Raw genomic sequence first — 107,541 nt, forward strand, 5'->3', positions numbered from 1 at the left:
GTCGTCCGACTGCGCTGGCTGCGACCGAGTACTTGTTGTTGTCGAAGCGCACCAGGCAGGTCTTCGAGACTGATGCCGTCACCGCATGGAAGCCGCGAAGGAGACCGAGCCAGAGAAGCAGGTTGCGGTGATCCGGGATTGGAAGCAAGAAGCCAAGAGACTGAAGGACGTAAACAAAGACCTGCGCGGGAAAATCGAAGCCCGCGATGCGTTGGAGCGTGTCGAAGCGAATCTGGTGAAAACGCATAGCGCCCGCGCCATGTTTGCCGAGGCAGATAAAGAGCGGCTGCAAGCTGAAGTCGATCGGCTGACGGAGGAAAACGCCGCGCTCCGCACCGCCAAGGAAGACAGCGACGCGCGCTACCGCGAGCTATGGGCGTTCGTAGATAAAGATGCGCGCGACGCCTTCATGGCGCAAATATCGCGAGAAGCCGCCTAGCGCACGACTGGCCCCTAGCCAGGTGCACCGCTCCAAAAGGAGCAACCCCCGCTATTTTTTCAAAGCCACCCTTGGCCGGCGCCGAGGACATGGCCTAGCTAGCTACCCGACAATGAGCGCACCGGCCTCGGCCGTGGCGAGATACCTGCCCACCCCAATTAGGGGAAATCAACTTGAAGATCTTAAAGACACGCCCCGCACCACGCGGGAGCGGAACGATCGCCTTTGCAGACGTTGAAGTTTGCTTCGGCATCAAGATGTTCGGCCTGCGCGTCGAACAAAGGCCCGACCAGACCTTCAGGGTCTATTCGCCGAACGCAAACGGAGGACGCACGGCCGCTTTTAATCCGGCTGCGGTCGATGAGATCGCTAGGGCCGTAATCAAATTTGAGAACACTTTTGGAAGTGAGCCTTCTGCCGATGACTGCATCACAAGCTGAATTCAAACTCTCACGCGCCGACATGGTCGAGCAGATGGATCTGCGACTACACGGGAACATTCTAGTTCCGAAGGTTGCGAACTTCGACCCGGCCACGGTGACCTTGGAAAACCTCGTGACGCTGTTGCGCAACGAGGCACCGGGTGAGGATATTTCCAGGGGTGTCATCTATACGGACGATTGGCATTACAAAGACCGCCGCGTTCGCAACCACAATAACGTTTTCATCTCTTGGCCCTCAGAAGAGGCCGACACTGTTCTGCATAAGCAATTGCAGGGCACTGAGGAAGACGGCGCGTTCATTGTTGAAGACCTCGGTCGCGCTGCTCTTGGAGGCGGCGTCAAGTACTTCCCGCCAAAGACCGATCCCAAGGCCGCCAACGATAACAAACCTTCTCAGCCGGCACCGGCCGAGCGACCGACCAGGCCGGCGTTGTCGCATGACGAGGAACGCGAACTGCTTGAGCGCTTCCAGCGCGAGCAACTTCTCCCCGGCGAGCGCGGCAAACTTGTATTCGACGACAACATCTGGCGCGCGTGCTCAACGGGAGCGTTCTGGCACATCACCGAGGCCGTGGTCGAGGGCTTTGCCGGTGACGTGTTCATCGGCCCGCTTGACCACGCGCCGAAATTCCGGGCCGAGAATGGCACCCTCGAAATCATAACGCCGCTCGCACCGTTTCCGCTTGTTGATCCCTCCGAATGGAGAGGCGTTGTCGCAACGGTGCGGGAGTGGTTTATCACTGGCCTTATTCCCCATCGGCAGGTGACCTTGCTCTCGGGTGACGGCGGTGTCGGCAAGTCGCTTCTCGGATTGCAGATCGGCGCGGCGTCGGCCCTGGCGATTGATACGCTAGGGTTGCAGCCCAGCCCAGGCCGGGTGCTGTACCTCGGTGCAGAAGATGAAGCCGAGGAATTCCACCGGCGGCTTGAGGATATCTGCGCAGCTCATCACCGTGAGATCGGTGATCTCGCCGACCTCCGCATCTTGCCTCTCGCGGATCAGGACGCGCTGCTATCCGTGCCAGACTCCAAAGGGATTATGGAGTCGACCTCGCTGTGGCGCCGCGTCGATCGGTTCGTGAAGGAGTGGAAGCCTCGCCTAGTCGTGCTCGACACTGCGGCTGACTTGTACGGTGGCGATGAGGTGAAGCGCTCGCAGGTTCGCCATTTCGTGGCGATGTTGCGAAAGATGGCGATCGCGCGTGACTGCGCGGTGTTGTTGTTGGCGCATCCTTCTATCGCCGGCATGGCATCAGGCTCGGGCTACAGCGGATCGACGGCCTGGAATAACTCAGTGCGCTCACGCCTATATCTGACCAGCGGCGAGGGGGACGTCCGCATCCTCAGGACTGTCAAGAGCAACTACGGCAAGATCGGCGACGAGATGCAGCTTGAGTGGTGCGAAGGCGCGTTCGTGCTGCACGATCCTTCCAAGCCGGGGATTGCTGACGGGTTGCTTAATAGCCGGGCCGATAGTGTGTTCGTGTCGGTGTTGTCGAAGCTCAACCGCACCGGCCAGCGGCCCAGCCCGAACAAGTCGCCGAGCTACGCGCCGCGCATGATGCAGAAGCACCCAGACGCGAAGGGCACGAAGATGCGTGACCTCGAAATGGCGATGCAACGGTTGCTAGACGCCGGCACTATCAAGATCGTGCAGGAAGGCCCGCCATCACGTCGGTTTAGTCGGCTGATCGTCTCCGCGGAGGACTTCGGAGGGGTAGATGATGGGTGACTTCGCACCGGCTTCGCACGCCTTCGAACCACTTCGCATGCTTAGCTAAGTTATTGAAATCCTTGATGTTCGCATACCCCCTTCGCACCATTCGAACGGTGCCGCAAGTAGTTGATTTCATTGACTTCGCACGCCTTCGAACGGGTGTTCGCACAGTCCCCCATACCCCCTAAGCGCCCTTGGGGCGCGCGCTCTTGGAGGAGCGCGGCACCACGGGCTTTAAAAACGAGAAAGCGACGCATGAATTACGCAAACGACAACAACTTTACTGCAAAGGTGCAGGATAGCTCTGACGGCACCAACTTTACGGATGTGCCTGCAACACTGCTTGTCGGGGCGCTGCCTGGCGTGCTCGCAGCAAGCAGCTCGTACAAACAGGGTTACCTCGGTGGCAATCGATACCTTCGGGCTGTGTTGACGCTGAACTCCGGGACCTCGCTCGCTGCTGGTGCGACCGTTGTGTTGGGCAGTCCAAAGGTCGCGCCGGTCAGTTAGCGGCGCGCGATGGGCGGCGCGTTCGGGAACAGCGCGCGCCCATCAACAATGCCGGCTAGGGGGGTAGGGGGTGACTCAAAGTGTGCAGTCTACCGCGCCGCGTGCCGGTGTTGGCCTAGAGCGCGCGCGATTGCTGCCCCGGTTCAAACAAAAATTCGGAGGGCCAAATGGCCAAACCAACCGGTGCCCCAACGGCACCCAAGCATCTACGCACCCATACGCGAAGGTGGTTCGATCAGGTTATCAGTGACTATGAACTAGACGGACACCACGTCAAGCTTCTCACCCTAGCTTGCGAGGCGTGGGACCAGGCACAGACCGCGCGAGAAGTTCTTGATTGTGACGGCCAAACCTTTCTCGATCGCTTTGCTCAACCGAAAGAGCGGCCGGAAGTTGGCATCCTGCAAAACGCCAGGATTTCTTTCGCCCGGTTGCTGCGCGAGCTGGCGCTTGATGGCGTTGACGGTCCCGAGGCGCCGCGCATGGCGAGGACTCCGGATTACGGGAGCCGAAGATAGTGCCAGTCCGTAAGCGGAAGGATAGGCGGCGTAACGCCGGCACGCTGGAGAACTGGGAGTGGACTTTGGAGCTTGGATGGCCATGCACAGGAGATCTGGACGGAATCTGCGAACTCGACGCGAAAGGATACCCCGACAGGGAGGCGGCACGGGCTGCCTGGCGACTTTATGGCGCAGAGATTATGGCCAGGTGGCACGCTGAACACCCCAAAGGATCCCGCTACATCTGCTGGGGACTCGAACAGTTCGGAGAGCCGACCTGATGCCCGCGCGATTGAAACGAGATCGGCGCCGCCGCTCCCCGCACATCTCGCCTGAAGCAGTAGCCCTGTTCCGGCGGGGCCTCGCCACCAGCGATCCACATGAGTTGCACGACATTAAGATCGCCCTGGCCTCCACCCTTGGCCGGAGCAAGTTCGCTGCCTGTCCTCTGGATCGTGAGCCACGATCGTTGCTCGGATGCGACCGCGAACCTGTTGAAGTCGTGCTCGGACTTCGGGCGCAGCTGCTGAAGAAGATACGCGGGCGCGTTTTAGTACTCCACCAACAGGAATCCAATGACCGACATCAACCTCGGGGCGCTTCCGCCCGAACTCACTGAACCACCGCCGGATGCGCGCGGCTGGATCGCCTTCCAACCTTCGACCGGCAAAGTCTGGCGCAAAGTTGATGGCCAGTGGTTTCGTATCGAAGAAGCATTAAAACGCATTGAGGAAAAGAAGTCTTGACCGCACTTAATTCATACTCCACCGGCACCATTGCTGTATCGGCAGACGGCACCGTCGTGACCGGCACTGGCCCGCTTTGGTCGAGTGCCGGCAACGTCAAGCCCGGCGATCTTTTCCAGAGCGGGCATTTCCTGGCCAGAATCGTCGACGTCACCGACGACACGCATCTGACCATAACGCCTTGGCCGGGATCGACCTTGAGCGGTGCCACCTATGCGGTCTGGAAGGAATCTCAGCAGCGCATCGTCGGCGAGACCTATGCGCGCGATGTCGACAAGATAGTCGGGGCGTGGAATACCTCGGGCTTTTTCGTTTTTGTCGATATCGACGAGACCGTGCCTGATCCGTCCCTCGGTGACGATGGACAGTATGCTTTGCAGCCGACGACCGGCAAGCAGTGGGTTAAGTCGGCCGGCGTTTGGACCTATCAGGGTATTTTCAAGGCGCTCAATCCGCGTGGCGCCTACGATAACGCAGCGACGTATTCCTATGGCGATTGGCAGACGACTTCAGGGTCGTCCTATGTTTACATCAACGATACGCCGAGTGCGGGCCACGCCGCTCCGAACGCAACTTATTGGAATTTGCTTGCTGCGAAGGGGGCTGTGGGAGGCACGGGGCCATCCCCGCTGCTACCCATAGCAGCCTGGACGACGGCGACCGCTTATGTTGTCGGGCCTCCGGCAAGTTTCGTGTCAAGCGGTGGGTCGTCCTACATGTGTCTCGTGCCTCACACGGCGGGCACATTTGCCACCGATCTCGCGGCGGGAAAGTGGGGTCTCGTTGCGCAGAAAGGCACGGGCGACCTTACAAGCACGAACAACCTGTCGGATTTGGCAAGCGCGGCGACTGCGGCTACAAATATCGGCGTGGTTCGTTACGCCGGTGCTCAGTCGCTCTCTTCATCTCAGAAGCAACAGGCGCAGTCGAACATTGGCGTGCGCAAGGCGCTCACTGCGAACGCGACGTACGAGGTCAATGGGTCGACGGGAAACGACGCTAACGATGGGCTCACCACCGGCACGGCATTCGCGACGCCACAGAAAGCAATGGATGTTATCGCAGCGCTCGACTGCTCGACCTTCGATGTTATGGTCAACGTCGCGAACAGTACGTATGGCGCGCTCGTCCTGAAGAGCTATCTAGGCTCCGGCGCGGTGACGTTCCAAGGCAACAACGCGACACCTTCAAACGTCGTTATCAGCAACTCATCCGGCGTCGCAATCTCCACCACCGCTGTCGGTGGACGGTTCACGATATCTGGCGCCCGTGTACAGTCGTCGGTGGCGCAGGATGTTGCCGTCTCGTCGGCGACGAGCGTCACCCTCCAGAATATGGAGTACAATGGATCGAGCGCGAATTTTCGGATCTATGCGAACAGCGGCGGACTGCTGACTTGTGCCGGCGCCAATCACAAGGTGCTGACCGGAGGCATCGGCCTCTTTCTCGTCGGGGATGGGGCGGCGAAGCTCACCACCAGCAGCTCAACCTTTACCTTCGGTGCGAATGTCACGTACAGCGGGGCAACGTTCACAGCGCGCCGATTTGGCTACTGCGAGTGCCCTAGCATGACCTTCACGTTAGGTGGGTTTACTGTCACCGGACAGCGGCACGCTATCGCGCAATGTTCCGGCACCGCCGGCGCTGGAGTGTCCACGTTTTTCCCGGGTACGGTAGGAGGTACCACCGACGCCACTAGCTTCTTTGGCTAGGGCCTTCGAAGCGGCGGTTCCATTTCGTCGCTTGGGTCTATCGTCGAATTTCTTTCCGCTGCCTCGTCGGCCATCCTCTTCATGTGCGTTGGGGGCTGGACGATGAGCGAGAAAGAAGCGGACCATTATCGCATCGAAGCCGAGGAATGCCGCCGATTGGCCGAGAAGGCGATCAAACAATCGGACAAGGAAGCCTGGCTAAGGCTTGCTGCAGATTGGCTGAAGCTGGCCGAAGGTGCCAGCGCGCAATCCGAGCGTAGGGGGTGAACTCATCGTCAACGCGAAAAAGGCCGCAGCGGCGAACCCCTGCGGCCAGCCGGGTTAAAATGAAAACGTGAAATATTGAGTCCAGCCCCGGCGAGACAAAGCCTACAGCAGCCGAGCCGGCGTGCGGTGTCATCGAAGTCACACTTCGCAAAAAACTAAATAGGTCAGTTTTGTTGACTGAGGGAGGGCTCGCCGGGGCTGGCGAAAGCGAGCCCTCAACCTCAAATGCGAGGCCGCCGCCATCGCAGCGCGACAGTCTGCACCCGATCGCGTCAGATTCATGTCAAACCAATATCGAAATCTGGCGGCTCGGAACTTAATACGATCGAGCTAGCAGTGTTGAGGGCGCGGTCTAACAACGTGGCGCGTGGTTCGCAAGTCGCGCACTTATCCCCAACCACCACCGCGCGACGGCAATGTAACCGCGCGCGGCGGACGCGAGACTGTAGCGGTCAAGCGGATGGCTCGTTCTCCGCATCCACAAATCGCGCGTGTAGAGTCATCTCATGCTTCGATCCGTCGAGCAAAACGCGAACGCGGTTGCGCGTTTCGCCATATCTGAGAACAACGCCGTGTCGGCCAGCCATTCTGGGACCAGCCGCTGCGTTCACGATGATCCGTTGCCCTTCCACCAGCTCGTTTTTGACGAGTGGGAGGTCTAGTAAGTTCGGCAGGCTGCGTCTGTTTGGCGGAGTCATGGTGGAAACTTAGCGCCGCCGGACGCGACGCAAAACGTCTCGTCGTCGTACCAGGTAGTTTGCGATCAGCAGCCTGACAACCAAGACGGCGAGCGCGACAGTAACAATCTCGCAGATCATTTGGACCTCGAAACGTTCATTTACCTCACGAGATCATCAAATCGTCAAGCCTCGTTATGTTGCGCGGCGGGTGTTGAGGTAAAGGCGGCAACCGCGAGGCCGCTTGCTAGCGCTGCTGCCGCGCGGACCCTGTCTTTATTGACAGGTGTGGACCGCCCCGAGATGGGTGCATATCGCCGCTAAAGGACGAGGGCCGCGGCTATGCGACGTTACTACTTCCCGATTTTCCACTACGGAGAGACACAGGCGGACGATGTGGGGGAGCTATTTGGCGCGGCTGAACTAGCAGCCCAATTCGGTGCCCGTATCGCTCGGGATATCGCCAGCGATCCCGAATATGACCCTAGTGCGGGCACGGTTGTGATCGCGCTCGACGACTCCGGTGCAGAGATCGCGCGGCATCGGGTGGCGGGGCGGGCGGAAGCGGTGGAGGTGAGGTGAAGCGGGAAGGTGGCTTAGGGGATTAGTGCACGGTCATTGTCGCGCCTGTGTTCCCGGGGTGATCTGCCGTGGTGGCTTCGTCTGCTTAGGCGCCACGACGTCGGGCGGTTTAGGTGGCACGTAGCCGCCCTCTATCTCAGGAAGCGGCATATAGCCACTGCAACTGTCGTAAACCGTAGGCTCTTGCATGATCGGCGGTGCACCGTTCCGATAGATTTGAACGGTGTGCGTCTGACGGCCTGTGTAACCGCCGAACGAGTTCTTCGCGTTTGCCTGGAGACAGACTTGCCAGCCGAACATGTTGGGTGTGGGTGTCGCTATCATTGCATCTTTGATGCTGTCCGGGTCCTTAAAGAAGTTGGCCTTGTTGCGGACGATCAGGTCTCGATAATCAGCCGGATAGCTGGCGTCTGTCGTCCCCTGCGCTGTCGTTTGACAACCGGCAAGAAGCGGCGCAGCGCAAAGCGCCGCAATTATCAAAAAACGCATTATGAAAAACTCCCCAGACCCGCCCGCTGCAACCCTAGATCGAGGAGGCGGGGAGGGCAACCAGGCTTTTGGACCTGAGGCAGGATATCCGCTACACTATCGAAGCACGGAGTGCCGCGATGCCGAATGAGCTGAATGATTACCCTGGCCGGATTGCCGAGATCGAACTCAATGAATCGGCGGCGATCTGCGTTGAGCAAATCGACGACGAAATCACCGTCGCCATCGCGAGCGTTGTGGGCGTTCATTTCCAGGTGACGGCGGATCAGGCGCTTGAGTTGTCCCGGGCCTTAGCTGTTGCTGCTGCCAATGCTAAGAAATGCAGCGCGGCGGCCGAGGCGTAGAGGGGGCGCCAGCCTTCGTCCATTGTGCCTCGCACATAAAACGGCCCCCGCGCCGGGGAACGCAGAGGCCGCTGTCGGGGTGCTCCAAGGGCAGGGGAAGGCCTGGAGCGTACGTCAACGCGAGCGGGGTTGAGGTGGTTCCTAGAACGGTCGCTAGTCCTCCCACTTGCTCTTCGGTTCTGGAATGCCGCCGCCCATCGGTACGCCCTGCCACCGGTAGAAGAGCGCGACCAGCGCTGGCCAGAATCTGCCGCCCATCAACTCGTTGATCTTCGGCAGCCCCTCCTTGTCTTCCAAGACTTTGGCGATGCGTTTCCAATCTTTGGCGCGATCACCGAGCACGGCCCGCGCTATCTGCGCTTCATTGGGGTAGAGGGGCATGTCGTGGATGGCCGCGCGTGATTTGCGCGGCTTCTTTTCGTCTTCTGTGGTCATGGCTTAATTGAGTGCTCTTGCATAAACCGCGCGGCCCGAGCGCGCGCACGCTCTAGCATGGCTTCCCTTGGCTTCGCAGCAGCAAGCTCGGCCTCAAGCCGGTCGAAGATCGGCAGATAGACCTCGCCGCCCTGGGGGGACTGGTCCATTAGGATCGCAAGACAATCCAAGCAACGTTCCAGCGTATCGACCGTGATCTCTCCATCTGCGGAAATCTTGGGGTACGGGACACGTTTGGCCATTGTTTGCCCTCGGTGCGCTCGCTGAGCGTCAAGTCGATTCGTGTTGGGACAATGCTCGCCGACTAGCATTCCTGTGGACGTGGCGAAGCGCCCCAATGTCGGGGGTGGATTTGTTTATTTGGGACCGAAAGCGCTCAGGAGCCCTATCGCGATGGGTATCAGGGCGACGCAGGCCCACAAAGCTGGAGCGCCAGAGTTTAGACCGGCAATGAAGATCCCGATGCCAAAGCCGACGATAAAGGCCGAGATCGCATAGGCAACTACTGTGTCCATCGGTCGATCCACAAGCAACAGGATCGATGCCTCAAGGACGCGCCGCGGCACCAAACGTTCCAACGCGCGAAAGGGCCACTTAAGAAGGGGGTGGGGCTAGGACTTCGGCTTCGCCAGCCTCACACCCGGCCCGCCATCGATCGACTGGCCGTCATCTAGAAAGATGACGCCGGCAGATTCGAGGGCGGCACGGATGGCGGCTATCGAATGGCCGGGCGCCGTTGCGTCGGTCTCAACCCTGCTCACGGTGTTTCTATGCACGCCCGATCTCTCCGCAAGGTCGCGAACGGTCCAATTCAACAAACCGCGTGCAGCTCTGATTTGTGCACTTGTCACCATGGTTAATTCCTGTATAGTGCATCTATCACCTTCAAGGTGATAAACGCACACTATAGGAACCCGCCCAATGCCGCAAGCTACCCGCAAAACCACCACATCCCGCCCGAAACTCGCCAAGACCGAAATCAAGCGCAGCGCGCCCGTTGAGGACACTAAGCAGCAGTCAGCCGGGATGGGAATGCTGGCGCTGTTCCGCGATTTATGGATGACGTTCAAGCACAAGGACAACTTCAGCGGCTCGGATGGCGGTCGCGAGGGCGGTGCAGAGTACGAAGGCGCGTACGAGATTATGCGGAGTATGTCCTTTGTTCGGCCGGTGACGGCGGCGGAGGCGCTTGCTCAGGCGGTATTCATCCAAAACGAGATGGGTGACCCAGGGAATTCCCCCGATGACGCCGTTGAATTATCGAAGCGCATAGTGCGCCGCGCGGCTGGGCTGGTTCTCTGGATCGAGCAGACCCACGGGATCGATTGTCGCGAGATTGGGCTTGAAGATCTTTGCAACAGCGACTTTACGGCAGCGCTCTTTCCCGACACGCCATTAAAGTCCCGGCCGGAGGCCCGGAGAGCGGCGATGGCCGTGGCGCCTGCGCAGGCGGAGGAGTAGCCAACCGAGTTCGGCGGCCAGTCATGGCTCGATAACCATCAAGCCCGTGTCGCTGAGGCGCCACCCTAGAAATGGGGTGGCGTTTTACTGTTGTGCAGGGTGCGTCGTCAGGGAGTCAGGATCAGCATCGACGCAAGGATGGCCGAAAACATGAACAGACCAAAGATGGCGATTTGAAACAGTCGCTCGGCCTTCATTTTCGCTCCCTCGCAAATCTCTTCGATCTGCGAAACGCGAAAGGGCGCGGATAGTTCCGGGTGCCGCGGCCCGCTCCGAAAAGGGCGGGCTTTTACTTGGGCGAGGACCGCCAAATTGAGGCCTCACCCATCCATCTGGTAAACATCGCCGGGCTCCAGGTTAAGCTCTTCAAACATCCGCTGCTGCTTGGGCGTCAGCGCGACATTTAGCACTTGCGCGGTCGAACCTTTCGGGACAGCGGCGAGGACCAATGTCAGCGCTTGGCCTGGCTTGGCCAGCGCAATCCAAACTTGGGTCTTCTCGTCGTCCCCGGTCACTTCAACAACGGTGAATTTATTTCCGAAAGATTCCGCCATGGCCGGCTGAGCATGCTGTATCAATCAGGGGGTTGCAATCCCGGCGACGCCAGCCAATCGCTTATATGCGAGCCGGTTTCGGCCTGTCTGGCTTTTCTCAGAATGAGATCCCGTTCGAGACCTGGCGGAAGCGCTTTGGCTTCTTCGCGGAGGCGCTTCGCTTCTTTGGCTAGGCGATCTTCGAGGGAAGATGTCTGCTTGAATCGACGACGTTGCTGCATGGCACAACCTCGGGTCCTGACCGCGGTGTTTTGAATTCTCGAGTCCTAATATGCCGACGCCGGGTCACCGGTTCCTAAATTCAGTTTGGGCCACGCAGCTCGGGAACTTCGCTGGTGGCGCTAAATCTCTGGGGAACAACAAAGTCCAGGATAGCCGCCCCCTTTTGAAGCGGGCCACTTTTATTTTCCATTCATAGCGTCGGCGATCTTGGCGGCGATCAGATCCGCAGCCCGTTTCGCCGGATCGACTGCAACATGCGCATACCGCTGCGTAGTGCTGGTCTGGGTGTGGCCGAGCAGGTTGCCGATGATCGGCAGCCCAAGACCGGAACCGGCTCCGACGCTTGCGAACGAGTGCCGCATGTCATGGATTCGGACATCTTCAATGCCGGCGCGCTTGCGTACAGCCCGCCATGGGCGGTTCAGATCGGCGCGCGGCTTCTCGTCCTTCGTACCCGCCGTCTCACTGGCAACCACGTAGGCGCCGACGCGGGGTAGGACGTCGAGTATCGCAATGGCCGGCGCAGAGAGCACGACGGTCTTTCTCCCGGTCTTAGAGTCGGGCAAGAATAGCAGGCCGCGCCCAGCGTCATACTCTGCCCACCGCAGATTGAGGACTTCCATCAGGCGACATCCAGTGAAGAGTAAGAGCCGGATCGCCGCTGCGGCATGCTGATCAATCTTCGTTAGCCGGTTCTCAGGCTTGGGCGCGTGCTTCACCTTCTTTGTCGGATCTGGCTGCCACGGAATTCCCGTTGTTTCTGCCTCACGGATCGCATTGCCCAATCGCTCTAGCTCCTCCACGGTTAGATAGCGTTGCCGTTGCTGCTCTTTGTTGGGCTTGATGCCGGCTGCTGGATTCTCCGTGCCTTTCGGGAGGATCTTCTCCATGAGCCCGAATCCCCAGATGGTGCCGATCAGTGTTACAACCCGGTTGGCCGCTACCGGGTGCGTCTCGCCTATTTTGTTCTGCAGGCGGCTAACGTCGGAATGCGTGACGGCAGTTGCCTTCTTGCGACCGAGCGCCGGACGAATATGGTTTTTTATGTACCCGCTGTTCAGACGGATGGTTCCAGCCTTCAGCTTTGGTTCCACCAGGTGCCTCTTGGTGAAGGCATCGAGCAACTCATCGACCGTTTCGGCCTTCCTCGCAGCACCTCGCTCAGTGGCCGGGTCCGCGCCTAGCTTCACGCTCGCCAACAGCTTCTCAGCGGCGTCACGGGCCTTCTCAGGCGCGAGCGTTGCCGGCGTACCAATCACCATACGGCGCTTCGCGACGCGCCTACCGCCTTCGCCCGGGCGGTATTCAACGATCCATGATTGCGCGCCAGTCGGCGTGACCTTGACGCCGAAACCGGTCAGTTCGGAGTCGTAAAAAATCGTTGCTTTCGTAACAGAGGGCAGGCCGGTGACGGCCCGTCGCCCCAACTTCAATATCGGCATTGCTTCCCCCAGAGTCGCCACCGAGTAGCCACCGGATCATCTATTGAACGGAAACGACGGGAAAGCAACGGAAACGGTATGGCGTATATATTCTTGGAAAGTCAATATATTAGGCAAGTAATGGAAATCAGCGACACCCAGCGGCATCCAGCGGAAAATGGCCTACAAAGTTTTGGGTACTGCAGGTCGTTGGTTCGAATCCAGCTGCCCCGACCAGTCCCGAGGTTGAAGCTCCTTCAATTCTCTCGATATTGCGCCGCGCTCATCCCGTTGCCGCTGCCGACCGTCAGGTCAGCGGGGCGATCCCCGCGAAATTGAGTCCGCCGCAACTTTTGCGTGCGTCGGAAGTGCCTGCGGCGTTTCGATTTCAGAACAACAGCCAATCGACCAAGCGCCAGGCGATCCAGGCGAGGGCGCAGATCCAACCCAGCATGGCGATCCCGGCGACGCCAAGCCCGCACAGCGCGAACAGCGAACTTTCAGTCTCCGGCGTGGCCGAGAGCTTCTCGGTCGTTTCGATTTGACTCACTGCATCCCCTTGGCTTGCGGCCTGCTGTTCGTTGGTCTCTGCTCGCTCGTGAAAATTCACCGGCCGCGCTCCAGCTCACACGGTCGTGAGACGAGATGACCGTCCGTACATCGCGCGGGCATGGATCGCAGCCACGCGGCTTCCCCGGACAGACGGGAAGGACCTGCAACTCATGGCGCGGTGATTGGTTGCGACCGCAGAGGCGGGAACTGCACGCCGCAGCGACAGACCGACAACGCGCAGGGCACGCTCAGCGCCGTTGCGCAGAGCCCGTCGCGCATCTGAACCGGCGCGATTGTGGGGGCGGGGCAGGCGGCCTATGGCGACCTGAAGCGCGCGCGAACCTTGCCTGAAGCCCTGGCGCTTGTTCTTCACCAAACGCCACTTCTGCGCGATTTTTCAAGGCATTGCGCCCGCCGGCCCGCCGCAGAATTCGCAAAATTGCTTCGAACCTTTGGCTGTCGCCATAGACATATAGGCATTGGGGATTTCAGCGCCCAATGCCTAAACGGACGCCGCCAAGCGATGATATTCCGCTTGAGCGGCGTCGCGCTATTCCGGGGATCAGTTCGTCGCGTACCAGCCGAGCGGGAACGGCAGGAACGGCCACGCCAGATGATTGTCGTTGGCCGCCTTCGGCGGTTCAGAGACGGATGTCTTGACTGTCTTGATGCGTGGCGCAGGCGGCACCGAGCACACCGCCAGGCGCAAACGTCCACATTGCATATTCATTGTGGTGCCCCAGTCAGCAAGTCATTTGAAAAATGAAAATCAGTTCGCAATTGCCACGCGTCCAAAACGGCGCGCTCATTCTCAAATTGTGCACGCATCATAGAAAGATCGGCGCCGGCTTTCAACGGGTCTTGGCGGGTACCCACGAGGGGTAAGGTTGACCAGTTAGGTTAAGGCCGAGTGGTTGTTGCAGCCACATTCCTGGCTGATATCAGGTCGGCAGGGCTCGCGATGGGGTGCCTGCAATCGGTGGTCACACAGGTCACAGTTCGTCGCGGCGCTCATATCTTGTGAGTTTTGCGTCATGTCTTTCGATCGCAACGTCCGAACCGTCCATCCGCAGTCGCGCTGGACCGAGATCTGGCACCTCTGGACCGTGATCGTGCCGCGCCGCTCGATCAACGGGCAGCTCGTCTATGGAAAGGTCTGGCGCCGCCACGACGGCCGCGACTGGATCTACAAGAAGTTCACCGAGTACGACACCGAGGCGGCCTGAGCCGGCTCCGCTGCCGCAACTGAATCTAGCGCACCGTTCCGATTTCATCGGAACGGAAATGGCTCTAGGCGGCCTTTGCGGGCGAGGCGGCGGCCGCAGGTTTGGGCGGCGGCGGCTTCAACGGCTTGTCCTGCTTTTTCGACCAGGAAATGTAATAGGCCACCGTCGTCATGATCGCGATGCCGGCGATGCTGACGAAGATCTGCGCGAACAGCGAGCCCGAGCTCATCGACAGCTCGAAATGGCCGACGAAGGACAGGAACACGCCGACGCAGAACACGGCGAGCGACTGCTGGCCGCAGACGATCAAGGGATCGAACACCTTCCACTCCAGACCAGGCCAGTCCTTCGGCACGAAGCGGATCACCAGGATCACGATCACGACGAAATGGAGGAAGCGGTAGGGCGCAAGGTTGGTCTTGTCGTTGGGGTTGAAGGCCGAGAACAGCCATCCCGGGAACATGCCGCCGAGGGTGGGGAAGCGGCCGGCCATGGTCATGACCAGCGCGAAGGCGAGATAGCCGAGGCAAAGCCACAGCGTGATCGGCGAATTGATCACGGCTCCCGAACGCCGGGCGCCGCCCATCGCGCACCAGGCGCCGAACACGAACAGCACCTGCCAGGCATACGGGTTGAAGTACCACTGGCCGGCCGGATAGGCGGTCAGGTTCAGGCCGTAATGGCGGGCGGCGAGCCACAGCACGATGGACAGCGCCATCGTCAGGTCGGGCTTGCGCAACATGAACCACAGCACCGGCGGAAACAGCCCCATCAGCACGATGTAGAGCGGCAGCACGTCGAGATTGAGCGGCTTGAAGCGCAGGAACAGGCCCTGGCGCAGCGTCTCGGTGGCGTTGTCGACGAGGCCGGCGACGTTGAACTCGTTGATCATGTCAGAGTCGCCGAAGCGCAGCGCCAGATAGCTGATCGAGGCGATGTAGATCACGAACAGGATGATGTGGGCGACGTAGAGCTGCCAGACCCGCTTGGTCAGCCTCGTGGCGCCGACGATGAAGCCGCGCTCGAGCATCATTCGCGCATAGACGAAGGAAGCGGTGTAGCCGGAGATGAAGACGAACAGGTCGGCGGCGTCGGAAAAGCCGTAGTTGCGGGTGGTGATCCAGTTCACCACGTTGTCGGGGATATGGTCGAGGAAGATCGCCCAGTTCGCGATGCCGCGAAACAGGTCGAGCCTGAGGTCACGGCCCTTTTCGGGAAGCGTGGCGTTGATGTTCAGGAAGGCCATGCGACGGAAGCTTTCGGAGGGGGCGGATACGCTGGTGTCGGCGAGACAGGGCCGCCGGGCGGGATCCCGGCGCGGAAGGCGGGTACGCAATTGTCACGGTGCAGCATAATGACTATACCCGTCGGCAACGCACCCCCGGGGGGACCGGAATCACCGATCAGTTCCCAAAAGGTGTCTCTATACTATGCCCGCGGTTTCCACCAACTGCTACCGTGACGCATCGAAATCGAACGAAAAGACCAAGAGGCCCGGACCACCCATGACCGCACGCATTTTCAAGCCCGCCAAGAACGCGATGCAATCCGGCCGGTCCAAGACCAAGGAATGGCAGCTGGATTACGAGCCGGAGCAGCCGCGTTCGGTCGAGCCGCTGATGGGATGGACCTCGTCCGGCGACATGAAGCAGCAGATCACGCTGCGCTTCCACAGCAAGGAAGAGGCGGTCGCTTATTGCGAGCGCAAGGGCATCGCCTACCAGGTGATCGAGCCGCAGGATTCGATCCGCCGCCCGGTCGCCTATGCCGACAATTTCTCGTTCCGGCGCGGCGAGCCCTGGACGCATTGAGGGGCGGCTGGCTGCTCCGACTTCATACGACGTGATTTACTCGTCATGCTTGGGCCTTGTCCCGCCTGCGCGGCCGAAGCCGCTTCGGCGAGGCGAAGGCCCAGGCATCCTCGTCTTTGGGGTCGAGTGAAAGAGCGCGGATGGCCGCGACAAGCCCTGGCATGACGGCGGGGGTACCCCGCCCGCAGACATGACGTCGCGTCCGATGATCCCGATCCACGGACCAGCTGTTGCGCCGGGCTCCGGCCCCTTGGCAGCGATTCCGCCGCGTGCTTCGCTGCCTCGCATGACACGATCATGGCGAGGTGGGGGATGGCCGGGCGTGACCAGCTCGACGGCGTCGATCTGAAGATCTTATCCGAGCTGCAGCAGGACGGTCGGGTGCGCAACAACGAGCTGGCACTGCGGGTCGGCGTGTCCGCGCCCAATTGCCTGCGGCGGCTGAAACTGCTGTTCAGCCGCGGCGTGATCCGGGCGGTCCGCGCCGTCATCGACGAGCGGCTGCTCGGCTATGAGGTGGTTTCGTTCGTCTCGATCCAGCTCGTGAGCCAGGCCCAGCCGGTGCTGGAGGCGTTCGAGAGCTCGATTGCCGCGATCCCGCGCATCCAGCAGTGCTGGCGGATTTCAGGCGACACCGACTACCTGCTGAAATGCGTCGCGCCGAACGTCGAGAGCATGCGCCAGCAGCTGCTGCATTTCGCCGCGATGCCTGATGTGAAGAACGTCCGCAGCTTTCCGGTGCTGGGCGTCGCGAAGGATGTGCCGCTGCCGTTACAGGATGTAGTGGCGGCACCCGTCGGATAGGCGTTCAAGTCTCTCTACTGAACTTCCGAAGTCGGGGGCGCTTGCGCGCGGTGCGGTCGATTCGGATAGTTATAATAGCTTAGTAACTCACCTAACTGTGACATGTGATTTAGGCAGGACTGCAATGCGCGCAACCGTGATTGTCGGCATCTTTGCGCTGCCTAGATGCAGGGTGTGAACCTCGGTCTGCGTCGCACGCCGGGGATGCTTTTGTGGGACCCTAAGCAGGAAAAGACATCATGACATCGACTTCGAAGACGATCGCAGCCTCTGCTGCGACGCTGTTTGCGTCTGCGTTTTTTGTTCTGTCGGCGCCGGCTGCGAAGGCCGACGATTATTGCATCACCAACGGCGCCCAGGCCGCTCACGGCTGCGGCTATCCGACGATGGAAGCCTGCCGTCAGGCGGCCGGTGGCATCGGCGGCACGTGCTCGCAGGCCGGCGGCGCCAAGACTAGCAACGATGCGCTCGCCTTCCAGCCGAAGCAGACGAAGCAGCCCAAGGCTCGCCAGGGCGCGCAGAACTAACGCCTGAGATCGCGACCTGATCCGAGAGATTGCGTCCTCCGAGAGTGATCTCGGAGGACGTCAATTTATGACAAGCAGGTGACGCCGCGCCTCAGCGATAGCGCTCGCGAAATTCGCGCGGGCTAGCGCCGGTCCAGGTGCGGAAGGCGCGCGAAAAGCTCTTCTCGTTGCGGAAGCCGGCGATCTCCGCGATCCGCTTGATGGGGGCGCGGCCGCGCATCAGCTCCTGCTTGGCGAGCTCGAACTTTGCCTCTTCCTTGAGGTCGCGCAGCGAGGTCGCTTCCTCGCGCAGGCGCCGGTGCATGGTGCGGGTCGAGAGCGCCAACTCGCTTGCGACATCCTCGGCGCCGAGAATGCGCCCGCGTGCATTGCGCAGCACGCGGCGGACGCGCTCGACCAGCAGCCGGTCGCGCCGGTAGGGCAGCACGGTGAGCCGCAGCGCGCCCTTGAGCATGCTGTCGAGATCGGCGGGGCTGCGGGTCAGCGGCAGAGAGAGATAATGCTTGTCGAACACGATGCGGGCGCCGTCCGCACCAAAGCTCAAATGCCTGCAGAAGATCGTCGGATAGACCGAGACGTGGCCCGGCTCGGAATAGGGAAACTCGGCCGCACGCAGCGCGATCGCGGAATCGACGGCCCAGCAGGAGAAGCCGAGAACATAGCGGAGCAGGGTGACCAGGCAGAATTCACGCAAGGGGCCGAGGTCGCGCTGTTCGCGAATGGAGATCGTCGCGGTCTCATCACCAAGCGAGAGCTCGAACAGCACGTCCTCGGTCAGCAGGCGATGATGCCGGCACCAGCGTTTTAGCGCGACTTCGAGATTGGGGGCCGTGATCGAGGCGCGGCACAGCATACCGTAGGTTCCCCAAGGCAGCCGGCGCGAGAACCAGCCAAGCGCTTCGTCGTCGAGCTCGCGCATGGCATGGCCGGCCAGCGCCTCGAACTGGGCCGCCGTCACCCGTCCGTCGCGGGATCGAACGAGGTCCGCGGTGACCTGCCCCTTGCCCAAGGCTTCGGCCGGATCCCGCCCGTAACGGGCATAAGCGGCAACCACGCCGCGGACGAAGGCGGCTGGGGTCATGGCGCGGCGGGGCGTCGCGGTCGCGGCTTGAAAGGGCATGAAAAATCCTCGCCAAACTTGGCGGAAAATGCAACCTTTTCGACCGCTGGGACGCCCGGGCGGGGGTAGGTTCGGACCCGACAAGAATACGGAGGAATCGCCTTGAACATCCCGAGCATCGATTTCGATCTGGGCGAAGACATCAGCATGCTGCGCGACACGCTGCGCGCCTTCGTGGAGGCGGAGATCGCCCCGCGCGCCGCCGAGATCGAGAAGGCCAATCTGTTCCCGGCCGACCTCTGGAAGCGCTTTGGCGACCTCGGCCTGCTCGGCATGACCGCGCCGGAGCAATATGGCGGCTCCAGCATGGGCTATCTCGCTCATATCGTCGCCATGGAGGAGATTTCGCGGGGCTCGGCCGCCGTGGGGCTGTCCTACGGCGCCCATTCCAACCTCTGCGTCAACCAGATCCGCCGTAACGGCAACGACGCGCAGCGTGCGCGCTATCTGCCAAAACTGATCTCCGGCGAATATGTCGGCGCGCTCGCGATGTCCGAGCCCGGCGCGGGCTCCGACGTCGTCTCGATGAAGCTGCGCGCCGACAAGCGCGGCGACCGCTACGCCCTCAACGGCTCCAAGATGTGGATCACCAATGGTGGCGACGCCGACGTGCTGGTCGTCTATGCCAAGACCGATCCGGAGGCGGGCCCGCGCGGCATGACCGCGTTCCTGGTCGAGAAGGGCTTCAAGGGTTTCACCCACGGCCAGCATCTCGACAAGCTCGGCATGCGCGGCTCCAACACCTATCCGCTGTTCTTCGACGAGTGCGAGGTGCCGGAAGAGAACGTGCTCGGCAAGGTCGGCGAGGGCGTCAAGGTGCTGATGTCCGGCCTCGATTACGAGCGCACGGTGCTGTCGGGCGGCCCGCTCGGCATCATGGCGGCCTGCATGGACGCCGTGGTGCCCTACATGCATGAACGAAAACAGTTCGGCCAGCCGATCGGCGACTTCCAGCTGATGCAGGGCAAGCTCGCCGACATGTATGCGACCTGGCAGTCGGCGCGCGCCTATGTCTATGCGGTCGGGCGCGCCTGCGACCGCGCCGATCACGCCCGCACGCTGCGCAAGGATGCGGCGGCCGCGATCCTCTATTCCGCGGAGAAGGCGACGTGGATGGCCGGCGAGGCGATCCAGGCGCTTGGCGGCGTCGGCTACACCTCCGAATTCCCGGTCGGACGTCTCTGGCGCGACGCAAAACTCTACGAGATCGGCGCCGGCACCTCGGAGGTGCGTCGCATGCTGATCGGCCGCGAGCTGATGTCCGAGACGGCCTGAAACCTTCACCTCATTGGAATCAACATGCCGCTCCATTCCAGCATCGATACGTCTTCATCAGACTTTGCGCGCAATTCCGAGGCCATGCGCGGGCTTGTCGCGGACTTGCGCGAAAAACTGAGCCAGGTCGCCGGCGGCGGCGGCGAGGTCTCGCGCAACCGCCACACCTCGCGCGGCAAGATGCTGGCGCGCGAGCGCGTCGACCTGCTGGTCGATCCCGGCACCTCGTTCATGGAGCTGTCGCCGCTGGCGGCGTACGGCCTCTATGGCGGTGACGTGCATTCGGCGAGCGTCATCACCGGCGTCGGGCGCATCTCGGGCCGCGAATGCGTGATCGTCGCCAACGACGCCACCATCAAGGGCGGCACTTACTATCCGATGACGGTGAAGAAGCATCTGCGCGCGCAGGACGTGGCGCGGCAGAACAATCTTCCCTGCGTCTACATGGTCGATTCCGGCGGCGCCTTCCTGCCGCTTCAGGATGAGATCTTTCCGGACGAGCGCCATTTCGGTCGCATCTTCTACAACCAGGCCCAGATGTCGTCGCAGGGCATCCCGCAGATCGCGATCGTGATGGGCTCCTGCACCGCCGGCGGCGCCTATGTCCCCGCGATGTCGGACGAGAGCATCATCGTGCGCAACCAGGGCACCATCTTCCTCGGCGGCCCGCCGCTGGTGAAGGCCGCGACCGGCGAGGTGGTGAGTGCCGAGGAGCTCGGCGGCGCCGACGTGCATTCGCGGCAATCGGGCGTGACCGACCACTACGCCCAGAACGACGCCCATGCGATCGGCATCGCCCGGCGCATCGTCGGCACGCTGAAGCCATCGGTGCGGCCGAACCTCAACATGCACAAGCCGCGCGATCCGCTGTTTGCGGCCGAAGAGATCTACGGCGTGGTGCCGGTCGACGGCCGAAAGCCGTTCGACGTCCGTGACATCATCGCCCGCATCGTCGACGGCTCGGAGTTCGACGAGTTCAAGAAACTCTACGGCACGACGCTGGTCTGCGGCTTCGCCCATGTCTGGGGCTATCCGGTCGGCATCATCGCCAACAACGGCATTCTCTTCAGCGAGAGCTCGCTGAAGGGGGCGCATTTCATCGAGCTGTGCTGCCAGCGCGGCATTCCCTTGGTGTTCCTGCAGAACATCACGGGCTTCATGGTCGGCAAGAAGTACGAGGCCGGCGGCATCGCGCGCGACGGCGCCAAGCTCGTCACGGCGGTGGCGACCGCCTCGGTGCCAAAATTCACGGTCGTGATCGGCGGCTCCTACGGCGCCGGCAATTACGGCATGTGCGGCCGCGCCTACTCGCCGCGCTTCCTGTGGATGTGGCCGAACGCGCGCATCTCGGTGATGGGCGGCGAGCAGGCCTCGATGGTGCTGAGCCAGGTCCGGCGCGACAATATCGAGGCCAAGGGCGATAGCTGGTCGAAGGAAGAGGAAGACAAGTTCCGCGAGCCCATCCGCGCGCAATATGAGAGCCAGGGGCATCCGTATTACGCGACCGCGCGCCTGTGGGACGACGGCGTGATCGACCCGGCCGACACCCGCCTCGTGCTCGGCCTCGGCCTCTCGGCGGCGTCGAATGCGCCGATCGAGCCTACGAAATTCGGCCTGTTCAGGATGTGATGCGATGGACCGTTCAATGCTCTACCGGCGTTTTCGCACGCTCCTGATTGCCAACCGCGGCGAGATCGCCTGCCGCGTCATCCGCACCGCGCGAGCCATGGGCCTGCGCACGGTCGCGGTCTATTCCGAGGCCGACCGCGACGCGATGCATGTCGCGCTCGCGGATGAGGCTGTGCTGCTCGGTCCGGCGCGGGCGCGCGACAGCTACCTCAGTGTCGAGCGGCTGATCGAGGCCGCGCGAAAGACCGGCGCGGAAGCCGTGCATCCCGGCTACGGTTTCCTGTCCGAAAATGCCGAGTTCGCGCGGGCGTGCCTGGAGGCGGGCCTGGTGTTCGTCGGCCCGACCGCCGCGATGATGACGGCGATGGGCTCGAAGTCCGGCTCCAAGGAGCTGATGGAGAAGGCCGGCGTGCCGCTGGTGCCCGGCTATCACGGCGAGGCCCAGGACGACGCGACGCTTTCGAAGGCCGCGGACAAGATCGGCTTCCCGATCCTGGTGAAGGCGTCCGCCGGTGGTGGCGGCCGCGGCATGCGCATCGTGCGCTCGGCGGACGAGCTTGGGCCGGCGATCGTCAGCGCCAAGCGCGAGGCCAAGGCCGCGTTCGGCGACGACCGCATGCTGATCGAAAAATATGTCGACAATCCCCGTCACATCGAGGTGCAGATCATCGGCGACAGCCACGGCAATCTGCTGTCGCTGTTCGAGCGCGAATGCACGTTGCAGCGCCGGCACCAGAAGGTGATCGAGGAGGCGCCGTCGCCGACGCTCAATCCCGCCCAGCGCGAGACCGTCTGCGCCGCCGCGCGAAAGGCGGCGGGCGCGGTGAACTATGTCGGTGCCGGTACGATCGAGTTCGTCTCCGACGGCAAGGACGTGTTCTTCATCGAGATGAATACGCGTCTCCAGGTCGAGCATCCCGTGACCGAGCTGATCACCGGCATCGATCTCGTCGAATGGCAGCTGCGCGTCGCCTTCGGCGAGGCGCTGCCGCTGAAGCAGGACGAGATCCGCCTCAATGGCCATGCGGTCGAGGCGCGCGTCTACGCGGAAAACCCGACCAAGAACTTCATGCCGTCGGTCGGCAGGATCTCGACCTGGCGCTTGCCGGCGGAAACCGGCGGCCTGCGCATCGACGCCGGCTATCGCGAAGGCGATACGGTCTCGCCCTATTACGATGCCATGCTCGCAAAAATGATAGCGTGGGCGCCGACGCGGGACGTCGCGATCGAACGGCTGAATCGCGGGCTGCAAGAGTCCGACGTCCGCGGCATCGTCACCAACATCCCGTTCCTGTCGGCGCTGATGACGCATCCGAAGGTGCGGACCAATGCGATCGACACCGGCTTCATCGAGCGCGAGCTGGCGGGCCTAACGCAGGCCCCGCCGGCACCTGGCGAGATCGAGCTGTGCGCAGCAGTCGCCGCTGTTATCAACGACGAGCGGCAGGCCGCGCAAGACGAGGCGAGTTCGCCCTGGCAGACCTTTGGCTGGATGCCGGTCGGCCGCCGCCAGCGCAGCTTTGCCTTCCGCGTCGGCCATGGACCTGAACAGAAGATCACGCTGAACTACGGCAGCGGCCCGTCGACGCTGGTGACTGGCGAGCGCGAGTTGGCGTTCACGATCGCGCCGCGTGACGGCGGCTTCGATCTGACGCTCGACGGCGTCAAATCGCAGGTCGCAGCCGTGATCGACGGTCACGAGCTCTATTTGCGCACACGCAACGGCCGCTTCGACCTGCATTGGGTCGATCCGTTCGGCGGCGAGAGCGAAGAGCATGTCGGAGAGGACAAGATCGCGGCGCCGCTGCCGGGCACCGTCGTCGCCGTGCTGGCCGAGGAGGGCGCCACGCTCGACAAGGGCGCGCCGATTCTCACCCTGGAAGTGATGAAGATGGAGCAGACGCTGCGCGCGCCCTACGCCGGCGTGCTGAAATCGATCAAATGCAAGGTCGGAGACATCGTCCAGGAGGGCGTCGAGCTCGCCGTGGTCGAGCCATCGGGAGAGTGAGATGAGCGACCCCGTCCGCATCATCGAAATGGGGCCGCGCGACGGCCTCCAGAACGAGAAGACGCCCGTCAGCGTCGAGGCCCGCATCGCCTTCATCGAGGCGCTCGTAGCCGCTGGCCTCACCACGGTCGAGGTCGGCGCCTTCGTCTCGCCCAAGGCGATCCCGCAAATGGCGAGCTCGGACGCCGTGCTGCGCGGCGTCAGCCACGTCAAGGGCGCCGAATTCCACGTGCTGGTGCCGAACGAGAAGGGCTATGACGCCGCGCGCGCTGCGGGCGCGCAAGTCGTCTCCGTGTTCGCGGCGGCCTCGGAAGGCTTTTCGCGCGCCAATATCAACTGCACGGTCGCGGAGTCCATCGAGCGCTTCAAGCCGGTGCTGGCGCGCGCCAAGGCGGATGGTGTCAGGGTCCGCGGCTATATCTCCTGCGTGCTGGGCTGCCCGTTCGACGGCGAGATCAAGTCGAAGGCGGTCGCCGATCTCGCCAACACGCTGTGGGAGCTCGGCTGCTACGAGATCTCGCTTGGCGACACCATCGGCGTCGGCACGCCTGATAAGGCCAAGGAGATGCTGCGCGCGGTTAGCGCCAATATCCCGCCGGCAAAACTCGCGATGCATTTCCATGACACCTACGGCCAGGCACTCGCCAATCTCTATGCCGGCCTGGAGGAGGGCGTCCGCGTCATCGATGCCGCCGCCGGCGGCCTTGGCGGCTGCCCCTACGCGCCGGGCGCGACCGGTAACGTCGCGACCGAGGACGTCGTGTACATGCTCGAAGGCATGGGCATCAGGACCGGCGTCGACATGGACAAGCTGCTGGCGGCCACGAACGAGATGAGCGGCGTGCTGGGCAAGCCGCCCGTGAGCCGTGTGGCATCCGCGCTGAACGCGAAGAAGAAGCGGGCGGGTTCGTAGGGTGGGCAAAGGCGCGAAGCGCCGTGCCCACCATCTTTCGCAATCATCGGCAAATGGTGGGCACGCTTCGCTTTGTCCACCCTACGAGACCTTTGCTTAGGCCGCCTTCAGCCCGACATCCGGCAGGAGCGGCCGGTTCTTGAGCGCCTTGGCCATCATCGCCTCGACCTCGGCCTTTTCCTGCGGCAGCAGCGCGAGGCGGGGCGGGCGGGTCAGCGCGGTTCCGCGGCCCATGATGTTCTCGCACAGCTTGATGCACTGGACGAGGTCGGGGCGCGCGTCCAGGTGCAGCAGCGGCATGAACCATTCGTAGATCGGCATGGCCTCGACAAAGCGGCCGGCCTTGGCTAGGCGAAACAGCGTCTCGCCCTCGCGCGGGAAGGCGTTCGACATGCCGGAGACCCAGCCCACCGCGCCCATGGCGATGCTCTCGACGATGACGTCGTCGAGCCCTGCGAACAGCACGAAGCGGTCACCGACCATATTCCTGGTGTCGATGAAGCGCCGCGTGTCGCCCGAGGAATCCTTGAAGCAGACCACGGTCTCGACGTCGGCGAGCGAGGCCAGGATGTCGGGGGTGACGTCGTTCTTGTAGATCGGCGGATTGTTGTAGAGCATCACCGGCAGGTCGGTCGCGCTGGCAACCGCGCGGAAATGCGCGGCGGTCTCGTGCGGCTTCGACGAATAAACCAGCGCCGGCATCACCATCACGCCGTCGATGCCGACGCGCGCGGCTTCCTTGGCGGTTTCGACCGCAAAGGCCGTGGTAAACTCGGCGATGCCGCATAGTACCGGCACGCGGCCTTTCGCGACGGATTTCGCCGTCTCCATGATCGCGACCTTCTCCTTGCGCTCCAGCGAGGTGTTCTCGCCGACCGAGCCGCAGACGATCAGGCCGGAGACGCCGTCGCGGATCAACCCGTCCATGACCTTGGCGGTCGCGTCGATGTCGAGCGAGAGATCGTCGTGGAATTGCGTGGTGACGGCCGGGAAGACGCCTTCCCAGGAAACGCGGTGGCTCATCAATTGACTCCAAGTGAGTTTGCCGACGGGGGGCTGGGGCCGCCGGCTGTGGTGAAGAGGATAGCGGATGGGATCAGAGCGTCGCGCCGACCTTGCGCAGCTCGGCGAGAACAGGTGCCTTGGGCAGCCAGATCTTGTCGAACTCGGCGATGACAGCCTCGGTGTCGCCGGGCGGGACCTGGCGGATCGGGATCGGCGCGTTCTTGAAATTCTCGATCAGCGCGGGCTCGTTGGAGGCCAACTCGTCGATCTGCGCGTCCAGCGTCGACTTCACCGTCTTGGCAATCAGCTCGCGGTCGGCTGCGGGGAGCGTCTGCCAGACCCGGCCGGAAACGACCGCGGCCATCGGCATGAAGACGGCGTTCATCTGCAGGATCACCTTCGAGACCTTGTCGAAGCGCTGGTTCCAGGAGAATTCGAGATCGGCCTCGAGGCCGTCGACCTGGCCGTTGGCCATGGCGTCGAACACCTGCGGCGTCGGGATCGGCGTCGGTGCGGCACCGAGCGACGAATAGAAATCGCGATAGACCGGCGTCGGGTTGATGCGCAGCTTCATGCCCTTGATGTCGGCGAGCGAGTTCAGGTCCTTGGACGAGAACACCGCGCGCATGCCGGTGATGCCCCAACCGAGGCCGATGGTGCCGGTCTCCTGCGGCAGCACATCGAATAGCTTCACGGCCGCCGGATGCCGCACGAATTTCGCGACCGCCGGCGTCGAGCGGACGATGTAGGGCGCATTGATCGCGGCGATGTGCGGCACGCGCGAGCCGAGCTCGGCGGCCTGGATGAAGCCCATGTCGAGCGCGCCGGACTGCAATTGCTGCATCATCGCGGGCTCGTTGCCGAGCTGACCGGAATGGAACACGGTCAGGGTGAGCCGGCCGTTGGTGGCCGCCTTGAGATCGTCGCCGAACTTGAGCGCCGCCTTGTTCCAGGAATGGCCGTTGGGCGTGATCAGGCCGAGGCGGAATTCCTTGGCCTGGGCAAGCGCCAGCGACGGTGCGAACACCGAGGCGGCGGCACTGGCAGCGAGAAATCGGCGGCGTGAAAGCGGCATGATCGGGCTTCCTTTTGAACGGGCCTATTTGATGAGGATCAGCGAGAGCGAGGGGTAGAGCGAGAGCAGCACCAGCAGGACGCAGGAGATGACGAAGAACGGCAGCGTCACCATGAACATCTTGCCGGGCTTGGCGCCGGTGACGGCGGCCGCGACGAAGAAGCAGAGCCCGACCGGCGGCGACAGCAGGCCGAGCACGAGATTGATCACGACGACCACGCCGAAATGCCGGGGATCGATGTGGTAGACGTCGGTTGCGACCGGCAGCAGGATCGGCACCGTCATGATCAGGCCGGGAATGCCGTCGATGACCGTGCCGATGATCAGCAGGATGACGTTGCAGATCAGCATGAAGCTGACCGGGTCCTTGGCGGCGGACTGGATCCAGCCGGCGGTTTCCTGCGGCACCTTGCCGAAGATCAGCACCCAGGAGAACACCGCCGCGGCCGCCACCAGGAACAGCACGATCGCCGAATAGATGGCGCTGCGCAGCATCATCTGCGGCAACTGCGAGAATTCGAATTCCCTGGTCCAGTATTTCCCGACGAGTGCGGCGGCGACCGCGCCGACCGCAGCGGATTCCGTCGCATTGGCGAGGCCACTGAGGATGGTGCCGACGATGACGATCGGGATCAGCAGGGTGGGTGACGTCCGCAGGATCGTCATGACGCGCTGGCGCGGCGTCTGATAATCCGCGCGGGGATAGTTGTAGACATATCCCATCAGCGCGATGACGAGGCAGAACATCACCGTGAGGATCACGCCCGGCACGATGCCGGCGATCAGCATGTCGCTGACCGAGACCTGCGCGAGCACGCTGTAGACGACGAACATCACCGACGGCGGAATGATCGGCCCGAGCATGCCGCCATAGGCGGTCAATCCCGCCGCGAAGGTCTTGTCGTAGCCCTTCTTCTCCATCTCCGGGACCATGATCTGCGCCATGATCGCGACCTGCGCGGTTGCGGAGCCCAGGATCGAGGAGATGAACATGTTGGCGAGGATGTTGACGTAGGCGAGCCCGCCCTTGAGTGAGCCGACGAAGGCCATCGCCATGTCGACGATGCGCCGCGTGATGCCGCCGCCGTTCATGATCTCTCCGATCAGGATGAACAGCGGAATGGCGATCAGGCCGTAGCTGTCGACGCCGCCGAACAGCTGGAGCGGATAGGACTGGAACAGCACCGGATTGCCGGATGCTGCGATGTAGACGAGGCCGGCGAGGCACAGGCAGAGGCCGATCGGCACGCCGACCAGCATGATCGCGACGAAGGCGGCTGACGTGATCATCAGTTGACCCCGTCGAGTTCGGTGAGCGCAAAGCCCTTCGGCGGCGTGCGCGCGACCAGTTCGAGATCTTCCAGCAGGTTGGCGAGGCCGTGGATGGTCATCGAGACCGCGAAGATCGGCAGCGTCAAATAGAGCACCCAGGTCGGCCAGTTCAGCGTCTGGGTGTGCTCGGTGTAGAGAAAGTTGAAGGTCTCGGCCGCGAGCTTGCGCCCGTCGAAGCCGGCGCGCGCGAGACCAATCGGGTCCATCCAGAGCACGCAGGTCACGATCAGTGCGATTCCGAACACGACGACCATGCCGGTCGAGATCACCTTTGCGATCTTCTGGTGCCGCGGCGAAAGACGCTCCGTCAGCATGGTGACCGCGAAATCGAGCCGCAGCCGCGTCATCGCGGAGGCGCCGACAAAGGTCAGCCAGACCACGCAATAGACCGCGGATTCATCGATCCAGTAGATCGGGAAGCGCGCGTAGCGGGTGACGACGTTCACCAGGATCAGGCCGGTGAGCAGGTACATCAGGCCCATCAGCGCGACGCGCTCGACGGCGAGCAGGGCACTGGACGCGCGGACGACCATGCGTCGAACGCTGAATGCGCGCGTGGCCGGCATCGTCTGCTCGATCATGAAAGAGGCCCCGACCCCTGAGAAATCTCGTGCTATCGGCAAATGTATAATTTATACATTTTGCGTGTCAAACGGAGATTGCGGTCATTTCGGCGGCAGGACGCGCTTTTGCTGGGCACTGGCTTTTGCCGGGCCGCACACTTTTGCTGGGCCGCGCAACATGCAAGAGAGAGACCGCTTCGGCCGGATGAGTCGGGAAGGACAACAGAAGGTCAGATGAAACAGCCTCTGAAGCATCGCACGCTGTCGGCCGCGATCGTCGACCAGCTCAGGCAGGCGATCCTCGACGGCACCTATCCGGCCGGATCGCAGCTACGGCAGGACGCACTTGGCGAGGCCTATGGCGTCAGCCGCATCCCGGTGCGCGAAGCGCTATTCCAGCTCGAGGCCGAAGGACTGGTGCGCATCGTCCCGCAGAAGGGCGCGATCGTCTCGGAGCTGTCGCTGGACGAGATCAACGACGTGTTCGATCTGCGCCGGATTTTGGAGCCGCGCCTCCTGGCGCAATCGGCGCCGCGTTTCACCGCCGATGATTTCGAAGGGCTCGACGACATCCACAAGCAGTTCGAGAAGGCGATCAAGGCGCGCAACGTCAGCGAATGGGGGCAGCTCAACGCCGACTTCCACATGGCGCTCTATGTTCACGCCCCGCAGCCGCGTACGCGCGCGATCGTGCTGTCGCTGCTCCAGACCAGCGACCGCTACACGCGCCTCCAACTCTCCAACACCAAGGCGATGGGAACAGCCGAGAAGGAGCACGCCCATCTGATCGCGTTATGCCGTGCGGAGAAGGTCGAGGGGGCCTGCCGGTTCCTGGAGCGGCACATCGAGGCCGTGCGCAAGGATCTGTTGCAGGTGGTGGCCGGCAGCACGATCGCGCCGAAGTCACGGCGGAAGGATAAATCGTAGAGTGGGTTAGCTCGTAGGGTGGGCAAAGCGAAGCGTGCCCACCACTTTTATCGAGATCGCGGAGAGGTGGTGGGCACGGCGCTGCGCGCCTTTGCCCACCCTACGACAGTTGCGATTGCCTCTACCTGCTCCCGTCCGGCCCCATCACCAGGTCCGGCAGGCCGGTCGAGATTCCTGGGAAGAAGCACAGCAGCAGCACCGCGAGCATCATCAGCAGCACGAAGGGCAGGGTGCCCCAGATCACCTCGCGCAGGGGAATGTCCGGCGCGACGTTGCGGATGACGAAGATGTTGAGGCCGACCGGTGGATGGATCAGCCCCATCTCCATCACGATGGTCATGACTACGCCGAACCAGATGATGTCGAAATTGGCGGCGCGGAGCGGCGGCAGGATGATCGGCGCGGTCATGAGAATAATGGAGACCGGCGGCAGGAAGAAGCCGAGCACGACGATCATGACGAGGATCGCGAACAGCAGCTCCCAGCGCGGCAGGTGCATCGCGACGATGGATTCGGCGACCGATTGCGAGATGTGCAGATAGCTCATCACGTAGGAATAGAGCAGCGACATGCCGATGATCATCATCAGCATGGTCGATTCCCGGATCGTCGACTTCAAGATCGGGGCGAGGTCGCTCGGCCGCCACACGCTGTAGATCGCCGCGATCAGCGCCAGCGCGAGCAGGCCGCCGAGGCCGGCGGTTTCCGACGGCGTCGCGTAGCCGCCATAGAGCGCGATCATGACGCCGGTGAGCAGCAGCACGAAGGGGATTACACGCGGCAGCACGCTGAAGCGTTCGGCCAGCGTGTATTCGTCGCGGGCCAGGATGGCAGCCTCAGGCCCGCCTTTCTCAAAGATCGCCTGCGCCGCGGCATATTCCTGGCGGAAGCGGATCACCGCATAGGCGCCGAACAGGGACACCAGCAGCAGGCCGGGCCCGATGCCGGCGAGGAAGAGACGGCCGAGCGATTTTTCCGCGGCGACCGCGAACAGGATCATCGTGATCGAGGGCGGCAGCAGAATGCCGAGCGTGCCGCCGGCCGCGATGATGCCGGCGGCAAATCCGCCGGAATAGCCGCGCTTGCGCATCTCGGGGATGCCGGCCGATCCGATCGCCGAGCAGGTCGCGGGGCTGGAGCCCGCCATCGCCGCAAACAGCGCACAGGCGAACACGTTGGCGACGCCGAGGCCGCCGGGGACGCGATGCAGCCAGGCATGGAGGGCCGAATAGAGATCCTGGCCGGCGCGCGATTTGCCGATCGCGGCGCCCTTCAGGATGAAGAGCGGGATCGACAGCAGCGTGATCGAGGCCATTTCCTCGTAGACGTTCTGCGTCACCGTATCCAGGGACGCGGCCGGCATGTAGATGCCCATGAACACGACCGCGACCGCGCCGAGCGCGAACGCGATCGGCATGCCTGAAAACATCACGACCAGCGTCGCGATACCGTAGGCGAGGCCGATACCGAAAACGCTCATGGACGCCTGGCTCCTGCGAAAGGCAGCGCAAGCTGCACGAGGATCTGGATGCAGAGCAGGCTCATCCCGAGCGCCATCAGCGAATAGGGAATGGCGAGCGGCGGCGACCACATCGAGTTCGAGACCTGGCCGTCGACATAGGCTTCATGGGTCAGCGTCCAGGACTTCCAGGCGAAAAAGGCGCAGAACAGGAACGTCGCGGCATCGACCAGCCAGAGCCTGATCCGGTTCGCGAGCGGCGACAGCAGGCCGACAAAGGCCTCGATGCCGATATGGCCGCGGTTCTGCTGCACATAGGCCGCCGTCATGAAGGTGGCGCCGACCAGGAGGAATACGGCGGCCTCGTCCTGCCAGTAATTGGCGGCCTTGAACAGAGCGCGGCTGAGCACGCTGTAGCTCAGGATGGCGCAGGCCGCGATCAGCGCGATCGCTGCGAACACGACGATGATGGTGTTGAGGACGGCGAGACCGCGATCGATCGCCGCCGCAAGGCCGGTCCCTGCGGCAGCGTTCGCCTGGTCGTCACGATCCGGAAGCGGACCGTGGCTCATGCGCCGACGTCGGAGGCGAGCTTGAGCAGGTTGGCGGCGGTCGCGGTCTTGGCGCCGTAATCCTTCCACGCGGTGTCGCGGGCGATGTCGCGCCATTTGCCGACGGTGGCGGCATCGAGCGCACTGACCTTGGCGCCGGCCTTCTCGTAGACCTTGGCGACCTCGACGTCGTCGTCCTGCGCGCCCTTGCGGCCGAAGGCTTCGAGCTCGGTGCCGACCGCGAGCAGGACGTCCTGCTGGTTCTTCGGCAGCTTGTCGAAGATCGCCTTCGACATCATCAGCGGCTCGAGCATGAACCAGTAGGAGGCACCCGCACCCGAGGTCAGCGACTTCGCGACCTCTTCGAGCCGGAACGAGATCAGGCTGGTCGAGGAGGTGATGCCGGCATCGCAGGCGCCGGTCTGCATCGCCGCGTAGATTTCGTTCGACGGCACCGAGAGCACCGAGGCGCCGGCGGTCTGGAGCACCATGTCCATCTCGCGCGAGCCGCCGCGCACCTTCATGCCCTTGGCATCTTCAGGGGCGACGATCGGTTTGGAGCGGCTGGCGACGCCGCCGGCCTGCCACACCCAGGTGAGCAGGATGATGCCCTTGTCGGCGAGGAAGTCAGTCAGCGCCTTGCCGACCGGCGCCTTCTTCCAGCGCATGCCCTGGTCGTAGGTGGTCACGAGGCCCGGCATCAGGCCGATATTGGTCTCCGGTAGCTCACCACCGGCGTAAGGCATCGGATAGAGGCTGATGTCGAGCGCGCCCTTGCGCATCGCGGAGAACTGCGCGTTGGTCTTGATCAGCGAGGAGTTCGGATAGATTTCTGCAGCGATGTCGCCTTTGCTGCGCTTGGCGACTTCAGCCGCGAACATGCGGCAGAGCCGGTCGCGGAAGTCGCCCTTGTCGATGGTCCCTCCCGGGAATTGATGCGAGATCTTCAGCGTGGTCGCGGCATGCGCGGTACCAGTGCCGAAGCGAAGAATGGCGGGTGCGGCGACGGCGGTCGCGATCAGATGACGGCGCGTGAGCATGGTGTATCCCCTTGGACGGCCCTTGGCCGGTTCTTGTTTGGTGTGAGGTGGGCTGGGTCCTTGAGACCAGCGCATAGGTCTATCCTAGCTGGTCTCTCACCCAATATTCTCTCATCTGATAGTTCGAGACCGAATGCCGGGGCAAGTGCCGGCCTTGCTGCAGTGCACACGGAACATCCTCGCCGCCGGCCCGCAGAAATTTTGTCAGTGGGCGCGTAACAACGCCAGCGGGCAATCCGTCGAGATCAGATAGCGGCGTCCGTCGCTGACAAACACCATCTCGAAGGGAAATCACTCATGACCATTCGCACCCGCATCGTGCTCGGCGTCTCGGCTGCCGCTCTGTCGCTTGGCCTCGCGCTGTCGCCGGCCGCTTTTGCCCAGGACAAGATGGGCAAGGACGACGGCATGATGAAGAAGGACACGATGTCCAAGGACGGCATGAAGAAGGACACCATGTCCAAGGACGACGGCATGAAGAAGGACCACATGTCGAAGGACGGGATGAAGAAAGACGACGGGATGATGAAGAAGAACTGATCTTCCGCCGTCGTCGCGGCGTCTGCGAAGGCAGACGCGCGCTTGGAAGTCCGAGGGCGGTCACATGGACCGCCCCCAGCGATGTTTCGGTTCAACTTCACTTGAACGCGACGTGAGTTGAACGTGACTTGCGAACGTTACTTCCGCTTGGCCTTTCGGGCAGCGTAGCGGGCGTCGCGCTTGGCCTTTTGCTCGGCCTCGACTTCAGCCTGCTTGGCGATCGCTTCTTCCGCTTCGCGGGCGATACGCGCGGCTTCGGCCGCTGCAGCTTCTTCCGCAATACGCTTCTGCTCGGCCTTCTCGGCTTCGCGCGCGGCCTTTGCCTCTGCGCGCTTGGCCGCGAGCGCCTCGCGCTCAGCACGACGTGCCGCCACCGCCGGATCATCCAGCCCGGGCTGCGACTTGAATTTGTTCAAAAGATTTTTGCGCGCTTCCTGCGCCGCCTTTTGCCGGTCTGAAAACCCGGGTTCCCTAAATCCACTCACGGGCCTTGCCTTCCTCGCTTTCAATCCTACATCGGTGACTGTTGGTACGTCGGCTGGGCATAGCAGGCACCACGCGACGCAGAAGCGTGTACATCGGCGCGCGTCGCGAAGCCACCCATAATCGCAGCCGATCAGGTAGACGAAAAATCGCCACCACCGACGATCTCTCGTAGCCCCGAAAAACTGCCGAATTGTGATGTCCTTCATAGAGGACCACACGGAGCGGCGCCTAGCGTCCGCCCGGTACGAGACGGAGCACGGGCATGATGATCTCAAGACTGAGCCCGAAGGCGCTCGCAATCGCCGTCGCGGTGGTCGCCTTGGCTGGCGTCGCACTGTTGCTCGCCCGCCCTAAGCCGATCGAAAGTGCCGTCCTCGGCGCGGATTGGGAATGCACCCAGACCGCATTCTTGCTGACGACCTGCGCACCTCGGGCCACTCCGGCGGTCGAAACCTCGCGCAAGGATGCGATCCGGCAGACCCGGGGCTGAACGATCGACCGGGATGTGACGCGACGTCGCAGAGGTGGTAAAGCCGGCTCACCCCTGCGATCGGCCAGTCATGTCCAAGTCTGAGTCCAAGCCCGAGTCCAAGCCCGAACCGGGCAAAAAGCCCAAATCCCTCGCAAAACCTCAATCCGGCGACAACCGTCGCGGCGCGATTGCCGGATTGATCATCGCGCTCGTGATCCTCGGTGTCGGCTGGTGGCTCGCCCGCGATCTCACCGCGGCCAGCAAGATGCAGGACTGCCTGATGTCGGGGCGGACCAACTGCAATGTGATCGAGCCGGCGCGCTAGAACGGTTCCGCCGCGCCCCCAGGGCCGAAAATTGCCGTGATCTTAATCATTTGTAACGGGACTTAGCCGACCAAAGCAGGTCAGTTATGTCCGCCGGCATCAGCCAGGCGCGAGGCGAATCGTCTATCGCGCTAGGCACCACGGCAATCGCGAGAGTAGGGGGTCAAGCACGCATGAGTGCGTCCAGCCGCATGAAGATCATTATTCCCTTGGTTTCGGCCATGTCCCTTGTCGCGCTTTCGGCGCAGGCACAGGACTCATTGCCGCCAAGACCCCAGGCCCAGCCGCCTGCGGGGCCCGGCGCCGGTGCGCCGCCCCAGAACAATCAGAACATGCGCAAGGGCCCCCCGCCGCAGCAGGCGGCCCGGCCCGCGCAACAGCCCGGCGGCCAACCCCACGCCGGCGGCCCCGGTCCCGGGCCGCACGGAGCAGGCGGCCCGCCGCCCGGACGCTATTACGCCAGGGGCCCCGCACCGGAGCGCGACTGGGGCGGACACGCCTATCGCGGCAATCGCGCCTGGGATGGTGGGCGCTGGCGCCACGAGGTCCGCAACGGCCGCTCCGGCTGGTGGTGGGACGTCGGCGGCGTCTGGTACTATTATCCGCAGCGGATGGCCGGCCCGCCGGCCTACATCTCCGAGGATTACTTCGACGACATGCCGGTGGGCTATGCTCCGGCGCCGCCTCCCGTCGCCTACGAACCGCCGCCGCCTCCGCCACCGGCTGATCCCGGCGCGAGCGCACTTGGCGGCGCCATCGTCGGCGGCGTGCTGGGCGGCCTGATCTCGGGCAACGCCTCGGGCGCGGCCGCGGGTGCCGTGATCGGCGGCGCCACCGGCGCGATCGCCGGCGCCACGGCTGCCTCGCGGCCCGGCTATTATTTCGCCCAGGGCAATTGCTACTACCGCTATCCGAGCGGCGAGTATGTGCAGGCCGATCCTCGCGCGTGTTACTGAGGCTTCAGGCAAGGTCTGAAACAAGGAGGCGGGCGCAGGCCCGCCTCCTTTTGTCTGGGCAACGTATTGCTTGCTGACGCGATACTGATCGCTTCGCGCGTCACACCAGCCAGTTGAAGAACGCGATCGCGGCCCAGACCAGGCCTGCGATCCAGGCCAGCATCACGATACCGATGGTGGCAAGAAACGTGGCGCCGAACAGGTCGGGCCTTGCGCGTCGTGTCGGGACGTGAGCCTCGGCTGCTGCTTCCTGTGTCATGATGGACCACCCATGCCCTCTCGCGGCGGTGCGAGCGGTTGAGTTCTGTTTAGCCGAGACGCCGGTTGCAGGCTGTGACGCACTTCACAGATGCGTCAGGGTGGGTTCGGACGACGCGAAGCCACCCCGCATTCATACGGACGAAATTGCCATCGGTCCGTCCATATCGGTCGGTTAGGTTCGGCCTCATGTGCCCCAAGTACGACCCACAGCACGAAGCCGAGGCGGCGATGAAGCGGGCCGCGGCGTCCGCCGACGGCGCCGACCGGCAGAGACTGATCCAGCTGGCTCTGGCTTGGCATCAGCTTGCCCGCGACCGGCGCGACGAGCAGACGGACTAATCGCATCCTCGGCGAGATCTCGCGTCAATGGCCGCCCGAGGTCGGGACGCTGGTTGGCCTGCATGAGAAAGCCCCGTGCTCGGGGGGACAAGCACGGGGCCCTTCAAAGCCGACCGGGGCTGGCGGGTCGGCACCACTCCATTTCGTTGCAGCCAACGTGCTGGTCGTGATCTCGTTCGCGGCGCTACGCATTTCGTCGCGCCGTGGTTCGCTGCGACTGACGTTGCGCGGTTAGGAACATCCGTTCCCCGTCGACGTTGGCCGGCTATGACAGACCCCGAATTGCGCGCGCAGTCTTTCGAGATCGCCTGGAAATATCTCGACCAATCCGGCCTGCTCACCGGTGAGCCCAATGATTCAGCCCGCTTCATCCTGAACAGGATCGACCGGTTGATGCTGCGCGGCGAGCGGCGCAGGCTGCTGCTGTCGAACGCCGCGATCGATGCGTACCGATTGCGGCCCGTGCTCGTGACCTTGGATGCATGAACGAACCGAGCCAGCGAAACGCGGCATTAATGAATGCGCGCTGCCGATTTTTGCGATGACGATTCGTGCTTTTGGAACGAAGCGGAGTCGGACCGTGAACAAAAGAAAGGCCGCTTAGGCGTCGGCTGATCTGGTGCTGCGCCTGACTCAATCGATCGCCAGGCAGTGCTCCAAGTGTGGCTCCGAGTCCGCCTTCTGGCGGCTTGGACGCGCCCAGGCCTGAATAGCGAAGGCGAGTTGATGCTGACTGGCCGCCGCGTCCGCAATGGAAGCCCGCGCCGTCTCGATGCGCCGTGTGATCACGCTGGAGTTCACGACGCCAGCGTCGATTGCCAAATACGACATCGCGATCACGGCAACCGCAGATGCGATAGCCATTCTCGTCCACTCGGTTGGCAGCATCGAATTCCCTATCGGGCGCACGTCGCCCGGCGCATAGATAGGGTTCGTCTGCCCGGTTCAAAGACCGGGGCGAGGGTACCCACGTATTCGTGAAGTAATGAGGATTGGTAACTGTGCGTCCGTCACGTCGATCAAGCGGCACCGAAATTCCGGCAGCGCGAATCGAAATCGTCCACGGGATCGACGAGAACAGCGAGGCTCTTGAAGACGTCTCCGGTGAGCGGGCGGCCGATACCGCAAGTCGGCTCCATCGGCCTCGTCAATCCAGTGATGAATGGCGATCCCAGCAGGACTGATTGAATCCAATTATCTCAAGAGCTTGGCGATAGGGTTAGGCAATTTTCCTACCATTGTTTCCCATAGAGAAATTTGGCGATTGCCTAACCTCGGCCGGCGGTCTCGTCCCGGCGATCTTTTTTAGGGCGGCCCTTAGTGTCCGCCCGGTAAACTCGCACTAGCAATCAGTAACTTCAACTTCGGAGGTTGACGTGATGCAGGTTCAGACCTCGACCACAAAGAGCAAGCCGCAGCAGCAATCTCCGAGGCCAAAGCCTCAATGGGATGTCAGGTTTGAGCCGCATCCGGTTCTAGGAGCACCGTTCATGGTGCCAGTCGTTTTCTAACAGGGGAAACAGAATTGCATATTTTTAACATGAAGCCCGCGCCTCCGGGCGTGGGCCGAACTGTGGCGCATTTCGATCTGCAATTGACAGACGACGTTCGCCTATTCGGCTTCAAGTTGGTGACCGGAAGCGGCGGACAATACGTTGTCCATGCTGCCAACATTCACGGCATTAAGGCCGCGACATTCACCCGAGAACTTCACCAGCAAATTACTCGCGCCGCAGCGCAGGCCTGGAGCAAGATTAGTAATGACGAACGCGACGCAGCCTAAGGCCGCTAACGACAATCGCCGCACTGAGTACAACGCGGAAGACCTCTTACAGACGGAATTCCCTCCGCTCAAATGGGCTGTTAAGCGCTACATCCCCGAGGGGCTCATCGTTTTGGCCGGCCGCCCCAAGCTCGGCAAAACATGGCTCGCGTACAACACCGCCATCGCAATCGCCACGGGCGGCAAGGTTCTTGGCGTCGACTGCGAGCAGGGTGACGTCCTGCAGTATTCGCTTGAAGATAACTTCCGCAGAGCCAAATCGCGAATTATCACGCTACTCCCGCCCAAACTTGGAGTGCCGCGGCCGAGCCTTGACCGTCTGACGATTCGCACAGCCGCGCCTACAATGGACCGTGGGTTCATGAAGGAAGTTACGGAGTGGCACAGCCGCGCGAAGAATCCTCGTCTCCTGATTATCGACACGCACGCGAAGATAAAAGAGCAGCGCAGGGGCAACCAAGACCCGTATCTGTCAGACTACTCGGCGATAGTGCCGCTTCAGGAGTTTTCGGGCGAGCACGGTTTAACGACCATCCTCGTCACCCACTTAAGAAAAATGGAATCGACGTCGGGCGACCCCATCGAGCAGGTGTCCGGTACGTCAGGCATTACCGGTGCAGCCGACATGATTATGGTCCTCGACCGTAACCAGAGCGGCGCGAAGCTGTACGGACGCGGACGCGACGCGGAAGAGTATGAAGTCGCCATGCAGTTTGATGACGGTCTCTGGACGGTTCTTGGCGACGCTTCTGACGTAGCTCAATCGGAGAATAAGAGGAGGATCCTTGCGGCTCTACGCTGTGCGGACGCGTCGATGTCGCCGAGCGATATCGCGAAGGAGGCGGGCATTAAATCCGGCACGGTAAGCACCACCCTCGCTCGGATGGCAGAAGAGGGGCTTGTGCAGAAGTACGGTTTCGGTGTGTGGCGCGCCATCAAGATAGCTGCCTGACGGCCCCCCTACAGACCCTGTAGTTTTTGTCAGAGTGTCAGAGTTCCAACTCTTACAAACTCACAAGAACTACAGGGGGGGTGGGTTCTATTGCACGACACGCAATCCCGACATCCTGAAGGAAGCCCCTAGCGCATGCTAACCCTCGCCCTCCAGCTTGCCACGGCAGGCACGCCTGTCTTCCCCTGTCGGCCCGAGAACAAGCGGCCGTACACTTCGAATGGCTTCAAGTCCGCGTCTGTTTTCCCGCACGTGCTCCGCAGGTGGTGGTCCGACTGGCCTGATGCTCTCGTCGGCATGCCAACCGGCGAGCGCACCAACGTCTGGGTGCTGGACATGGACTCGTATAAGGGCGCGACCGAGGCCGACCTGCCGCACGCCCTGCCGCCGACGCGCACTGTCAGGACGCGGAGCGGCGGGCGCCACTTCTATTTCCACCATGCCGGTCTGGGTAACTCACCGGGCCGCTTGCCGGCGGCCTGGGATGTTCGTGGAACTGGTGGCTATTGTTTGGTTGCTGGCAATCCGGGCTATACGCTGGAAGTCGACATGCCGCCTGCCGACGCGCCTGAATGGCTGGTGACGCTTATCCGACCCCGCCCATATGTGCCGCGCCCGAGCCAGCCTTATCAGCCGCAAAGCCATGACCGCTACGTTGACGCCGCTGTGCGCGCAGAGCTTGCCGCGCTAGCCGGCGCCGCACCCGGTACGCGCGGCACGCTGCTGAATCGCACGGCCTTCACGCTAGGCACATTCGTCGGCGCCGGTGCTCTAGACCGTGGCGAGGCTGAACATGGACTATTTGATGCCGCGCACGGCTGCGGGTTGATTGCGCTGGACGGCGAGCGAGCGGTGCGGGCAACCATCCGGCGTGGTCTGGACGCAGGCACCAGACAGCCGCGCGCACTGCCGGAGCGGGACAACACGCCGCTGGTGGACGTGAGCAAGTTGCTGCGGAAGCGGAGGGCATAGCTGCCGAGGGAGGGGAGGGGCGCCAGCACACTCTAGAGTATTCGGCCCTAGCGGCCGGTCGCACAATCGCGCGCTAAATCCCGCAGGTTTTCAGATTATTTTCCCCCTGTGTGCAGCCGCAAGGCCACACCAAAAGCCCGACAAGGGCCAGACCGTCACGTTACGAGATAATCCATGCATCGCACCCCAATCGAGTCCCGCCTTGCTCGCGCCGGCAGGCGCTCTGATTTGCGGCTCCTGCAAGACTACGCCGCGCCGCATGCGCCGTCGGATGCCGGCGAACGGCAATGAGGTTGGCAGTACTCAGGTTGACCGGATCGTGGAGATCCGGCCGCCGCCAGACGAGGTTGTACGGATAGCCGCAAAGGACGTTATGTTAGCCCGTGCGCGGCGGCACGGCGCAACCTCAAGGTTGAAGGCGGGCCCATCCAGAAATGGAAGGGCTCAGACAACCGTTGGCACGACGCTGCGGAGTTGTTTCGACAGGTCAAGGGCGCCCGCCGCAAGACCGATGAGGAGCGGGAGGCGGACAATCAGCGGCACCTCGCCATTCGCGGTAGCGGTGGGTTGCCGCCCAGCTTGGTGAGCACTTCGCAATGCTGGAAGCGAGCTTGGACGGCCGGACCGCACGCCAGATAGCCGATACGAAAGGCTGGGGCTTGGGCAAGGCCGGTGAGCGCAAGGGCGTCGCGGCACAGGACAATGCGCTGGAGGCGTTGACGGCACTGGAGACAAAGCTCGCGGCCTAGCAATGAAACCATGGTCTAGCCTCATTTGAGACTGGAATCGCCAACCAATATCTCCCGCGCGCTAGGGCGCGGGGAGGCGGCGAGACGTGGCGAACGGGCGGCGACGTAATGTCTATGCTGCGCAGATCTTGGTCGACGGTAGTCCTGTGCGGTGCAAGGTCCGCCACCTCACGGATTCCTCTGCAATAGTCCAGATCGATAACGCGCCCTTCGTGCCTGCAGCCTTCGGCCTGCGCGTTCCAAGTGCTGGTTTGGATATTGATTGCTCGGTTGTATGGCGTGATGAGCGCCGTCTCGCCGTGAAGTTTCTGAACTGACTGCCTATGTCTTTGTAGACGCGCGTCCCTCGACCCTATCTGGGAACGTATACAAGTGTAGGGATGCTGATCCCGACGTGGCAGCGCGCCGCAGGGTTGAGGGGGCATGTGCCGTCGACAAATCTCGCTTAGCATCTGAGGCGCATGGACCGGGGAGGGGTGGGTCAGATCCTTCCAACCTTCGCCACTAACCACCGGCCGCCCCGGAAAATTCGCGCATCCACAATTCAGAATATGGGGTATCTTAGGTTGTACTGCATATTAACGCGCGAGCTGCGCGCAAATGTGCCGAGATCAGCGCTCGGTATTCGAATAATAGTTCCTTCATGAGGCCGCTAGCAATCGATCCGATCGGCTCGGAGCGGTCTCCGATCGATCTCCGCGGAGGACATCGGCGCGTTGCTTGGCGGTGTCGCGAGGAGACGTTAGCGGCCGCTGGCGGCCCGATCCGCAGCCGCCTGAATCCGGATATTTTCGTAGAGACGGAGGACGCTCTCGTCGCCCATCAGAGCCGAGGGGAATGGGCCGCTGCGGATCGCGCCAACGTTCGTCCTCGAACTAATCTCGGAGCAGAACGTCGGGTTGCGGGTATCGAGCGGACTCGGGGGCTGGCTGCATGAGACACGTGGCCGCGGACGAGACTGCTGGCGACAGCGACGCAGATCCGCAAATTCCCCGAGGGACAAGGCGTAAGGCCGCCTCAGTTGGCGACCTCTATCATCATTGCCACCACGTCAGTGAATAGGTTTGCTCGGTGTGTTTGCGTCGCTGTTGTCGCTGGTCGAGAAGGTGATGCCTGAGCCCCGCCAATGTCGCGCACCGATATGCTCAAATTCGCAGCCAGCTATCCGGCGTTCGTCAAACTCGCACCAATCCGCCTTTGGTTGCGAGCTAATGAGCCACGCCTTACACGCCGTGTGACCGTGGACAAAGGCCAGAAGTCAGCTGCATGACCGAAGGCCAGATGGAACTCAACCGTCTTAGTATTGTTTTACCTCAACCCTCCAGCAGTCGGCGGGCTGGATAGGACCCGAATGGAAAAATCAGACCGCTTCGATGCTGCACAATCCAGCGAGGGGCGTTATCGGCTACTTGTTGAGGCGATCACCGACTACGCGATCTATATGCTGGATCGCGACGGGCATGTCACCAGCTGGAACCCGGGGGCGAAGCGCTTTAAGGGCTATGAGGCCGAGGAGATCATAGGGCACCACTTCTCGACATTCTATACGGAGACCGAGCGGGAGCAGAAAGTGCCTGCGTTGGCGCTGGAGGAGGCGGAGCGAACCGGACGCTTCGAGCGAGAGGGTTGGCGGGTGCGCAAGGACGGCACGCAGTTCTGGGCCCATGTCATCATTGACGCGATCCGCTCGCCTAAGGGCGAGCTTGTAGGTTTCGCCAAGATCACTCGGGATCTGACCGAGCGAAGGGCTGCCGAGGCCAAATTACGCGAAAGCGAGCAGCAGTTCCGGCTAATGGTCCAAAGTGTGACGGACTACGCCATCTACATGCTGGACGTGGAAGGCAACGTGGCGAGTTGGAACGCTGGAGCCCAGCGCATCAAGGGGTACGCTCCCGAAGAGATCATCGGTCGCCACTTCTCCAATTTCTATACGGAAGAGGATCGCGCCGCGGGCCTCCCGCGAACAGGCCTGCAGACCGCATCCCGCGAAGGACGCTGGGAGCATGAAGGTCAAAGGGTACGAAAGGACGGCACTCGCTTTTGGGCGCATGTCGTGATCGACGCGATTCGAGACGACGACGGGAAGCTCGTAGGATTCGCCAAAGTGACCCGGGACATTACAGAACGGCGTGAGGCGGAAGCCGCGCTCCAGGCGGCGCAAGCAACGTTGATCCGGTCCCAGAAGCTGGAAGCGATCGGCCAACTTACTGGCGGCGTTGCCCACGACTTCAACAACTTGCTGCAGGTCATCAGCGGAAATCTGCAACTGCTTAGGAAAGATATCGCTGGTAATGCCCGGGCCGAGATGCGGGTCCAAAACGCCCTCGGAGGTGTGGCCCGAGGTTCTAAACTTGCCTCTCAACTGCTTGCCTTTGCACGGCGACAGCCGCTGGAGCCAAGGGTAGTGAACGCGGGCCGTCTCATCAAGAACATGGATGAGATGCTTCGTCGCGCCCTCGGTGGGGAGATCGAAGTCGAGACGGTCGTCGCAGGTGGGCTGTGGAATAGCCTCATCGACCCGGATCAACTGGAAAATGCGGTCCTGAATCTTGCGATCAACGCCCGCGACGCGATGAACGGCGAAGGCCGGCTGACGATTGAAGCAAGTAATGCCTTCCTCGACGACGAATATGTCCGCCAGCATGACGAGTTGTCTGCGGGACAATACGTGATGATCGCGGTGACCGATACAGGCACCGGAATTCCGCCGGATATCCTGGAACGGGTCTATGAGCCATTCTTCACAACCAAGGCGGAGGACAAGGGTACGGGCCTGGGCCTCGCCATGGTTTACGGCTTTCTCAAGCAGTCCGGCGGACACGTGAAAATCTACAGCGAGGTAGGGGCCGGGACCACGGTGAAGCTGTACTTCCCGCGAGAGATGGCATCCGAAGATACTCTGGTGGGGGCTCCGACCGGCGAGGTTCAAGGCGGAGTGGAAACTGTCCTCGTGGTTGAGGATGACGATGAGGTTCGCGAGGTCGCGGTCTCGATGCTTACCGAGCTCGGCTACCGCGTGGTCAAGGCGCGAGATGCAGCGAGCGCACTCGTCGTTGTCGACAGCGGCATTCCAATAGACCTTATCTTCACCGACGTCATGATGCCTGGCAGCCTGCGTAGCCCGGACTTCGCAAGAAAAGCCAAGGAGCGTTTGCCAAACGTCGCCGTACTTTTCACATCCGGCTATACTCAGAACGCCATCGTGCACGGCGGGCGGCTCGATCCCGGGGTGGAACTCCTGGCCAAACCTTACACGCGCGAGGCGCTCGCGCGGAAAATCAGGCATGTGCTTGCCAACCATGCTCAAAGGCGCGTCGCTCAGGGATCGCAACACTCGGCCAACGAAAAGTCTTTCAAGGACGCGACCGTGTTGCTCGTCGAAGACGACGACCTCATCCGCCTGACGACAACAGAGATGCTAAACGATCTTGGATGCAACGTAAAAGAGGCCAGCACGGCTCAAGAGGCCTTGAAGATCCTGGATGAGCACCCCGTGGACATCTTACTTACTGATGTCGGACTCCTAGGAGTTTCCGGTCTAGAGCTCGCAAGGAATGTCTATGCGCGCCGGCCCGATCTTTGCCTAGTTCTCGCGACAGGTGACAGCGGATTGAAATCTGAAGCCGCGCGATTGGGCGCAATACTCGTCGTGAAGCCTTACACTCCGAAGTCTCTTCGTCAGGGTTTGGAACAGGCGATGAACAAGCGTCGCTGAATAGATAGGTCTCACTGGGTGAAGCAACTTAACCCCATGCGCTTTCAACATTGACCGCTATACGATATTCAAAGTCCACGCTGATGCTGGCTGGGTAACGCCGAATGTGAGGTTAACGCTGCGCCGAATTACAGAAAGGCCGGCGCAACGTCCGATTTGGCACACAGCCGACCTTTTTGGGAAAGCCCGCGACGATTAGTTTTGACCCCAGGCGGACTACATCTCATCTGAAGACCAAGAACGTGGCACTGGTCAGCGCACTAACTGTGGCGTGAGATTTTGACGCAACTAGCGATGTAAGAATCACCAGTCCTTGAATGAAGGCTCAGCACATCCACCGCAAACCCAGAGAAATGTCCAATCGGCGGTGCGTCTCGCGCTCTCCGGAAGATATCGGCTCCACACGGATGCCTTGATCGGGCTGGCGGACTGCCAAACGACTCGAAGGTACCCGTCGCCGCCGGCTTCGAGAGATGATGATTGGTATTCATCACCAGCTCAAAACCACTTGGCGCCCCTTACGCGTTGTCCGTACATGGCTTGCCGGACCGCCTCGACATCGACCGTGCCGGCTTGGCTGACCGCCTGAGCCCGCATCCTGAAGCCGATGTAAGTCGCCTCCTTTTGATCGTTGGTGGTCGTGTCCCGTTGTTCGTTGAACTCCGTCCACATTCTGATGAACGCGTCGTTTCGACCGACTTGACAGACTGGAAGTATTCCGTGCCGCCAGGTGCCCGGCGAGTTTGCCGAGGTCGACACTGCGCAACTCATGTTCGCTGACGGAGAGGGCCATGAACTGGATCTGACGGGCATCTACCTGTTGCTTTATCAATACGGCGTACATATGAGCGTTGGAATCCCCAGCGACCGTCGATATCATTGCGGTCTTTGGTCCAGCTGTGCCTAAAGCCTACCTCGCGCATTGGCTTCCCTGCGGCCGTTAGCGAATTACGGACATCGCGGGCTATGATTATACGCCCTATCGCCACTCCGGCCCAAGTTCCTAAATCTTACGTTTGACTGGTCGACACGCCGATTGCTAACGAGCGGTTCTTTTCTCCGGGTCATCCCGGCGCTGCGCCATCTCTGTGTTTCGGTCGAGCTGCGCACGCTCGCTGCGGCGCAACCTTCCCGTCTTCATAACGCCATACAGAATTGTGCCACCCAAGATGAAGGCGCCGATAAACATCATCCAGAGCGCCGTCACTGAGGTATCGCCGAGTAGCATTCCGACGCCACTATTTCCCATTTTCGCTCTCGCTGTTTGTCTCAAGAACCAAACCCGCATCGGAGCGGAGGTTCCTGTGGAGCTCGCAGCAAGCCTTCCGACTCGAAATCCCATCTCTTTTTGCAGCCCCCAAAGGTACGTTGGCGATCGGCAAGCCGTTTTCGGTCGACCAGTTGAGGGCTAAATTGCGGATCGCGGCTCCTTTAGCGACCAAGCCAGCTTGTACGGTCTCGGCGCTTAGGCACAATTCATGAGGCCCGATGTTAGAAACGAATGGAGGACCACCCGACCGAACACACTGAGGGCGATGTGCTGGACAAACTCCGGCGCCACATCCGCATTTTGGTCGATATCGGTCGTCTTTCGGTTGAAGACCCCGGAGCAGAACGCTTCTTGGACCAAGCCGTGCTGCAAATTGCCCGCGCCGTGGAAATCCACCATGTTAAGGTGCTTCAATATCGTCCAGACACGTCCGATCTTCTGTTGATTGTGGGAGTCGGCTGGAAGGATGGTGCCGTCCGCACCGCCACGCTGTCGGCCGACCTCCGCTCGCCGCCTGGCCGCGCCTTCCAAACGGCCGAGCCTGTCAGCATCAGAGATTTCGCCGATCAGAACGAATTTGTTCGTTCCGAGTTCTTGGCGGAGCATGGCATTGTGGCTGTCAGCAACGTCCCGATCCTCATCGGCGGCGCCGCATGGGGCGTGCTGGAGGTGGACAGTACAAAGCCGAGAGACTTCTCGCAGGATACGACCGAGTTTCTGACCGCCGCCGCCGCGCTGATAGGTGCTGTGCTCCGTCGCGGTGCGCATCCGGACGAACATGCAAGCCTTATGGCTGCGGTCGCGGAAGCTAAAAAGGGGCAGATCTTGCTTCGAGAGATGCAACATCGGGTCAAGAACAATTTTCAGCTCGTCCTGTCCTCGATTTCCATCCAGAAGCGCCGCTATCTTGATCCAGAATCACACCGCGCTCTGGACCACGTGGCCAGCCGCATCAACGCCATCTCGCTCGCACATGATCAGCTTGCCCCTCGCCAAGAAGGGCAGATCGTCAGACTTTCCCATTACATCCGGGCTCTTTGCAGCGCGATCCGGAATCAGGTGGATGAGGTTGAAGTAGACGTCGAGTGTGATGAACTCGAGTTGGCGATCGACCGCGCCCTCCCGGTTGGCCTCATTTTAAATGAGACTGCGATGAACAGCATCAAACATGCGTTCGGTGCAGAGGGAGGCAGGATCAGCGTAAGTTTAGTGGGAGGCGTCGGCTACGGCGAGGCCCGATTGACAGTGACCGACAACGGTCGCGGCATTCAACATCCTAACGAAAACGGGTCGGGCCTTAAGCTGATTACCTCTCTGGCGAGACAAATTGGCGGTACCGTCGACCAGACCAGCAGCGACGCGGGTACAACAACAACGCTTACATTCCCTTTGATATCGTAAAGTGGGACCTGCTGAGGCAGGCACGGGATAGGCGGCGCCTCGGCTAGTCGGCCGAGGGTACACCTGCGGACCACAAGCCCACATCGTCGCTGAGGTGGGGTAGTCGGGTTGTGACCCGTCAGCGAAGTAGCGTCGCACCTCGTTGAGGTCCGCTCAGTGAGGCACGGCGGACTAGATTTGCTCAGGTTGAGTTCTTCGCATCTTGAACCGAAGCGGACCACAGTGCCGACGCGGGTGAAGCGGTAAAAGCAAGGCCCGGCCTGAAATCACAGGCCCCGTGTCTGCGTGTTTTCGCTGGGCAATGGACGTCTGTTACAACACCTCAGCACGAACCTGGGCGACGCCACGGTTGGTAAACCCCAAGCTACGCGCGGCGGCGAGCGAGAGGTCGATGACGCGACTGCGAATCCATGGTCCGCGATCAGTGATACGAACGACCACCGATTTGCTGCTCTTAGGGTCAGTAACGCGAACATGCGTGCCGAGCGGCAGATTGCGATGAGCTGCAGTTAGCGAATCCCGATCGAACGTTGTGCCGCTCGCTGCAGCTTTCATCGACGACGCCGCAATCGCGAGGTCGAAAAGCCCTGTGACGTCTGAAAAACCTTAAGTTTGCGAGGCATTCAGGTCCAATAATCCGCGATGCAGCTTGGTTCCCGATCTTGGAAGGTCAGTTCCGAAATTGGAACGTCCGGGTCTGGAGTTCGTTTAGCCGGGATAGGAGAAGCGCCATGATCCTCGAAAGCTTCGATCGCCGCACACTTGCAAGCATGGAAGCCGTTCTCGAACAGCTCTGCCAAGGCAGGCCGGACGGCGTCAATCATGAACTGAGATCTTTCATCGCGGACAGCCTTGTCCAGTGCGCAAGGAAGGGGCAGACAACGCTCGGCGCCTTGACCGAAGCAGGAGAAGCCGCGCTGGCACGCTGGGCAATCTCGGACAGGAAACAGGCATGAGCCAAGCTAGCGGATCGCGCGGTCCTCAGCCTGGGACGCGGCGGCTTCCTTACCGGCGCGAGGTAGCCAGCGCCATACGCCCAGCACGTTGATCAAGAGAAGCGCAGCGTTTTGGATGATGAGCGAGCTCTTCGGCTCAATTATCCCGTCGGCGATCCAGGCGATCGATGAGGCAATAAAGAGAGCGAACCCGCAGACGGTAATGCGCGCATTCCAGTTCGCCGCCACCATGGCGGCGGCGATAATCGTTATGGCGGCTGCCACCATCCTCAATACTTCAAGGCTCATGCTTTGCTGCTCAAAAAGAGGGCCGCCTTCCGGGGCGGCCCTCTTACGTTTCATGTTGCTAACGGGTTAAGCGGCTTTCCGGTTCACGCTGCGCAGCGCCATCGTATTGAGCTTCTCGTCCGTCGCCTTCTCCTCATCGAGGTTCTGCTGCAGGACTGAGGCGCAGTCATCGCGGCCAAGCATCTTGGCCCATGCAATCAGGGTGCCGTACCTCGTGATTTCATAGTGCTCGACGGCCTGGGCCGCCGCGATCAGCGCCGCATCCAGCACCTGCTTGTCATCGATATCGCCCGCGACCTCGCTGGCTTCCTTGAGGATGCCATCGATCGCAGGGCAATCCACGCCCTTCGCCTGGGCGCCGTGCATTTCGAAAACCTTCTCAAGCCGGGTGATCTGGCCCTTGGTTTCGGAGAGATGCGTCTGAAAGCCGTTCTTGAGGCTGGGATCGCTCGCTTTCTCGATCATGTCCGGAAGGTTCTTCGCGATCTGCTGCTCGGCGTAATAGATATCTTGCAGCGTATGCACGAAGAGGTCGTTCAGCGTCTTTATGTCCTTGGTAAAAAAGCCCATGACGTCCTCCTGTTTTTCTGCTCTGCAAACACCCGGTAAGGGAGAGCGTTCCTAATCTTACAGCGGGATGATTTCCTGGGCGCGAATGACGATCTCTTCCTGCGAAAGCTCGCGTTCCAGCCGCTCTGGCAGGGTGCGCCAGAACTCGGGAGCGAGCTTTGCCACGAGACTTCGATGACCGCGATATTGTCCCGCTCGGTCTCGTGGCCGCTGCGCCATAGGCCCTGGCCGGGCACCCGGACAAAGCTGGTGGCGCCGCCGAATTTGCCGGTCATTTCTTCCAGGAATTCCTCGAACCAGCTTTGCGAAACCGGCTCTCCGTCTCCTCGCTCTTTCGGCAGGAGAACCTGCACGAGGTAGGCTTTACTCATGATACGAGCTTGCCCTGGCGCTGCCCGGCCAGCTGCCGAGAAGCGTTTCGGTCGTGACGCACTCCACCTGCTGCCCGAAGCGGTTCAAGTAGATATTCATCATGGAGTCGTGCGTTTCGTCAGCCGAGCTGCACAGGGCGTCGGTGACAAGAATGACGCGGTAACCCCAGTCGACGGCGCCGAGCACGGTCGCCAGCACGCAGACATCGGTCTCGCCGCCGGTGATGATGATCGTATCGACATGAGCCGCGCGAAGCTGCTCGTGGAAATCGCTCCCTGTCCAGGGCGAGTAAACGTGCTTGTCGAAGATGCGTGCGGGCGGAACGAACTGCGCGAGATCCTGGACCAGACCGATCATCTCCGGGCCAAGCTCGTCGATGGTCATCGAACTCCAGCGCTCGTAGTAGTGGCGCCACATTCCCGCACCATGGCCGGGACTCTGCGCCGGAATGAAGCGGGTGAAGATGGTCCGCTCGGGATGGGCTGAGGTGATCGCGACGACGTTCGGCAGAACCCGCGGGAGCCACGGCATCGTCCAATCCGTGCCTTGCGCGAACATCCTCTGCATATCGACGCAGATATGAACCGCGTTCCGCGGTGCGCTGTGGCGCAGCTGATTTCCCTTAGACATTGACCATCCCTTAAAAAAGCAAGCTCCAACCCAGGTTGAGAGAACTTGGTTCCTCCGGCTTGCGACTGCGCTACAACGCGGGAAGCCGTTTTTGATGTCCATCGGGCAGCATGACCCGCGCATGATCGCCGGCGGCTACCTGTCCGCCAGCCCGCACGACGCCCAGGACGCCGCATTTGAATGCTGGACCAGTTTTTGCTGACGACACGACTTGCTTTTTCAGCCCGGTCCTGAAGCGGTCGATTAGCACGCAGGGCGTCCGCAGGCCGGTCAGCTCAACGATAGCCGTAGGTCCGAGTTCGATGCGCGTCCCGAGCGGCAAGTTTTCCAGGTCCAGGCCCACCGTGGTGATGTTTTCGCCGAGTTGTCCGGGTCCTATGTCGTAACCTGCCTCCCGGATGGTCGCAAAGAGCTCGCTGGGGATGAGGTGCACTTGACGTAGGTTGGGCAGGCGAGGGTGGCGGCGAGCAAGATATCTGTGCCGTACAAACTCGCCGGCGTGGGCGTCGCCTTCGATCCCCACGCCATCTACGAGCAGAATGTGGTCTCGCAGCGGCTTGCTGAAACGGTGCCCGCGATCGGCAGCGACTGCGGCGACTATGCCTTCGACGGAAGCACGCGATACGACCTTACTCAAGATCGCGCCGCTCCCACGGTGTCCGCCATCTTGGCGCCTCTGACGCCGAGCGGCTTGGGTCGACCGGTGGTGGTGTCGCGGGCGGTCTGGTGCTCCATCTCGGCGTTAAGTTCTGCTCCGAGCAGGATCACGATGGCCGAAATCCAGAGCCAGGTCATGAAGCCGATGACCGCGCCCAAGGATCCGTAAGTCTGGTTGAAGCTGCCGAAACTCGCGGCGTAGAAGGAGAAAAGCCCGGACGCGGCGAGCCAGAGCAGCGTGGCGGCCGCACTGCCCCAAGTGATCCAGGTCCATCGCGGGGCCTTCCGGCTGGGTCCGAACCGGTAGATGCAGGAGATGGCGAGCGCGAGCGCCACGAAGAGTACCGGCCAGCGGCCGATCCGGATCAGGAGATCGGTGGCGTTCGATAGACCGACGTACTGCAGCACGACCGGAACGACGACGACCCCGCCGAGGGCAGCGAGGACGAAGACGATCGCACCAATCGTGAATCCTAGCGACATCGCGTTCAGCCTGAAGAAGCCGCGCTTTTCCTGCTCGCCGTAAACGATGTTCAAGGTGTCGAACAGCGACTTCATGGCGGCATTCGCGCTCCAGAGCGAGATCACCAGGCCGATCGCGAACGTGAATCCGAGGGTCCGCTCGCCTTTTGTCGCAACGCGCGTCAGTTGCTCACGCGCCACGTCGATGGCCCCGCCGGGTATGAAGCCGGCGACGTCGTCGAGGTGTTTGGCGATAACGTTGGGGTCGGCAAAAAGGCCGTAGATGGCGACGAGCGCCGCGATCGCGGGGAAGATCGCGAGCAGGCTGTAGTAGGTCATACCAGCGGCGAGGGCGAGGATGCGGTGGTCGCCGATGTTGCCGTAGACGCGCCAGAGGATGTCCTTCCACCCCCTGGCCGGGATCTCGGCCGGAGAGGTGGCTTGGCGTCCGTGGTCTCCGTTCTCGGTCGCAAGGCGCGAAGGCGAGGTGTCCCGCTCTGCCCCGCGATGTTCGGGGAGCGCGTCATCGCCCTCAGGCGGGCTGGCTTGGTCGGGTGGGATCATACGGTCCCACAGGAACGCGACGGCCATGAGGCCGAGCGCCGCTGCGAGACTCAAGCTGGTTCCATCCGTGCGTGCAGCTGTCTTTTCGATTTCGGCCATGAACGTTCTCCCGCACTTCCAATCATGGCCGGGAAAGAGCGTTCCTGTCCGGTGTCCGCGAGCGCCGCCTAGCTCAGGTTATTCGCGCGGCGGGAGGCCGAAGCTCTCCCTGGCCGTATAGGTCACCGCTTCGATCTTGTTACCGTCCGGATCACGCACGAACGCGCCGTAATAATTTGCGTTGTATTTCTCGCGGATGTCCGGGGCGCCTTCGTCGGTACCCCCTTGAGCCATCGCGGTCTGATGAAAGCGCCGCACGGTCTCCCGGTCGGGGGCCTGAAAGGCGACATGGACGCCGTTGCCCGGCGCCGCCGGGCGGCCGTCGACTGGAGCTACGATGCTGAACACGATGTCGGATGCACCGTAATCCAGTGACGTGGCGGAGATCTTGATCAGCCGTAAGCCGACCAGCGACATCAGCGGATCGTAAAACGCTCTTGCTCGCTGGATGTCGTTACTCCCAAGGGATACATGATGGATCATTGAGCCGGCCCTTTTTGAGTAGTTGTCAATCGCGAGCGTGTGGCGCGGGTAAGCTTCGGCTGCGATAGTCGTTAGAAGGTCAGCTCTCCGCGGGAAGAAGGGGCATGGTGAACGTAAATCGGGTCTCGTCCGTCGTCGAACTCACGGTTAGCGCGCCGCCATGGGCCTTGGCGATCTGTGAGGCGATGTAGAGGCCATGCCCAAGGCCCTGACGGCTCGCATGGTTGCCCCGAAAAAAGGGCTCGAACAGCTTCTCCATCGCCGCCGCCTCGGGGATGGGCTGGCCGACATTGGATACCCATAGTTCGAAGGACTCACCTCGCGTCTCTCCGTGAACGAACACCGGTTTGCTCGAAGCTCCGTGTGTCAGTGCGTTTCCGACAAGGTTCGAGAGCAGCTGTCCCAGGCGCGAACGGTCGCAATTCACCGGGCGGTCGATTTTGAAATCGGCATGGATGACGCGGCCGGGCGAGGCCAGTCTCAGTTCGTCAACGACCCCTACGAGCACCGGCTCAAGCGGTTTCCCCTGGTCGCGATTCAGACCGATGCCGCCGCCCAGCCGGCCGCGGGCGAGATCGAGCACATCGTCGATCAGCCCCGCCATCCGCATGACCGTGGTCTGCATCATCGCGATGACCTGATGTTCTTTCTCGGTCTGGGCCGTTCTGTCGAGAATGCGGGCGCCGGCGCTGATGGATGCGAGCGGGTTGCGCAGATCGTGGCCGAGCACCGCGATGAACTGCTCGCGCAGCTCATGTGCTTCGTGCTCACGCTGCAGCCTCTCCTCTGCAATTTGGCCTGCGGCCTTCGCAAGTTCGCGCGTTCCGAGGAGCTCCTGGTCGTAGCGGCGGCGGTCGGTCGCTCTGATGAGCGCCAGGCTGATGGAGAGGGGTTTGTCTTGCGCGTCTCGCCGTTCCTTCGCGTTGGCGATCATCTGCCGCGGTTGCCCGTTGGCCTTGATCACGTCGATAGCAAACTCCTCGAACGAGCCTTGCATCCGCAGAAGCGGCGCGATGTGCGTCTCTTAGTAGATGCGCCCTGCCATCGTGGGGAAGTCGCTGAAGCGCTTTCCGACCATCTCGTCGGCGGTGTGGCCGCTCCAGCCACGGAAGGTCCCATTCACGTATTCGATCCGCCCGCCGGGCTTAGTGTCAACGTGGACTTCCGCGCACTGCGTTTCACCGAGCCTCCAATCCCTTTGACAACAACGGGTTGCGCCGCCGGTTCCATTTTTAAATTAGAACCAAGGACCCGCTTGGGAGTTGTGGAATCCCGAATCCAAACCGAGCGGACAGATGGCCTTTGTCAACGTGAAACCGACAGATGCCGACGTGCGGATCGCGCGGGCGGTAGCGCGGCATACCAACCATCTTACGGAGACGGTCTCCCGCGGATTGACCTGGGGCGCCGACGAAAAGATCCTGCTGGCCTTGGCCGCGGCGGGTTGGGTGGTTACGCGCACGCGAAGGGAGTCGGTGCGTCGCGCCGGCGACCATGCCCTGCTTGTGGCGGCAACCGCGTCGGTTCTGCCGCATCTAATGAAGTCCGTCTTCGACCAAACCCGTCCGGACCGGGAGACCGTGCTGGGGCACCTCAACGGAGTTTCATTCTCCGGCAAACGCAAGGATGCCTTTCCGTCCGGGCACGCGCTGCATATGGGCGCGCTCGCCTCCGCTGCCGGCCCGTTGCCTGCGGGGCTGCGCCGCGCGATCCGCGCGCTGGCGGTCGGCCTCTGCGTCACGCGCATCGTCGTGCTGGCGCACTGGGCGAGTGACGTCGTCGCGGGCTTCGCGCTCGGTGCGGTTCTCGAGCGAATGCTTCGCCCGTTGACCGGCTATCCGGCCAAGGAGCCGAGATGAGCGAGTACATCATCCGTTTCCTGATCGGAGGCGCCGTCGTGTCGGCGTTCTCCATGCTGGGCGACGTGCTGAAGCCCAAGAGCTTCGCCGGTCTGTTCGGGGCGGCGCCATCCGTGGCGCTGGCGACCCTCGGCATAGCGATCTACCAGCACGGGGCCGGCTACGCCGGCTCGCAAAGCAAGGCCATGATGGCCGGCGCGGCCGCGCTCATGGTCTACAGCGTCTTCGTCTGCCAGCTTCTGATGCGCACTCGGATGCGGGCCTTGCCTGCGTCCCTACTGTCGATCGTCGTCTGGTTGACCGCGGCCTTCGGTCTCTGGGCGCTTTCGGGAGGACATGCGTGACGATCCCGATCAAGGTCTCGCTCTCGTCGCTGCACGAAGGCCGCTGGTACGAATACCTTGTCCGATTCGCGCTGGGCGGTGCTGCGACCGTGTTCACGGGCCTCGTCAGCAGCCGCTGCGGAGCTTCGGTCGGCGGCCTTTTCCTCGCGCTGCCGGCGATCTTCTGCGCGAGCGCGACCCTGATCGAGTCGCACGAAATCCGGCGCAAGAAGGAGGCGGGGCTCGAAGGAAGGCGACGAGGGCAAGAGGCCGCAGCGCTGGACGCCGCCGGTGCCGCACTGGGCGCGTTCGGCATGCTGGCGTTCGCCGCTGTGTTCTGGGTCCTTGTCGAATGGAGCGTTGCGGGCACTTTTATCGGCGCATCGCTGTCATGGCTGGCTGTCGCTGTGGCGGCCTGGTTCGTGCGGCGCCGATTCCGCCTCGTGCGCTCGGCTCGACGGAAAAGCGGCTCCGCGATGTCGCGGAGCCGCTGAGTGTGACAGAGGATTTCCGGTTACGCGGCGTCAGAGGCCTTGGCATTCACGCCCTTGCGGAGCGCCACCGTGTTGAGCTTGGTGTTCGCCGCTTTCTCCTCGTTGAGGTTCGTGGTCAGGAAGCGCACGATCTCGTCGTGGCCAAGTTCTTCGGCCCAGGCGATCAGCGTGCCGTAGCGGCACATTTCGTAGTGCTCAACGGCTTGGGCGTTGGCGACGATGGCGGCGTCCAACACGGCCTTGTCCTCGATCTCGCCGGCGGTCTCGTCGGCTTCCTTGATGATGCCGTCGATGGCCGGGCACTGCGCACCACTGGGTTCCTTGCCTAGCTTCTCGAAGACCTTCTGAAGCCGCTCGATCTGCTTGTTGGTCTCTTCGAGATGGTTCTTGAGGCCCGTGACCAAATCGCGGTTAGTGGCCTTGTCGATCATCTTCGGCAGCGCCTTCGTGATCTGTTGCTCGGCGTAGTAGATGTCCTGCAGACCGTGGACCAGCAGGTCGTCCATCGTTTTGATGTCCTTAGTGAAGAAGCCCATAATTCGATCTCTCCTCTCGCAATGATGGCAATGGAACGCGGGAGGTCTTCCGCTGTTCCACTAAGACGCCGATGAAGACAAGACCGGTAGCTTCGCCGTCCTGCTGGGACGGGCGGCCATAGACGTATGGGGCGACATGCCCGGGATATTCAGAAAGCCCTGTTCGAAACCGCGATGAAGGATAGGGAATCCGAGCGCGAAGAACTCGCGCACCTGCTGCACGATCGTCATCCCGCACGTTGCATCCGGTCAACCCTTCCCAGAAACACGCCGGCGCGCGGTAGATTTATGATGTCGCTGCGGATAGCGTACATGGGGGCGAAGATGGCTGGAAACACGATCACGACCACCGGTATCGCAGTTCCGGGTGATGCTCGCGGCAGCGTTTGGCGATCTGCCATCCGTCGATCTTCCCGGGTAACCTGATGTCTGTGATGAGCACCTCCGCGACCCGCCGCTTGCAACAGACAAGCGCCTCGTCGCCATCGGCTGGAACACGTAAAGGCCTCCTCGCGCAGCGCGTCGACAACGAATTCACGGATGAGAGGATCATCTTCCACGACGAGTACGCGCCGAGGTAATGGGCAGCCCGCACGCCGGCGCAATCAGTCAGACCTGCTTCGCTCTTCAGGCCGAAAAATCCACTCTCGCCAAACCGTCAATAGTACGGCCATGATGACTGGTCCTAGAAACAAACCGAGTAGGCCGAAGGCTGCCAGCCCCCCGAAAATTCCGACGAACGCAAAGAGGAAAGGGAGCCGCGCCGCGCCCCCGACCAGAGTTGGCCACACAAAGTGATCCCCTGCAAGCATGACGGTCGCACCCCAGAAAAAGACGCCTGCGGCCGCGATCCCGCTGCCTCCGCCGGACAAAAGCGTCGCGGCGGCGGCCGTGAACACTGCCCAGGCACCGAATGGGAGCATCGCAAAAGCCGTGGTTATGATGGTAAACATCACGGCATTTGGTACGCCTGCAGCAAGGTATCCGACGCCGATCAACAAGCCTTCGCCGATAGCGACGATCACGGTACCGTTCACCGTCCCTCGGATCGAATCCACGATCTTCTGCACCACGCCCTCGCCGGGGTGCCCCAGGATACGATCGCACGTCTCGATGGTACGATTAGCGACCGAGCGGCCGTTGCTGAGCAGCACGAACAAGGTAAATAAAGAGAAGAAGAGCATGAACAGGCGACGCAACAGCTGACCGCCGAAAGTGTTGAATAGACCAGACGCATCATCCGCATTGATGGTTTTGAGCCAAGCAGTCGCGGCTTTCGGATCCGACAGATTATCGCGCCACCATTGCTGCACGATTTCTGCTACGACCGGCAGGCGAGCGATCCAGTCGGGCACTTCGATTCCGCTCTCCGTGGCCTTCTTCAGCCAGTTCGCGATGTCACCGCTTTGCTCGGCCACCTGGTAGATGGCAAGCGCCATGGGCGTAAACAGGATGAGCGCGACGATCGCCGTAAAGGCGACGGCTGCCAGCCTTGTTGGGCCCGAGGTGAGCCGTGCAGCGAACTTGATGTAGAGAGGCCACAAGCTCACGGCGAGTATGGTCGCCCAGATCAAAGGTGGCAGGAATCCCCCGGCTGTCCATAGGGAGAGCGCTACCACCGCTACGGCAAAGACCACCCGGGCGTTCATGCGCGCGCCCGAACCAAGTGGGAGCGGCTTTTGCTGCACCGGGTTGCGAGATGCGTCGCGATCCGATGCTGTCGATGTGCCGGGCTTCGCTATCCGCTTGCTAACCGTGTTCGGGCGACCCACTTGCTACCTCGCTTGGCGGTCCGGCGCTCTTCGATCCTACCGGGGTCGCTAATCTGATGCCGTGAAGTAGGCCCCGCTCGCCAGAAAACACCCGAAGTTTGATCGAGGTTCCATCCAACGTACGGGCCCTCTCATCGCTCTTACGGCAGTAAAAGACAACTGTTCACGCAACAGGCGGGCGCCGCTTTAACAAGGCGGGGCTGCCCACGTGGGCTGGCCCGTATGCCTGGCATCCAGGTAAGCCGATTACTTTCGGTTTCTATCGAGTTCCTGCGCCATGCCAAGGTGATGCTGCAGAGCAGGCAAGGTTTTGTTCGCCCCATCCTTGTTTCGGATCGGCACCGCCTTCAGCGTAACGTTGAAAAAGGGAGGCCTTGTGAGCGCTCACCTGCATCGGATCCTACTCGCCAGCACCATGGCCTCAACTCGGCGAGCCTTTGTCCAACCGCTTGACGCTTTGAGAGATGCGATCCGCCGGTTGATGCTTGATAAAGTCCGGTCACTCCTTTTCGTGGAATGGGCGTGCATCGGCTACGAGCTGAAGGCTGGACGCTCCGGCAAGTGTCAGCGAAAAATCTACGGATCGGGTGGGGCGCCGGAATAAGTCTAAAGTCACTTACGCCTGTCGGAGAAATCAATCCGTCCGCCGGGGCCGCTTCCTTTAGAGGTTGCCGAAAAGCGAAGCCTTGATCCGCGAGCGCCAGCCTAGACCACGTCAAAGTCTGTCTGCAACTTCCGCACTTCCTCAGCCAAAGCCGCTTCGGCGGATTCCTCCAGGCTTCTGCCGGATAGATACCGCCAAGTTGCCAACTGGGGCTGTAACCCTTTACGCGGATCAGCTTGAGGCCGGTTACGCCGGACCGCTTCTCGAGTTCGGCGGCGAGCTCATGTTGATACACGATTGCTTTCATCCGGCGGGTTCTCCAGGCGCATCACACTCGAGCGGCTAACAGTCCCGGCAGATGCTTCTGATCTTCTCGAGGGCGCGGTCGGTCGGGTCCCACAGATCCTTCTCGGGTCCAATCGTACCGATTGGACCCGCCGCCCGCGGGTCTTGCCTATGCGATCCGGGCCGCTTTCCACTAGCGGAAATCGGCTCCATCAAAAAAGGCCCCAACATGAGGATCAACACGATGCTCATTTGCAGTTTTTGCAGATCGACCCCACCATCCTGTCCGTGTTGCTGTTCTCTTGATCGATCTTGGCGTCGCTATCCTGCTGGTTGGTGGTCGCAGGCCTTCCGATCCCTCCGGCAGGCGCGGTCTGCGCAGCCGCGGCCGAAGAGCCCGAGGAAGCAGCGGTGCCGGCCGCATTGGTGCCGCGCGTCCGGGCTTCGCTTTCGGTGTCGATCCGTTGCCCCGGTTCGTGATTGATGCCGGGCTGCGCCGTTGCGGGGGCATTGCCGACGGTGGAGTTGCCGGGAGCGCCAACGGTTCCGGCGGGATTTGCTGGGCCAGACCCTGCAGTGCCAGCAGCGTTTGTAGCTGAAGGTGAGGATGTCCCTGTACCGCCCGCCCCGGACGAGGCTGCGCCGCCGGCTCCTCCGCCCGCGGACCCACCGCCACTGCCTCCACCACCGCCACCTTGCGCGAAAGCGGCGCAGGGAAGGATAATCGCCAAGGCCAAGGCACAACGAGAGAGCTTCATGTCGCGACACCTTTAACGACCAAGCGGGCTCTCGAGGTTTCGTTCCTAGAGTTATGCGTGCTAGGCGTCGAGGACGCCGAATTGCCGCCGGTAAGCATCGATCGCCCGGTTCGAGAGCAGCAACCTGCTACGTTCACCGTTCCGGACCATTTGCTCGATCTTGTGGGAGAGAAATTGGCTGGCTTCGGCAGCGTCGCCGAGGTCGCCCGAGCGCTCGATGAATTCCCAAGCGATCTGGACGGAATGTTCAACAAGATGAGAAAGTGGGGTGTCGGCCATAGTGAGCCGAACGCTTGCTCCTTCCCAGGGTTCCTAGGCCACCTCGAAGGACGCAATGCGTGGTCGAGGTAGATGCATCCCATTTGCCATCGGCCGGCGTCCGAGAGCAATGAGCGGCGTCGCTTGTCGTCGCTCCCACGGCTAACCAGTTGCGGACCTCAAGGGAACATGGGTTGAACCCCGCAGTTGCTCCCCGGCCAATGGAGAAGGAAAGATGTCCAAGAAATTGCTCGCTGGAATCGCGAAGGAAATGGCCGGCATCGACATCGCCATTCTTTCGACCCACACAGAAAACGGTGAGATCGCAAATCGACCCATGAGTAACAACGGCGGCGTGGCTTACGACGGCACGTCCTATTACTTCACTTACGAAAAGACGCGGACAGTTTCTGACATCCAACGGAATCCTAATGTCGCGCTCGGATTCTCATCCGTGGCCGGTCTATTCGCCGAAGGGATCTATGTGGCCGTCGAAGGGACTGCCGAACTGATCCGCGACAAGGCCGTCTTTCATCAGCACTGGACAAGTGATCTCGACAAATGGTTCGAAAATGGCGTGGATACGCCAGGCATTGTCCTGATCAAGGTCAGAGCCAACCGCGCGACCTATTGGAAAGGTCGCGAAGAAGGTGAGGTTGGACTCTGACTGAAGATTCAACCGGGGCGAAACCCTAGTGGGGCCAGCTCTTTCGATGATTTTTCCGCAATCGCAAGACCGGCGCTATCATGATTGTACAGTCACCCAATCTCATTCTGTGGATTGTGATCGTGGCCGGCCTTTTGCTCTGGGTATGGCCATCAGCAGGCAAAGCAAACTTGGCCCTGACGATCGCGGTCAACGGTGGCCTCGTTCTCTGGACGGTGGATGAAATCGTCCGTGGCGTCAATCCTTGGCGGCGCTCTCTCGGTGCAGTCGTTCTTCTCTACGAATTCACGACCTTTTTAAACGACGGTAAAGATTCCGCACGCGGGAGTGGGAGCCCAGATGTCGCCGCGGGCTTGCATTGTAACGGCGCCAGCAGGGCTCCCGAGGCGGTAGCGGTAGGCAATCGAGGGTCGTTCGCAGATGGCACCACCGACGCGGATCGAATTGACGCCCGAGGAGCTCCGAGAACGCAGACGTCTGCGACGCGAAAAGCAGCGCGAGGACAATATCAAGCGTGCCGCAAAGATGCATGCTGCTCGCCTCAAGACAAAAACTGACCGTCCAAAGGATCCGCCGCGGCACAGACAGTTTGTGCACGTCGGATGCTCCGGCTGGCGTTATTGGAAATGGCGGGACTCATTCTATGCAGACGTGCCGCAAACCGAGTGGTTTAATCATTATTTAACGCGTTTCGACACTGTCGAAATCAATGCATCCTTTTACTCGTGGCCGACAGTCGCCGGTGTTCAATCCTGGCGGCGGCAGCCCGGGAGGAAGAAGTTCATCTACACCGTCAAAGTCTCCGAACTCATCACCCACGTGAAACGATTCAAAGCGACAAAGACGCTCATCCGGGATTTTGGAATGATCGCCGACATTCTGGGTGACCGGATGGGCTGCTTTCTGTTTCAAATGCCGCCGAGCTATCGTTACACCAAGACCCGGCTTAATGACATTGTCAGCCAGCTGGATCCCGAGCGTCGCAACGTCGTGGAGTTTCGGCACGCGAGTTGGTGGAATGAAGAGGTCTATGAGGCTTTTCGTATCGCGGGGATTATCTTCTGCTCCTGCAGCGGGCCACGCTTGCCGGACGAACTCGTTCGGACGAGCGATGAACTCTACATCCGCCTGCACGGCCCAAAGCGATGGTATCGTCACGATTATTCCAAGAGCGAGCTGGAGATCTGGGCCAAAAGGATCAAGGCGAGCGGTGCGAAGCGGGCCTGGGTCTATTTCAACAATGACAACGACGCGCACGCTCCCAAGAACGCGACAACCTTCAGGCGCATACTGGCCGTTGTGCTCAAGGTCTGACACGTAGAATTGGAACTCTGCCTGTCATGGGAACGTTCTCACGTGTTTGGAGAACATATGACCAGCAAATCGCTCTGGATGGATATTGACGTCGCACCTGATGCGCGCGTGCTCGATGGCGCGCAGGAGTGCGACGTCGCCGTGATTGGCTCCGGGATCGCCGGGATATCAACGGCGTATGAGCTTTGCCAGCGCGGCAAGTCCGTCATTGTCATCGACCGCGGCCGCATTTGCGGTGGCATGACGTCGAGGACGTCGGCTCACCTTGCTCCTTTGTGCGACGATCTCGTCAGCGAAATGACGAAGATCAGGGGGCACGAGGCGACAAAGCTCTTTTGCGACAGCCAGGCGGCTGCCATCGACCGCATCGAGGAAATCCAGAAGATAGAGAAGATCGACTGCGACTTTCGCAGGCTTGACGGCTATCTCTTTCAGGGGCGGGACATGCCGTCCGATATCATCGACCAGGAAATGGATGCGGTCCGCGAGGTCGGAGCTCCCGTCCACCGGCTGATGGGCGTATCCCTCAAAGGGTGCGAGGGCCGCCACGTTCTGCGCTATCCCCGGCAAGCGACTTTTCATCCCCTCAAATACCTGGCCGGGGTGGCAAAGGCCTGCAGTGAGAATGGCGTGACCTTTTTCCGAGACAGTCCGGTCGTCGAAGTGACTGAAGACAATGGTGTCGTGACGGTTAAAGCCGCGCGCGGCGCCATTCGCGCCAAACATGCCGTTGTCGCAACCAACTCTTCGATCTCCGACCGCTTTGCCATCCACACGAAGACGGCTCCCTATCGGACCTATGTTATCACCTTCGAGATCAAGCGCGGTGCGATACCTGACGCGCTCTACTGGGACACTGAAGATCCTTACCATTATGTCCGCCTGCAGCCCGGTCCCGCCAATACCGACTATGTGCTGGTGGGAGGCGAAGATCACAAAAGCGGAGAGGCAGACGACGCTGATGAGCGTTTTGACAGACTGGAAGCCTGGGCCCGCAGCCTGGTTTCCGGCCTCGGCAAAGAGACGCATCGCTGGTCCGGGCAGGTGCTCGATACAATCGATTATGCCGGCTTCATCGGACGGGATTCCGGCGGCAAGAATATCTACGTCGCGATGGGCGATTCCGGGCAAGGCCTGACGCACGGTGTCGCCGGCGCGATGCTGAATACGAGCCTCGTTTTTGGTGAGGATCACCCCTGGAAAGACATCTACGAGCCGGGCCGGGTTCCTCTTAAGGCCGCGAAGAACTTTGTGACTGAGAACATTACCGCATTTAAAAGCTTTGCTGAGTATGCGGCGCCTGGCGAGATTAACTCACTGGACGATCTCAAGCTTGGCAAAGGCGCGGTCGTGCGGCGTGGACTGAAAAAACTTGCAGCCTTTAGAGACGAGGCAGGTGCGCTGCACCTGAGGTCGGCGAGTTGCACGCATGTGGGTTGTCACCTGCATTGGAACAGCTTTGAGACGTGTTGGGACTGCCCCTGTCATGGATCGATGTTCGATGTCGACGGACAGCCAATCAACGCTCCTGCCATCGGGCCTCTCGCTCGTGTGGAAGACTGAGCGGCGTGAAAAAGCGCCGCATCGCAATCGAGGCCATGGAGGCCTGTTCGGTCGACGCCATTCAGATCGGCGAGCTATGGCTGTACGAACCGAAATGGGATGGCTTCCGTTGCCATCTGGTGCGGGAGGGCGAGCAAGTCGACATCCATTCGAAGTCCGGGCAGAACCTCAACCGGTACTTTCCCGAAGTCATGGCCGGCGCGCTTGCGGTCCGCGAAAAAAGCTTTGTCCTCGATGGCGAGATCGTCGTTCCGACCGGCGGTCGACTCTCATTCGATGATTTGTTGCAGCGCATTCACCCTGCTGCAAGCCGCGTGAAGAAATTGGTGGCAGAGAGCCCGGCCTTGTTCCTCGCGTTCGACCTCTTGCTGAAAGGCGGAAGCGATCTGGCGGGTGAGCCTCTCGCCAAGCGGCGATCACTTCTGGAGAATTTCGCCGCTCGTTTCTTCTCGAAGGCAAACCTGTTTCGCCTTTCGCCGGCCAGCTCGAAGCTGCCTTGACTGAGCATTGTCTCTAACGCTCAGGATCGGGAAACTGAAGCAAGCCACCAGTCGCCGATCGCTCGCGTCAGAGCGATCCAAAGGCTCGAGGGGAGATCAGGCACGGCGATGCGGACGCTGTAACGGTCGGTCGTCAGGTCGTGAAACCATTCGGTCGCGGCAAAATCAAAGCCGAAACTTCCAGCGTGACGGATCGGAAAGCCGATTTCGCTTAGCTCCTCGCTCATGGCTGCGGCCGCCTGCCGGGCTGCCGCTTCGTCGAGAGGTTCGCGAGATCCCAAAGTGACGTATAGTCCGTGAACGGGCTGCAACTGCGACGGCACGCCTCGCAGCCTCAAGGCGAAATGCCGGGAGGAGAAACGACCGTTACGAAGGATCGAGGCCATACGCCTTCTCGTCAGGTGACGGTAAGAGGATGTGCCTACGAATGGCGGAAAGTGCGCGGGTAAGGCTGCGTTGCCTAGGAGCCTTATGGCGTTGCGCGTTTCCGCCATAAGCTCTTCGAGGCATGATGGAGGTATCCGCTGAGTCGCGAAATCGCTGCGGATCAACGTAATGGAACCTAGCCGCCCGTACTCCGCACCCAACGAATCCAACTTATTGTGACTCCGGACCAGGATCAGCGGAACGCCCCGGCGCCTCGACCACCTGACCACCTGCTCAATACGTCCCGAACTTCCGGTGAAACATGTTGTGTCGAAGATGATGAGGTCGAAATGCAGCTTTCCGCAATTGACGACATCGCAGAAATCGCGTGACGCGATGCATGAATCCAGCAGCAGGACTCTGCGAGAGACATTGTCCGTCGAGAAACTCTCGATCGACCCGATTACCAAGTGCAATTGCTGCGCATAGCCGTCGATCAGTTCTAATGTTTCCCCGTAAGAGCCTGGCAGCGCAACGACCTCCCTACCTTTCATCGACTTGGAGAGTGCGAGGAGTAGCGAAGCAATCGCCCCCATTCCCGAAGCCGTGTAGATCGTTTGTCGAACGTGGCGCTTATCGAGCGCATAGAATGACGGTCCTTCTACGGCCAGGTCAGCGCGTTGATAGTCGTATCGAAACTTAAAGGGCCCGCTGAATGGACGCGCGCTGCCGGCCCATGCGGTCTCGGTGGCGTCCCACTCCTGCATCTCATGCGCGGCTCTGAGAGCTGCGGTTAGCTGAAATTTGCGACGAATGACGTCGTCGACCGAACCAGGACGATCCAGTGATAGCGGTGCAGCCAGGCAGCTGTTCAGAAGCTTCAGTTCTTCCAGCTTGCGATCGAAATACGCGTCTGTGCTCTCCATCATAATCCTGCTCGGATAGCCGACAGTCGTTAGGCTCCGAAAGGCTTCATCACAACTTTGATGCAACCGTCCTTCTTGTCCCGGAAGGTCTTGTAGAGTTCCGGCCCTTCCTCGAGTGTTGCCCGATGGGTGATGACGAAGGATGGATCGATTTCGCCCTTCTGGATGCGCTCCATAAGCTTCGGCATGTAATGCTGGACGGGGGTCTGGGCCATCCGGAAGGTGAGGCCGCGATTAATGGCGCTGCCCATAGGAATCTTGTCCAGATACCCGCCATAGACGCCGACGATCGAAACCGTGCCGAAATTTCGGCAGCACTCGATCGCCTGTCGAAGAACATGCGGCCTGTCCGTTCCCATGAAGGTCGCGACCTTGATCCGGTCGATCACAGAGCCGATGCTGGCAGTGGATTCAGGCTCGGTGCCGACGGCGTCGATGCAAGCAGCCGCGCCGCGCCCGCCGGTCAACTCCTGGATACGATCGTAGATGTCGTCGTTCCGGAAATCGAGCGTGATTGCACCCGATTGTCTGGCAAGTGCCAGCCGTTCAGGAACGGTGTCGATCGCTAGCACGCGTTCCGCCCCCAGCAGAAACGCGCTCTTGATAGCGAACTGCCCGACAGGACCACATCCCCAGACAGCCACTGTTTCGCCGCCCTTTATGTTGCAGAACTCGGCGGCCATGTAGCCGGTCGGAAAGATGTCCGACAGGAATAGCACCTGTTCATCGGTGAGACCTTCCGGGACCTTGTAAGGTCCGACATCGGAGTAGGGCACGCGCAGGTACTCCGCCTGACCGCCGGCAAAACCGCCGAGCATGTGCGAATAGCCGAACAAGCCGGCCGGAGAATGTCCCCACATCTTCTCGGCCATCTTGGCGTTGGGGTTGGACCGCTCGCATCCGGAGTAGAAGCCGTTCTTGCAGAAGAAGCATTCACCACAGGAGATCGTGAAGGGCACCACGACGCGGTCGCCGACCTTGAGCTTGGTATTGCCTTTGCCGACGTCGACGACCTCGCCCATCGTCTCGTGGCCCACCACGTCCCCTTCTTCCATGCTCGGCATGACGCCGTCGAGCAGATGCAGGTCCGAACCGCAGATCGCGCAGGCAGTCACCTTGATGATGGCGTCGCGTCCATGCTCGATCTTGGGATCCGGCACGGTCTCGCACCGGATGTCGCCTTTGCCGTGCCAGGTGAGAGCTTTCATGTAGGGAACTCCGAGCGAATGATGACGGCTAAGCTTGATTGCGTCTCGAAGTTCCTATCGGGTTAGGAACGGCGGCCGCCTAGCGCGATTGGAAAGGCAACTTGGGAGATAGCGGAGAGCCGAGGTGGACAGGCAATTTGCAATCGTGACCGGCGCATCGACGGGGATCGGTTACGAGTTTGCGCGCATATGCCCGCCCGAAGGGTATGACCTTCTGATTGCCGCAGACGAGGTGGATATTGAAAAGGCGGCCGCCGACCTGCGTCGTGAGCCTGGCGCGGAGGTCGTCGAGGCGCTCCACCTCGACCCCGCCAAGCAGGAAGGCGTCGACAAGCTCCACGCGGCCGTCAGGGGCCGTCCGATCGCCGTGCTCATGGCGAATGCCAGGCATGGACTTGGGCATGCGTTTCTCGATCAGGATCTCGTCCGCATTCGCGATGTCATCGGCACGAATGTGACCTGGAGGACTTGTCTGCTGCATCAGCTCGGAATCGACATGCGCCAGCGCAATCAGGGTCGCATTTTGATCATGGGCTCGATTGCCGGCTTTACGCCCGGCAGCTTCCAGGCCGTGTACAACGCGTCGAAGGCCTATCTGAATTCGCTGTCGTTTGCGCTTCGCGAGGAGCTTCGCGATACTGAAATCAGCGTGACCTGCCTCATGCCGAGCGCGACCGAGACCGAGTTTTTGAAGCGCGCCGACATGCTCGACACCAAGGTGGGCTCAGGGGAGAAAGACGATCCCGCCATGGTCGCGCGCCAGGGCTTCGTCGCCATGATGAAAGGAGAGGGCGATGTTGTCACCGGCGTCAAGAACAAGATCCAGTCTGCAGTGGCAAACGTGACGCCTGCGGAGACGCTCGCGAAACAGCATCGCAAAATGGCGGAACCCGGCTCCGCCAAGCACTAGCCGGCAAACAGGAGGAAATTGTCATGCTCACGAAATCAATGCTGGTTGGCGCCGTCTTGGCCGTCAGCTCAACTATCGCCTTCGGCGGCCCCTGCAATACAGCCAACCGCGATGCCGGCTCTGGGCCGGTCACGACGGGCCAAGCGAGTACGACCACGGGAACCGCCTCGCCAAGCGCCAAGGAGCATTCGCCAACTTCAGCCATGAACAAGGCGAGCGAGAACACCGCGACCTCGTCGCAGGACGCCCAGCGCCAGATGCAAAGCCAGCCGACGGCAGCTGAACAGTCGAAGGCGACTACCGGCACCCGCGACAACGATTGCTAGGCGGGAAAAACTCCTAGGTCGAGCGCGAGAGGTCGGTGTCACCGGCTTCTCGCACTCTGTCTAGGCCGAGGAGTCATAGTATTCCACCTTCGGCGTATCGGCGCACGACCCGCTACGAAGGACTGGATCTCGACCGAGGGCGGCCCGAGCCTTTATCCGACGGCCAAGCTTTCGATCCTGCAGAGGCCGCAACCCGTCGGGCCAACCAGCCGCCGGCGCCGCGCCGAAGGCGGTCGCCCCGGTCCGACGTAAGCAACACCCGCAGCTCCACACTGTCCTCGTGTCGGACGATGTCCAAGTCCTCGATCTCGGACGGCGCGGCAAGAATTCCCTCCGTCAGGCTGAACCCAAGGGCGAGATCGATGTGATCGGCAGGTGTCGCCATCACGACGGCAAGCGTCGTTCCGTTGTACGCTACGGTTAGGGGGTCTCTTCAGCAAGTGTGCGGGCAGTACGTCGCCACCCTGGTCGCGACAATCGGCGCCGACCACCGCGTGCGGCAAATTCGTCTGGCACCTCGACTGCGAGCCCTGCGACGCGTCCTCCCTCAACGAAGAATCGACGTCGCAATGGCGCGATGGTTCCTGGGCGGACGCCATGCAGGTATGTGGGACTTGTCGCGCGAGACACCGTCGGCGACCGGTTCGAGAGCCGGTCATCAAGCCCGCAGATTGTCCGTCATCCCCGGGGGGACCCACTCTGTTCGACACACTCGGCCAGCAACTCGGCTTCCGCCTTGTACCAGAAGGTGTCCATCTCCCCTGCGGGTTCGCCAGCCTGCCAAAGATGATAGGCCCTGTTGCAAATGTCTTCCGCACTCAATCCCGCCATTGCACGCACCGTTCGTTGTCGTTGGCACGGCTGCAGCGGACGACAGGTTCCAAGGCTGCCGGCCGAGAACATCGTCTCGCAGTTAACGGTCGTGGAACGGGTCCGACACGCTCACGTTGGCTGACATGTCACTTGCCGATATCAGAGGCTGGCTAACCAAAATCGGCGTGGCGACGTCGCGGCCTGCGGCATTCGTTGTCTTCCTGGCCTACGGGGCTTGCTGGCTCGTGCTGGGAAGCGGACTGGAATGGCATTCGATCGCCACGCTCGCAACCTGGGGAATGACCCTTCTCATCCAGCGCGCCGAGCATCGCGATACTCAGGCCATTCATGCCAAACTCGACGAGCTCCTGAAGGCTGTCGGGGATGCCGATGCCGATCTAATGGATGTCGACAAGAAGGACGCCGAGGAAGTCGAGGAAGAACGCGCTCACGTCAAGGCTTCTTGAGGTTTCGCGTCGAGAGGCCGAACGCACAAGCTCCAACGGTGCGGAAATCAACACTGTTAAGCAAATCGATTCTGTCAGGCTGCAGTGCGCCGCTAGCGCTTGAGCCGCACCGACTTGGGAGGAGTAGGCGGCTTCGGCCCCGACTTCCGGCGGTAGGCTGCGTTCGCGTGCCTAGGAACAGAACCGATGCGTCAGAGTTCGAGCTGTCTAACCCTTATCACGGAGTTGCAAATGACCCGCGGAATGCCGTCCATGACTGCGCTTTTAGGACTGCTCGCCATTGCCGGATATCAGAATCGAGACAAGCTGGCGGAGTTGCTAAAGGGCCCGGGAGCGGGGTCGTTAGAACCCCGTGGTTCTCAACAGCCGCTTGGTGGGCTGCTCAGCAATCTTACGGGCATGCTCAGCGGGGCCGGAGTCAGCGGACTGCTTCAAGGAGGGATCGGCGAGCTGCTGGAGAAATTCAATCAAAATGGCCGCGGTGACGTAGCTCAGTCCTGGATCAGCACAGGGCCCAATAAGAACGTTTCGCCTCCGCAGCTGAGGGAAGCAATAGGTCCAGACGTGTTGGAAAAGCTTGAACTGGAGACCGGGCTTTCTCAAGAGGAGATTCTCGCAAGGTTATCCCGGGAGCTCCCCTCAGCAGTCGACAAGTATACGCCGGAGGGACGCCTACCCAGTCCATAGTCTTGAACTGCCGCCACGTTGCTTTTGAAAGGATGAAGAATGAGCATTCTTTGGGCCATCGTTATTGGCTTCATCGCCGGGGTGATAGCCAAGTTCATCATGCCGGGGGACAACGAACCAGCCGGGTTCATCCTAACGACCATCCTCGGGATCGTTGGTGCTTTCGTTGCGACTTACCTTGGGCAAGCCCTTGGCTGGTATCGTCCTGGCGAAGGCGCAGGGTTGATCGGCGCCGTGGTCGGCGCGGTCATCGTGCTATTTATCTACGGCTTTGTGGTCGGCAGACAACGGCGCGCAATCTGAGGAAAACTCAGGTTGCTCGCGGCACCACGTGATCCGCGACTACCGCAACCTTAGCTCGGCTGGGGGGACCTGATTTTGCCGGTGGCTGCCTGGGCGGCTTCCATGCCGGCCTGCTTTACCCTATTCAAGGCTTCGGCACCTTTGTCGCCGACTTCTGCGATCACCGTATCTGAGGCTTCCCGCAAGGCCTGCGATACCGCGCCGGCGCGACGATCAAGGTCGGCCTTCATTTCGTCGGCGACTTTGCCGATATATTCGTTCTCCATTTCGGAAGCGCGAAACGCGCCTGCGACTGCTGCACCGATCGCCATGCCCACAACCCCCAGCACCAGCGGTTGTCGTTCAAGCAACTCAGTTAGTGACGATTGCGCACTGGTGAGCGTTTCCTTACCTGGAAGCGCATTGCCAAGCTTGCCAAAGTTCTCCTGCAAGAAGGCGACGCCCTCGTCGAACCGATCCTGAACGCTGTCGACAGCTCCTGAGAATGCATCGGAAGCCGCAGCGGTGGCGCCGGTCAAAGTTTCGCCGACGCCCAGCGATCCCTCGTCGTCCATTTCAGGTGCCGTTGGAGGCGCCACAGTCTGCTTAACAGCCGACGCTGCCGACCTGAGAGTACTCGTCCCAGCATCGGCCACGGGCGAAACTGCATTCACAGCCGAGCGGGTCGCGGTCTTCAGCTTCTGGTCGCCAGCCAACAGCCAAAGCGCTCCACCTCCGATAAGCGCAGCGGCAAGAGGGTTTTCCCGGGCCGCCGTCACCAAATTGTCGATAAAACCGCTCTTTGTATTGCTCATTGCACCATTCCTTTCATGGTGGCCTTATCCTTTTCAAGCTGGCCGATCGTTTCGTGAGGTGCCAGATTGCGCACATCAAGCCGGTTGATGCCGACTGCAAACAGCACGGCCGCGATTATCGCCGCTATGAACGCCGATGTCAGATACGATACCGGTTGCGACCATCCTGCGGAGATCAACGCCGCGGACAGGGCAAATAGCGCCATGACGATCGCCGGAATCACCAGAACGGCGCCACCTGCAATCAAACCTAGCGCGCCACCGAGTTTCTGAAGCTTGTAGCCAACCTCCGCCTTGGCCAGGTCCATTTCGTTCTGGAAGAGCTTGGCGAACTGCGACATGGCATCGCCCAGTAGCGTCGAGATGGCCCGAAACTCGCCCTGGCTAGTTTTGATATCGTGCTCGATACTCATGGTACGGTGTTGCCCTGTGAGGATGACGTTTGTTGCGAACTCGGACTAGGCCGCGCGGAACTCGCCGAGAACGGGGGGCCATCGGACTTCTGAACGTCTTCCGACGACGATTTATCCGTTGTGCCGCTCCGCTTCGATGATGACGATTGCTCGCCGGATGCTTTTAGGAAGCGGACTGCTGCGAAGCCTGCCAGCACAGATATTCCGAGAAAGGCCGCGGGCTGACGCTTGGCGAAATCAGTTGCGCCTTCGACGAGATCCCGGAAGCTCCCGTCGCGGATCTTCTGAGCGGCTTCTTCGACATAGTCGGCAGCAGAACCGATGCCGCGTGCAGCGAACGGTACGTCGCTCTCGAATGCTCGGCCGGCTTCTCGCATGTTGCCTGCGAGGCGTTCAACGAAATCTGCGCCCGACCGCTGCTGCTCGCGGGCTTGGCTTTGGATCTGGTCCACAGTCCCTTCCGTCACCCCTTTGGCTGCATCCGCCGCTTCACTGAACTTGTCCCGCGCGAGATCGGCCGTTGCTTGCAAGGCATCGCCAGCGCGCTGCTTCATCTCTGCGCCGGCCTCACCGATCTGTTCCTTCAGATCCTTCGAGGGGCCCCGGTCCCGGTTTGGTGCGAACTGCGTGATGTTGTTCGGGTCCACTTCGCTCATGATGGTTTCCTTCAGGTGTTGGTGTTTTGAGAGGAGCTAAAGGCGGCTTCGACGACGTCGTCCGCAGCCTCTTTCAGAGTGTCCGCCACGTTCTGCGTCATACGACTGGCGTGGGTGCCGAGATCGGCCTCTGCGACCTTTTGCGCCGCCGCGTCGGCTGCAGACGTGGTCGCCTCTTTCGCCGCCTCGAATCCGGATTGCGCCGCAGCGGCCGCAGCCTGCTTCACGCCATCGCTCGCCCGACCCATCACCTTGCCTTCAGCCTTGGTCTCGGGAAGAGCCGCAGCGATCATGGCGCCGATCGCGATGCCCAGGCCTCCGATGAGAGCAGCGTTGTCGCCGATGGTCTGACGGGCCTGGTCAGGCGTGTTCGCCGCCGCGTCCTTGGCTGCGTCGATGCCCCTCTTGAGTTCTTCACCTGCGAAACTGGCAGCCTTTGTTGCGCCTGTTCGCAGGTCATCCGCAAGGCCGGCGGCCCGATCTTGTGCGTCTCCAGCCATGCCAGCGGCTCGGCTTCGAGCAGAGGATAGCTTTTCCGTCGCGTCGCCCTGCATGGCACGGGCACCCTCCGCCAACTCCTCGAGCATTTCCCCCGCTCTATCCATTACCGGACCGGACGCGTCCGCAGCGCGATCACGCACTGTCTTCGAGGTCAGGGCAAGTCCGGCGCCGATCATCAGAAGTGGCAACGGGACACCTCGCGTCAATCGCAGCAGCGGAATTCCTACTGCAGCGCCCGCGGCCACTGCGCGCATGGGATTGTCCATGATCTGCTGTTTGAGCCCTTCAATCCAGCTCTGAGTCTTGTGGCTGACGTATTCGGAGACTTCGGATTTAATGTACTGCGGCGAGACCTTGTGGCGGATGTCCTCGGCGGTGTCCGATATCTGGTCCCTTAGTCGCCCTACCGTAGTTGCCAGCTCTGCGCGGCTGCGTTCGGACTCATGCCTCAACTCCTCCACTGATCGCGCCATCGCTTCACCCTCTTGCTTTATTTCTTGTGCTTCATTTCTTGGATCTAAGGACGAACACACGCTTTGTTGAATCGTTCCTAGCTGAGCAAGGATGACGTGCCGCCGGCCAAACTCTCCGCTGCGCGCAAGACTTTGGTGGTGAAGAAAACAACCTCGGAGCAGCGGTGGCGTGCCGACAGGAGAGTTCGGGGAATGTCGCGTCCGATCGTAGGATCTCGCAGGACTCGCGCTTGCGCGGGCGGGCACAAGCGATCCGATACGATCGGCGGCCCTGCCTGCCTTATTAAAGTTATCGCAGCTCAAATCGAGACATTCTGCCGCGGCTTGCGGAAATGCGTTCGAGCAAATTCGCTTCCCACTTAAGCCAGGAGCCTTGTGGTTGTTACCGGGCATACGCCCGGTACCGCGAGGAGCGCGGGCTCTGGACCGGTTTCGAGTTCAACGAACGACGTCCTGGCCGGGAGGTCGCGATCGAGACTGGGCCTTTTCAGGCGGGCATTGTCGCGGTCGGCATTCTTAACGCCGCGCTCGTCGCTTGGTTGATCTTGGAGCTATGAGGCCACCTTAGTTGGCGGCCGCTTCGCATTGGCGACGCTGCTCGACGCCGGCGAGTACATCGCCACGCTGCCAAAGAAAGAACACGCCGTACCGGAGTGGCAAGCGGTTATGTGCGGAAGCGAACAGTGCTGATTGCCGATTTTTCCTAGGCTTACGCCGCTTGGCCTTCCCGAAGGTCCGAACATCTGCACGGCCCCGGCTTGTCATCCGTGAAGTTAATCCAGGGCACCACACATTTGTTAGAGCCTGCGATCAACCCCGGGGCGGAGAATATCCGCCGGCGCTCGGCCTTGAGCCGGTGCGTCGTGGCGGTCCCGGCGTCTCCTTCCACTCCAGCCCGGAGGCGCTTGGGGCCGCTCACACCGTAGATAGGCACCTCAGTGTCGCCGACCGTCCTTGTCGACCTCAACCTGAAATCCGTTCGGCATGCGCGGCACTTCACCTTCGCCAGCGGCGTTGCAGGCCGGGCAGGGTGCGCCAGCGCCGCCACAGGTGCAGGCGCGCGGGCCGTCCCAAGGACGGTCCGGGTGGTTCTCGCAAACCCAGCCGAGATCGTCACAGTTGACGCACGTCGTGGTCGTGGCATCGGCGGCGAGGGGCTTTTCTTCGCTGGGCATCAGGCCAGCCCGCGCAGAGGCAGCGCTAGCTGCATGTCGAAGCGCCTTGTGGCGTTGGCAGCGATGAATTCTTGTAGTGCAGACGAGACCTCAGCGTCGGTGTCGGTTGCGCGCTGGGCCAGTGCGTCGGCGACCTCGGAAGTCGCATCCCGCGACCACCCCTCGAAGGGGTTGAAGGATACAATTCGGACGGGATAGGCGTACTGGCCGGATCGGAGATTTTGCAGGACGCCATCGAGGACAGTGTCAGCCTCATCCGTCTCGCGCCAGGCGCAACCGGCGCGCGCGCCGAAGTCTTCAAGCACCAGATAGATGTCGCGGTCGAGGCGGTCGGCCGGCACGATAGAGGGCGAGGAACGCATACGCTACTCCGATACGATAAGGGCGGAGAGTCGGCCCCGGCTGCGGGGGATCAAGGGGGTAGGCCGGGGCCGCTCCGCCGGCTGTGGCAGCGAGCCAGCGGTGGTTCAAATATTCGGCCGCGCTTGAGTTCCATTATGCTAGCCAACGGGGCGTGCCGCGCCGATCGTGCGGAACGTCGGACGAGTCCGAACCCTGCGGCCGCGCGCGCGAACGTCTGTGTTGTGGCCGGCTTGTGTTCTGCGGTGACGGTCCCACGAGACAGAATCCTGTCCGGAGGCTCCGGCATCATCATGCCCCCTGGGCCCGATGCTGGTCCCACCGCGGGCAGAGGATTCAAAGATGGGTGTCTATATCGTCGGCGAAGACCCTATTTTGTATCCGGCTTAGACATCGAGGCCACAGGCCTTTCGACAGAGTTACTTAATACTTGAACTCTGGCATCGACTTGAGTTGGTCTTTCGTGACGTTGATAACGGCTCGGTCGGGAAACCATTCGCGCGCAGTCTCGGACGTCATTCCTTCGGTCGTTTTCCCAGCCTTATTAGCGAATTTGAGGCTGTTCATCGCGACCAGAACATAATGCGTGCCCATTCCTAAAAAGCCGCCTGCCTCGATGACAAGACCCCTTACCCGGCCCTGAGAGTCGATGATGATGTCATAAACGTCGCCGACTTTGTCGTTGGCTTCATTGTAAACGTTGACGCCCTTCATTTTTGCCGCGCTCCAGTCTCCCGCAGCGGCGATTGGCGCGGCTGCTTCGGACGCCGTGTGAGCAGGAGTCTGGGCGAACGCCGCGGAGGCAAAGAGCAGAGCAGTGATGGTGGCCAATGTTCTCACGATATCCTCCCTAGCTGGAACCTTAAAAACAGAAGCGCTCGGCATTCGTTCCTAGTGATGCGCAGGAACGGCCTTCACTATTAGTCGTTGGTGCTGCACCGATTAAACCGATCAGCAAGAGGCAGCGTCATGGATTGGAACCAGGTCGAGGGAAACTGGAAGCAAGTCAAAGGCAAGATCAAAGAGCAATGGGGAAAGCTCACTGATGACGATCTCGACGTGATCGACGGGAAGCGAGATCAACTCGAAGGCAAAATTCAGGAGCGATACGGCTATCAGAAAGACCAGACGAAGAAAGACGTGGATGATTGGTACGGACGTCAGACTTGGTGAGCAGTTGATTTGAAGAGGCGGGTCCGGTGAGGTGAGGGCGGAGTGCCCTCCGTCGCGCGCGATGGGCCGCAGGCGCATCCACTGAGTTGCGCCTCGGCCGACGCTGCTACGCTCCGCCATCTCTGGCAACGAGCCAGCGACGACTCAAATAATCGCCTGCTCTTGTCGTTCCCCTTGAGACCTTGTCCCGGAAGAAAAGGGCCCCAGCTCAAATGGGGATGAGCCGGGGCCCAGAGGTTAACCCTCGGCGAGCCCGAGGGCGTTGGGAAAACTTGGCAAAAACCACGATGTTCCTAGCTCGGTCAGAACCCCGCGGCCAACAAACACAACGGTGCAGGGTAGCGCCTAACGCACGCCGATCTTGCGGCCGAGCGGCGCCTCGCGCTTCGCCGGCTGTGGCAGCGAGCCAGCGATGACTCAAATATTCGCCGCCAGTGTGTTCCCTCATGCTAGCCAACAGGCCGTGCCGCGCCGATCGTGCGGAAGGTCGGATGCCGACCGAAATAGGCCACTCGCGAACGAGAATTAGGTCCATTGGTAGGAACCAAGGGATTGCTCGCCCTGTTGCATGTTGTTCCTCTATCTAAGGAACAGCCTCATGGCCGACGACAACAACAAAAATCCAAATGAGAAACAGCCCGGCGAGAATCCGGACGGCAAGTACCATTTCAATCCTGGGAACATGGCCGGGAAGAAGCCCGGGGATTCGGAGCAGACTGCCGAAAACCGTGGCGAGCAGCCGCACGAGGACAAAGAAAAACCCGCCGGCTAGGTGCTGGCCACTCGCAGATGCGAATAGGCCGGGCGAAGGCTGGCGTCATCTTCTTTCGCAGATCGGACATGCCGTGTGATCCAAACCGCGCGCGAGAAGCAGGGTCCCGGGCGTTTCCTCACGTGCCATTGTACAAGGCGATTTTACGATGCCCATCGGGGCGGCGTGATTCCTCCCGCCGCCGCTCTAGAGCGCGAGATTGTTGGGCTTGGTGTCGAAGAAAAGCAGAAGGATAAGGCGCGGCGAGTTTTCGAATTTCCCGACCGCGAATCTCATTTGCTCCGGTCTTTTTCAGCCTTGTTAGCGGCGGAAAGCTTGTCTCATGTATTTCGTCAGGTCGCCAACTTCGTTGGTCATGGCTTCCTCAGAGATACCTTGACCGCTTGCCCCCTCGACGAGGCGGCGCACGAGATCGTGCACGTTTTGCGATGCGCCGGGAGTCGAATATTGCTCCGCGGCGTTAACGCTGTTCTCAACCCAAAAATCGATGTACTCGCGGACCTTGCTCACCGAACGCCTCGTACTTCTTTCCCGGGCAGACGTTAAAGTTGGGAAGAAGACATAGCAAGGCCGTCTCGGAAGGCGCTGTTACCAGAGACTGCTTCGACCTATCTGCTCAAGCTCTTCGATTGCTCCACCAGCGTCGTGTAACATTCGCAAGATAAACGTTCCAGAATCTGCCGATCGAGGATGCTGATTTCTCCACGGGCGTAGTGAATGGCGCCGGTGTTCTGTATTTTTCTTGCGACCTCTGTGACCGAGGTGCGCCGCACGCCCAGCATCTCGGCCAGGAACTGTTGCGTTAGATTAATGGTGTTGCTTCCTGCGGTGTCAGCCGTTTGGAGGAGCCATCGGCAGAAGCGCGCTTCAATGACATGAACGGCATTGCAAGCGACATTGATCCGAGCTTGGGATAACAGGATTTCGTTGTAGCCTACGCAGAGGTTTCGCAGCGTGGTGCTTTCTCCCGTTGCCTTGCGAAATCGGCTTGCCGGAATTCTTGTCACCTCGGCTTTGAGCTGCACAACGACCCGAACAAGAGAAATATGCGCGCCAAGTCCGGCCATGGCTCCAACAACGCCTTCCCGGCCAACGGTCGCGGTTTCGATCGCCCTGCCGTCCTTCAAGACGGCTAGCAGCGAGAGCATGCCCAGGTGTGGGAAGTAGACGTTTTCGGTCTCGTCTCCGGCTTCGATGAGGATTACACCCTGGTTGAGTTGCTCGACGACCATGTAAGGTGAGAGCAAACTAAATTGAGCGTGCGGCAAAGATCCGAGAAGATTGTTGGTATGTTTCGCCGAAGCGCTGTTTTTGGCCAATGCGGCTCCCGCCCGGTCGGTCGGGCCGATCTCCGCGGGACGGATGCGCTCCGAGAGCACGCAAGCGGGAATAGCTTTTATAGGGAACGTTAGGTCAGCCTGTCGGTCCGATTTCCGTCACAGCGACGCTACAGGTCGGGGAAACTCACGACGGGAAAAACCCTCTACATAGGGCAAAGTCTAGGGCGAGACTTCGTTCCTGGCCGCAGCGAAGTATTTTGGACTCGATTTTCTTGGTCCGATATCGGACACTCAGGGGGTCATCGCGAGGACATTGGCTGTTATCGGTGATGAGAACGCCGGTTGCGCTCCCGCCCTCTCTCACAGGGAGCAGCGCCATGCAGCAGCAGCGACGCCGTTTCAAACAAATACTCTCACTCGAAGGACGTCTCGCTCAAGAGGCGAAGCGCCTGCGAGAAGAAGCCGAGAGTCTTCCACCTGGCAGGTTACGCGACGAAGCCATTCGCCGAGCGCGCCAAGCGGAGACCGGCTCCCACATAAGTGAGTGGCTGCTGTCTCCCGGACTTCGCGCGCCCACGTGAAGGATTACCGCGCGTACCTCCTCGATCAGGACGGACACATTTTCAGCGCCCATGGCTTCGATGCTGTGGACGATGAAGAAGCCTTGCAAAAGGCAATGCGCCTCGTCGACGGTCACGACGTCGAGATCTGGCAACTCGCGAGAAAAGTTGGGCAAATCAAGACCGCGATTGACTAGCTGCTCGTCCTGCTTTGATTTTGGGAGCTCCGGAGTCTGTTTCATTAACTTTTGGCGTTGGTACAAAAGTGAACTTATGTCCGGTATCGAACAATGCTAACGTCGGTCATCACCGCACGGTCCCCGGCTCTTATCGGTGATGAGAACGCCATTAGCGCTCCCGCCTTCCTCAGGAATGGAGCAGCGCCATGCAGCGACGCCGTTTCAAGCAAACAGTGCCCCTTGAAGATCGCCTTGCAGATGAGGCGAAGCGCCTTCGTGAGAAGGCGCGCTCGCTTCCGCCAGGTATCGAGCGGGAGCGCGCAATCCGCAAGGCCCGGCAAGTAGAGACCGGCGCTCAGATGAGTGAGTGGCTGAGGTCGCCCGGCTTACAGGTCTCGAAATGAGACCAGCCGAAGAGGTACCTGAAGGTACGCCCCTGATTGAGGGCGCTACACAACTGCTGCGGCGCGCTCGCGGACTTCCTATCGGCGGCGCCAGAAACGAACTTCGCCGCTTGGCGAGGGTCATGATCAAACTTCATCGGATCGGTTTTCGCGCCTACATAGACATCGGGAAAAAACCCACGATACATTGAGGCAATCCGGGGGCGCGCTACGTCCAATACGCTACATTTCTGATTCGATTGAACAGTTTTGCTTCTCCCTCGTCATATATAAAACGGGGAGAGTAAGGTGGTCGAAAAAGACGAACGCGTCGAACTCGAAATGAAGATCATGAAGTACCGCTCATTCCTCCGACGGATGGCGTTAGACCCCGAGACAGAGGCGCGCATCCAAGAGCTGATCGCGGATCTGGAAAGCCGGCTGCGATCCATCGACGAGTAAGGCCGCCTTAGTTGGCGGACTTTTTCGATCATCAGCTTCGTTTTTCCGCACAGGCCGGCGGCCTTAATGGCGTCTCTTGCTTGGAACCGATTGGCAAGCGATCGATTGTCACCGCATCATCGGCCATACTCCGCCTTAGGCGTCGGTGACTGAGAGACCGATTGGGCTCCCGCCTGCGTAGCATGGGAGCGTGCCTTGGTCGAACAGCCCCACATCAATCCGTATTCAGTCCACGCGCGCATCTGCCTTGGCGTTGCAGCCTTTGGCGCCGCACTGTTCGTTGCGGCGCTGTTCATGGGCATGCGGTAGGGCCGGCTGCGCCAGCATGGACAAGCGGCGCGGCGGTAGAAGTAAAGCCAGGAAGAGACTGGCTTACTTCATGTTACCTGGCGCCACCTTCGTGCCGCCTTGGTCGCTGCCGGGACCAGAGCCGCCCTGGCCGGATGCATCGGGTTTCACCATTCCGCCCTTGGCCATGCCGTCTTTGCTCATGCCGGTGGTGCCTTTGGTCATCGAACCTTTGTCCGTATTGTGCATGCCGGGCTTCTGCATGTTGTCGGACTGCGGAGCGGGCCTGGAATTCTGAGCGAAGGCGGTACCGCACATAAGGCCGAGGGCGGCGGTAGCGATAATGATCTTCTTCATCGAAAACTCCTGTTTGGATTCGTGCGGGGCCAACGGGAGCGCAGAAGCCACGTTCCTAAACCATCCGTTCAGAAGGAAAGAAAATCTGCCAGGGGTTCTGAAACCAATCCGGGTCGGGACCGTACCGCCCAGGCTTTCGGGAGAGCCACCAGTATTTGCGGGTCAGCAGGTCTTCGCTGGGTGGCATCATTTTCACATACGTGCCGCTCTCGTGCTTCGAAAACTACGCCGCGCTCGATCGCGTGTTTGAGCCCGGCGCCGAACTCGCTGCCACTGCCCTTCAGCTTGAACAAGAAGGGCACGTTGATCCGTTGGCGAGCGCGCCGCTGATCGCAGGTCGGGCGACGCTAATTAGCTTCGACCAAGTGAGGCCCGTCGGTTCACGCTGGCGGGCCTAGTACTCCCGGGACGCCTTAGACGACCCTAAACGCGCGGCGTAGATCGCGTGCTCTGACCTCTCGAGCGTACGGGAGTATCTCCGCAACTATGGCGTAGGCGCGCTCTCTGGGCACGCCTAGCGCGACCTTGCCCTTGATGAACTCATCGAGGCCGACCAAAAGTTTACGTTCAGCCTCTGTCATCTGCTGCTGATGAGCGTCGATTTCCTTCTTGAGTGCGCCGTCGTCAGACATCAGTGCTTCACTCTAGTGGGAGCTGTAAATACTCCGCCGGGCAAAGGCCCGCTGGTTCACTGGCGGGCCTACCACCAATAAGCAACCCCTGCCGGTTTACGACAGGGGCTGCCGCGGATGGATGGCCTGAGGCTAGCGCCGGGGGCATCTAGGTGTCACGCCAAGGACCCGCTGAAAGTCAACGCCGCTTGGCGCCTCGCAGCTAGCAGATTTGTTGAGCAGCGCGCACAAATAAGCGGCTTGTTAGACCGTGCGGGTTTGATCACGTGCACCAAGATTGAATACATGTGGTAGTTGCATCAATTGTTCTGCAGTACGCATTGCGATCACCATTCACGCTTAGCGGTTCGCCAGCTTGACCGATCGAAAAGGTCGCGCAAGCCGTGGTCCCCCGACACACGGGCTTTTTAACTCAATGGTGCTGCGCTATTTTAAAGCCATGCCGCGTAGCACAAACCGTAACCTGCCGAGATCTGCGGACCTAATGGCCGCCAAGGACGAGCTTCTTGCTGGTCGACGGATCGTCATTGCTGCTTTGGCTGGACCGCGTCTTAGCGGTAAGAAAGGCATCGTTCTTGGTCAGGGAGCAACGGCCACTCAGGTCAAGGTGCTCTTAGACGGTGCCAAGGGCTACGTGATTCTCCATGCGCGATACGTTGATCTATTCGAGGATCGATCCGCTACCGAGGGGGTCTAGAATGACCGAAATGAAGGCGCGGTACGTTGCTTGGTATGAGCGACCGGTAACCGGCCGGTTCACCGTACTGGATCTTTCACTAGATGTGCCTGCGATCGGAAAAGGCGGGAAGCCTCTGTCTGGCTTGTCGCACTCCACTGCTGAAGCAGAGGCCGATAGACTGAACGCTGCCCGCAGCCGACCGAGGGGCCCAGAAAGGGGATGGACGGAAAGGGGCAATTGAACCGCCGGGCCTTGATTGGGCAGGAGGCGCGCGACCGAACGCTCAGAATTCTCGCGTCATTGCCGGATGGGTCCGGTTCTTCACCTTGATCCAGTCTTTCGAGCGGCCGGCGCCATAACGCCGGTCGCGGCGTTTCGAGACCAGGCCCTCGAGGCCCATGCGGCAGGCGGCGGCGAATAGATCCGGACCGATCTCGGCAGCCTCGAACGGCGCGACGAATATGCCATCAGGCCGGCCGCGCAGCAGCCGCGCCAAATTGGTCTTGCGCATCGTCAATGGCAGCTGGCGCAGGTCCTCGCCGCCAAGCGCGAGGATGTCGAACGCATAGAGCTGAACCTCGTGATCATGCTTGCGCGAGTGCAGGGCGTTGAAGTCCGAGGCGCCGTCGACGCCGAGCACCACGGCCTCGCCGTCGATGGCGAATTGCTGCTCGCGGTTGTTCAGCGCGGCCTCGACGATCCAGGGGTATCGCTTGGTCCAGTCGTGGCCGTTGCGGGTGAAAAGCCGCACGGTCTTGCCCCTCGACGCGCAGGCGATAGCCGTCATACTTGATTTCGTGGATCCAGTCGGGGCCAGCCGGCACCACCTTGGCGGCGGTCGGCAGGCAGAATTCGAACGCGGTACGCATGATGCGGAGATAGGGATCGTCTTTCCCGTAAGAAGGGGCCGCGTTGCCGGTTTTGACCCGAAGCCGACCATCTTGTCCCCAGGGGCCCAAAACGGAAGTCCATTCGTTTGCGTCGATCTGACACCAAGTCCGCGGGCGCGACAGAGGAACATCAATTCAGCGCGCCCGTTGAAGCCTTTCATCGAGAGGAGGCCAAAATGAAGCTTGCCACAATTCTGGTTCTCGGTTCCCTCGCCATTGGCTCAGCAGCGAGAGCAGACCAACCCGGACCTGACTGGATGCCGATGGAGCAAGTGAAGGCCAAGGTCATGGAGTCGGGCTATTCGCAGGTCACTAAGCTTGAAGCCGACGACGGCCAATGGGAGGGCGAAGGCATCAAGAACGGACAGAAGATGGAATTCCACGCCGACCCTAAGACCGGCGTGATCGTGCGCGAAAAGCCAGACCACTAGCTTTGAGAAGATGCAAGGTGGGTGGCCAGTTGTACTTTGAGCCGCCCCCTGAGGGCATTACAGTCATTGACGCATCAGCATCTGGCCCGAAACGACAATCGGGATCGCACTGCAAATGCGCACCAAGGATGTCACCAAGGCCGCCGCGCTCTACATGCTCAAGAATGGTCTTGCGAGCTATAAGGAAGTCGCCGAGCTTTCCGGTCGATCACGGCAACTCATTCGCATTTGGGGCGGGAAGGTTGGTGCACCGGGAGCCCGAAAACGATATCTGAAGAAGGTCTGGACCCGCGCTAAACGGTTGCGCGGTTGACCGCTGGGTTCGAGGCCGCAGTTGCGAGCGCGTGATCTACTTCGGAAACAACTTGTCCCGGATGTAGCGCGACGTGGGCGTGAGTCTGATGCCGCGCGGCTTGCGCCAAGCCGCTTTGTCGATCTCGTTCTTATCGCCGATCCTCAGGGGACCGGACGCCTTCTTGGCCACAAAGATCGCGTCGCTCATCTGTCGTCCGGATTGACGGTTTTTTCCCTTTACCTCTTTCCAGAGCTTCACTGGCCCAAGTTTTAGCTTCGGCAGTTCCTCGGTGATCTCGCGGCGAAGACACTTCCTCTCACTTTCACCCGCACGCTTACGGCCGCCCGGGAACGCCCAGCGCTTATCGCGCCGTCGTCGGACCAGAAGTACTCGCCCATTCTTCGCGGCGACAAGTTTCGAGGATTTAGCCATCTTTCTGCGAATCGATTTCACAATCCGGCATCAGTTTACAGCGGGGTTCGCGCCGCAGTGAAGAGCATCGTTCCCCTATGATTACGGAGCAATCGGTTTACGTCCAAGTCGCTGGTTCGCGCTGGGCCAGACGACTGGTCGCGCTGTGCGTATCGGGCGGGTGAGCGCCGAAGGCGGCTCTTGTGGACCCGCCGATGAAGTCGCCAGCGACCGTTCGGCGCTACTGCGAACGCGCTTGGGGCCGCTCACAAGGCACCTCAGTGCCGCCAGCCGTCCTTGTCGACCTCGACTCGAAAGCCTTCCGGCATACGCGGCACTTCCCCATCGCCAGCAGCGTTGCAGGCCGGACAGGGCGCCCCCGCGCCCCCACAGTTGCAGGCGCGTGGGCCTTCCCAGGGGCGGTCCGGGTGGTTCTCGCAAACCCAGCCGAGATCGTCACAGTTGGCGCACGTCGTAGCCATTGCACCGGCCGCAAGGGGCTTTTCGTCGCTGGACATCAGGCGATTCCGCGCAAGGGCAGCGCTAGCTGCATGTCGAAGCTCCTTGTGGCGTTGGCGGCGATGAAGGCTTGCAGTGCAGAAGAGACCTCGGTGTCAGTGTCAGATGCGCGCTGGGCCAGTGCGTCGGCGACGTCGGAAGTCGCATCTCGCGACCATCCCTCGACGGGATTGAAGGATACAATTCGGACCGGATAGGCGTACTGGCCGGACAGGAGATTTTGCAGGATCGTCTCGAGGTCGGTGTCAGCCTCATCCGTCTCGCGCCAGGCGCAACCGGCGCGAGCGCCGAAGTCTTCAAGCACCAGATAAATGTCGCGGTCGAGGCGGTCGGCCGGCACGATCGAGGGCGAGGAACGCATACGCTACTCCGATACTACAAGGCCGAGAGACTGCCCCGGCTGCCGGGGAGACAAAGGGATTAGGCCGGGGCCCTGCGCCCACTGTGGCAGCGAGCCAACGACGACTCAAATATTCGACTGCTCTGGTCGTTCCCCTTCAGTCAGTCCCTTTCAAGGAAGAAAAGGGCCCCAGCTCAAATGGGGATGAGCCGGGGCCTAGAGGTTACCCTCGACGAGCCTCGAGGGCGCCGGGAAAACTTGGCAAAAGCCACGATGTTCCTGGCTCGGCAGAACCCCCTCGGCCAACAAACGTCAACGGTGCAGGGGTAGCGCCAGATGCACGCCGATCGTGCGGAACGTCGCAGCAGGGCCGCAGGTGCCGGACGAGACCGGACCCTGCGGCCGAGCGGCGCGCTGTGTGAAGCAGGGGAGATTTAAGACTTGGCTGGGAACGTCTATGTTGCGCCCGGCTTGTGTTCTGCGGTGACGGTCTCGGTCCCACGAGACAGAAGCCTGTCCGGAGGCCCCAGCATCATTGCGCCCCCCGGCCGATGCTGGGGTCTCCACGGGCAGAGGATTCAAAGATGGATCCCAATGCCAATACGGTTTTGGGCGTTCTGCTGGCGGCAGCCCTCCTTTACCTCATATTTGTGCATTAGCCGCTCGCCTGTTTCCGAGCGCGGTGGCCTAGGGCGTGTATTCATAAACCTGCGCTGCACTTCTTATGAGGTCCGCTCTGCCTCTGATAGCGGCGCTTTGGTGCACCTCACCCTAGGTCCGCGATGGGCCAAACCCGGAAGTCGTAACGACTGCGTTGGCTCCGCTGAAAGGTACTTCAATTAGACTGTCAATTCACGAAGCGTTTTCAAGATTTGAGCAGCATTGTAGGGCTTCGGCAAAAATAACCCGCCGTCTGGCAGATCATCACAACCGATTCTGGCTTGGCCGGAAGTGGTAATGATCTTGATCGGAGGCCAACGATCTCTGACCGCGGCAGCCAGTTTGAGACCATCCATACTGCCGGGCATTTGAATGTCGGTAAAGACGACGGCGATGTCTAATCGGGTTTCGAGAATAGCAATGGCTTCATCCGCATTGGCCGCTTCGATCACATCGAACTCATCTCCTGCAATCATTTGCGCCGCGTCCATCCGTATCAACACGTCATCTTCCACAATAAGAATGACCGCTCGTTTCGCCGCTGAAATCATCGGTCAATCTTTCATCTAATGGAACGGCCTCTCAGCCTCGTTTTATGTGTCAGGAACCAACCTGTTGCTCGAACCTATTGGGGGGCCGCGGAGTTGGTTCCCAAAGCGTCATCCAAAATCCCCTAAGGCATTTGCGGCCGGCGTTGTCGCCGATCTAATCCACTGCAGCAGGCAAAGTTCATCGAGCTGAGGAATAAACGTGGAAGCGCAAGGTGTTGGCTCGGCTGAGGTTGTCCCAGTCCCGAAGGTTTCCGAAGACCCGGCCGAGAAGGCGGGCCTGCCGGTTTGGAATGCCGACCAGCTTCGTTTGGCAATCTTGGCGGCGGGCGTCGCGCTCTGGTCGTGGAACGTAGACAACAATCGATTCACAATGGACGAGAGGGCTTTCGATCTCTGGGGGGTGCCCCTGAGCGAATACGTGTCGTTCGATGACCTCTCGTCACATGTACATCCGGCCGACCGTGATCGCGTAAAAGCTGCTTTTGCTGCTACCCGCGCGATCATCGGCGCCTACGAAATTGATTTCCGTATCATGGTCGGCGAAGAGGTCAGGTGGATTTCCGCTCGCGGCCAGGGAAATGACGCGGGCATTGTTGGTCGCATCATGTACGGAATTTTCATCGACGTGACGGGACGCAAGCAAGCTGAGGAAGGCCATGAGTTGCTCGCTGGCGAAATGAGCCACCGGGTGAAAAATCTACTGGCCATTGCATCCGGTCTCACCGCCATCACTTCGCGGTCCGCCAAGACGACCGCCGACATGGCGAAAGAACTTACGCATCGGCTGACGGCGCTAGGTCGCGCCCATGATCTTGTCCGGCCCCTTCCCGGTCAGGGTGGAAAAGCGGCGCTGTTAGGCGATCTTTTGACCGTACTGCTTGCGCCTTATGACGACTTGGGAGCGTTTAGCGGTCGCGTCCGCGTCTCAGTCCCCCGCATGGGCGTCGGCGAGCAAGCGGCTACAACGCTCGCGCTCGTTGTCCATGAGCTGGCCACCAATTCACTGAAGTATGGCGCGCTATCCTCACCAACCGGCACACTGGATATATCCTGCGCCGCGCATGATACCGAGGTGGTAGTCGTCTGGACCGAGCGCGGCGGCCCGCCCGTCGCGTCTCCGATTGGTGAAGGTGGATATGGAAGCAAGCTGCTCAATCGCAGCATGACGGCCCAGCTTGGCGGCTCCATTTCGTGCGATTGGAGTGCGGAGGGCGTGATCGTCACGCTTCACATGGTCAAAGACCGCCTGACAAGGTAAAGGCTGCATGTCTCAATGGTACCAAAGAGCGGACGATCACCTCCTTCACGCGGGCGCCGCGACGGAACCAAGCGGCACATCCAGCGAGTATCTAAAACCGGATGTTTCGTAAGCAAGTTGCACCTCGCCGTTCAGTTGCTGGCCTAGAGATTTCATCATGCGGGTGCCAAAGCTTCGTCGGGTTGGGTGCGCGACCTCGGGACCTCCGCTTTCGGTCCAGACCAAGTAAAGCCTCTGCTTCAACTCATCTATCGTCCACGCGATTTCAACGCGACCGGCCGGGCCAGAGAGAGCGCCGAATTTCGTCGTATTGGTGCACAATTCGTTGAAAGTCATAGCGAGCGCTATAACCGCGCCTGAGGTAATCCTCAGATCGGGCCCGTTGAAGTGGAAGCGCCTGGCTCCCTGGCTGTCGTAGGGCTCTGTGGCACTCTGGAAAGTCTGGGTAAGACTCGCGCTTGCCCAGTTCACCTGCATCAGCAGGTCGTGGGCTCGTCCCAACGCGCCTAGCCGGCCCTCCATGGCCGTTTGGCCGTCCTCGACACTGGAAGCTGCGCGAAAGCTCTGCGAGGCGATCGCGCTCACGGTGGCAAGGGTGTTCTTGATGCGATGATGAAGTTCGCCAAGAATCAGCTTCTGCAATTTGTCGGCGACCTCTCGCTCCTTGGCATCGATACCTGCCTGGACAAGCAGAGTTTCCGCATCGATGCCGGCTTGCTCCAGCAATAACCGAAGGCTGTGGTTCTCCGCCGACAAAACCACCTCCTGTGCGGAACGCGACGACGGGGTGGTTGGCAGAGCGGCGGGAAGCGATTGGTTTGCCGGCAATCCGGTTGCGTCAGGAACAATCAAAAGGGCGCCTGTACCTACCATTGCTTGCAATTCGGTGATCATCTGGTCGACAGCGAGCGGTTTGGCAAAGAATCGGCTGTCCGCCGGCCTTTCCGAATCGGTGGGCATCACTTGACCGGAAACCAGGATGATCTTGATCGCTGGCCAGCGGTTGTGCACGGCGTGGGCGAGTGTCAAGCCGTCGATGCTACCGGGCATTTGAATATCGGTAAACAGTAGGGAGATATCTGAGCGGGACTCAAGAATAGAGATCGCCTGGTCCGCATTGACGGCTTCGACGGGATTGAACCCCGCATCTTCTACGATGTCTACCGCGCGCATGCGTAAGACCATCTCGTCTTCGACGATAAGCACGTTCGGCAAGGGAATCGAACCTGTCGACATGGATAGCCTCACTAGCTGCCCCCAAATTGCCGAGGCAAGGGTGACGGCGGCAATTGCGGGGTCATCCGGCCATCGCTGAGCATTATGGCTAGAGCAGTGCTGCGCCTTTCGAGGACGGATAGCGAGCTAATTCGCTGCGCCCGGAGGATTAATGAGCCCCTGTCACCGGTGGCTGACAGTGATTGAAACTTTTTGGATTGCCGTCTTTTGACGTCGTCCCTCAACAGGCGGGAGATCGAACAAGCCTGAAATGGCAATTGTGGCTGCCGACTTCCGCTGCGTTGGTAATCCGACCTTTTATGAGTAGACGCCCTATGTAGGGGAGTGGCCTGATTTGCCTTCGGTAATTTTTGCGAGGTGATCAAAATTGACCATAAGTCCGGTAGCGTACATGCCAGGTTATCCCATCACCGCGCAGCCTTGGCATCTATCGGTGATGAGAACGCCATCACGCGCTCCCGCCTCCTTCCCTTTGGACAGGAGCTGGCGCCATGCACCGACGCCGCATCAAGCAAACGACATCCCTTGAAGAACGCCTTGCCGAACAAGCCCAGCGGCTCCGTCAGGCAGCCAAATCGCTTCCGCCAGGTATCGAGCGGGAGCGGGCGATCCGCAAAGCTCGGCAAGCCGAGACCGGCGCTCACATAAGCGAGTGGCTGACCTCGCCGGGTTTGGCACCACCGAAATGATCGGATACCACGCCTACCTCATAGGCTCCGATGGTCACATTCAACAGCGGATCGACCTCCTATGCGATACCGACGAGGAGGCAAAGGGACAGGTCGAACAGCTTGTGGATGGTCATGACGTAGAGCTATGGCACCTCAACCGCAGGGTTTGCGAGTTCAAAGCCAAAGAGTGAGGCCGCCTCAGTTGGCGACCTCTTTGAGCCAGTGCTTTCCAATTTGCGAATTCGCGCAGCCGCCAAGTGAGCGCTGACAGGGCGCCTGAGGCTGTGGTAAAACCAGCCCAAAGGAAAGGTACGCGCGGCGGGGCGTGCTATGCGGGACTATCAAGCGCAATTGGAAAAGCTGCGGACCGACGCGGCCGAGTGCAAGCTCATCAGTGATCTTGCCACTGACAAAGCCAAACGGGACTTGTTCGAGAGGCTGGCCAGCCATCTTACGGTTCTTGCCGATCAGGTCGAGACGGCCATGCTCGAACGCAAGGTCCGTGACGGGACTTAGAGTGGCACAATCTGCATAGACGCCACTTCTAGTTGGTGCATAATTTTCCCTCAAATTCGCGAGGGAGCGCCATGACCGAGCGATTTATTCAGGCAGGCATTGTCACCGTAGGCACCGTGAACGCTGGCCTAATCGTTTGGCTAATACTGACGATTTGAGGCCGCCTCAGTTGGCGGCCTGGCCTGGTTTGATTTAGATCAAGAGACGCTGGCCGCCATCAGACACGCTGGGCCTCATGGGAAAGCCTGAGGAACAGAGCGAGCCCAAAGAGCCCAAGCCGTCTCGCTTGGAGGAAGCGCTGCGGATCATTGAGGATTATGTCGCTGAGCTTCGTGAGATCGTTCGGAAGCTCAGGCGCAAGATGAACTAAGGCCGCGGCAGTTGGCTGCCTCTCTCCTCCCGAAGATACAACTTCAGATTCGTTGTCTTCGGCCAACTGCCATGAAAGATTGGCGGCATATTCGCGTCTCGGAGGGAATATCCGTTGCGCCTTGCATTGCCTTATGTGGGAATTGGTTTCTGCGCGCTTCTCTCGGGCTGGTTGTCCTTTACCTTGATCTATTGAGTGAGTAGGCCGCCCGGGCCTAGCAAGCGCACGTAAGTCCCGCTCTCGTGCAGCTGGAGCCAGCCGCGCTCGATCGCGTGTTTGAGCCCGGCGCCGAACTCGCTGCCACTGCCCATCAGCTTGAACAAGAAGGGCGCGTTGATCCTCTCGATATAGATGCGGCCGTCCTGGACGGCCTCGGCGCTCGCTGCGAGCTCGACCAGCTTGCGCGCGGCCGCCTCCGGGTCAGCATAGGGTCGTTCTTCGGTGTGCTTCATCGGCGTGTCCCAACTGGTGGCCTGCGCGGCGGTGATGTGTGCGCGATGCGGGTAGCTTCCGCCGATTTCCAGCTGTCGAATGTGGTGCCGCAGATACAGCGCATCAGCGTGCTCCGGATCTCGCTGTCGAGCTTCTCGCCCCGCGCCCGCTTGGCGGCAACCGCGGCCCGCCAGTCCCGGTCTTGGCGCCATTCGGCGAAGGCATTGTCTGGGATGGTGAGCCGCAGCTCGGACCACGCGGCCTCGAAAGCCTCGCGCGCGGCTTCGAAGATGGCGGCTATGCCACTCCGCCATGTGCCTGGCTCCATGCCGGGATACAAACCGACCGACCATTCCCATTGATCGGCGTGCACAGGCACTCCGGCGCGCCGCGCCGATGGTCCCGATGCGGACGTCGCCGGAATAGATGTGCCAAGTCTCGTCATGCGGATTGTCGGCGCGGGGGCGGGTGAGGGCGGTGTTGATCATGGCGACAGGATAGGGGCTAGCCGAGCCTTGAGCCAGCCGCTGGGGCCACCTGTAATTCTGTTCACCGTGATCGCTTCGATTTCCCGATCCGGATAGCGTGCCGCAACAAATGTGTCGCTTATTTCGGTGTCTTTGTAGGTGAAGCCGTCAGCCTTTAGTGTGCGCTTGGTCAAGTCAATCTCAAGCACGACTTCGAAAGCACTGGTATTGTTTTCCGAATATCCGTTCCCGAAAGCAAGAATCCTGAGGGTACCCTTACAAACCAGTCTGACTATGCCTGCACCGCTCGCACTTTTGGCTTGGCTCTCTGGAGCCTGTACCGGCGCTGGAGATGGGCTACGCGGAGCTCCCAGATGAGGCGCTTGTCGGAGTAGAAATTCCATGCTCGGGTGAGCTTGAGCGAGAAACTGCAGGGCTTCCGGCGAACCCTCATTGCCCCAAAATTCAGCGACGGCTCCATAGGCTGCAGCTCGCGACGCTACCGCCAGAAGGACCGCGATGATAAAACTTGCGATCCGTTTCGAGCCTACTTGCAAGCCCTCATACATGTGGACCCCAGTCAAACGCCGCCCGCTCACAGTTTGCCCTCTCGCTCGCGTTTGACCATCGAGCGCACTGCGCCTTCTGCGAGCTGGATTCAAGGGTGCAATAGTTGCAACTTGGTTTTGTGGATCCGTCCCCTCCTGAGCCTTCTCCCTGATACCGTTTGCGCGATTGCGGGTGTCAAAAAATCAACAGGGCCAAAATAACAATTCCCACTCTCATGGCATCACCCACTCGTTGGTAGGAAAGCGACGATGCTACCTGCGCAGGTGGCGCCGGCAAATGCGACAACTTGGACCAAAATGTCACGAGGCCTGCCTGATCCGTGGCGAGAACCTCAGGGCAAAAACTCGGTGACGGCCTCGCGACTTAACTCTTGCAATCGTAGCCAAAGAGGAAATCCCGTTCTGGTCACGTGGATCTAAAGTTCATCGTGTCGTCACCTTAAAGCCGACGTCTTGGGTCGGGCGGGACCGGCGTGCGAGTGTGTTGCGGGGCTTGCAACTGGATTGCCTGTTCGGTATGCTTTCGGCTCACCGCTTAGGGGTGCGATCTACACTGGCCGCATCAACATGACTGACCGCGACCCGGTCGAGTCTGTTGTGCAGAAGGCGAGGTAGAGATGGCCGCGAACCAAGCCGACGGCGGGAATACGTGGACCATTCCGCTCGAAATCAGCGTGCGGGTCGGTGCGGGCATTGAGTTGGTGCAGGTCCAGCCGCCCTCCGCGCCGTATCCCGCGGTGGGACCACTCGCGCCGCCTCCTCCTTCGTCGACAACGGGTTCTGGAACTCTCGACTCTCTCGCCGCGTCCGCGGACGACAGCGTGCGAGGCGTCTTGCAGGGCGGACATGGCCTGCACCACTACCTCGCCGGTATCGACAAGCTCAGCCCCGAGGAACGCATGAGCATTGTCGACCAAGCCATCCTTCTGCTCGACGGATACTATGCGCATCTGCAGCTCAAGAAGGCGATGCACGGAATTGATCCGGTGCAGCGGCTGCGGCTCCTGCGTCGACGGCTCCGCCGCTACGAGTCCGAGATATCTTTCCACAACGAGCTGACCGATATCTTCACCGGCCTGCGCGACCTGCACACCAACTACATACTGCCGGAGTATTTCGCGAAGGCCGCCGCATTCCTGCCGTTCCGATTGAAGCACTGCTACGAGAACGGGAGTCGCGTCTACATCGTCACGGAGACGATGAAGGGCATCGGTGACGCGAACTTCAACAAGGGCGTCAGAATCAACTACTGGAACGCGGTGCCCATCGATCGCGCGGTCGAGATCGCAGCCAACTACCACGCCGGCAGCAACCCGGACGCACGCCATGCCCGCGGCGTAGACGGGCTGACGCAACGCGCTCTGCTGATCTCAGCACCGCCGGACGACGAGTGGGTCATCGTAGGCTACACGGATCTGGCGGGAGTGCAGCGAGAGTTCCGCGCGGAATGGTCGGTGGTGGACGTGCCCCAGCCCGAGGACGAGGGGAGCGTTCAGTCGGCGGGCGCCGCACTGGCGCTCGGCCTCGACCTCGAAGGCGACGTTCGTCGGCGGATAAACGCCCTCCTGTTCTCTCCGGAGAAGCTCGCCGAGCGCAGCCGGATTCGCCGGGCGCGCGCGAGCGCAGGCTACACGACCGCAGGAGGTAGCACGCCCGAGGAGGCTACGGCCATCGCCGCCGCCGCCGCTGTGCAGGGATTGAAATCGGTGATGCCGGACGTATTCGACGTGCAGATGCTCAATCTGGGAGGAAAGAGGGTCGGCTACCTGCGCATCCGCACCTTCTCCGTCCAGCGCGACGAGCCGTTCGTGAACGAGGTTGTTCGCCTGCTCGAGCATCCGGACTTCCCGAAAGAGCGCATGATCCTCGACGTCCGCGGTAACGGAGGCGGTCTGATCTGGGCCGGCGAGCGGCTGCTCCAGCTCTTCACGGCGAAGCGGATCGAACCGACGCGTGCGCAGTTCGCAGTCACGCCACTGACGGTGGAATTGGCCAAGGCGGACGGGCAGCTCGCGGTGTGGATACCTTCGCTCGAGCGTGCGGTTGAGACAGGTGCGGCCTTCTCCGCCGCCTTTCCGATCACAGATCCCGAGCGTTGCAACGACATCGGCCACCGCTACAAGGGGGCGGTCGTGCTCATCATCGATGCTCGCTGCTACAGCACGACGGACATGTTCGCCGCGGGGTTCAAGGACCATGGCATCGGCAAGATCCTGGGGGTGGACAACAACACGGGCGCCGGCGGGGCCAACGTCTGGACCATCGATCTGTTACGACAGCTGCTGCACGGCGCGGGGGCACTGCAGCCGTTGCCCAAGGGCGGTAGTATGCGTGTCGCGATCCGGCGCACTCTGCGCGTCGGTGCCCAGGCCGGTACCGAAATCGAGGACCTCGGCATCGAGCCCGACAAGATACATGAGCCGACCCTCCAAGATCTGCTGAACAACGACGTGGATTTATTCCAGGCGGCCGCCGAACTGCTACCGTAGGGACCGGCGGCGGTCTGAGAGATGCCCCTGACATCATAGCCCACGCAGTTAGACACACGGCATTACTGGACTCGGTACTGGCCGACGGGAGAAACGCTGCGGATTGGTCCCGTGCACCTCGCGAAGGGCGGCCACACGCTGCCACCACGATCTCAGAAAACCAAAACGAGTCCAACAAATAGAAGTGCCACAAGCCAATTCATGGAGCCCCCCGCTTGAGGCCGCCTCAGTTGGCGGCCTATTTCTTATCGGGCAATTTTTGCGGAGTCGCTTGGGTTATCCTCCACAAAGCCAGACAAGCCGAGACTGGATTACATGTCAGTGAGGGGCTGCGGTTCCCGGGCTCGCAGGCACCGAAATAGCTCGCACAACAAAGCAAAGGACCGCTGTCGTCCACAGCGGCCCCTCACGCTTTCCGGGTTTCAATAATTCCGAAATGAAATGGCTTAACCAGCCCCGGAATGCCACTTTGCCCCGGTTAACAAATCCTTTCCATAACCTATGTGAATCGGCGCCCCTAATTCTTGAGTGGAGGCCGCCTTGTTCGGATAAGCCACCGGCGGCACTGCAGGGTCTGAACATCCTGAGGCGGCCGGTTCACGACGAAAGGATTGCTCGGCGGTGTGGGGCTATCCGTACAAGCCAGGCCACCTCGTGGCACTCCGGCGCACTGAGATTTCGGCGAGTGATCCACCATCAACGTGGTGGCCTGGAGAGCGCCCTTAGGAACTTTCGGAGGTGCAACTCATTGAGCGGTCATTCAAGTAGAGGACCGCTCTGTGAACCACATCGCCGTTATCTTGATCTTACTCTTTGGCGGCTCGTCGCTCGCATTGGCCCAGAGTACGGGTGGATCGAGCAGTAGCGGCTCGGCGGCGAGTGGAACTGAGGCCACCGGCTCCAAAGGTTATGCGGGCGGCAACCTATCGACCGGGCATACAATAAGCGGCACTGCGGGCTCCTCCAGTCCCAACGTGGGCAACGCGCTCAGCCACGCAGCGACCGGCGACGTGGATGCTTCCTCTGTTAGTCCGGCTCCAACTTCCCACGACAACGCGGTGGATACGCCCGCCGCCGAACGCGCCATAAAGAATTTGGGCAACACCGATATCGGCATTCTCAAGAAGTAGACCATGCTACAAGTCGGCTCGGTCTTGGCGTTGGAGCCAAGGCTATGCAGGCGGCAGGTGACAGCATTGAGCACAGGATAGTCTGTCAGCCGAGCTTTCGGATGAACTCACCAAGCGGACCGAATGCGAAGCAAAAAGCCGAACATGACAAGATGTCAAAGATGTCCGGCGCAGGCTTCGATAAAATGTTCGCGACTCACATGGTCGCAGACCACCAAAAGGATATCGCCGAGTACAAAAGGCATCAAAAAGTAAGGATGCTGCTGGAGAATATGCTTCCGACTAGATAGACGTTGCAAAAGCACCGGGACACCGCAAAATCGTTGAAGACCGGTAATTGATCCGACAGCGGAAGTCTCAAGTAGCTCTTCCAGAATTTGGCCAAACATCCGAGGCTCCATTTGCCGGGGGCGGCTCAGCTTTTTAGTTGAGCCTGCTTCTTTAAGTTGGAATAGCGAGCTTCGACTGATGCCTGGCTACGGCCGAGATCTGCTGCATGTCGCTGAATGACGCTCCGCTCGCCTGCATATGTAAAAGCATTTCTTCGTCCTCTGCGGACCAGATCGTCGAACTTTTGGAGTTCCGGTTCGGACCATTTCCGCCCTGCGCGATCATCCAAAAGGTGGAACGCTTCAGACAAATTATGGCAACCGGCATCCCACAACGACCTCTTACAGGTTGGGCAGTCGTACACGCGCACGCCGGAGGGGGGCAGCAATCCGCTGCGGCCCTTAGACGACCAGTTAGGCCGAACTGGCACATCTTGGTCTTGAACATTGACCGGACACGGCCCCAAGTCCCCGCGGGTTTTAGGAGTACGCGCCCCTGAGCCCGTAATGGCCTATCGTCAAATTTCCTTCGATTTCCTCGTCGCCATCCTCATTTGGTTCGCTGGGGAGTCGAATGATGAGCGAGGAAGAAGCTGATCGCTATCGAACCGAAGCTGAGGAATGCCGCCGTTTGGCCGATAGAGCAATTAGACAGCCGACAATGAAGCCTGGTTGAGGCTGGCCGAAGGCGCCAGCATGCTAGTGGAGCGCAAGGGGTGAGCGCTATCGCCTGCTGAGCGAAACGCCCAGCAATGAGGCCTTCACCATCGTCGCGCCTGGCGTCCGCTTCAGCACTTTTGCAATTTTTGTGGCACCAGCCTTTTGCTTGGCCAGCGACTTCAGTGTTTTCACATCATCTTTCGTCCATTCGCGACGAACAGTTTTCTTCTTCTTGGCCAACTCGGCGCTCCTTCAATGTTGAAGAGCGCCGTCTAACACATGAGGCGTGGCGTGCAAACCCGCGTGAGGAAATTCATTGCCCAACGATCATTTCAACGCGCCTCACTGCTAAACTCAGGCCTTAGGCTCGTCCGGAAAATCGAAGCTGAGAAAAATGAGTGCGAAAGCTCCGACGATCACGAGCGCAACGCATAGCGCCGCGATTCCGTAGGGCCACACTTAGGTCTCCGTTGGAAAGAACGAAGCCGACGCGCCGATTATGATGGCACGCCGGCGTCGCCATGCTGAATCCGGACAGGGCAACTCGTCCGGTGACGACAGCGTAATCGGGCAACCGACGAGCGCAATCGAAGGCTGAAATTAAGCTTGTGCGGTAGGGTAAATGAGGGAGGAACTGCCCGACAAGCGAAGGCGTGTGCCCAGAGGAAGAAGTCGATGACCTGTTCGACTAACTTTCATGTCAAGACGCGAGGATCCGAACTAGAGTACGAACGTCGTACCAAGATTAAGGACCATCTTTACCATCCACTGGCCCCTGATCGTAAAGGTCATCGGGTTCGTGTTGGGTAAATCGAAATTAAAAAAGACGCTTCCACTCTTATTGAATGCCACGCCGGACAAGTCATCTGGTGAAAAGGACACGTTTTGCGTGACGTCACCGCGATGCCCCTTAATGTCCTTCAACGAAAATGGGCCGCTGAAGGTGCGCATAAGTTGCGTGTCTAATTGGAAGTCCGTGTCCGCAACACCACTTCCCGAGATTGGTCCGGAGCAACCCAACAGTGCTGCGATGTTAGCTACCCTGCTGCCAATCTTAAACGATATCGATGCGGTGCCCGACGACGTGCGTACCCTCAGCACGTGCGCAGCAATAAACCAGTCGTCCGCCTTTGTGTCTGCTGCCACGGCCGCCTCCCGCTGTAACTGAAACCTCTCGCCAGCGACTGGAGATTAACCGTCCTGATGTCATACCCATGTGAAGAGGTTCACACGACGTAAAATGACATCCTCGGCTCGCGTACCTCCGGCAGCCTTGACGGAAGGCAGCATTCTGCGCCTGAACGTCGTAAATATGAGCGTTAAAGCGTTATCGGAATTTGGCGAGGCACCTCGCGCTTCGCCGCGGCTCATCGTCGCGGCGGGTGAGTACGACACACCAAGACGAATAGCGGACTATGAGTTGATCACAGCAAGGACGCCATCGACGAAAGCCTGGCATTCAGCGTGAGTCTTGAACGTGCCTTTGTATTTGCCGAACAGAAAGACGGTTCGGCCGTAGCCCTTCCCAAAAAAGTATTGGCCGATGTGCCTGCCGGCGTCATCTTTAAGCTCAACGCTATCGATGCTTTGCGATGCTTTGAGGTCGGTCGCGGGGAGCTTGATTTGCACAAAGTGTCTCCGAGGCGTCAGACTCGAACGGCCCGCAGGTTAATATGCGGCTAATCTGAGTTTCCAAGCTGTCATTCTCCTTGCTGAGTCTGCGCGGACGACATTGACAGCTTTGCTTGCTCTAGCTCGGCTTCTTTTTGGCTGCTTAACACCATTAACTCGGCTAGCCGCTTGGCTCGTTTTGCACGCTCGACGTACCATTCTTCGAAGAGTATCTCGATTAGCTCAATAAGGACCTGTGCCTCACCTGGATCGATTTCGACGATCAGATTGACATCCTTTTCCATGTGAGCGCCGATGTTGCCGAGCTTGCGAACGACATCAATCGCATCGATACTTTCGTGGGTCACTCCTTTCGCCGCTGTGTGCGAGTCCAATTGTTCACGGAGCACCTTAATCTCACCCGCCAATGTTGGCTTCGACACGCCGCAAAAATCACGGATCATGCCCTGCAGACATCGCCGTGCCAACGTGGCGCTTGCTTTGGGACTTAGGTCGCGAATCCGGCAAGCTTCGTAGTAATCCTCTCGGATCGGAACGGGAATAATATCCGGTTGAGGCTTGGCGGCGCTCTGGGGACGTAGATTGTAAGTTTCCAAGGGGTCGTTGAGTTTGAACCCATCCCAGGCCCCGTCTCCTCTGCCGAACTGAACGAGTAAGGCAACCTCTTTGCATTCCGGATTCGCGCAAGCGTGCGCGATTGTCAGCGTGCCGATAGATCGGGCTCCGAACTTATGCTCCTTTAATGGGAGATAGGTCTTTTGGACGGCGAGTTGGTGGTCGGTGATCGTCTGCGGCCTGTTGCAGAAGGGACAGGTCCAGTTTCGGCTGGCGTTCATATGCCTTTTCCAAATAGCTCGGTGGCGTCGTCGAGCAGCCGGTCTAGGATGACGGCTTCGGCACGCTGGTCTTCTTTGGCCTGGGTACCGATGTCAACGCCGCGGCCTCTTGTTGCTTCTTCAACTGCGCCCAGCACGACGCAAAGCGCCAGAATTCGTAAATTCGGCATATTGGCCCCCAAGACCCAAGGTGCGACCATAGATCGAGGGGAGCGGAGGGGGCAACTAGGCTTTGGCATACACTGCGACTTAGACGTCGAAGCCCGCAGATGGACGAGATCTTCGGGCGAAGCGAGCCCGCCCGAAGACTTGTCTCAAAAATGCTGCGCGACTCAGACCTTCAGACCATTGAGCAGTCCGAAAGGCGCCTCTCGCCCCGCCGACGCCAGTCCGCCTGTCAGACCCAGGAGGCCGCCAAGACTTGCTAGCGAGTTGTGCTGCGAGTTCAACGGAGGACACAGCGCTCGGATGAGCCGTTGCTCAACCTCGTGAAAACGAACCTTGCTCTGTGCGTCTGTACGGTGGACCCATAGCTCGGTCGCCCCATCGCGCTTGGCTTCCTCGATACGGTCATGAGAGCCGATCCGAGTGGCGAGATCCTCCGCTCTGCCGATGTAGTGCACAAAGCCGTAAGGCGAGACGAAAGCATACACGCAGTCGCGGCCATAAGGCCGGGCATCGATCGGGTATCGCTGAAACTCGAACTTCCACTCCCAGTCTTGCAGGGCGCGTTTTTCCGCAAAAGGGGGATTGATCAAAGCGTCGTAAAGTGACATCGGTAGTTCTCCATTGCGAGAGCGCCCGGTTTCCCGATTCCCCAAGAAAAGGTCCGGGCGCGGTTCGCGACTCGAATCATTTCGTGTCGCATCGAAAGAACACACGTAGAACAGAGTCGACGCAACCCCGTCATGACTCATGCCGTGGTTATCCGGCCTTTTCACATCTTCTGTGGATAGCTTGCGCCAAGGCCTTTAGTGGCTGACCTCGGCAAAAATGCCGACCGATGACCATGGGAGAAGGCGAGCTTCGCGTTTTTCGTTGTCTGCGTTCATTCCTATCTCCATCCAGCCGCCATCTTTGCCGCGCCAAATTCGGCTCATGGCCGATTCAATCGATTGGACAGACGATACACCGCGCCGCTTGTCGGTGATTGCCAAGCTTGCCTTCCCTGACGGTGGGATGACCGCGAGCAGCCTAAGGCGAGAGGCCGAGCGCGGCCGGCTCGCCGTTGAGCGCATCGCGGGGAAAGATTTCACGTCGTTTCAGGCCATCGCGGAGATGCGAAAGCTGTGTCGCGTTGAGCGGAAGGAAACACCCAGCTTCCCCCATGGGGCGTTTTCGGTAAAGCGGTCGGGGGCATCGTGGGTTGTCGATGACGGGGTGGGTGAGACATCTAAGCTGGATGCGCTGCATAAGCAGCTATCGAAGCGAGCGTAAATTGCGCCCCCTATTCCTTGATTGAGTGCTCCCGCATAAACCGCGCGGCCCTAACGCGCGCTCGCTCCATCATGTCTTCCTTCGCTTTCAGGGCGGCAAGTTCTGATTCAAGCCGCTCGTAGATCGGAAGATAAACCTCGCCGCCCATTGGCGCCCGGGCCATCTCAAAGGCAAGCCGATCAAGGCAGCGTTCTATTAGATCGGCGGTGATTGGTTCGTCGGCGGTGATCTTGGGGTACGGGGAACGTTTGGCCATGTTGGCACCTCGGCCGCCGACCTCGCAGAGCGTCAAGCCGATTCGTGTCGGGACAATGCCTTGGTACGCCACCTTTGAATCAAGTGGGCCGGTCTAGAAGTTCGAACGAGCGAAATGCCGTTGAGTTGCGCCAGCTATCCATGGTGCGACCGCACACCTCGCACTCGGCAGAATCGGTGTCTGGAAATGGAGTACGTGTGGAGATCATTTTATAGATTGCGCCGCAGTCGCACTTGTACTGTCCGATCAATTCGCGCCAACCGCCACTCATGGTTTTCTCCCAGTCTGCGATAAGCCAAACGGGAGGCCGAAGCCTCCCGCCCGCTCAAATGAAGCAATGAATGATTGCGGCGATTGCCCAAAGGCAACCAGCAACATTCACGTTCACGCGAACATCGACTCGGTGTGTTGGCTTTTTCACAGCCAGCCCTCCGGGTCGGGCGCGCCTCGACCCATGAAGGTTGAGGAGTTGGCCGCCATCGGAACGGAAAGAAACCGCCGTTCATGTGCTCGCATCGGCCCACCTTCCGCGTTACGTACCGCTTCCAGTGGTCCCACGTCTCTTCTGGGTGCCTAGACATCCATCCAGGCGGGTGGTCGACACGGGATCACCCCACATCGACGCCCCCAGCGTGGGGCGACGGTTATCGCCTCCGGGTCGCGGACTTGAGAAGTGTCCGGTCCAGAGTCGGCCGCCGCTGACGCGAAAACTATAGGAGCCGGGTGGGATGCGAAAGTGCCACGTTGCGAGATCAACCTTGGGAAAAATACGGGTAACGCCCTAACGTGCAACGTCTAGCTGTAAAAACCCACGATAAAACGTATGGCAAAGAAAGCCCCAGCGGCGACGGTCACTGTCGCGCCGATCGCAAGCATCACCCTCAAACTCTCGTCCATGGTACCTCGCTTACAGGACGGCCCCCGCGGGGGCAACGCGGAGGCCGCTGTTGAGGCGCCTCAGGCCGGGAAGCCTGAAGCAAGAGAGAAATCTCGGGCCCGCAGGATGGTTCCTGTGCCTTTGACGGCAAAACGCGAATCAGCTCTCGGCGTTAGGGTATCTTGACGCGCAAGGCAGCGAGGCCTGCCGGCGTGATCCGGTACGCTCCTACCGTGCTCCCGCGTTCAATCCAGCTCTTCGACAGCATGTTTGCGATGGTGCGCTGACCGGTGGGCTCAAGAGCTCTCAGTGTCAGCTCGCGACCCGCCCGTAGTTTTTGCAATGCATCTCGCTCCGAGCTGGTCGGCAAATGACTGGCACGCGCTGGCATCTATTTCTTGGCCTTCAGTCCGATCTCCACCAGCCGGCGGATGGCCTCGGGCCGGCCTGGCAAATCATCCTGGCGACGACGCCAGTCGTCTATTTCCTTGGCCATGTCGGGCTGGACACGGACCATAACCGGGGCCCCGGTCACAGGAGGCCGCTTCTGTGGAAGCGTGCGATCATTCGTTGTTTTCTTCATGGAATCATGATACCACGAAATCATGTCCTGTGAATGGTCGTGGGACGGGGGCAGGGAAATAATACCAATGACTAATCTTAGCGGCGGCGCCACCATCAAAATCGACCCGTCCACGCCTTTCTGTGCGAAGACCTACTATGCCGGGCTAAGAGCCAAGGGCTGCGACCCCATTATTCGCAACGGCGGTCTTTATGTACTTCTCAACGAGTCTTCGGGTAGCAACCTCGATAAGTGGGCGGCGCTCCACGATCCGGACGGCGCGCTGAGGCTGGAGTGTGCGCGCTGCGTGGGCCAAGCGGACTTCAGACGACGAGGTCATTCTGCTCGGCGCCGCGCCTGAGCTGGCCTGACCGGCATGATATACTGAGGAAAGGGTGGTGAATCGCCGGCCACTGGATTGTTGAAACCCAGCAGCGAAACGCCAGCAGTTCACCACCCCCACCTTGTGCGCTGGCTTCGGCCGGCGAGGTAAGCAGAGCATTTCTTCTCAGGGGCGCGCTCTTGCCCAATCCCGCCAACGACAATCAACGCGTACGGCCGCGCGGCCTACGTCGCGCCGATGCGGCTCGATATCTCGGGATCAGCCCGACTCACTTCGATAAGCAGGTAAGGGCTGGTGCCGCCCCCAAGCCGCTGGCGCTATTCGGCGTGAGCATTTGGGACCGCAACGACCTGGATCGCTTGTTTGATGGTGTTTCAGTCGCGAATGATGACGACGGCTATTGGGACAAGGCATGCAGCGGCGAAAGCCTAAATACGTAAACGAGTACATCGATAGGCACGGCAAGCCTCGCGTATACCTGAGACGACCGGGCAGGACGCAAGTCGCTTTGCCCGCGCCACTGTACACGCCCGAATTCTGGACGGCCTATCGCGCAGCCATGAGCACGGACGAACCGATGCCAGAGGTGCGGCGTGTCAAGGTCGGCAGCATAGCGGCGGCCGTGCGCGGCTATTACGGCTCGACTGAATTCAAGGTGCTGGCCGAAACGACAAAGGTCACCTATCGCGGCGTTCTGCACCGCTTTGTTGATAAGCACGGCGAGGGGCCGATTGCAGGCCTTCAGCCAAAACACATCAATAAGCTGATTGACGAGATGGCCGATACGCCATCCGCCGCGAGCAACTTCCGGAAGCGGCTCAAAGGTCTGATGGACTATGCCGTATCGGCCGGCCTGCGCGCCGATAATCCCGTCGTCGTGGCCAAGAAAGTGAGACTTAAAACAACCGGCCATCGGACGTGGACCGAGGAGGACATCACCAAGTTCCGGAGGCACCACGAGGTGGGCACGCCGTTACGGCTCGCCTTCGAGGTGCTATTGCATACTGGTCTGCGCCGCTCCGATGCCGTGCGCCTTGGCTGGCAGCACCTAACTAGGGACGGCTTCGTCATCAGTACAAAGAAGAGCCAGGGCCATGTTGAGTTGTGCATCCCGGTGCATAGCGACCTGGCGCGCTATATCGCCGATTGCCCGAAGGATGGCCCGGCCTTCATCGCAACCATGTACGGCCGCGCTCGCAGCGAGAAAGCGTTCTCCACGTGGATTAGCGAAGCGGCATGCGACGCTGACCTTCCTCCGAAGTCCTCGCCACATGGAGTCCGCAAGGCCGCATGTCGTCGTCTTGCTGAGGCCGGCTGCAGCGCCCTCGAAATCATGAGCATCACCGGGCATACCGACATCCGCGAAATCGAGCGCTATTGTCGCGAAGCGGCGCGCAAGAAGCTCGCCGTTGCCGCGATGGCAAAGCTGCAGGGCGAGTTCGATACCAAACTGCCTAACCCAACCAATAAGTTAGGCAAAAAGAACCGTAAATCATTGGAATCATTGGCTTCAAAATCGAAATGGCGATCCCAGCAGGACTCGAACCTGCAACCCGCGGAGTAGAAATCCGCTACTCTATCCAGTTGAGCTATGGGACCGTCTTGAGACCAGCCTTGGGCCAGCCTTGGCTACCGCCTGCCGGTCTTCTATCACGCCAGATATAAAAAATCCTCGACCCCGCCAAGTCTGAACCGAACCGTTTTCCTGAACGCCGCGACTAAGCGGAACGGTGGGGTGTCAGGGTGCCGGGTTGAGCGGCAGCGGACTGGACGATGGATTACATCGCCGGGAACGCTGGCCAGCTTCCGGGACACGGCCGCCGGTCGATCGGTCAGGTAGGGCTGCGCCATCAGGACCGCGTGCGCGGCGATATCTCGATCGGTTTCCTCAGGGCTTGCCTTGTCATGGCGAATGCGACGATTTGCACCTTTGGTTCCATCGCCTTGAGTCCGTCACCTTTCCGCGCATTTCATGCTCACGCGGCGTTCGCCGCGATTTCCGGGAGTCCATTATGATCGGTCTTGTTCGCGCCGTCACACTCTGCGCCACGCTGGCGCTCGGCCTTAGCGCAGCGCTGGCCGCCGACAAGGCGTTCAAGCGCGACGACCTCGCCGATTCCGCGATCAAGCTGGAGGCCCAGATCAAGAGCGAAGCGGGGCCGGTCGCCAAGACCAGCGCGACGCTGCGCACCGACGCCGACGCCGCCTTCCGGCGCAATGATTTCCGCACCGGGCTGTCGGTGCTCGGCCAGATCGCCGCGACCACGCCGGAGGATACCGGCAACTGGCTGCGGCTCGCCAAGGTGATCTTCCAGATCTCGCCGAAAAGCTCGAGCGAGCAGACGTTCCTGCTGGAGCGGGCCTCGACCGCCGCCTACATCGCCTACCAGCGCGCCGGCAATCCGGGCGAGGAGGCGGATGCGCTCGCCGTGCTCGGCAAGTCGCTGGCCGAACGCAAGCTGTGGCGGCCGGCGCTGGATGCGCTGCGGCTGTCGCTCGACATGCGCGAGGTCGCTGACGTCCGCGGCCAATACGAGAAGATGCGCGATGAGCACGGCTTCCGGCTGCTCGACTATACCGTGGACTCGGATTCGGCGAGCCCGCGCGCCTGCTTCCAGTTCTCGGAGGAACTGGCCAAGCGCACCGATTTCGCGCCGTACCTCGCGCTGGCAGGCCAGGACAAGCCGGCGCTGTCGGCCGAAGGCAAGCAGCTCTGCGTCGACGGGCTGAAGCACGGCGAGCGCTACAACATCAATCTGCGCGCCGGCCTGCCGTCCACCGTGAAGGAGGGCCTGCCGAAATCGGCCGAGTTCAACGTCTATGTGCGCGACCGCAAGCCCTTCGTGCGCTTCACCAGCCGTGCCTATGTGCTGCCGCGGACCGGCCAACGCGGCATTCCCGTGGTCAGCGTCAACACGCCCGCCGTCAACGTCAACGTCTTCCGGATCGGCGACCGCAACCTGATCAACACGGTGGTCGACAGCGATTTCCAGAAGACGCTGTCGCGCTACCAGCTCGCCGATCTCGGCGGCGAGCGTGGCGTCAAGGTCTGGACCGGCGAGCTCGCGACCGCGATGACGCTGAACCAGGACGTCACCACCGCATTCCCGGTCGACCAGGCGCTCGGCGAGCTTCAGCCGGGCGTCTATGTGATGACCGCCGCGGCCAAGGGGCCGGGCTCGGACGACGATTACCAGCTCGCGACGCAATGGTTCATCGTCTCCGACCTCGGGGTCACCGCCTATTCCGGCAATGACGGCATCCACGTCTTCGTCAATTCGCTGGCCTCGACCGACCCGGTCGGCAAGGCCGAGGTCCGGCTGGTCGCCCGCAACAACGAGATTCTGGCGACCCGGAAGACCGACGACAGCGGCCATGTGCTGTTCGAGGCGGGCCTTGCGCGCGGCGAAGGCGGCCTGTCGCCGGCGATGCTCACGGTCACCGGCGAGAAGGCCGACTATGCCTTTCTGAGCCTGAAGACCTCGGCTTTCGACCTGTCCGACCGCGGCGTTTCGGGCCGGGCGGTGCCATCGGGCGCCGATGCTTTCGTCTATGCCGAGCGCGGCGTCTATCGCTCCAGCGAGACCGTCTATCTCACCGCGCTCTTGCGCGACGGGCAGGGCAATGCCGTTGCCGGCGGGCCGCTGACGCTGGTGATCGAGCGCCCCGACGGCGTCGAATTCCGCCGCGCCGTGCTCGCCGACCAGGGGGCCGGCGGCCGTACGCTGTCCGTGCCGCTCAATTCGGCCGTCCCGACCGGGACCTGGCGGGTCCGCGCCTTCACCGATCCGAAGGGCTCGTCGGTCGGCGAAACCACCTTCATGGTCGAGGACTACGTCCCTGATCGGATCGAATTCGACTTGTCCGCCAAGGACAAGCTGATCAAAGCTAACGCTCCGGTGGAGCTTAAGGCGGATGGCCATTTCCTCTATGGTGCGCCGGCCTCCGGTCTCCAGCTCGAAGGCGACATGCTGGTCGCGCCCGCGAGCGAACGCCCGGGCTTTGCCGGCTACCAGTTCGGCGTCGCCGACGAGGAGACCACCTCGAACGAGCGCACGCCGCTGGAGAATTTGCCGGAAGCCGACGCCAACGGCGTTGCCACCTTCCCGGTGACGCTGGACAAGCAGCCCGCCTCGACGCGCCCGCAGGAGGCGCAGATCTTCGTTCGCATGGTCGAGACCGGCGGCCGTGCCGTCGAGCGCAAGATCGTGCTGCCGGTCGCGCCCGCCAACGCCATGATCGGCATCAAGCCGCTGTTCAGTGACAAGAACGTCGCCGAGGGCGACAAGGCGGAGTTCGACGTCGTGTTCGTCTCGCCCGAAGGTGAGAGGCTGCGCCGCGATGGCCTGCGCTACGAGCTCCTGAAGATGGAGTCGCGCTACCAGTGGTATCGCCAGAACAATTACTGGGAGTATGAGCCGGTCAAATCGACTTCGCGCGTTTCCGACGGCGACATGACGATCGCTGCCGACAAGCCGTCGCGAATCTCGCTCAGCCCGCAGCCCGGCCGCTACCGGCTCGATGTGAAGTCGAACGACGCCGACGGTCCGGTGACCTCGGTGCAGTTCGACGTCGGTTGGTATTCCGACGGCAGCGCCGATACGCCGGACCTGCTGGAGACCTCGATCGACAAGCCGCAATACGCCTCCGGCGACACCATGACGGTGTCGGTGAACGTCCGCAGCGCCGGCAAGCTCACCGTCAACGTGCTCGGCGACCGCCTGCTGACGACGCAGACCATCGACGTCAAGGAAGGTACCGCACAGGTGCGGCTGCCGGTCGGCAAGGACTGGGGCACCGGCGCCTATGTGGTGGCGACGCTGCGCCGCCCGCTCGATGCGGCTGCGCAACGCATGCCGGGCCGGGCGATCGGCCTGAAATGGTTCGGCATCGACAAGCAGACCCGCACGCTACAGGTGAAGCTGACGCCGCCGGCACTGGTCCGGCCGAATGCGACGTTGAAGATCCCGGTCAAGCTCGACGGGCTCAATCCGGGTGAGGACGCCAAGGTGGTGATTGCCGCGGTCGATGTCGGCATCCTCAACCTGACCAATTACAAGCCGCCGGCGCCTGACGATTATTATCTCGGCCAGCGCCGCCTGAGCGCGGAGATCCGCGATCTCTATGGGCAACTGATCGACGGCATGTCGGGCACGCGCGGACAGATCAAGTCCGGCGGCGATGCCGGCGCCGGCGAATTGCAGGGCTCTCCGCCCGCGCAAAAGCCGCTCGCGCTCTACTCGGGCATCGTCACGGTCGCCGCCGACGGCACCGCCGAAGTGAGCTTCGATATCCCCGAGTTTGCCGGCACCGCGCGCGTGATGGCAGTGGCCTGGACTGCGACAAAGCTCGGCCGCGCCAACACGGATGTCGTGATCCGCGATCCCGTGGTGCTGACCACGACCCTGCCGCGCTTCCTGCTCAATGGCGACCACGGCACGGTCAACCTCGAGATCGACAATGTCGAGGGCCACGCCGGCGACTACGTCATCAACGTGACGGCCGGCGGCCCGGTGAAGATGACCGGCAATCCCGCAACCACGGTCAAGCTCGGCGCCAAGCAGCGTAACGCGTTTACGCTCGCAATCGACGCGACGGCGGCGGGACAGGCGACGCTCGACGTCGACATCAAGGGTCCGAACGGCCTTGCGCTGGCGCGTCATTATGCGCTCGATGTCAAGGCGGCGACGCAGGTGCTGGCGCGGCGTTCGATCCGGACGCTGGCGAAGGGTGAAAGCCTGACGCTGACCTCGGACATGTTCTCCGATCTCGTCCCGGGCACCGGCAGCGTCTCGGTTTCGGCCAGCCTGTCGACGGCGCTCGACGCCGCAACCATCCTGAAGGCGCTCGACCGCTACCCCTATGGCTGCTCCGAACAGATCACGAGCCGTGCCTTGCCGTTGCTCTATGTCAACGAGCTCGCCGTCGGCGCGCATCTGGCCATGGACACCGAGGTCGACCAGCGCATCCGCGATGCGATCGAGCGGCTGCTGGCACGCCAGGGCTCCAACGGCTCGTTCGGCCTGTGGTCGGCCGGAGGCGACGACGCCTGGCTCGACGCCTACGTGACGGACTTCCTCACCCGCGCCCGCGAAAAAGGCTTTGCGGTGCCGGACGTGCTGTTCAAGAACGCGCTCGACCGTATCCGCAACTCGGTCGTGAACGGGAACGAGCCTGAGAAGGACGGCGGGCGCGATCTCGCCTATGGCCTCTACGTGCTCGCGCGTAACGGCGCTGCTCCGATCGGCGATCTGCGCTACCTCGCCGACACCAAGCTCGCCAACCTCGCGACCCCGATCGCGAAGTCACAGCTTGCGGCGGCGCTCGCGCTGGTCGGCGACCGCAACCGCGCGGAACGCGTCTACGGCGCCGCGCTCGACAGCCTCGCGCCAAAACCGGTGCTGGAGTTCGGCCGCACCGACTACGGCTCGCAGCTGCGCGATGCCGCAGCGCTGGTCTCGCTTGCCAGCGAAGGCAACGCGCCGAAGGCGACGCTGACGCAGGCGGTGTCGCGGGTCGAGACCGCGCGCGGCCTGACGCCCTACACCTCGACGCAGGAGAATGCGTGGCTGGTGCTGGCGGCGCGCGCGCTGGCCAAGGAGAACCTGTCGATTGAAGTCGACGGCCAGCCGGTGAAGACCGCGCTGTACCGCAGCTACAAGGCCGTGACGCTGGAGGGCAAGCCGCTCAAGATCACCAACACCGGCGATGCGCCGGTGCAGGCGGTGGTCTCGGTGTCGGGCTCGCCGGTCACGCCGGAGCCGGCTGCATCGAACGGCTTCAAGATCGAGCGGAATTATTTCACGCTCGACGGCAAGCCCGCCGACATCAGCAAGGTCAAGCAGAACCAGCGTTTCGCCGTGGTGCTGAAGATCACCGAGGCGAAGCCCGAGTACGGCCACATCATGGTGTCCGACTATCTGCCCGCGGGCCTCGAGATTGACAATCCGAAGCTGGTGTCGTCGGGCGACAGTGGCACGCTGGACTGGATCGAGGACGGCGAGGAGCCTGAAGATACCGAGTTCCGCGACGACCGCTTCACGGCGGCGGTCGATCGTGCCTCGGACTCCAAGTCGGTCTTCACCGTCGCCTACGTCGTGCGCGCGGTCTCGCCCGGCAAATACGTGCTGCCGCAGGCCTATGTCGAGGACATGTACAATCCCTCGCGCTACGGCCGGACCGGGACGGGTAACGTCGAGGTGCGGGCGGCGAAGTGATGAGCGAGGTGACGCCTCATACTCAGTCGTTATGCCCGGGCTTGTCCCGGGCATCCACGGACTTTCGTGCCGAAGAAAAGAACGTGGATGGCCGGGACAAGCCCGGCCATGACGGAGTGCGAAGCTGGGGTCATCGTGTCCTCTCGGCTGCCACCTTCGCCTTCATCCTCACCATCATCGGCTTCGTCGCCTGGGTTTACTCCCTCGGCCCGCTGCCGCTCGACGGGGCGCGCCAGGTCTCCACCACGGTCGTCGATCGCAACGGAAAGCTGCTGCGCGCTTATGCCATGGCCGACGGCCGCTGGCGGCTGCCGGTCGATGCCAAGGCCAACGTCGATCCGACCTATCTCAAGTTACTGCTCGCCTATGAGGACCAGCGCTTCTACGCGCATAACGGTCTCGACCCGCTCGCTCTCGTGCGCGCCGCACTACAGCTCACCACG

The 107,541-nt window shown here is 61.0% G+C and carries 130 protein-coding genes, 1 tRNA gene and 3 pseudogenes (1 of these 134 only partly in view); 65 read left to right on the forward strand and 69 right to left on the reverse strand.

Annotation, left to right across the window (positions count from 1 at the left end; translation table 11 throughout):
• Positions 1-100, reverse strand: a pseudogene (locus tag ABIA90_RS45595) (Mu transposase domain-containing protein); the annotation flags it as partial.
• Between ABIA90_RS45595 and ABIA90_RS13520 the strand changes: the two are divergent.
• From ABIA90_RS13520 to ABIA90_RS13560, 9 genes are all read left to right on the forward strand, one after another.
• Positions 86-439 (forward strand): hypothetical protein, encoded by a 354-nt coding sequence (locus ABIA90_RS13520; protein WP_354118386.1) that lies wholly within the window; start codon positions 86-88, stop codon positions 437-439. The pseudogene ABIA90_RS45595 and the gene ABIA90_RS13520 overlap by 15 nt on opposite strands.
• 173 nt (positions 440-612) lie before the next feature.
• On the forward strand, positions 613-879 hold the full coding sequence (locus tag ABIA90_RS13525; RefSeq protein WP_247344095.1) for a hypothetical protein: 267 nt from the start codon (positions 613-615) through the stop codon (positions 877-879).
• On the forward strand, positions 860-2,614 hold the full coding sequence (locus ABIA90_RS13530; protein WP_247344092.1) for an AAA family ATPase: 1,755 nt from the start codon (positions 860-862) through the stop codon (positions 2,612-2,614). Before ABIA90_RS13525 ends, ABIA90_RS13530 begins: the two co-directional genes overlap by 20 nt.
• Positions 2,615-2,854: 240 nt before the next feature.
• The gene (locus ABIA90_RS13535; RefSeq protein ID WP_354118350.1) at positions 2,855-3,109 is read left to right on the forward strand and encodes a hypothetical protein; all 255 of its coding nucleotides are present in this window, start codon (positions 2,855-2,857) and stop codon (positions 3,107-3,109) included.
• A gap of 167 nt (positions 3,110-3,276) precedes the next feature.
• Positions 3,277-3,627: a P27 family phage terminase small subunit gene (locus ABIA90_RS13540; protein WP_247344071.1), complete on the forward strand. Its 351-nt coding sequence runs from the start codon at positions 3,277-3,279 to the stop codon at positions 3,625-3,627.
• 557 nt (positions 3,628-4,184) lie between these two features.
• Positions 4,185-4,355, forward strand: a complete 171-nt coding sequence (locus ABIA90_RS13545) for a hypothetical protein (protein WP_247344066.1) — start codon at positions 4,185-4,187, stop codon at positions 4,353-4,355.
• On the forward strand, positions 4,352-6,067 hold the full coding sequence (locus ABIA90_RS13550; protein ID WP_247344063.1) for a hypothetical protein: 1,716 nt from the start codon (positions 4,352-4,354) through the stop codon (positions 6,065-6,067). The genes ABIA90_RS13545 and ABIA90_RS13550 overlap by 4 nt, the downstream gene beginning before the upstream one ends.
• Positions 6,068-6,169: 102 nt before the next feature.
• Positions 6,170-6,334 (forward strand): hypothetical protein, encoded by a 165-nt coding sequence (locus ABIA90_RS13555; RefSeq protein WP_247344059.1) that lies wholly within the window; start codon positions 6,170-6,172, stop codon positions 6,332-6,334.
• Positions 6,335-7,353: 1,019 nt separating this feature from the next.
• Positions 7,354-7,593: a hypothetical protein gene (locus ABIA90_RS13560; protein ID WP_247344056.1), complete on the forward strand. Its 240-nt coding sequence runs from the start codon at positions 7,354-7,356 to the stop codon at positions 7,591-7,593.
• 33 nt (positions 7,594-7,626) lie between these two features.
• Here the strand turns inward: ABIA90_RS13560 and ABIA90_RS13565 are convergent, their stop codons facing one another.
• On the reverse strand, positions 7,627-8,082 hold the full coding sequence (locus ABIA90_RS13565) for a hypothetical protein (protein ID WP_247310499.1): 456 nt from the start codon (positions 8,080-8,082) through the stop codon (positions 7,627-7,629).
• A 119-nt stretch (positions 8,083-8,201) separates the two neighbouring features.
• Here ABIA90_RS13565 and ABIA90_RS13570 point away from each other — a divergent pair, with 119 nt between their 5' ends.
• A complete protein-coding gene (locus ABIA90_RS13570) occupies positions 8,202-8,426 on the forward strand; it encodes a hypothetical protein (protein WP_247344053.1) in 225 nt (74 codons plus the stop codon).
• Between the two features lie 153 nt (positions 8,427-8,579).
• Here ABIA90_RS13570 and ABIA90_RS13575 read toward each other — a convergent pair whose 3' ends face one another.
• The 3 genes from ABIA90_RS13575 to ABIA90_RS13585 all read right to left on the reverse strand — a co-directional run bounded on the left by ABIA90_RS13575 (position 8,580) and on the right by ABIA90_RS13585 (position 9,715).
• The gene (locus ABIA90_RS13575; protein WP_354118349.1) at positions 8,580-8,861 is read right to left on the reverse strand and encodes a hypothetical protein; all 282 of its coding nucleotides are present in this window, start codon (positions 8,859-8,861) and stop codon (positions 8,580-8,582) included.
• Entirely contained in the window at positions 8,858-9,103 is a 246-nt protein-coding gene (locus tag ABIA90_RS13580; RefSeq protein ID WP_247310489.1) for a hypothetical protein, read from the reverse strand. Before ABIA90_RS13580 ends, ABIA90_RS13575 begins: the two co-directional genes overlap by 4 nt.
• A gap of 369 nt (positions 9,104-9,472) precedes the next feature.
• Positions 9,473-9,715 carry a helix-turn-helix domain-containing protein gene (locus tag ABIA90_RS13585; protein ID WP_247310486.1) on the reverse strand — a complete coding sequence of 81 codons (243 nt, stop codon included), beginning with the start codon at positions 9,713-9,715 and terminating at the stop codon, positions 9,473-9,475.
• 67 nt (positions 9,716-9,782) lie between these two features.
• Here ABIA90_RS13585 and ABIA90_RS13590 point away from each other — a divergent pair, with 67 nt between their 5' ends.
• Positions 9,783-10,322 (forward strand): hypothetical protein, encoded by a 540-nt coding sequence (locus ABIA90_RS13590; protein ID WP_354118348.1) that lies wholly within the window; start codon positions 9,783-9,785, stop codon positions 10,320-10,322.
• Positions 10,323-10,429: 107 nt separating this feature from the next.
• Here ABIA90_RS13590 and ABIA90_RS13595 read toward each other — a convergent pair whose 3' ends face one another.
• The 6 genes from ABIA90_RS13595 to ABIA90_RS13620 all read right to left on the reverse strand — a co-directional run bounded on the left by ABIA90_RS13595 (position 10,430) and on the right by ABIA90_RS13620 (position 13,801).
• The gene (locus ABIA90_RS13595) at positions 10,430-10,633 is read right to left on the reverse strand and encodes a hypothetical protein (RefSeq protein ID WP_247344050.1); all 204 of its coding nucleotides are present in this window, start codon (positions 10,631-10,633) and stop codon (positions 10,430-10,432) included.
• Positions 10,634-10,642: 9 nt separating this feature from the next.
• Positions 10,643-10,876, reverse strand: a complete 234-nt coding sequence (locus ABIA90_RS13600) for a hypothetical protein (RefSeq protein WP_247344046.1) — start codon at positions 10,874-10,876, stop codon at positions 10,643-10,645.
• Positions 10,877-10,896: 20 nt separating this feature from the next.
• Complete coding sequence (locus ABIA90_RS13605) at positions 10,897-11,097, reverse strand: hypothetical protein (RefSeq protein ID WP_247310478.1); 201 nt, start codon at positions 11,095-11,097, stop codon at positions 10,897-10,899.
• A 180-nt stretch (positions 11,098-11,277) separates the two neighbouring features.
• Positions 11,278-12,540: a site-specific integrase gene (locus ABIA90_RS13610; protein ID WP_247310474.1), complete on the reverse strand. Its 1,263-nt coding sequence runs from the start codon at positions 12,538-12,540 to the stop codon at positions 11,278-11,280.
• Between the two features lie 367 nt (positions 12,541-12,907).
• Positions 12,908-13,129 carry an RNA-binding protein gene (locus tag ABIA90_RS13615; protein ID WP_354118347.1) on the reverse strand — a complete coding sequence of 74 codons (222 nt, stop codon included), beginning with the start codon at positions 13,127-13,129 and terminating at the stop codon, positions 12,908-12,910.
• A gap of 504 nt (positions 13,130-13,633) precedes the next feature.
• Entirely contained in the window at positions 13,634-13,801 is a 168-nt protein-coding gene (locus tag ABIA90_RS13620) for a hypothetical protein (protein ID WP_166341408.1), read from the reverse strand.
• Positions 13,802-14,105: 304 nt separating this feature from the next.
• On the opposite strand from ABIA90_RS13620, the gene ABIA90_RS13625 reads away from it, so the two are divergent.
• Positions 14,106-14,297 carry a hypothetical protein gene (locus tag ABIA90_RS13625; protein WP_354118346.1) on the forward strand — a complete coding sequence of 64 codons (192 nt, stop codon included), beginning with the start codon at positions 14,106-14,108 and terminating at the stop codon, positions 14,295-14,297.
• Between the two features lie 64 nt (positions 14,298-14,361).
• Here ABIA90_RS13625 and ABIA90_RS13630 read toward each other — a convergent pair whose 3' ends face one another.
• Positions 14,362-15,543, reverse strand: a complete 1,182-nt coding sequence (locus ABIA90_RS13630) for an OpgC domain-containing protein (RefSeq protein WP_063983449.1) — start codon at positions 15,541-15,543, stop codon at positions 14,362-14,364.
• A 259-nt stretch (positions 15,544-15,802) separates the two neighbouring features.
• Between ABIA90_RS13630 and ABIA90_RS13635 the strand changes: the two genes are divergently transcribed.
• From ABIA90_RS13635 to ABIA90_RS13645, 3 genes are all read left to right on the forward strand, one after another.
• On the forward strand, positions 15,803-16,108 hold the full coding sequence (locus ABIA90_RS13635) for an ETC complex I subunit (RefSeq protein ID WP_014495449.1): 306 nt from the start codon (positions 15,803-15,805) through the stop codon (positions 16,106-16,108).
• Between the two features lie 312 nt (positions 16,109-16,420).
• Positions 16,421-16,912 carry an Lrp/AsnC family transcriptional regulator gene (locus ABIA90_RS13640; RefSeq protein ID WP_135213563.1) on the forward strand — a complete coding sequence of 164 codons (492 nt, stop codon included), beginning with the start codon at positions 16,421-16,423 and terminating at the stop codon, positions 16,910-16,912.
• A 239-nt stretch (positions 16,913-17,151) separates the two neighbouring features.
• Positions 17,152-17,439 carry a DUF3551 domain-containing protein gene (locus ABIA90_RS13645; RefSeq protein WP_063983447.1) on the forward strand — a complete coding sequence of 96 codons (288 nt, stop codon included), beginning with the start codon at positions 17,152-17,154 and terminating at the stop codon, positions 17,437-17,439.
• A 91-nt stretch (positions 17,440-17,530) separates the two neighbouring features.
• On the opposite strand, the gene ABIA90_RS13650 is transcribed toward ABIA90_RS13645, so the two are convergent.
• Complete coding sequence (locus tag ABIA90_RS13650; RefSeq protein WP_071914173.1) at positions 17,531-18,559, reverse strand: AraC family transcriptional regulator; 1,029 nt, start codon at positions 18,557-18,559, stop codon at positions 17,531-17,533.
• 147 nt (positions 18,560-18,706) lie between these two features.
• Between ABIA90_RS13650 and ABIA90_RS13655 the strand changes: the two genes are divergently transcribed.
• The 4 genes from ABIA90_RS13655 to ABIA90_RS13670 are packed head-to-tail and all read left to right on the forward strand — an operon-like array spanning position 18,707 to position 24,384.
• Positions 18,707-19,834: an isovaleryl-CoA dehydrogenase gene (locus ABIA90_RS13655; RefSeq protein ID WP_155795611.1), complete on the forward strand. Its 1,128-nt coding sequence runs from the start codon at positions 18,707-18,709 to the stop codon at positions 19,832-19,834.
• Positions 19,835-19,858: 24 nt separating this feature from the next.
• Positions 19,859-21,463, forward strand: coding sequence for a carboxyl transferase domain-containing protein (locus tag ABIA90_RS13660; RefSeq protein WP_071914169.1), 1,605 nt, complete (start codon positions 19,859-19,861; stop codon positions 21,461-21,463).
• Positions 21,464-21,467: 4 nt separating this feature from the next.
• Positions 21,468-23,471: an acetyl/propionyl/methylcrotonyl-CoA carboxylase subunit alpha gene (locus ABIA90_RS13665; protein ID WP_071914167.1), complete on the forward strand. Its 2,004-nt coding sequence runs from the start codon at positions 21,468-21,470 to the stop codon at positions 23,469-23,471.
• A gap of 1 nt (position 23,472) precedes the next feature.
• On the forward strand, positions 23,473-24,384 hold the full coding sequence (locus ABIA90_RS13670; RefSeq protein WP_354118345.1) for a hydroxymethylglutaryl-CoA lyase: 912 nt from the start codon (positions 23,473-23,475) through the stop codon (positions 24,382-24,384).
• 96 nt (positions 24,385-24,480) lie between these two features.
• On the opposite strand, the gene ABIA90_RS13675 is transcribed toward ABIA90_RS13670, so the two are convergent.
• The 4 genes from ABIA90_RS13675 to ABIA90_RS13690 all read right to left on the reverse strand — a co-directional run bounded on the left by ABIA90_RS13675 (position 24,481) and on the right by ABIA90_RS13690 (position 28,362).
• Entirely contained in the window at positions 24,481-25,407 is a 927-nt protein-coding gene (locus ABIA90_RS13675; protein ID WP_354118344.1) for a dihydrodipicolinate synthase family protein, read from the reverse strand.
• A gap of 73 nt (positions 25,408-25,480) precedes the next feature.
• On the reverse strand, positions 25,481-26,464 hold the full coding sequence (locus ABIA90_RS13680; RefSeq protein WP_038936090.1) for a TRAP transporter substrate-binding protein: 984 nt from the start codon (positions 26,462-26,464) through the stop codon (positions 25,481-25,483).
• Between the two features lie 24 nt (positions 26,465-26,488).
• Entirely contained in the window at positions 26,489-27,754 is a 1,266-nt protein-coding gene (locus ABIA90_RS13685) for a TRAP transporter large permease (RefSeq protein ID WP_063983439.1), read from the reverse strand.
• Entirely contained in the window at positions 27,754-28,362 is a 609-nt protein-coding gene (locus tag ABIA90_RS13690) for a TRAP transporter small permease (RefSeq protein WP_354118384.1), read from the reverse strand. The genes ABIA90_RS13685 and ABIA90_RS13690 overlap by 1 nt, the downstream gene beginning before the upstream one ends.
• 231 nt (positions 28,363-28,593) lie before the next feature.
• Here ABIA90_RS13690 and ABIA90_RS13695 point away from each other — a divergent pair, with 231 nt between their 5' ends.
• Positions 28,594-29,286, forward strand: coding sequence for a GntR family transcriptional regulator (locus tag ABIA90_RS13695; protein WP_354118343.1), 693 nt, complete (start codon positions 28,594-28,596; stop codon positions 29,284-29,286).
• A gap of 121 nt (positions 29,287-29,407) precedes the next feature.
• Here ABIA90_RS13695 and ABIA90_RS13700 read toward each other — a convergent pair whose 3' ends face one another.
• The 3 genes from ABIA90_RS13700 to ABIA90_RS13710 are packed head-to-tail and all read right to left on the reverse strand — an operon-like array spanning position 29,408 to position 32,336.
• On the reverse strand, positions 29,408-30,766 hold the full coding sequence (locus ABIA90_RS13700; RefSeq protein WP_354118342.1) for a TRAP transporter large permease: 1,359 nt from the start codon (positions 30,764-30,766) through the stop codon (positions 29,408-29,410).
• Positions 30,763-31,317 (reverse strand): TRAP transporter small permease, encoded by a 555-nt coding sequence (locus ABIA90_RS13705; protein WP_063983436.1) that lies wholly within the window; start codon positions 31,315-31,317, stop codon positions 30,763-30,765. Before ABIA90_RS13705 ends, ABIA90_RS13700 begins: the two co-directional genes overlap by 4 nt.
• Positions 31,314-32,336, reverse strand: coding sequence for a TRAP transporter substrate-binding protein (locus ABIA90_RS13710; RefSeq protein WP_063983435.1), 1,023 nt, complete (start codon positions 32,334-32,336; stop codon positions 31,314-31,316). Before ABIA90_RS13710 ends, ABIA90_RS13705 begins: the two co-directional genes overlap by 4 nt.
• 297 nt (positions 32,337-32,633) lie before the next feature.
• On the opposite strand from ABIA90_RS13710, the gene ABIA90_RS13715 reads away from it, so the two are divergent.
• Positions 32,634-32,876 carry a pentapeptide MXKDX repeat protein gene (locus ABIA90_RS13715; RefSeq protein ID WP_028150975.1) on the forward strand — a complete coding sequence of 81 codons (243 nt, stop codon included), beginning with the start codon at positions 32,634-32,636 and terminating at the stop codon, positions 32,874-32,876.
• A 137-nt stretch (positions 32,877-33,013) separates the two neighbouring features.
• Here ABIA90_RS13715 and ABIA90_RS13720 read toward each other — a convergent pair whose 3' ends face one another.
• Positions 33,014-33,361, reverse strand: coding sequence for a DUF6481 family protein (locus ABIA90_RS13720; RefSeq protein ID WP_071914157.1), 348 nt, complete (start codon positions 33,359-33,361; stop codon positions 33,014-33,016).
• Between the two features lie 263 nt (positions 33,362-33,624).
• On the opposite strand from ABIA90_RS13720, the gene ABIA90_RS13725 reads away from it, so the two are divergent.
• The 3 genes from ABIA90_RS13725 (at position 33,625) to ABIA90_RS13735 (ending at position 35,115) form a co-directional block, all read left to right on the forward strand.
• Complete coding sequence (locus ABIA90_RS13725; protein WP_028150973.1) at positions 33,625-33,852, forward strand: hypothetical protein; 228 nt, start codon at positions 33,625-33,627, stop codon at positions 33,850-33,852.
• A 70-nt stretch (positions 33,853-33,922) separates the two neighbouring features.
• Positions 33,923-34,159: a hypothetical protein gene (locus tag ABIA90_RS13730; protein ID WP_085401256.1), complete on the forward strand. Its 237-nt coding sequence runs from the start codon at positions 33,923-33,925 to the stop codon at positions 34,157-34,159.
• A 173-nt stretch (positions 34,160-34,332) separates the two neighbouring features.
• Positions 34,333-35,115, forward strand: coding sequence for a hypothetical protein (locus ABIA90_RS13735; protein ID WP_354118341.1), 783 nt, complete (start codon positions 34,333-34,335; stop codon positions 35,113-35,115).
• Between the two features lie 100 nt (positions 35,116-35,215).
• On the opposite strand, the gene ABIA90_RS13740 is transcribed toward ABIA90_RS13735, so the two are convergent.
• Positions 35,216-35,374, reverse strand: coding sequence for a hypothetical protein (locus tag ABIA90_RS13740; protein ID WP_028161343.1), 159 nt, complete (start codon positions 35,372-35,374; stop codon positions 35,216-35,218).
• Positions 35,375-35,562: 188 nt separating this feature from the next.
• Here ABIA90_RS13740 and ABIA90_RS13745 point away from each other — a divergent pair, with 188 nt between their 5' ends.
• Both ABIA90_RS13745 and ABIA90_RS13750 read left to right on the forward strand, forming a co-directional pair.
• Positions 35,563-35,715, forward strand: a complete 153-nt coding sequence (locus ABIA90_RS13745) for a hypothetical protein (protein ID WP_014495428.1) — start codon at positions 35,563-35,565, stop codon at positions 35,713-35,715.
• Positions 35,716-35,982: 267 nt separating this feature from the next.
• Positions 35,983-36,201, forward strand: coding sequence for a hypothetical protein (locus tag ABIA90_RS13750; protein WP_166341428.1), 219 nt, complete (start codon positions 35,983-35,985; stop codon positions 36,199-36,201).
• Positions 36,202-36,348: 147 nt separating this feature from the next.
• On the opposite strand, the gene ABIA90_RS13755 is transcribed toward ABIA90_RS13750, so the two are convergent.
• The gene (locus ABIA90_RS13755; protein ID WP_354075498.1) at positions 36,349-36,579 is read right to left on the reverse strand and encodes a hypothetical protein; all 231 of its coding nucleotides are present in this window, start codon (positions 36,577-36,579) and stop codon (positions 36,349-36,351) included.
• Positions 36,580-37,240: 661 nt separating this feature from the next.
• On the opposite strand from ABIA90_RS13755, the gene ABIA90_RS13760 reads away from it, so the two are divergent.
• The 5 genes from ABIA90_RS13760 (at position 37,241) to ABIA90_RS13780 (ending at position 43,886) form a co-directional block, all read left to right on the forward strand.
• Entirely contained in the window at positions 37,241-37,498 is a 258-nt protein-coding gene (locus ABIA90_RS13760; RefSeq protein WP_158332887.1) for a hypothetical protein, read from the forward strand.
• The gene (locus ABIA90_RS13765; RefSeq protein ID WP_354118340.1) at positions 37,476-38,450 is read left to right on the forward strand and encodes an AAA family ATPase; all 975 of its coding nucleotides are present in this window, start codon (positions 37,476-37,478) and stop codon (positions 38,448-38,450) included. Before ABIA90_RS13760 ends, ABIA90_RS13765 begins: the two co-directional genes overlap by 23 nt.
• A gap of 135 nt (positions 38,451-38,585) precedes the next feature.
• The gene (locus ABIA90_RS13770; RefSeq protein WP_354118339.1) at positions 38,586-39,422 is read left to right on the forward strand and encodes a bifunctional DNA primase/polymerase; all 837 of its coding nucleotides are present in this window, start codon (positions 38,586-38,588) and stop codon (positions 39,420-39,422) included.
• 596 nt (positions 39,423-40,018) lie between these two features.
• The gene (locus ABIA90_RS13775; RefSeq protein WP_354118338.1) at positions 40,019-40,171 is read left to right on the forward strand and encodes a hypothetical protein; all 153 of its coding nucleotides are present in this window, start codon (positions 40,019-40,021) and stop codon (positions 40,169-40,171) included.
• Between the two features lie 1,351 nt (positions 40,172-41,522).
• Positions 41,523-43,886: a hybrid sensor histidine kinase/response regulator gene (locus ABIA90_RS13780; RefSeq protein WP_354118337.1), complete on the forward strand. Its 2,364-nt coding sequence runs from the start codon at positions 41,523-41,525 to the stop codon at positions 43,884-43,886.
• 498 nt (positions 43,887-44,384) lie between these two features.
• On the opposite strand, the gene ABIA90_RS13785 is transcribed toward ABIA90_RS13780, so the two are convergent.
• The 3 genes and pseudogenes from ABIA90_RS13785 to ABIA90_RS13795 form a co-directional block, all read right to left on the reverse strand.
• Positions 44,385-44,699, reverse strand: coding sequence for a transporter substrate-binding protein (locus ABIA90_RS13785; RefSeq protein WP_354122453.1), 315 nt, complete (start codon positions 44,697-44,699; stop codon positions 44,385-44,387).
• A pseudogene (locus ABIA90_RS13790) lies at positions 44,641-44,766 on the reverse strand (transporter substrate-binding protein); the annotation flags it as partial. The pseudogene ABIA90_RS13790 and the gene ABIA90_RS13785, both read right to left, overlap by 59 nt.
• 159 nt (positions 44,767-44,925) lie before the next feature.
• Positions 44,926-45,114, reverse strand: a complete 189-nt coding sequence (locus tag ABIA90_RS13795) for a hypothetical protein (protein ID WP_247302600.1) — start codon at positions 45,112-45,114, stop codon at positions 44,926-44,928.
• Positions 45,115-45,423: 309 nt separating this feature from the next.
• Between ABIA90_RS13795 and ABIA90_RS13800 the strand changes: the two genes are divergently transcribed.
• A complete protein-coding gene (locus tag ABIA90_RS13800; protein ID WP_354118336.1) occupies positions 45,424-46,557 on the forward strand; it encodes a sensor histidine kinase in 1,134 nt (377 codons plus the stop codon).
• Positions 46,558-46,869: 312 nt separating this feature from the next.
• Here the strand turns inward: ABIA90_RS13800 and ABIA90_RS13805 are convergent, their stop codons facing one another.
• Positions 46,870-47,112 carry a septal ring lytic transglycosylase RlpA family protein gene (locus ABIA90_RS13805; protein ID WP_084795104.1) on the reverse strand — a complete coding sequence of 81 codons (243 nt, stop codon included), beginning with the start codon at positions 47,110-47,112 and terminating at the stop codon, positions 46,870-46,872.
• Between the two features lie 176 nt (positions 47,113-47,288).
• On the opposite strand from ABIA90_RS13805, the gene ABIA90_RS13810 reads away from it, so the two are divergent.
• Positions 47,289-47,513 (forward strand): hypothetical protein, encoded by a 225-nt coding sequence (locus tag ABIA90_RS13810; RefSeq protein WP_063982871.1) that lies wholly within the window; start codon positions 47,289-47,291, stop codon positions 47,511-47,513.
• A gap of 6 nt (positions 47,514-47,519) precedes the next feature.
• Here the strand turns inward: ABIA90_RS13810 and ABIA90_RS13815 are convergent, their stop codons facing one another.
• From ABIA90_RS13815 to ABIA90_RS13845, 7 genes are all read right to left on the reverse strand, one after another.
• A complete protein-coding gene (locus ABIA90_RS13815; RefSeq protein WP_354118335.1) occupies positions 47,520-47,801 on the reverse strand; it encodes a hypothetical protein in 282 nt (93 codons plus the stop codon).
• A gap of 66 nt (positions 47,802-47,867) precedes the next feature.
• The gene (locus ABIA90_RS13820; RefSeq protein ID WP_038936050.1) at positions 47,868-48,371 is read right to left on the reverse strand and encodes a YciE/YciF ferroxidase family protein; all 504 of its coding nucleotides are present in this window, start codon (positions 48,369-48,371) and stop codon (positions 47,868-47,870) included.
• A 363-nt stretch (positions 48,372-48,734) separates the two neighbouring features.
• On the reverse strand, positions 48,735-49,373 hold the full coding sequence (locus ABIA90_RS13825; protein ID WP_354118334.1) for a cysteine hydrolase family protein: 639 nt from the start codon (positions 49,371-49,373) through the stop codon (positions 48,735-48,737).
• Between the two features lie 70 nt (positions 49,374-49,443).
• The gene (locus tag ABIA90_RS13830) at positions 49,444-50,010 is read right to left on the reverse strand and encodes an MOSC domain-containing protein (RefSeq protein ID WP_354118333.1); all 567 of its coding nucleotides are present in this window, start codon (positions 50,008-50,010) and stop codon (positions 49,444-49,446) included.
• Positions 50,007-51,155: a YihY/virulence factor BrkB family protein gene (locus ABIA90_RS13835; RefSeq protein ID WP_304494832.1), complete on the reverse strand. Its 1,149-nt coding sequence runs from the start codon at positions 51,153-51,155 to the stop codon at positions 50,007-50,009. The genes ABIA90_RS13830 and ABIA90_RS13835 overlap by 4 nt, the downstream gene beginning before the upstream one ends.
• Positions 51,156-51,233: 78 nt before the next feature.
• Positions 51,234-51,638 (reverse strand): VOC family protein, encoded by a 405-nt coding sequence (locus ABIA90_RS13840; RefSeq protein ID WP_071911109.1) that lies wholly within the window; start codon positions 51,636-51,638, stop codon positions 51,234-51,236.
• A gap of 79 nt (positions 51,639-51,717) precedes the next feature.
• Positions 51,718-52,635: a sensor histidine kinase gene (locus ABIA90_RS13845; RefSeq protein ID WP_354118332.1), complete on the reverse strand. Its 918-nt coding sequence runs from the start codon at positions 52,633-52,635 to the stop codon at positions 51,718-51,720.
• A gap of 298 nt (positions 52,636-52,933) precedes the next feature.
• On the opposite strand from ABIA90_RS13845, the gene ABIA90_RS13850 reads away from it, so the two are divergent.
• Genes ABIA90_RS13850 through ABIA90_RS13860 form a run of 3 tightly spaced genes read left to right on the forward strand, consistent with a single transcriptional unit; the run spans position 52,934 to position 54,314 of the window.
• Positions 52,934-53,497, forward strand: coding sequence for a phosphatase PAP2 family protein (locus ABIA90_RS13850; protein ID WP_354118331.1), 564 nt, complete (start codon positions 52,934-52,936; stop codon positions 53,495-53,497).
• Entirely contained in the window at positions 53,494-53,841 is a 348-nt protein-coding gene (locus ABIA90_RS13855) for a DUF3147 family protein (protein WP_354118330.1), read from the forward strand. The genes ABIA90_RS13850 and ABIA90_RS13855 overlap by 4 nt, the downstream gene beginning before the upstream one ends.
• Positions 53,842-53,843: 2 nt before the next feature.
• A complete protein-coding gene (locus ABIA90_RS13860; RefSeq protein ID WP_038937345.1) occupies positions 53,844-54,314 on the forward strand; it encodes a hypothetical protein in 471 nt (156 codons plus the stop codon).
• A 20-nt stretch (positions 54,315-54,334) separates the two neighbouring features.
• On the opposite strand, the gene ABIA90_RS13865 is transcribed toward ABIA90_RS13860, so the two are convergent.
• Positions 54,335-54,850, reverse strand: coding sequence for a YciE/YciF ferroxidase family protein (locus tag ABIA90_RS13865; protein ID WP_063982878.1), 516 nt, complete (start codon positions 54,848-54,850; stop codon positions 54,335-54,337).
• 100 nt (positions 54,851-54,950) lie between these two features.
• Here ABIA90_RS13865 and ABIA90_RS13870 point away from each other — a divergent pair.
• Positions 54,951-55,134 (forward strand): annotated as a pseudogene (locus ABIA90_RS13870) (hypothetical protein).
• A gap of 321 nt (positions 55,135-55,455) precedes the next feature.
• On the opposite strand, the gene ABIA90_RS13875 reads toward ABIA90_RS13870, so the two are convergent.
• The gene (locus ABIA90_RS13875; RefSeq protein WP_354118329.1) at positions 55,456-56,622 is read right to left on the reverse strand and encodes an AI-2E family transporter; all 1,167 of its coding nucleotides are present in this window, start codon (positions 56,620-56,622) and stop codon (positions 55,456-55,458) included.
• Between the two features lie 1,707 nt (positions 56,623-58,329).
• Positions 58,330-58,548 (reverse strand): hypothetical protein, encoded by a 219-nt coding sequence (locus ABIA90_RS13880; RefSeq protein WP_063982883.1) that lies wholly within the window; start codon positions 58,546-58,548, stop codon positions 58,330-58,332.
• A 214-nt stretch (positions 58,549-58,762) separates the two neighbouring features.
• Between ABIA90_RS13880 and ABIA90_RS13885 the strand changes: the two genes are divergently transcribed.
• The 4 genes from ABIA90_RS13885 to ABIA90_RS13900 all read left to right on the forward strand — a co-directional run bounded on the left by ABIA90_RS13885 (position 58,763) and on the right by ABIA90_RS13900 (position 62,571).
• A complete protein-coding gene (locus tag ABIA90_RS13885) occupies positions 58,763-59,194 on the forward strand; it encodes a pyridoxamine 5'-phosphate oxidase family protein (protein ID WP_354118328.1) in 432 nt (143 codons plus the stop codon).
• Positions 59,195-59,614: 420 nt separating this feature from the next.
• Positions 59,615-60,508 (forward strand): DUF72 domain-containing protein, encoded by an 894-nt coding sequence (locus ABIA90_RS13890; protein WP_063982885.1) that lies wholly within the window; start codon positions 59,615-59,617, stop codon positions 60,506-60,508.
• 57 nt (positions 60,509-60,565) lie between these two features.
• Positions 60,566-62,071 (forward strand): FAD-dependent oxidoreductase, encoded by a 1,506-nt coding sequence (locus ABIA90_RS13895; RefSeq protein ID WP_231142108.1) that lies wholly within the window; start codon positions 60,566-60,568, stop codon positions 62,069-62,071.
• Positions 62,072-62,076: 5 nt separating this feature from the next.
• On the forward strand, positions 62,077-62,571 hold the full coding sequence (locus ABIA90_RS13900) for an ATP-dependent DNA ligase (protein ID WP_354118327.1): 495 nt from the start codon (positions 62,077-62,079) through the stop codon (positions 62,569-62,571).
• A 20-nt stretch (positions 62,572-62,591) separates the two neighbouring features.
• Here the strand turns inward: ABIA90_RS13900 and ABIA90_RS13905 are convergent, their stop codons facing one another.
• Together ABIA90_RS13905 and ABIA90_RS13910 are read right to left on the reverse strand one after the other, a co-directional pair.
• A complete protein-coding gene (locus tag ABIA90_RS13905; RefSeq protein ID WP_354118326.1) occupies positions 62,592-63,866 on the reverse strand; it encodes a hypothetical protein in 1,275 nt (424 codons plus the stop codon).
• Positions 63,867-63,892: 26 nt separating this feature from the next.
• Positions 63,893-65,071, reverse strand: coding sequence for a zinc-dependent alcohol dehydrogenase (locus ABIA90_RS13910; RefSeq protein WP_354118325.1), 1,179 nt, complete (start codon positions 65,069-65,071; stop codon positions 63,893-63,895).
• Between the two features lie 145 nt (positions 65,072-65,216).
• Between ABIA90_RS13910 and ABIA90_RS13915 the strand changes: the two genes are divergently transcribed.
• Together ABIA90_RS13915 and ABIA90_RS13920 are read left to right on the forward strand one after the other, a co-directional pair.
• A complete protein-coding gene (locus ABIA90_RS13915; protein ID WP_354118324.1) occupies positions 65,217-65,981 on the forward strand; it encodes an SDR family NAD(P)-dependent oxidoreductase in 765 nt (254 codons plus the stop codon).
• Positions 65,982-66,004: 23 nt separating this feature from the next.
• Positions 66,005-66,307 carry a hypothetical protein gene (locus tag ABIA90_RS13920; protein ID WP_063982891.1) on the forward strand — a complete coding sequence of 101 codons (303 nt, stop codon included), beginning with the start codon at positions 66,005-66,007 and terminating at the stop codon, positions 66,305-66,307.
• Positions 66,308-66,419: 112 nt separating this feature from the next.
• On the opposite strand, the gene ABIA90_RS13925 is transcribed toward ABIA90_RS13920, so the two are convergent.
• Together ABIA90_RS13925 and ABIA90_RS13930 are read right to left on the reverse strand one after the other, a co-directional pair.
• On the reverse strand, positions 66,420-66,692 hold the full coding sequence (locus ABIA90_RS13925) for a formate dehydrogenase accessory sulfurtransferase FdhD (protein WP_354118323.1): 273 nt from the start codon (positions 66,690-66,692) through the stop codon (positions 66,420-66,422).
• 293 nt (positions 66,693-66,985) lie between these two features.
• A complete protein-coding gene (locus ABIA90_RS13930; RefSeq protein WP_354122454.1) occupies positions 66,986-67,210 on the reverse strand; it encodes a DUF2934 domain-containing protein in 225 nt (74 codons plus the stop codon).
• A gap of 53 nt (positions 67,211-67,263) precedes the next feature.
• Here ABIA90_RS13930 and ABIA90_RS13935 point away from each other — a divergent pair, with 53 nt between their 5' ends.
• The 3 genes from ABIA90_RS13935 (at position 67,264) to ABIA90_RS13945 (ending at position 68,577) form a co-directional block, all read left to right on the forward strand.
• Positions 67,264-67,587, forward strand: coding sequence for a low affinity iron permease family protein (locus tag ABIA90_RS13935; protein ID WP_354118322.1), 324 nt, complete (start codon positions 67,264-67,266; stop codon positions 67,585-67,587).
• A gap of 231 nt (positions 67,588-67,818) precedes the next feature.
• Complete coding sequence (locus ABIA90_RS13940; RefSeq protein ID WP_354118321.1) at positions 67,819-68,274, forward strand: YidB family protein; 456 nt, start codon at positions 67,819-67,821, stop codon at positions 68,272-68,274.
• A gap of 39 nt (positions 68,275-68,313) precedes the next feature.
• Positions 68,314-68,577 (forward strand): GlsB/YeaQ/YmgE family stress response membrane protein, encoded by a 264-nt coding sequence (locus ABIA90_RS13945; RefSeq protein ID WP_354118320.1) that lies wholly within the window; start codon positions 68,314-68,316, stop codon positions 68,575-68,577.
• Positions 68,578-68,627: 50 nt separating this feature from the next.
• On the opposite strand, the gene ABIA90_RS13950 is transcribed toward ABIA90_RS13945, so the two are convergent.
• From ABIA90_RS13950 to ABIA90_RS13975, 6 genes are all read right to left on the reverse strand, one after another.
• A complete protein-coding gene (locus ABIA90_RS13950; protein WP_354118319.1) occupies positions 68,628-69,371 on the reverse strand; it encodes a hypothetical protein in 744 nt (247 codons plus the stop codon).
• Entirely contained in the window at positions 69,368-69,784 is a 417-nt protein-coding gene (locus ABIA90_RS13955; protein ID WP_085399395.1) for a phage holin family protein, read from the reverse strand. The genes ABIA90_RS13950 and ABIA90_RS13955 overlap by 4 nt, the downstream gene beginning before the upstream one ends.
• On the reverse strand, positions 69,781-70,440 hold the full coding sequence (locus ABIA90_RS13960) for a hypothetical protein (RefSeq protein ID WP_354118318.1): 660 nt from the start codon (positions 70,438-70,440) through the stop codon (positions 69,781-69,783). Before ABIA90_RS13960 ends, ABIA90_RS13955 begins: the two co-directional genes overlap by 4 nt.
• An 11-nt stretch (positions 70,441-70,451) precedes the next feature.
• On the reverse strand, positions 70,452-71,414 hold the full coding sequence (locus tag ABIA90_RS13965) for a DUF3618 domain-containing protein (protein ID WP_354118317.1): 963 nt from the start codon (positions 71,412-71,414) through the stop codon (positions 70,452-70,454).
• Between the two features lie 1,174 nt (positions 71,415-72,588).
• Complete coding sequence (locus tag ABIA90_RS13970) at positions 72,589-72,951, reverse strand: hypothetical protein (RefSeq protein WP_354118316.1); 363 nt, start codon at positions 72,949-72,951, stop codon at positions 72,589-72,591.
• Positions 72,952-73,372: 421 nt separating this feature from the next.
• On the reverse strand, positions 73,373-73,789 hold the full coding sequence (locus ABIA90_RS13975) for a PRC-barrel domain-containing protein (RefSeq protein WP_014494426.1): 417 nt from the start codon (positions 73,787-73,789) through the stop codon (positions 73,373-73,375).
• A gap of 129 nt (positions 73,790-73,918) precedes the next feature.
• On the opposite strand from ABIA90_RS13975, the gene ABIA90_RS13980 reads away from it, so the two are divergent.
• A complete protein-coding gene (locus tag ABIA90_RS13980) occupies positions 73,919-74,122 on the forward strand; it encodes a CsbD family protein (protein WP_354118315.1) in 204 nt (67 codons plus the stop codon).
• Between the two features lie 598 nt (positions 74,123-74,720).
• Positions 74,721-74,894 carry a hypothetical protein gene (locus ABIA90_RS13985; RefSeq protein WP_166341164.1) on the forward strand — a complete coding sequence of 58 codons (174 nt, stop codon included), beginning with the start codon at positions 74,721-74,723 and terminating at the stop codon, positions 74,892-74,894.
• Between the two features lie 300 nt (positions 74,895-75,194).
• Here ABIA90_RS13985 and ABIA90_RS13990 read toward each other — a convergent pair whose 3' ends face one another.
• Entirely contained in the window at positions 75,195-75,404 is a 210-nt protein-coding gene (locus ABIA90_RS13990; protein WP_354118314.1) for a hypothetical protein, read from the reverse strand.
• A gap of 98 nt (positions 75,405-75,502) precedes the next feature.
• A complete protein-coding gene (locus ABIA90_RS13995; protein WP_354118313.1) occupies positions 75,503-76,213 on the reverse strand; it encodes a Crp/Fnr family transcriptional regulator in 711 nt (236 codons plus the stop codon).
• Positions 76,214-76,718: 505 nt separating this feature from the next.
• Here ABIA90_RS13995 and ABIA90_RS14005 point away from each other — a divergent pair.
• The 3 genes from ABIA90_RS14005 (at position 76,719) to ABIA90_RS14015 (ending at position 77,758) form a co-directional block, all read left to right on the forward strand.
• Complete coding sequence (locus ABIA90_RS14005) at positions 76,719-76,931, forward strand: hypothetical protein (protein ID WP_354118312.1); 213 nt, start codon at positions 76,719-76,721, stop codon at positions 76,929-76,931.
• Positions 76,932-77,119: 188 nt separating this feature from the next.
• Positions 77,120-77,317, forward strand: coding sequence for a hypothetical protein (locus ABIA90_RS14010; protein ID WP_354118311.1), 198 nt, complete (start codon positions 77,120-77,122; stop codon positions 77,315-77,317).
• Positions 77,318-77,605: 288 nt separating this feature from the next.
• A complete protein-coding gene (locus ABIA90_RS14015) occupies positions 77,606-77,758 on the forward strand; it encodes a hypothetical protein (RefSeq protein WP_354118310.1) in 153 nt (50 codons plus the stop codon).
• A 372-nt stretch (positions 77,759-78,130) separates the two neighbouring features.
• Here the strand turns inward: ABIA90_RS14015 and ABIA90_RS14020 are convergent, their stop codons facing one another.
• Together ABIA90_RS14020 and ABIA90_RS14025 are read right to left on the reverse strand one after the other, a co-directional pair.
• Entirely contained in the window at positions 78,131-78,403 is a 273-nt protein-coding gene (locus ABIA90_RS14020) for a hypothetical protein (RefSeq protein ID WP_028156228.1), read from the reverse strand.
• A gap of 413 nt (positions 78,404-78,816) precedes the next feature.
• Positions 78,817-79,035: a hypothetical protein gene (locus tag ABIA90_RS14025; protein ID WP_283016716.1), complete on the reverse strand. Its 219-nt coding sequence runs from the start codon at positions 79,033-79,035 to the stop codon at positions 78,817-78,819.
• Positions 79,036-79,450: 415 nt separating this feature from the next.
• Here ABIA90_RS14025 and ABIA90_RS14030 point away from each other — a divergent pair, with 415 nt between their 5' ends.
• Positions 79,451-79,732 (forward strand): hypothetical protein, encoded by a 282-nt coding sequence (locus tag ABIA90_RS14030; protein WP_283016715.1) that lies wholly within the window; start codon positions 79,451-79,453, stop codon positions 79,730-79,732.
• 265 nt (positions 79,733-79,997) lie between these two features.
• Here the strand turns inward: ABIA90_RS14030 and ABIA90_RS14035 are convergent, their stop codons facing one another.
• On the reverse strand, positions 79,998-80,501 hold the full coding sequence (locus ABIA90_RS14035) for an ATP-dependent DNA ligase (protein WP_346283364.1): 504 nt from the start codon (positions 80,499-80,501) through the stop codon (positions 79,998-80,000).
• A 279-nt stretch (positions 80,502-80,780) separates the two neighbouring features.
• On the opposite strand from ABIA90_RS14035, the gene ABIA90_RS14040 reads away from it, so the two are divergent.
• Both ABIA90_RS14040 and ABIA90_RS14045 read left to right on the forward strand, forming a co-directional pair.
• Complete coding sequence (locus tag ABIA90_RS14040; RefSeq protein ID WP_039156949.1) at positions 80,781-81,035, forward strand: PepSY domain-containing protein; 255 nt, start codon at positions 80,781-80,783, stop codon at positions 81,033-81,035.
• 115 nt (positions 81,036-81,150) lie between these two features.
• Positions 81,151-81,348, forward strand: a complete 198-nt coding sequence (locus tag ABIA90_RS14045; protein ID WP_135217200.1) for a hypothetical protein — start codon at positions 81,151-81,153, stop codon at positions 81,346-81,348.
• Positions 81,349-81,384: 36 nt separating this feature from the next.
• On the opposite strand, the gene ABIA90_RS14050 is transcribed toward ABIA90_RS14045, so the two are convergent.
• The 3 genes from ABIA90_RS14050 to ABIA90_RS14060 all read right to left on the reverse strand — a co-directional run bounded on the left by ABIA90_RS14050 (position 81,385) and on the right by ABIA90_RS14060 (position 83,811).
• Positions 81,385-81,762 carry an NUDIX hydrolase gene (locus tag ABIA90_RS14050; protein ID WP_135217209.1) on the reverse strand — a complete coding sequence of 126 codons (378 nt, stop codon included), beginning with the start codon at positions 81,760-81,762 and terminating at the stop codon, positions 81,385-81,387.
• A 496-nt stretch (positions 81,763-82,258) separates the two neighbouring features.
• Positions 82,259-82,621, reverse strand: a complete 363-nt coding sequence (locus ABIA90_RS14055; protein ID WP_135217202.1) for a hypothetical protein — start codon at positions 82,619-82,621, stop codon at positions 82,259-82,261.
• A gap of 818 nt (positions 82,622-83,439) precedes the next feature.
• Complete coding sequence (locus ABIA90_RS14060; RefSeq protein WP_283016713.1) at positions 83,440-83,811, reverse strand: response regulator; 372 nt, start codon at positions 83,809-83,811, stop codon at positions 83,440-83,442.
• A gap of 277 nt (positions 83,812-84,088) precedes the next feature.
• Between ABIA90_RS14060 and ABIA90_RS14065 the strand changes: the two genes are divergently transcribed.
• Positions 84,089-85,069, forward strand: coding sequence for a sensor histidine kinase (locus ABIA90_RS14065; protein ID WP_283018883.1), 981 nt, complete (start codon positions 84,089-84,091; stop codon positions 85,067-85,069).
• 45 nt (positions 85,070-85,114) lie between these two features.
• On the opposite strand, the gene ABIA90_RS14070 is transcribed toward ABIA90_RS14065, so the two are convergent.
• The gene (locus ABIA90_RS14070) at positions 85,115-86,305 is read right to left on the reverse strand and encodes a sensor histidine kinase (RefSeq protein WP_283016712.1); all 1,191 of its coding nucleotides are present in this window, start codon (positions 86,303-86,305) and stop codon (positions 85,115-85,117) included.
• A gap of 652 nt (positions 86,306-86,957) precedes the next feature.
• Between ABIA90_RS14070 and ABIA90_RS14080 the strand changes: the two genes are divergently transcribed.
• Complete coding sequence (locus tag ABIA90_RS14080) at positions 86,958-87,167, forward strand: hypothetical protein (protein WP_283016711.1); 210 nt, start codon at positions 86,958-86,960, stop codon at positions 87,165-87,167.
• 139 nt (positions 87,168-87,306) lie between these two features.
• The gene (locus ABIA90_RS14085) at positions 87,307-87,492 is read left to right on the forward strand and encodes a hypothetical protein (protein WP_028152975.1); all 186 of its coding nucleotides are present in this window, start codon (positions 87,307-87,309) and stop codon (positions 87,490-87,492) included.
• 558 nt (positions 87,493-88,050) lie between these two features.
• Here ABIA90_RS14085 and ABIA90_RS14090 read toward each other — a convergent pair.
• From ABIA90_RS14090 to ABIA90_RS14100, 3 genes are all read right to left on the reverse strand, one after another.
• Entirely contained in the window at positions 88,051-88,314 is a 264-nt protein-coding gene (locus ABIA90_RS14090; protein WP_283016710.1) for a hypothetical protein, read from the reverse strand.
• Positions 88,311-88,667: a hypothetical protein gene (locus ABIA90_RS14095; protein ID WP_354118309.1), complete on the reverse strand. Its 357-nt coding sequence runs from the start codon at positions 88,665-88,667 to the stop codon at positions 88,311-88,313. Before ABIA90_RS14095 ends, ABIA90_RS14090 begins: the two co-directional genes overlap by 4 nt.
• A 111-nt stretch (positions 88,668-88,778) precedes the next feature.
• On the reverse strand, positions 88,779-89,330 hold the full coding sequence (locus ABIA90_RS14100; RefSeq protein WP_354118308.1) for a hypothetical protein: 552 nt from the start codon (positions 89,328-89,330) through the stop codon (positions 88,779-88,781).
• 617 nt (positions 89,331-89,947) lie between these two features.
• On the opposite strand from ABIA90_RS14100, the gene ABIA90_RS14105 reads away from it, so the two are divergent.
• From ABIA90_RS14105 to ABIA90_RS14115, 3 genes are all read left to right on the forward strand, one after another.
• Complete coding sequence (locus ABIA90_RS14105) at positions 89,948-91,819, forward strand: S41 family peptidase (protein ID WP_247305619.1); 1,872 nt, start codon at positions 89,948-89,950, stop codon at positions 91,817-91,819.
• Positions 91,820-92,598: 779 nt separating this feature from the next.
• Complete coding sequence (locus ABIA90_RS14110; protein WP_354118307.1) at positions 92,599-92,949, forward strand: hypothetical protein; 351 nt, start codon at positions 92,599-92,601, stop codon at positions 92,947-92,949.
• A 161-nt stretch (positions 92,950-93,110) separates the two neighbouring features.
• Positions 93,111-93,239 (forward strand): hypothetical protein, encoded by a 129-nt coding sequence (locus tag ABIA90_RS14115; RefSeq protein ID WP_502918352.1) that lies wholly within the window; start codon positions 93,111-93,113, stop codon positions 93,237-93,239.
• A gap of 762 nt (positions 93,240-94,001) precedes the next feature.
• Here ABIA90_RS14115 and ABIA90_RS14120 read toward each other — a convergent pair.
• The 9 genes from ABIA90_RS14120 to ABIA90_RS14160 form a co-directional block, all read right to left on the reverse strand.
• Complete coding sequence (locus ABIA90_RS14120) at positions 94,002-94,178, reverse strand: hypothetical protein (RefSeq protein WP_354118306.1); 177 nt, start codon at positions 94,176-94,178, stop codon at positions 94,002-94,004.
• A gap of 480 nt (positions 94,179-94,658) precedes the next feature.
• The gene (locus ABIA90_RS14125) at positions 94,659-95,084 is read right to left on the reverse strand and encodes a hypothetical protein (RefSeq protein ID WP_038935863.1); all 426 of its coding nucleotides are present in this window, start codon (positions 95,082-95,084) and stop codon (positions 94,659-94,661) included.
• A 267-nt stretch (positions 95,085-95,351) separates the two neighbouring features.
• Positions 95,352-95,567, reverse strand: a complete 216-nt coding sequence (locus tag ABIA90_RS14130) for a hypothetical protein (protein ID WP_354118305.1) — start codon at positions 95,565-95,567, stop codon at positions 95,352-95,354.
• Positions 95,568-95,638: 71 nt separating this feature from the next.
• The gene (locus ABIA90_RS14135) at positions 95,639-96,406 is read right to left on the reverse strand and encodes a DUF4145 domain-containing protein (protein ID WP_354118304.1); all 768 of its coding nucleotides are present in this window, start codon (positions 96,404-96,406) and stop codon (positions 95,639-95,641) included.
• The gene (locus ABIA90_RS14140) at positions 96,403-96,576 is read right to left on the reverse strand and encodes a hypothetical protein (RefSeq protein WP_354118303.1); all 174 of its coding nucleotides are present in this window, start codon (positions 96,574-96,576) and stop codon (positions 96,403-96,405) included. Before ABIA90_RS14140 ends, ABIA90_RS14135 begins: the two co-directional genes overlap by 4 nt.
• Positions 96,577-96,738: 162 nt before the next feature.
• Entirely contained in the window at positions 96,739-97,182 is a 444-nt protein-coding gene (locus tag ABIA90_RS14145; RefSeq protein ID WP_354118302.1) for a GIY-YIG nuclease family protein, read from the reverse strand.
• 195 nt (positions 97,183-97,377) lie between these two features.
• On the reverse strand, positions 97,378-97,563 hold the full coding sequence (locus ABIA90_RS14150; RefSeq protein ID WP_354118301.1) for a hypothetical protein: 186 nt from the start codon (positions 97,561-97,563) through the stop codon (positions 97,378-97,380).
• A 290-nt stretch (positions 97,564-97,853) separates the two neighbouring features.
• On the reverse strand, positions 97,854-98,099 hold the full coding sequence (locus ABIA90_RS14155) for a hypothetical protein (RefSeq protein WP_354118300.1): 246 nt from the start codon (positions 98,097-98,099) through the stop codon (positions 97,854-97,856).
• Between the two features lie 1,268 nt (positions 98,100-99,367).
• Positions 99,368-99,673, reverse strand: a complete 306-nt coding sequence (locus tag ABIA90_RS14160; protein ID WP_354118299.1) for a hypothetical protein — start codon at positions 99,671-99,673, stop codon at positions 99,368-99,370.
• A 387-nt stretch (positions 99,674-100,060) separates the two neighbouring features.
• Between ABIA90_RS14160 and ABIA90_RS14165 the strand changes: the two genes are divergently transcribed.
• The gene (locus ABIA90_RS14165; protein ID WP_354118298.1) at positions 100,061-100,321 is read left to right on the forward strand and encodes a helix-turn-helix transcriptional regulator; all 261 of its coding nucleotides are present in this window, start codon (positions 100,061-100,063) and stop codon (positions 100,319-100,321) included.
• 389 nt (positions 100,322-100,710) lie between these two features.
• On the forward strand, positions 100,711-101,445 hold the full coding sequence (locus ABIA90_RS14170) for a tyrosine-type recombinase/integrase (protein ID WP_354122470.1): 735 nt from the start codon (positions 100,711-100,713) through the stop codon (positions 101,443-101,445).
• Here ABIA90_RS14170 and ABIA90_RS14175 read toward each other — a convergent pair.
• Positions 101,404-101,480, reverse strand: a tRNA-Arg gene (locus tag ABIA90_RS14175). The genes ABIA90_RS14170 and ABIA90_RS14175 overlap by 42 nt on opposite strands.
• A 174-nt stretch (positions 101,481-101,654) precedes the next feature.
• Here ABIA90_RS14175 and ABIA90_RS14180 point away from each other — a divergent pair.
• The 3 genes from ABIA90_RS14180 to pbpC form a co-directional block, all read left to right on the forward strand.
• Positions 101,655-101,897, forward strand: a complete 243-nt coding sequence (locus tag ABIA90_RS14180) for a hypothetical protein (RefSeq protein WP_354118297.1) — start codon at positions 101,655-101,657, stop codon at positions 101,895-101,897.
• A complete protein-coding gene (locus tag ABIA90_RS14185; protein WP_354118296.1) occupies positions 101,894-107,098 on the forward strand; it encodes an alpha-2-macroglobulin family protein in 5,205 nt (1,734 codons plus the stop codon). The genes ABIA90_RS14180 and ABIA90_RS14185 overlap by 4 nt, the downstream gene beginning before the upstream one ends.
• A gap of 83 nt (positions 107,099-107,181) precedes the next feature.
• A protein-coding gene (gene pbpC, locus ABIA90_RS14190) for a penicillin-binding protein 1C (RefSeq protein WP_354118295.1) crosses the window boundary here: on the forward strand, positions 107,182-107,541 show its beginning. Its footprint extends 1,749 nt past the window's final position; 360 of the gene's 2,109 nt are visible here — the first part of the coding sequence; it begins with the start codon at positions 107,182-107,184; the stop codon falls past the right edge of the window.

This window comes from Bradyrhizobium sp. LA6.8 (genome assembly GCF_040547935.1).
GTDB lineage: Bacteria > Pseudomonadota > Alphaproteobacteria > Rhizobiales > Xanthobacteraceae > Bradyrhizobium > Bradyrhizobium barranii.

Coding starts and splice junctions, on each gene's coding strand:
- ABIA90_RS13845 (WP_354118332.1), bottom strand. CDS start 52,635: ATGCAAGGCTCGTTCGAGGAGTTTGCTATCGACGTGATCAAGGCCAAC.
- ABIA90_RS14025 (WP_283016716.1), bottom strand. CDS start 79,035: ATGTCTGACGACGGCGCACTCAAGAAGGAAATCGACGCTCATCAGCAG.
- ABIA90_RS13690 (WP_354118384.1), bottom strand. CDS start 28,362: ATGCCGGCCACGCGCGCATTCAGCGTTCGACGCATGGTCGTCCGCGCG.
- ABIA90_RS13805 (WP_084795104.1), bottom strand. CDS start 47,112: ATGAAAGCTGCAGCGAGCGGCACAACGTTCGATCGGGATTCGCTAACT.
- ABIA90_RS13710 (WP_063983435.1), bottom strand. CDS start 32,336: ATGCTCACGCGCCGTCATCTGATCGCGACCGCCGTCGCCGCACCCGCC.
- ABIA90_RS14055 (WP_135217202.1), bottom strand. CDS start 82,621: ATGCGTTCCTCGCCCTCGATCGTGCCGGCCGACCGCCTCGACCGCGAC.
- ABIA90_RS13735 (WP_354118341.1), top strand. CDS start 34,333: ATGAGTGCGTCCAGCCGCATGAAGATCATTATTCCCTTGGTTTCGGCC.
- ABIA90_RS14185 (WP_354118296.1), top strand. CDS start 101,894: ATGATCGGTCTTGTTCGCGCCGTCACACTCTGCGCCACGCTGGCGCTC.
- ABIA90_RS14155 (WP_354118300.1), bottom strand. CDS start 98,099: ATGGCCAAACGTTCCCCGTACCCCAAGATCACCGCCGACGAACCAATC.
- ABIA90_RS13680 (WP_038936090.1), bottom strand. CDS start 26,464: ATGCCGCTTTCACGCCGCCGATTTCTCGCTGCCAGTGCCGCCGCCTCG.
- ABIA90_RS14170 (WP_354122470.1), top strand. CDS start 100,711: ATGGACTATGCCGTATCGGCCGGCCTGCGCGCCGATAATCCCGTCGTC.
- ABIA90_RS14060 (WP_283016713.1), bottom strand. CDS start 83,811: ATGATTTCAGCGGCGAAACGAGCGGTCATTCTTATTGTGGAAGATGAC.
- ABIA90_RS13865 (WP_063982878.1), bottom strand. CDS start 54,850: ATGGGCTTCTTCACTAAGGACATCAAAACGATGGACGACCTGCTGGTC.
- ABIA90_RS13955 (WP_085399395.1), bottom strand. CDS start 69,784: ATGAGTATCGAGCACGATATCAAAACTAGCCAGGGCGAGTTTCGGGCC.
- ABIA90_RS13895 (WP_231142108.1), top strand. CDS start 60,566: ATGACCAGCAAATCGCTCTGGATGGATATTGACGTCGCACCTGATGCG.
- ABIA90_RS13840 (WP_071911109.1), bottom strand. CDS start 51,638: ATGATCCATCATGTATCCCTTGGGAGTAACGACATCCAGCGAGCAAGA.
- ABIA90_RS14115 (WP_502918352.1), top strand. CDS start 93,111: ATGTCCGGCGCAGGCTTCGATAAAATGTTCGCGACTCACATGGTCGCA.
- ABIA90_RS14145 (WP_354118302.1), bottom strand. CDS start 97,182: ATGTCACTTTACGACGCTTTGATCAATCCCCCTTTTGCGGAAAAACGC.
- ABIA90_RS13985 (WP_166341164.1), top strand. CDS start 74,721: ATGGCCGACGACAACAACAAAAATCCAAATGAGAAACAGCCCGGCGAG.
- ABIA90_RS13980 (WP_354118315.1), top strand. CDS start 73,919: ATGGATTGGAACCAGGTCGAGGGAAACTGGAAGCAAGTCAAAGGCAAG.
- ABIA90_RS13925 (WP_354118323.1), bottom strand. CDS start 66,692: ATGGCGACACCTGCCGATCACATCGATCTCGCCCTTGGGTTCAGCCTG.
- ABIA90_RS13905 (WP_354118326.1), bottom strand. CDS start 63,866: ATGATGGAGAGCACAGACGCGTATTTCGATCGCAAGCTGGAAGAACTG.
- ABIA90_RS13850 (WP_354118331.1), top strand. CDS start 52,934: ATGGCCTTTGTCAACGTGAAACCGACAGATGCCGACGTGCGGATCGCG.
- ABIA90_RS13520 (WP_354118386.1), top strand. CDS start 86: ATGGAAGCCGCGAAGGAGACCGAGCCAGAGAAGCAGGTTGCGGTGATC.
- ABIA90_RS14140 (WP_354118303.1), bottom strand. CDS start 96,576: ATGCCGAATTTACGAATTCTGGCGCTTTGCGTCGTGCTGGGCGCAGTT.
- ABIA90_RS13725 (WP_028150973.1), top strand. CDS start 33,625: ATGATGATCTCAAGACTGAGCCCGAAGGCGCTCGCAATCGCCGTCGCG.
- ABIA90_RS14035 (WP_346283364.1), bottom strand. CDS start 80,501: ATGACGGCTATCGCCTGCGCGTCGAGGGGCAAGACCGTGCGGCTTTTC.
- ABIA90_RS14135 (WP_354118304.1), bottom strand. CDS start 96,406: ATGAACGCCAGCCGAAACTGGACCTGTCCCTTCTGCAACAGGCCGCAG.
- ABIA90_RS13570 (WP_247344053.1), top strand. CDS start 8,202: ATGCCGAATGAGCTGAATGATTACCCTGGCCGGATTGCCGAGATCGAA.
- ABIA90_RS13935 (WP_354118322.1), top strand. CDS start 67,264: ATGTCACTTGCCGATATCAGAGGCTGGCTAACCAAAATCGGCGTGGCG.
- ABIA90_RS14085 (WP_028152975.1), top strand. CDS start 87,307: ATGCGGGACTATCAAGCGCAATTGGAAAAGCTGCGGACCGACGCGGCC.
- ABIA90_RS13880 (WP_063982883.1), bottom strand. CDS start 58,548: ATGGCCGACACCCCACTTTCTCATCTTGTTGAACATTCCGTCCAGATC.
- ABIA90_RS13640 (WP_135213563.1), top strand. CDS start 16,421: ATGGCCGGGCGTGACCAGCTCGACGGCGTCGATCTGAAGATCTTATCC.
- ABIA90_RS13545 (WP_247344066.1), top strand. CDS start 4,185: ATGACCGACATCAACCTCGGGGCGCTTCCGCCCGAACTCACTGAACCA.
- ABIA90_RS14180 (WP_354118297.1), top strand. CDS start 101,655: ATGGATTACATCGCCGGGAACGCTGGCCAGCTTCCGGGACACGGCCGC.
- ABIA90_RS13655 (WP_155795611.1), top strand. CDS start 18,707: ATGCTGCGCGACACGCTGCGCGCCTTCGTGGAGGCGGAGATCGCCCCG.
- ABIA90_RS13820 (WP_038936050.1), bottom strand. CDS start 48,371: ATGGGCTTTTTTACCAAGGACATAAAGACGCTGAACGACCTCTTCGTG.
- ABIA90_RS13560 (WP_247344056.1), top strand. CDS start 7,354: ATGCGACGTTACTACTTCCCGATTTTCCACTACGGAGAGACACAGGCG.
- ABIA90_RS13750 (WP_166341428.1), top strand. CDS start 35,983: ATGACAGACCCCGAATTGCGCGCGCAGTCTTTCGAGATCGCCTGGAAA.
- ABIA90_RS13825 (WP_354118334.1), bottom strand. CDS start 49,373: ATGTCTAAGGGAAATCAGCTGCGCCACAGCGCACCGCGGAACGCGGTT.
- ABIA90_RS13590 (WP_354118348.1), top strand. CDS start 9,783: ATGCCGCAAGCTACCCGCAAAACCACCACATCCCGCCCGAAACTCGCC.
- ABIA90_RS13965 (WP_354118317.1), bottom strand. CDS start 71,414: ATGGCGCGATCAGTGGAGGAGTTGAGGCATGAGTCCGAACGCAGCCGC.
- ABIA90_RS14090 (WP_283016710.1), bottom strand. CDS start 88,314: ATGAAGCACACCGAAGAACGACCCTATGCTGACCCGGAGGCGGCCGCG.
- ABIA90_RS13885 (WP_354118328.1), top strand. CDS start 58,763: ATGTCCAAGAAATTGCTCGCTGGAATCGCGAAGGAAATGGCCGGCATC.
- ABIA90_RS13890 (WP_063982885.1), top strand. CDS start 59,615: ATGGCACCACCGACGCGGATCGAATTGACGCCCGAGGAGCTCCGAGAA.
- ABIA90_RS13530 (WP_247344092.1), top strand. CDS start 860: ATGACTGCATCACAAGCTGAATTCAAACTCTCACGCGCCGACATGGTC.
- ABIA90_RS13715 (WP_028150975.1), top strand. CDS start 32,634: ATGACCATTCGCACCCGCATCGTGCTCGGCGTCTCGGCTGCCGCTCTG.
- ABIA90_RS13695 (WP_354118343.1), top strand. CDS start 28,594: ATGAAACAGCCTCTGAAGCATCGCACGCTGTCGGCCGCGATCGTCGAC.
- ABIA90_RS13555 (WP_247344059.1), top strand. CDS start 6,170: ATGAGCGAGAAAGAAGCGGACCATTATCGCATCGAAGCCGAGGAATGC.
- ABIA90_RS13620 (WP_166341408.1), bottom strand. CDS start 13,801: ATGAATATGCAATGTGGACGTTTGCGCCTGGCGGTGTGCTCGGTGCCG.
- ABIA90_RS14020 (WP_028156228.1), bottom strand. CDS start 78,403: ATGAAGAAGATCATTATCGCTACCGCCGCCCTCGGCCTTATGTGCGGT.
- ABIA90_RS13950 (WP_354118319.1), bottom strand. CDS start 69,371: ATGAGCAATACAAAGAGCGGTTTTATCGACAATTTGGTGACGGCGGCC.
- ABIA90_RS13645 (WP_063983447.1), top strand. CDS start 17,152: ATGACATCGACTTCGAAGACGATCGCAGCCTCTGCTGCGACGCTGTTT.
- ABIA90_RS13580 (WP_247310489.1), bottom strand. CDS start 9,103: ATGGCCAAACGTGTCCCGTACCCCAAGATTTCCGCAGATGGAGAGATC.
- ABIA90_RS13630 (WP_063983449.1), bottom strand. CDS start 15,543: ATGGCCTTCCTGAACATCAACGCCACGCTTCCCGAAAAGGGCCGTGAC.
- ABIA90_RS13600 (WP_247344046.1), bottom strand. CDS start 10,876: ATGGCGGAATCTTTCGGAAATAAATTCACCGTTGTTGAAGTGACCGGG.
- ABIA90_RS13970 (WP_354118316.1), bottom strand. CDS start 72,951: ATGCGTTCCTCGCCCTCTATCGTGCCGGCCGACCGCCTCGACCGCGAC.
- ABIA90_RS13785 (WP_354122453.1), bottom strand. CDS start 44,699: ATGCCCGTCAGATCCAGTTCATGGCCCTCTCCGTCAGCGAACATGAGT.
- ABIA90_RS14105 (WP_247305619.1), top strand. CDS start 89,948: ATGGCCGCGAACCAAGCCGACGGCGGGAATACGTGGACCATTCCGCTC.
- ABIA90_RS13650 (WP_071914173.1), bottom strand. CDS start 18,559: ATGCCCTTTCAAGCCGCGACCGCGACGCCCCGCCGCGCCATGACCCCA.
- ABIA90_RS13535 (WP_354118350.1), top strand. CDS start 2,855: ATGAATTACGCAAACGACAACAACTTTACTGCAAAGGTGCAGGATAGC.
- ABIA90_RS13775 (WP_354118338.1), top strand. CDS start 40,019: ATGCTGGAAGCGAGCTTGGACGGCCGGACCGCACGCCAGATAGCCGAT.
- ABIA90_RS13910 (WP_354118325.1), bottom strand. CDS start 65,071: ATGAAAGCTCTCACCTGGCACGGCAAAGGCGACATCCGGTGCGAGACC.
- ABIA90_RS14030 (WP_283016715.1), top strand. CDS start 79,451: ATGGTGCTGCGCTATTTTAAAGCCATGCCGCGTAGCACAAACCGTAAC.
- ABIA90_RS13705 (WP_063983436.1), bottom strand. CDS start 31,317: ATGAGCCACGGTCCGCTTCCGGATCGTGACGACCAGGCGAACGCTGCC.
- ABIA90_RS13745 (WP_014495428.1), top strand. CDS start 35,563: ATGTGCCCCAAGTACGACCCACAGCACGAAGCCGAGGCGGCGATGAAG.
- ABIA90_RS14040 (WP_039156949.1), top strand. CDS start 80,781: ATGAAGCTTGCCACAATTCTGGTTCTCGGTTCCCTCGCCATTGGCTCA.
- ABIA90_RS13625 (WP_354118346.1), top strand. CDS start 14,106: ATGTCTTTCGATCGCAACGTCCGAACCGTCCATCCGCAGTCGCGCTGG.
- ABIA90_RS14010 (WP_354118311.1), top strand. CDS start 77,120: ATGCAGCGACGCCGTTTCAAGCAAACAGTGCCCCTTGAAGATCGCCTT.
- ABIA90_RS13605 (WP_247310478.1), bottom strand. CDS start 11,097: ATGCAGCAACGTCGTCGATTCAAGCAGACATCTTCCCTCGAAGATCGC.
- ABIA90_RS13810 (WP_063982871.1), top strand. CDS start 47,289: ATGATCCTCGAAAGCTTCGATCGCCGCACACTTGCAAGCATGGAAGCC.
- ABIA90_RS13770 (WP_354118339.1), top strand. CDS start 38,586: ATGCTAACCCTCGCCCTCCAGCTTGCCACGGCAGGCACGCCTGTCTTC.
- ABIA90_RS13575 (WP_354118349.1), bottom strand. CDS start 8,861: ATGACCACAGAAGACGAAAAGAAGCCGCGCAAATCACGCGCGGCCATC.
- ABIA90_RS14050 (WP_135217209.1), bottom strand. CDS start 81,762: ATGGCTAAATCCTCGAAACTTGTCGCCGCGAAGAATGGGCGAGTACTT.
- ABIA90_RS13685 (WP_063983439.1), bottom strand. CDS start 27,754: ATGATCACGTCAGCCGCCTTCGTCGCGATCATGCTGGTCGGCGTGCCG.
- ABIA90_RS13945 (WP_354118320.1), top strand. CDS start 68,314: ATGAGCATTCTTTGGGCCATCGTTATTGGCTTCATCGCCGGGGTGATA.
- ABIA90_RS13835 (WP_304494832.1), bottom strand. CDS start 51,155: ATGGCCGAAATCGAAAAGACAGCTGCACGCACGGATGGAACCAGCTTG.
- ABIA90_RS13780 (WP_354118337.1), top strand. CDS start 41,523: ATGGAAAAATCAGACCGCTTCGATGCTGCACAATCCAGCGAGGGGCGT.
- ABIA90_RS14070 (WP_283016712.1), bottom strand. CDS start 86,305: ATGTCGACAGGTTCGATTCCCTTGCCGAACGTGCTTATCGTCGAAGAC.
- ABIA90_RS13930 (WP_354122454.1), bottom strand. CDS start 67,210: ATGTTCTCGGCCGGCAGCCTTGGAACCTGTCGTCCGCTGCAGCCGTGC.
- ABIA90_RS13610 (WP_247310474.1), bottom strand. CDS start 12,540: ATGCCGATATTGAAGTTGGGGCGACGGGCCGTCACCGGCCTGCCCTCT.
- ABIA90_RS13675 (WP_354118344.1), bottom strand. CDS start 25,407: ATGAGCCACCGCGTTTCCTGGGAAGGCGTCTTCCCGGCCGTCACCACG.
- ABIA90_RS13940 (WP_354118321.1), top strand. CDS start 67,819: ATGACCCGCGGAATGCCGTCCATGACTGCGCTTTTAGGACTGCTCGCC.
- ABIA90_RS13565 (WP_247310499.1), bottom strand. CDS start 8,082: ATGCGTTTTTTGATAATTGCGGCGCTTTGCGCTGCGCCGCTTCTTGCC.
- ABIA90_RS13920 (WP_063982891.1), top strand. CDS start 66,005: ATGCTCACGAAATCAATGCTGGTTGGCGCCGTCTTGGCCGTCAGCTCA.
- ABIA90_RS13670 (WP_354118345.1), top strand. CDS start 23,473: ATGAGCGACCCCGTCCGCATCATCGAAATGGGGCCGCGCGACGGCCTC.
- ABIA90_RS13700 (WP_354118342.1), bottom strand. CDS start 30,766: ATGAGCGTTTTCGGTATCGGCCTCGCCTACGGTATCGCGACGCTGGTC.
- ABIA90_RS13660 (WP_071914169.1), top strand. CDS start 19,859: ATGCCGCTCCATTCCAGCATCGATACGTCTTCATCAGACTTTGCGCGC.
- ABIA90_RS13960 (WP_354118318.1), bottom strand. CDS start 70,440: ATGAGCGAAGTGGACCCGAACAACATCACGCAGTTCGCACCAAACCGG.
- ABIA90_RS13730 (WP_085401256.1), top strand. CDS start 33,923: ATGTCCAAGTCTGAGTCCAAGCCCGAGTCCAAGCCCGAACCGGGCAAA.
- ABIA90_RS13665 (WP_071914167.1), top strand. CDS start 21,468: ATGGACCGTTCAATGCTCTACCGGCGTTTTCGCACGCTCCTGATTGCC.
- ABIA90_RS13755 (WP_354075498.1), bottom strand. CDS start 36,579: ATGGCTATCGCATCTGCGGTTGCCGTGATCGCGATGTCGTATTTGGCA.
- ABIA90_RS13585 (WP_247310486.1), bottom strand. CDS start 9,715: ATGGTGACAAGTGCACAAATCAGAGCTGCACGCGGTTTGTTGAATTGG.
- ABIA90_RS13795 (WP_247302600.1), bottom strand. CDS start 45,114: ATGCTACTCGGCGATACCTCAGTGACGGCGCTCTGGATGATGTTTATC.
- ABIA90_RS13740 (WP_028161343.1), bottom strand. CDS start 35,374: ATGACACAGGAAGCAGCAGCCGAGGCTCACGTCCCGACACGACGCGCA.
- ABIA90_RS13635 (WP_014495449.1), top strand. CDS start 15,803: ATGACCGCACGCATTTTCAAGCCCGCCAAGAACGCGATGCAATCCGGC.
- ABIA90_RS13855 (WP_354118330.1), top strand. CDS start 53,494: ATGAGCGAGTACATCATCCGTTTCCTGATCGGAGGCGCCGTCGTGTCG.
- ABIA90_RS13765 (WP_354118340.1), top strand. CDS start 37,476: ATGACGAACGCGACGCAGCCTAAGGCCGCTAACGACAATCGCCGCACT.
- ABIA90_RS14045 (WP_135217200.1), top strand. CDS start 81,151: ATGCGCACCAAGGATGTCACCAAGGCCGCCGCGCTCTACATGCTCAAG.
- ABIA90_RS14100 (WP_354118308.1), bottom strand. CDS start 89,330: ATGTATGAGGGCTTGCAAGTAGGCTCGAAACGGATCGCAAGTTTTATC.
- ABIA90_RS13540 (WP_247344071.1), top strand. CDS start 3,277: ATGGCCAAACCAACCGGTGCCCCAACGGCACCCAAGCATCTACGCACC.
- ABIA90_RS13815 (WP_354118335.1), bottom strand. CDS start 47,801: ATGAGCCTTGAAGTATTGAGGATGGTGGCAGCCGCCATAACGATTATC.